The 115,343-nt window shown below is 36.1% G+C and carries 114 protein-coding genes and 5 tRNA genes (1 of these 119 running past the window's edge); 63 read left to right on the forward strand and 56 right to left on the reverse strand.

Annotated features, from left to right (window positions below):
- The 4 genes from ACLMCG_RS00005 (at nucleotide 1) to ACLMCG_RS00020 (ending at nucleotide 405) form a co-directional block, all read left to right on the forward strand.
- Nucleotides 1-72: transfer RNA gene (locus tag ACLMCG_RS00005), tRNA-Met, on the forward strand.
- A 38-nt stretch (nucleotides 73-110) separates the two neighbouring features.
- Nucleotides 111-183, forward strand: a tRNA-Met gene (locus tag ACLMCG_RS00010).
- Nucleotides 184-221: 38 nt separating this feature from the next.
- Nucleotides 222-294: transfer RNA gene (locus tag ACLMCG_RS00015), tRNA-Met, on the forward strand.
- A 38-nt stretch (nucleotides 295-332) separates the two neighbouring features.
- A tRNA-Met gene (locus ACLMCG_RS00020) sits at nucleotides 333-405 on the forward strand.
- Between the two features lie 352 nt (nucleotides 406-757).
- Here ACLMCG_RS00020 and ACLMCG_RS00025 read toward each other — a convergent pair.
- Together ACLMCG_RS00025 and ACLMCG_RS00030 are read right to left on the reverse strand one after the other, a co-directional pair.
- Complete coding sequence (locus ACLMCG_RS00025) at nucleotides 758-1,051, reverse strand: hypothetical protein (RefSeq protein ID WP_413958319.1); 294 nt, start codon at nucleotides 1,049-1,051, stop codon at nucleotides 758-760.
- Between the two features lie 46 nt (nucleotides 1,052-1,097).
- Complete coding sequence (locus ACLMCG_RS00030) at nucleotides 1,098-1,871, reverse strand: GLPGLI family protein (protein ID WP_413958320.1); 774 nt, start codon at nucleotides 1,869-1,871, stop codon at nucleotides 1,098-1,100.
- Nucleotides 1,872-2,149: 278 nt separating this feature from the next.
- On the opposite strand from ACLMCG_RS00030, the gene ACLMCG_RS00035 reads away from it, so the two are divergent.
- Nucleotides 2,150-2,222: transfer RNA gene (locus ACLMCG_RS00035), tRNA-Met, on the forward strand.
- Between the two features lie 131 nt (nucleotides 2,223-2,353).
- Here the strand turns inward: ACLMCG_RS00035 and ACLMCG_RS00040 are convergent.
- Both ACLMCG_RS00040 and ACLMCG_RS00045 read right to left on the reverse strand, forming a co-directional pair.
- Nucleotides 2,354-2,602, reverse strand: a complete 249-nt coding sequence (locus ACLMCG_RS00040) for an Ada metal-binding domain-containing protein (RefSeq protein WP_413958321.1) — start codon at nucleotides 2,600-2,602, stop codon at nucleotides 2,354-2,356.
- A 121-nt stretch (nucleotides 2,603-2,723) separates the two neighbouring features.
- Nucleotides 2,724-3,437 (reverse strand): 2OG-Fe(II) oxygenase, encoded by a 714-nt coding sequence (locus tag ACLMCG_RS00045; protein ID WP_413958322.1) that lies wholly within the window; start codon nucleotides 3,435-3,437, stop codon nucleotides 2,724-2,726.
- Between the two features lie 171 nt (nucleotides 3,438-3,608).
- Between ACLMCG_RS00045 and ACLMCG_RS00050 the strand changes: the two genes are divergently transcribed.
- The gene (locus ACLMCG_RS00050; protein WP_413958323.1) at nucleotides 3,609-4,055 is read left to right on the forward strand and encodes a GNAT family N-acetyltransferase; all 447 of its coding nucleotides are present in this window, start codon (nucleotides 3,609-3,611) and stop codon (nucleotides 4,053-4,055) included.
- Nucleotides 4,056-4,479: 424 nt separating this feature from the next.
- Here the strand turns inward: ACLMCG_RS00050 and ACLMCG_RS00055 are convergent, their stop codons facing one another.
- On the reverse strand, nucleotides 4,480-5,061 hold the full coding sequence (locus ACLMCG_RS00055) for a hypothetical protein (protein ID WP_223600892.1): 582 nt from the start codon (nucleotides 5,059-5,061) through the stop codon (nucleotides 4,480-4,482).
- Nucleotides 5,062-5,396: 335 nt separating this feature from the next.
- Between ACLMCG_RS00055 and ACLMCG_RS00060 the strand changes: the two genes are divergently transcribed.
- The 4 genes from ACLMCG_RS00060 (at nucleotide 5,397) to ACLMCG_RS00075 (ending at nucleotide 9,307) form a co-directional block, all read left to right on the forward strand.
- Nucleotides 5,397-5,762: a BlaI/MecI/CopY family transcriptional regulator gene (locus ACLMCG_RS00060; protein WP_047385363.1), complete on the forward strand. Its 366-nt coding sequence runs from the start codon at nucleotides 5,397-5,399 to the stop codon at nucleotides 5,760-5,762.
- 5 nt (nucleotides 5,763-5,767) lie between these two features.
- Nucleotides 5,768-7,690: a M56 family metallopeptidase gene (locus ACLMCG_RS00065; RefSeq protein ID WP_413958324.1), complete on the forward strand. Its 1,923-nt coding sequence runs from the start codon at nucleotides 5,768-5,770 to the stop codon at nucleotides 7,688-7,690.
- 66 nt (nucleotides 7,691-7,756) lie between these two features.
- Entirely contained in the window at nucleotides 7,757-8,647 is an 891-nt protein-coding gene (locus ACLMCG_RS00070; protein WP_223600890.1) for a GLPGLI family protein, read from the forward strand.
- Nucleotides 8,648-8,740: 93 nt separating this feature from the next.
- Entirely contained in the window at nucleotides 8,741-9,307 is a 567-nt protein-coding gene (locus ACLMCG_RS00075; protein WP_413958325.1) for a sugar O-acetyltransferase, read from the forward strand.
- 126 nt (nucleotides 9,308-9,433) lie between these two features.
- Here the strand turns inward: ACLMCG_RS00075 and fsa are convergent, their stop codons facing one another.
- On the reverse strand, nucleotides 9,434-10,087 hold the full coding sequence (gene fsa, locus ACLMCG_RS00080) for a fructose-6-phosphate aldolase (protein ID WP_047374243.1): 654 nt from the start codon (nucleotides 10,085-10,087) through the stop codon (nucleotides 9,434-9,436).
- 268 nt (nucleotides 10,088-10,355) lie between these two features.
- Between fsa and ACLMCG_RS00085 the strand changes: the two genes are divergently transcribed.
- Complete coding sequence (locus tag ACLMCG_RS00085) at nucleotides 10,356-10,844, forward strand: YdeI/OmpD-associated family protein (protein ID WP_413958326.1); 489 nt, start codon at nucleotides 10,356-10,358, stop codon at nucleotides 10,842-10,844.
- A gap of 189 nt (nucleotides 10,845-11,033) precedes the next feature.
- On the opposite strand, the gene ACLMCG_RS00090 is transcribed toward ACLMCG_RS00085, so the two are convergent.
- Entirely contained in the window at nucleotides 11,034-11,570 is a 537-nt protein-coding gene (locus tag ACLMCG_RS00090) for a tetratricopeptide repeat protein (protein WP_223600887.1), read from the reverse strand.
- A 195-nt stretch (nucleotides 11,571-11,765) separates the two neighbouring features.
- On the opposite strand from ACLMCG_RS00090, the gene pepE reads away from it, so the two are divergent.
- Genes pepE through ACLMCG_RS00110 form a run of 4 tightly spaced genes read left to right on the forward strand, consistent with a single transcriptional unit; the run spans nucleotide 11,766 to nucleotide 15,919 of the window.
- Entirely contained in the window at nucleotides 11,766-12,458 is a 693-nt protein-coding gene (gene pepE, locus ACLMCG_RS00095; RefSeq protein ID WP_413958327.1) for a dipeptidase PepE, read from the forward strand.
- Complete coding sequence (locus ACLMCG_RS00100; protein ID WP_413958328.1) at nucleotides 12,458-13,321, forward strand: hypothetical protein; 864 nt, start codon at nucleotides 12,458-12,460, stop codon at nucleotides 13,319-13,321. The genes pepE and ACLMCG_RS00100 overlap by 1 nt, the downstream gene beginning before the upstream one ends.
- A 41-nt stretch (nucleotides 13,322-13,362) precedes the next feature.
- Nucleotides 13,363-14,736, forward strand: coding sequence for a D-alanyl-D-alanine carboxypeptidase/D-alanyl-D-alanine-endopeptidase (dacB, locus tag ACLMCG_RS00105; protein WP_413958329.1), 1,374 nt, complete (start codon nucleotides 13,363-13,365; stop codon nucleotides 14,734-14,736).
- A 7-nt stretch (nucleotides 14,737-14,743) separates the two neighbouring features.
- Nucleotides 14,744-15,919, forward strand: a complete 1,176-nt coding sequence (locus ACLMCG_RS00110; RefSeq protein WP_223600883.1) for a sensor histidine kinase — start codon at nucleotides 14,744-14,746, stop codon at nucleotides 15,917-15,919.
- Nucleotides 15,920-15,980: 61 nt separating this feature from the next.
- Here ACLMCG_RS00110 and ACLMCG_RS00115 read toward each other — a convergent pair whose 3' ends face one another.
- The 5 genes from ACLMCG_RS00115 to ACLMCG_RS00135 all read right to left on the reverse strand — a co-directional run bounded on the left by ACLMCG_RS00115 (nucleotide 15,981) and on the right by ACLMCG_RS00135 (nucleotide 24,851).
- Nucleotides 15,981-17,837 carry a PDZ domain-containing protein gene (locus ACLMCG_RS00115; protein ID WP_413958330.1) on the reverse strand — a complete coding sequence of 619 codons (1,857 nt, stop codon included), beginning with the start codon at nucleotides 17,835-17,837 and terminating at the stop codon, nucleotides 15,981-15,983.
- A 135-nt stretch (nucleotides 17,838-17,972) separates the two neighbouring features.
- Nucleotides 17,973-19,604, reverse strand: coding sequence for a M1 family metallopeptidase (locus ACLMCG_RS00120; protein ID WP_413958331.1), 1,632 nt, complete (start codon nucleotides 19,602-19,604; stop codon nucleotides 17,973-17,975).
- A gap of 136 nt (nucleotides 19,605-19,740) precedes the next feature.
- Entirely contained in the window at nucleotides 19,741-22,701 is a 2,961-nt protein-coding gene (locus ACLMCG_RS00125; RefSeq protein WP_413958332.1) for a reprolysin-like metallopeptidase, read from the reverse strand.
- A 228-nt stretch (nucleotides 22,702-22,929) separates the two neighbouring features.
- The gene (gene tatC / locus ACLMCG_RS00130; RefSeq protein ID WP_223600879.1) at nucleotides 22,930-23,757 is read right to left on the reverse strand and encodes a twin-arginine translocase subunit TatC; all 828 of its coding nucleotides are present in this window, start codon (nucleotides 23,755-23,757) and stop codon (nucleotides 22,930-22,932) included.
- A 134-nt stretch (nucleotides 23,758-23,891) separates the two neighbouring features.
- On the reverse strand, nucleotides 23,892-24,851 hold the full coding sequence (locus ACLMCG_RS00135) for a KpsF/GutQ family sugar-phosphate isomerase (RefSeq protein WP_413958333.1): 960 nt from the start codon (nucleotides 24,849-24,851) through the stop codon (nucleotides 23,892-23,894).
- Between the two features lie 158 nt (nucleotides 24,852-25,009).
- On the opposite strand from ACLMCG_RS00135, the gene recQ reads away from it, so the two are divergent.
- From recQ to ACLMCG_RS00170, 7 genes are all read left to right on the forward strand, one after another.
- Nucleotides 25,010-27,214: a DNA helicase RecQ gene (recQ, locus tag ACLMCG_RS00140; RefSeq protein WP_223600877.1), complete on the forward strand. Its 2,205-nt coding sequence runs from the start codon at nucleotides 25,010-25,012 to the stop codon at nucleotides 27,212-27,214.
- Between the two features lie 209 nt (nucleotides 27,215-27,423).
- Entirely contained in the window at nucleotides 27,424-28,503 is a 1,080-nt protein-coding gene (locus ACLMCG_RS00145; RefSeq protein WP_413958334.1) for a glycosyltransferase, read from the forward strand.
- Nucleotides 28,504-28,739: 236 nt separating this feature from the next.
- Complete coding sequence (locus ACLMCG_RS00150) at nucleotides 28,740-28,898, forward strand: hypothetical protein (RefSeq protein WP_413958335.1); 159 nt, start codon at nucleotides 28,740-28,742, stop codon at nucleotides 28,896-28,898.
- A 46-nt stretch (nucleotides 28,899-28,944) separates the two neighbouring features.
- Entirely contained in the window at nucleotides 28,945-29,331 is a 387-nt protein-coding gene (locus tag ACLMCG_RS00155; protein WP_413958336.1) for a cupin domain-containing protein, read from the forward strand.
- Between the two features lie 130 nt (nucleotides 29,332-29,461).
- Nucleotides 29,462-30,865 (forward strand): dihydrolipoyl dehydrogenase, encoded by a 1,404-nt coding sequence (lpdA, locus tag ACLMCG_RS00160; protein WP_047374277.1) that lies wholly within the window; start codon nucleotides 29,462-29,464, stop codon nucleotides 30,863-30,865.
- Nucleotides 30,866-30,987: 122 nt separating this feature from the next.
- Nucleotides 30,988-31,491, forward strand: coding sequence for a hypothetical protein (locus tag ACLMCG_RS00165; protein ID WP_413958337.1), 504 nt, complete (start codon nucleotides 30,988-30,990; stop codon nucleotides 31,489-31,491).
- Nucleotides 31,433-31,843: a DUF4476 domain-containing protein gene (locus tag ACLMCG_RS00170; RefSeq protein ID WP_413958338.1), complete on the forward strand. Its 411-nt coding sequence runs from the start codon at nucleotides 31,433-31,435 to the stop codon at nucleotides 31,841-31,843. Before ACLMCG_RS00165 ends, ACLMCG_RS00170 begins: the two co-directional genes overlap by 59 nt.
- Nucleotides 31,844-31,955: 112 nt before the next feature.
- Here ACLMCG_RS00170 and ACLMCG_RS00175 read toward each other — a convergent pair whose 3' ends face one another.
- Complete coding sequence (locus tag ACLMCG_RS00175) at nucleotides 31,956-32,402, reverse strand: hypothetical protein (RefSeq protein ID WP_413958339.1); 447 nt, start codon at nucleotides 32,400-32,402, stop codon at nucleotides 31,956-31,958.
- Nucleotides 32,403-32,539: 137 nt separating this feature from the next.
- On the opposite strand from ACLMCG_RS00175, the gene ACLMCG_RS00180 reads away from it, so the two are divergent.
- The 5 genes from ACLMCG_RS00180 (at nucleotide 32,540) to ACLMCG_RS00200 (ending at nucleotide 39,929) form a co-directional block, all read left to right on the forward strand.
- Complete coding sequence (locus ACLMCG_RS00180) at nucleotides 32,540-33,364, forward strand: S1 RNA-binding domain-containing protein (protein ID WP_223600871.1); 825 nt, start codon at nucleotides 32,540-32,542, stop codon at nucleotides 33,362-33,364.
- 259 nt (nucleotides 33,365-33,623) lie between these two features.
- The gene (locus ACLMCG_RS00185; protein ID WP_223600870.1) at nucleotides 33,624-34,217 is read left to right on the forward strand and encodes a TetR/AcrR family transcriptional regulator; all 594 of its coding nucleotides are present in this window, start codon (nucleotides 33,624-33,626) and stop codon (nucleotides 34,215-34,217) included.
- An 89-nt stretch (nucleotides 34,218-34,306) separates the two neighbouring features.
- On the forward strand, nucleotides 34,307-35,659 hold the full coding sequence (locus ACLMCG_RS00190; protein WP_223600869.1) for a TolC family protein: 1,353 nt from the start codon (nucleotides 34,307-34,309) through the stop codon (nucleotides 35,657-35,659).
- A 9-nt stretch (nucleotides 35,660-35,668) separates the two neighbouring features.
- Nucleotides 35,669-36,730 carry an efflux RND transporter periplasmic adaptor subunit gene (locus tag ACLMCG_RS00195; protein WP_223600868.1) on the forward strand — a complete coding sequence of 354 codons (1,062 nt, stop codon included), beginning with the start codon at nucleotides 35,669-35,671 and terminating at the stop codon, nucleotides 36,728-36,730.
- Between the two features lie 7 nt (nucleotides 36,731-36,737).
- Nucleotides 36,738-39,929 carry an efflux RND transporter permease subunit gene (locus ACLMCG_RS00200; protein WP_223600867.1) on the forward strand — a complete coding sequence of 1,064 codons (3,192 nt, stop codon included), beginning with the start codon at nucleotides 36,738-36,740 and terminating at the stop codon, nucleotides 39,927-39,929.
- Nucleotides 39,930-40,260: 331 nt separating this feature from the next.
- Here ACLMCG_RS00200 and ACLMCG_RS00205 read toward each other — a convergent pair whose 3' ends face one another.
- From ACLMCG_RS00205 to ACLMCG_RS00265, 13 genes are all read right to left on the reverse strand, one after another.
- Entirely contained in the window at nucleotides 40,261-40,707 is a 447-nt protein-coding gene (locus ACLMCG_RS00205) for a KTSC domain-containing protein (protein ID WP_223600866.1), read from the reverse strand.
- A gap of 149 nt (nucleotides 40,708-40,856) precedes the next feature.
- A complete protein-coding gene (locus ACLMCG_RS00210; protein WP_413958340.1) occupies nucleotides 40,857-41,750 on the reverse strand; it encodes a retropepsin-like aspartic protease in 894 nt (297 codons plus the stop codon).
- A gap of 188 nt (nucleotides 41,751-41,938) precedes the next feature.
- Nucleotides 41,939-42,703, reverse strand: a complete 765-nt coding sequence (locus ACLMCG_RS00215) for a hypothetical protein (RefSeq protein ID WP_223600864.1) — start codon at nucleotides 42,701-42,703, stop codon at nucleotides 41,939-41,941.
- A gap of 207 nt (nucleotides 42,704-42,910) precedes the next feature.
- Nucleotides 42,911-43,045, reverse strand: a complete 135-nt coding sequence (locus tag ACLMCG_RS00220) for a hypothetical protein (RefSeq protein WP_413958341.1) — start codon at nucleotides 43,043-43,045, stop codon at nucleotides 42,911-42,913.
- On the reverse strand, nucleotides 43,045-43,293 hold the full coding sequence (locus ACLMCG_RS00225; RefSeq protein WP_413958342.1) for a VOC family protein: 249 nt from the start codon (nucleotides 43,291-43,293) through the stop codon (nucleotides 43,045-43,047). Before ACLMCG_RS00225 ends, ACLMCG_RS00220 begins: the two co-directional genes overlap by 1 nt.
- Nucleotides 43,294-43,562: 269 nt before the next feature.
- Nucleotides 43,563-44,246 carry a DUF2306 domain-containing protein gene (locus ACLMCG_RS00230; RefSeq protein WP_413958343.1) on the reverse strand — a complete coding sequence of 228 codons (684 nt, stop codon included), beginning with the start codon at nucleotides 44,244-44,246 and terminating at the stop codon, nucleotides 43,563-43,565.
- A 116-nt stretch (nucleotides 44,247-44,362) separates the two neighbouring features.
- Nucleotides 44,363-44,944, reverse strand: a complete 582-nt coding sequence (gene nudK / locus ACLMCG_RS00235; RefSeq protein WP_413958344.1) for a GDP-mannose pyrophosphatase NudK — start codon at nucleotides 44,942-44,944, stop codon at nucleotides 44,363-44,365.
- A complete protein-coding gene (locus tag ACLMCG_RS00240) occupies nucleotides 44,931-45,290 on the reverse strand; it encodes a DUF4406 domain-containing protein (RefSeq protein WP_413958345.1) in 360 nt (119 codons plus the stop codon). The genes nudK and ACLMCG_RS00240 overlap by 14 nt, the downstream gene beginning before the upstream one ends.
- 53 nt (nucleotides 45,291-45,343) lie before the next feature.
- Complete coding sequence (locus ACLMCG_RS00245; protein ID WP_413958346.1) at nucleotides 45,344-45,934, reverse strand: Crp/Fnr family transcriptional regulator; 591 nt, start codon at nucleotides 45,932-45,934, stop codon at nucleotides 45,344-45,346.
- Nucleotides 45,935-45,938: 4 nt separating this feature from the next.
- Nucleotides 45,939-46,847, reverse strand: coding sequence for a TIGR01777 family oxidoreductase (locus tag ACLMCG_RS00250; protein ID WP_413958347.1), 909 nt, complete (start codon nucleotides 46,845-46,847; stop codon nucleotides 45,939-45,941).
- A gap of 25 nt (nucleotides 46,848-46,872) precedes the next feature.
- Nucleotides 46,873-47,217 (reverse strand): hypothetical protein, encoded by a 345-nt coding sequence (locus ACLMCG_RS00255; protein WP_413958348.1) that lies wholly within the window; start codon nucleotides 47,215-47,217, stop codon nucleotides 46,873-46,875.
- Nucleotides 47,218-47,221: 4 nt separating this feature from the next.
- Nucleotides 47,222-47,824 carry an HPP family protein gene (locus ACLMCG_RS00260; protein WP_413958349.1) on the reverse strand — a complete coding sequence of 201 codons (603 nt, stop codon included), beginning with the start codon at nucleotides 47,822-47,824 and terminating at the stop codon, nucleotides 47,222-47,224.
- Nucleotides 47,825-48,727, reverse strand: a complete 903-nt coding sequence (locus ACLMCG_RS00265) for an arginase family protein (RefSeq protein WP_413958350.1) — start codon at nucleotides 48,725-48,727, stop codon at nucleotides 47,825-47,827.
- A gap of 593 nt (nucleotides 48,728-49,320) precedes the next feature.
- On the opposite strand from ACLMCG_RS00265, the gene ACLMCG_RS00270 reads away from it, so the two are divergent.
- From ACLMCG_RS00270 to ACLMCG_RS00285, 4 genes are all read left to right on the forward strand, one after another.
- Nucleotides 49,321-49,938: a hypothetical protein gene (locus ACLMCG_RS00270; protein ID WP_413958351.1), complete on the forward strand. Its 618-nt coding sequence runs from the start codon at nucleotides 49,321-49,323 to the stop codon at nucleotides 49,936-49,938.
- Nucleotides 49,939-50,067: 129 nt separating this feature from the next.
- Complete coding sequence (locus ACLMCG_RS00275; protein ID WP_413958352.1) at nucleotides 50,068-51,093, forward strand: methyltransferase; 1,026 nt, start codon at nucleotides 50,068-50,070, stop codon at nucleotides 51,091-51,093.
- A 311-nt stretch (nucleotides 51,094-51,404) separates the two neighbouring features.
- Entirely contained in the window at nucleotides 51,405-51,605 is a 201-nt protein-coding gene (locus ACLMCG_RS00280) for a hypothetical protein (protein WP_413958353.1), read from the forward strand.
- 63 nt (nucleotides 51,606-51,668) lie between these two features.
- On the forward strand, nucleotides 51,669-52,454 hold the full coding sequence (locus ACLMCG_RS00285) for a GLPGLI family protein (RefSeq protein WP_413958354.1): 786 nt from the start codon (nucleotides 51,669-51,671) through the stop codon (nucleotides 52,452-52,454).
- Between the two features lie 73 nt (nucleotides 52,455-52,527).
- Here ACLMCG_RS00285 and ACLMCG_RS00290 read toward each other — a convergent pair whose 3' ends face one another.
- Nucleotides 52,528-52,887 carry a helix-turn-helix domain-containing protein gene (locus ACLMCG_RS00290; protein WP_413958355.1) on the reverse strand — a complete coding sequence of 120 codons (360 nt, stop codon included), beginning with the start codon at nucleotides 52,885-52,887 and terminating at the stop codon, nucleotides 52,528-52,530.
- Between the two features lie 349 nt (nucleotides 52,888-53,236).
- On the opposite strand from ACLMCG_RS00290, the gene ACLMCG_RS00295 reads away from it, so the two are divergent.
- The 8 genes from ACLMCG_RS00295 to ACLMCG_RS00330 all read left to right on the forward strand — a co-directional run bounded on the left by ACLMCG_RS00295 (nucleotide 53,237) and on the right by ACLMCG_RS00330 (nucleotide 59,832).
- Nucleotides 53,237-53,569, forward strand: coding sequence for a single-stranded DNA-binding protein (locus ACLMCG_RS00295; protein ID WP_413958356.1), 333 nt, complete (start codon nucleotides 53,237-53,239; stop codon nucleotides 53,567-53,569).
- 17 nt (nucleotides 53,570-53,586) lie between these two features.
- Nucleotides 53,587-54,039 carry an HRDC domain-containing protein gene (locus ACLMCG_RS00300; protein WP_414136850.1) on the forward strand — a complete coding sequence of 151 codons (453 nt, stop codon included), beginning with the start codon at nucleotides 53,587-53,589 and terminating at the stop codon, nucleotides 54,037-54,039.
- Nucleotides 54,040-54,161: 122 nt separating this feature from the next.
- Nucleotides 54,162-55,784, forward strand: coding sequence for a histidine--tRNA ligase (hisS, locus tag ACLMCG_RS00305; RefSeq protein ID WP_413958358.1), 1,623 nt, complete (start codon nucleotides 54,162-54,164; stop codon nucleotides 55,782-55,784).
- Between the two features lie 210 nt (nucleotides 55,785-55,994).
- The gene (locus tag ACLMCG_RS00310; RefSeq protein WP_413958359.1) at nucleotides 55,995-56,858 is read left to right on the forward strand and encodes a PH domain-containing protein; all 864 of its coding nucleotides are present in this window, start codon (nucleotides 55,995-55,997) and stop codon (nucleotides 56,856-56,858) included.
- Nucleotides 56,859-56,868: 10 nt separating this feature from the next.
- On the forward strand, nucleotides 56,869-57,717 hold the full coding sequence (locus tag ACLMCG_RS00315) for a PH domain-containing protein (protein WP_413958360.1): 849 nt from the start codon (nucleotides 56,869-56,871) through the stop codon (nucleotides 57,715-57,717).
- Nucleotides 57,718-57,735: 18 nt separating this feature from the next.
- A complete protein-coding gene (locus ACLMCG_RS00320; protein WP_413958361.1) occupies nucleotides 57,736-58,383 on the forward strand; it encodes a GNAT family N-acetyltransferase in 648 nt (215 codons plus the stop codon).
- A 64-nt stretch (nucleotides 58,384-58,447) separates the two neighbouring features.
- On the forward strand, nucleotides 58,448-58,984 hold the full coding sequence (locus ACLMCG_RS00325; protein ID WP_413958362.1) for a PH domain-containing protein: 537 nt from the start codon (nucleotides 58,448-58,450) through the stop codon (nucleotides 58,982-58,984).
- A 56-nt stretch (nucleotides 58,985-59,040) separates the two neighbouring features.
- Complete coding sequence (locus ACLMCG_RS00330) at nucleotides 59,041-59,832, forward strand: class I SAM-dependent methyltransferase (protein WP_413958363.1); 792 nt, start codon at nucleotides 59,041-59,043, stop codon at nucleotides 59,830-59,832.
- A gap of 95 nt (nucleotides 59,833-59,927) precedes the next feature.
- Here the strand turns inward: ACLMCG_RS00330 and ACLMCG_RS00335 are convergent, their stop codons facing one another.
- The 3 genes from ACLMCG_RS00335 to ACLMCG_RS00345 all read right to left on the reverse strand — a co-directional run bounded on the left by ACLMCG_RS00335 (nucleotide 59,928) and on the right by ACLMCG_RS00345 (nucleotide 62,180).
- Complete coding sequence (locus ACLMCG_RS00335; RefSeq protein WP_047425322.1) at nucleotides 59,928-60,164, reverse strand: YtxH domain-containing protein; 237 nt, start codon at nucleotides 60,162-60,164, stop codon at nucleotides 59,928-59,930.
- A gap of 99 nt (nucleotides 60,165-60,263) precedes the next feature.
- A complete protein-coding gene (locus ACLMCG_RS00340) occupies nucleotides 60,264-61,106 on the reverse strand; it encodes an isoaspartyl peptidase/L-asparaginase (RefSeq protein WP_223600845.1) in 843 nt (280 codons plus the stop codon).
- A gap of 186 nt (nucleotides 61,107-61,292) precedes the next feature.
- Nucleotides 61,293-62,180: a cyanophycinase gene (locus tag ACLMCG_RS00345; RefSeq protein ID WP_149833807.1), complete on the reverse strand. Its 888-nt coding sequence runs from the start codon at nucleotides 62,178-62,180 to the stop codon at nucleotides 61,293-61,295.
- A 201-nt stretch (nucleotides 62,181-62,381) separates the two neighbouring features.
- Between ACLMCG_RS00345 and cphA the strand changes: the two genes are divergently transcribed.
- Nucleotides 62,382-65,012, forward strand: coding sequence for a cyanophycin synthetase (cphA, locus tag ACLMCG_RS00350; protein ID WP_413958364.1), 2,631 nt, complete (start codon nucleotides 62,382-62,384; stop codon nucleotides 65,010-65,012).
- A 39-nt stretch (nucleotides 65,013-65,051) separates the two neighbouring features.
- On the opposite strand, the gene ACLMCG_RS00355 is transcribed toward cphA, so the two are convergent.
- The 10 genes from ACLMCG_RS00355 to ACLMCG_RS00400 form a co-directional block, all read right to left on the reverse strand.
- A complete protein-coding gene (locus ACLMCG_RS00355) occupies nucleotides 65,052-65,510 on the reverse strand; it encodes a hypothetical protein (protein WP_413958365.1) in 459 nt (152 codons plus the stop codon).
- 23 nt (nucleotides 65,511-65,533) lie between these two features.
- Nucleotides 65,534-66,712: a hypothetical protein gene (locus ACLMCG_RS00360; protein WP_413958366.1), complete on the reverse strand. Its 1,179-nt coding sequence runs from the start codon at nucleotides 66,710-66,712 to the stop codon at nucleotides 65,534-65,536.
- Nucleotides 66,713-66,903: 191 nt separating this feature from the next.
- On the reverse strand, nucleotides 66,904-67,737 hold the full coding sequence (locus ACLMCG_RS00365; RefSeq protein ID WP_413958367.1) for a type 1 glutamine amidotransferase: 834 nt from the start codon (nucleotides 67,735-67,737) through the stop codon (nucleotides 66,904-66,906).
- Between the two features lie 33 nt (nucleotides 67,738-67,770).
- Nucleotides 67,771-68,892 carry a carboxylate-amine ligase gene (locus ACLMCG_RS00370; RefSeq protein WP_223600840.1) on the reverse strand — a complete coding sequence of 374 codons (1,122 nt, stop codon included), beginning with the start codon at nucleotides 68,890-68,892 and terminating at the stop codon, nucleotides 67,771-67,773.
- Nucleotides 68,893-68,922: 30 nt separating this feature from the next.
- On the reverse strand, nucleotides 68,923-69,876 hold the full coding sequence (locus tag ACLMCG_RS00375; RefSeq protein WP_047425335.1) for an ATP-grasp domain-containing protein: 954 nt from the start codon (nucleotides 69,874-69,876) through the stop codon (nucleotides 68,923-68,925).
- A 55-nt stretch (nucleotides 69,877-69,931) separates the two neighbouring features.
- On the reverse strand, nucleotides 69,932-70,645 hold the full coding sequence (locus ACLMCG_RS00380) for an alpha/beta hydrolase-fold protein (RefSeq protein ID WP_413958368.1): 714 nt from the start codon (nucleotides 70,643-70,645) through the stop codon (nucleotides 69,932-69,934).
- A 28-nt stretch (nucleotides 70,646-70,673) separates the two neighbouring features.
- Nucleotides 70,674-70,952: a hypothetical protein gene (locus ACLMCG_RS00385; RefSeq protein ID WP_223600837.1), complete on the reverse strand. Its 279-nt coding sequence runs from the start codon at nucleotides 70,950-70,952 to the stop codon at nucleotides 70,674-70,676.
- Nucleotides 70,953-70,955: 3 nt separating this feature from the next.
- Complete coding sequence (locus ACLMCG_RS00390) at nucleotides 70,956-72,170, reverse strand: ATP-grasp domain-containing protein (protein WP_413958369.1); 1,215 nt, start codon at nucleotides 72,168-72,170, stop codon at nucleotides 70,956-70,958.
- 141 nt (nucleotides 72,171-72,311) lie between these two features.
- Nucleotides 72,312-73,727, reverse strand: coding sequence for a leucyl aminopeptidase family protein (locus ACLMCG_RS00395; protein WP_413958370.1), 1,416 nt, complete (start codon nucleotides 73,725-73,727; stop codon nucleotides 72,312-72,314).
- Nucleotides 73,728-73,817: 90 nt separating this feature from the next.
- The gene (locus ACLMCG_RS00400; protein ID WP_413958371.1) at nucleotides 73,818-74,939 is read right to left on the reverse strand and encodes an alpha/beta hydrolase; all 1,122 of its coding nucleotides are present in this window, start codon (nucleotides 74,937-74,939) and stop codon (nucleotides 73,818-73,820) included.
- Between the two features lie 199 nt (nucleotides 74,940-75,138).
- On the opposite strand from ACLMCG_RS00400, the gene glgB reads away from it, so the two are divergent.
- The 7 genes from glgB (at nucleotide 75,139) to apaG (ending at nucleotide 85,837) form a co-directional block, all read left to right on the forward strand.
- The gene (glgB, locus tag ACLMCG_RS00405; RefSeq protein WP_413958372.1) at nucleotides 75,139-77,085 is read left to right on the forward strand and encodes a 1,4-alpha-glucan branching protein GlgB; all 1,947 of its coding nucleotides are present in this window, start codon (nucleotides 75,139-75,141) and stop codon (nucleotides 77,083-77,085) included.
- A gap of 3 nt (nucleotides 77,086-77,088) precedes the next feature.
- Nucleotides 77,089-78,495, forward strand: a complete 1,407-nt coding sequence (locus ACLMCG_RS00410; protein WP_413958373.1) for a glycogen synthase — start codon at nucleotides 77,089-77,091, stop codon at nucleotides 78,493-78,495.
- 87 nt (nucleotides 78,496-78,582) lie between these two features.
- Nucleotides 78,583-79,851 (forward strand): glucose-1-phosphate adenylyltransferase, encoded by a 1,269-nt coding sequence (locus tag ACLMCG_RS00415; protein ID WP_184554330.1) that lies wholly within the window; start codon nucleotides 78,583-78,585, stop codon nucleotides 79,849-79,851.
- Between the two features lie 240 nt (nucleotides 79,852-80,091).
- Nucleotides 80,092-81,132, forward strand: a complete 1,041-nt coding sequence (locus tag ACLMCG_RS00420; RefSeq protein WP_413958374.1) for an SRPBCC domain-containing protein — start codon at nucleotides 80,092-80,094, stop codon at nucleotides 81,130-81,132.
- Nucleotides 81,133-81,257: 125 nt separating this feature from the next.
- Entirely contained in the window at nucleotides 81,258-84,074 is a 2,817-nt protein-coding gene (locus ACLMCG_RS00425; RefSeq protein WP_413958375.1) for a 2-oxoglutarate dehydrogenase E1 component, read from the forward strand.
- Nucleotides 84,075-84,113: 39 nt separating this feature from the next.
- The gene (odhB, locus tag ACLMCG_RS00430) at nucleotides 84,114-85,367 is read left to right on the forward strand and encodes a 2-oxoglutarate dehydrogenase complex dihydrolipoyllysine-residue succinyltransferase (RefSeq protein ID WP_413958376.1); all 1,254 of its coding nucleotides are present in this window, start codon (nucleotides 84,114-84,116) and stop codon (nucleotides 85,365-85,367) included.
- Between the two features lie 80 nt (nucleotides 85,368-85,447).
- Nucleotides 85,448-85,837, forward strand: a complete 390-nt coding sequence (apaG, locus tag ACLMCG_RS00435; RefSeq protein WP_413958377.1) for a Co2+/Mg2+ efflux protein ApaG — start codon at nucleotides 85,448-85,450, stop codon at nucleotides 85,835-85,837.
- Between the two features lie 80 nt (nucleotides 85,838-85,917).
- Here apaG and ACLMCG_RS00440 read toward each other — a convergent pair whose 3' ends face one another.
- The 3 genes from ACLMCG_RS00440 to ACLMCG_RS00450 all read right to left on the reverse strand — a co-directional run bounded on the left by ACLMCG_RS00440 (nucleotide 85,918) and on the right by ACLMCG_RS00450 (nucleotide 88,500).
- Entirely contained in the window at nucleotides 85,918-86,472 is a 555-nt protein-coding gene (locus ACLMCG_RS00440; protein WP_413958378.1) for a 3'-5' exonuclease, read from the reverse strand.
- A gap of 159 nt (nucleotides 86,473-86,631) precedes the next feature.
- Nucleotides 86,632-87,609 (reverse strand): glycosyltransferase family 2 protein, encoded by a 978-nt coding sequence (locus ACLMCG_RS00445; protein WP_413958379.1) that lies wholly within the window; start codon nucleotides 87,607-87,609, stop codon nucleotides 86,632-86,634.
- A gap of 6 nt (nucleotides 87,610-87,615) precedes the next feature.
- Complete coding sequence (locus tag ACLMCG_RS00450; protein ID WP_223600826.1) at nucleotides 87,616-88,500, reverse strand: lysophospholipid acyltransferase family protein; 885 nt, start codon at nucleotides 88,498-88,500, stop codon at nucleotides 87,616-87,618.
- A gap of 81 nt (nucleotides 88,501-88,581) precedes the next feature.
- Here ACLMCG_RS00450 and ACLMCG_RS00455 point away from each other — a divergent pair, with 81 nt between their 5' ends.
- A complete protein-coding gene (locus ACLMCG_RS00455; protein ID WP_223600825.1) occupies nucleotides 88,582-89,148 on the forward strand; it encodes a thioredoxin family protein in 567 nt (188 codons plus the stop codon).
- Nucleotides 89,149-89,190: 42 nt separating this feature from the next.
- On the opposite strand, the gene ACLMCG_RS00460 is transcribed toward ACLMCG_RS00455, so the two are convergent.
- The 5 genes from ACLMCG_RS00460 to ACLMCG_RS00480 all read right to left on the reverse strand — a co-directional run bounded on the left by ACLMCG_RS00460 (nucleotide 89,191) and on the right by ACLMCG_RS00480 (nucleotide 95,466).
- Nucleotides 89,191-89,385: a bacteriocin-like protein gene (locus ACLMCG_RS00460; protein ID WP_156118912.1), complete on the reverse strand. Its 195-nt coding sequence runs from the start codon at nucleotides 89,383-89,385 to the stop codon at nucleotides 89,191-89,193.
- Nucleotides 89,386-89,452: 67 nt separating this feature from the next.
- Nucleotides 89,453-90,814, reverse strand: a complete 1,362-nt coding sequence (locus ACLMCG_RS00465; RefSeq protein WP_413958380.1) for an aldehyde dehydrogenase — start codon at nucleotides 90,812-90,814, stop codon at nucleotides 89,453-89,455.
- Between the two features lie 379 nt (nucleotides 90,815-91,193).
- Nucleotides 91,194-92,756 (reverse strand): MFS transporter, encoded by a 1,563-nt coding sequence (locus ACLMCG_RS00470; RefSeq protein WP_413958381.1) that lies wholly within the window; start codon nucleotides 92,754-92,756, stop codon nucleotides 91,194-91,196.
- Nucleotides 92,757-93,079: 323 nt separating this feature from the next.
- Complete coding sequence (locus ACLMCG_RS00475) at nucleotides 93,080-94,126, reverse strand: HlyD family secretion protein (protein WP_413958382.1); 1,047 nt, start codon at nucleotides 94,124-94,126, stop codon at nucleotides 93,080-93,082.
- A 5-nt stretch (nucleotides 94,127-94,131) separates the two neighbouring features.
- Nucleotides 94,132-95,466, reverse strand: coding sequence for a TolC family protein (locus ACLMCG_RS00480; protein ID WP_413958383.1), 1,335 nt, complete (start codon nucleotides 95,464-95,466; stop codon nucleotides 94,132-94,134).
- A 136-nt stretch (nucleotides 95,467-95,602) separates the two neighbouring features.
- Between ACLMCG_RS00480 and ACLMCG_RS00485 the strand changes: the two genes are divergently transcribed.
- The gene (locus tag ACLMCG_RS00485) at nucleotides 95,603-96,406 is read left to right on the forward strand and encodes a helix-turn-helix domain-containing protein (protein ID WP_413958384.1); all 804 of its coding nucleotides are present in this window, start codon (nucleotides 95,603-95,605) and stop codon (nucleotides 96,404-96,406) included.
- Nucleotides 96,407-96,682: 276 nt separating this feature from the next.
- On the opposite strand, the gene rplI is transcribed toward ACLMCG_RS00485, so the two are convergent.
- From rplI to ACLMCG_RS00520, 7 genes are all read right to left on the reverse strand, one after another.
- Nucleotides 96,683-97,186, reverse strand: coding sequence for a 50S ribosomal protein L9 (gene rplI, locus ACLMCG_RS00490; RefSeq protein WP_047385291.1), 504 nt, complete (start codon nucleotides 97,184-97,186; stop codon nucleotides 96,683-96,685).
- A gap of 110 nt (nucleotides 97,187-97,296) precedes the next feature.
- On the reverse strand, nucleotides 97,297-97,599 hold the full coding sequence (gene rpsR / locus ACLMCG_RS00495) for a 30S ribosomal protein S18 (protein WP_002979091.1): 303 nt from the start codon (nucleotides 97,597-97,599) through the stop codon (nucleotides 97,297-97,299).
- Between the two features lie 32 nt (nucleotides 97,600-97,631).
- Nucleotides 97,632-97,973 carry a 30S ribosomal protein S6 gene (gene rpsF, locus ACLMCG_RS00500; RefSeq protein WP_047374382.1) on the reverse strand — a complete coding sequence of 114 codons (342 nt, stop codon included), beginning with the start codon at nucleotides 97,971-97,973 and terminating at the stop codon, nucleotides 97,632-97,634.
- Between the two features lie 204 nt (nucleotides 97,974-98,177).
- The gene (locus ACLMCG_RS00505) at nucleotides 98,178-99,530 is read right to left on the reverse strand and encodes a chloride channel protein (protein ID WP_413958385.1); all 1,353 of its coding nucleotides are present in this window, start codon (nucleotides 99,528-99,530) and stop codon (nucleotides 98,178-98,180) included.
- 42 nt (nucleotides 99,531-99,572) lie between these two features.
- Entirely contained in the window at nucleotides 99,573-100,196 is a 624-nt protein-coding gene (locus ACLMCG_RS00510) for a hypothetical protein (RefSeq protein WP_413958386.1), read from the reverse strand.
- A gap of 261 nt (nucleotides 100,197-100,457) precedes the next feature.
- Nucleotides 100,458-101,765: a dihydrolipoamide acetyltransferase family protein gene (locus ACLMCG_RS00515; RefSeq protein ID WP_413958387.1), complete on the reverse strand. Its 1,308-nt coding sequence runs from the start codon at nucleotides 101,763-101,765 to the stop codon at nucleotides 100,458-100,460.
- 63 nt (nucleotides 101,766-101,828) lie between these two features.
- Complete coding sequence (locus ACLMCG_RS00520) at nucleotides 101,829-102,656, reverse strand: S-adenosyl-l-methionine hydroxide adenosyltransferase family protein (RefSeq protein WP_413958388.1); 828 nt, start codon at nucleotides 102,654-102,656, stop codon at nucleotides 101,829-101,831.
- Nucleotides 102,657-102,789: 133 nt separating this feature from the next.
- Here ACLMCG_RS00520 and ACLMCG_RS00525 point away from each other — a divergent pair, with 133 nt between their 5' ends.
- The 6 genes from ACLMCG_RS00525 (at nucleotide 102,790) to ACLMCG_RS00550 (ending at nucleotide 107,766) form a co-directional block, all read left to right on the forward strand.
- Nucleotides 102,790-103,749: a PhoH family protein gene (locus ACLMCG_RS00525; protein WP_223600815.1), complete on the forward strand. Its 960-nt coding sequence runs from the start codon at nucleotides 102,790-102,792 to the stop codon at nucleotides 103,747-103,749.
- Between the two features lie 119 nt (nucleotides 103,750-103,868).
- Nucleotides 103,869-104,531 carry a porin family protein gene (locus ACLMCG_RS00530; protein WP_223600814.1) on the forward strand — a complete coding sequence of 221 codons (663 nt, stop codon included), beginning with the start codon at nucleotides 103,869-103,871 and terminating at the stop codon, nucleotides 104,529-104,531.
- Nucleotides 104,532-104,676: 145 nt separating this feature from the next.
- The gene (locus tag ACLMCG_RS00535; protein ID WP_223600813.1) at nucleotides 104,677-105,174 is read left to right on the forward strand and encodes a hypothetical protein; all 498 of its coding nucleotides are present in this window, start codon (nucleotides 104,677-104,679) and stop codon (nucleotides 105,172-105,174) included.
- 459 nt (nucleotides 105,175-105,633) lie between these two features.
- Nucleotides 105,634-106,290 carry an outer membrane beta-barrel protein gene (locus ACLMCG_RS00540; protein WP_223600812.1) on the forward strand — a complete coding sequence of 219 codons (657 nt, stop codon included), beginning with the start codon at nucleotides 105,634-105,636 and terminating at the stop codon, nucleotides 106,288-106,290.
- Between the two features lie 74 nt (nucleotides 106,291-106,364).
- A complete protein-coding gene (locus ACLMCG_RS00545; protein WP_413958389.1) occupies nucleotides 106,365-107,027 on the forward strand; it encodes an outer membrane beta-barrel protein in 663 nt (220 codons plus the stop codon).
- A gap of 70 nt (nucleotides 107,028-107,097) precedes the next feature.
- Nucleotides 107,098-107,766, forward strand: a complete 669-nt coding sequence (locus tag ACLMCG_RS00550) for a porin family protein (RefSeq protein ID WP_413958390.1) — start codon at nucleotides 107,098-107,100, stop codon at nucleotides 107,764-107,766.
- 71 nt (nucleotides 107,767-107,837) lie between these two features.
- Here the strand turns inward: ACLMCG_RS00550 and ffh are convergent, their stop codons facing one another.
- Complete coding sequence (gene ffh / locus ACLMCG_RS00555; RefSeq protein ID WP_047374403.1) at nucleotides 107,838-109,196, reverse strand: signal recognition particle protein; 1,359 nt, start codon at nucleotides 109,194-109,196, stop codon at nucleotides 107,838-107,840.
- Nucleotides 109,197-109,353: 157 nt separating this feature from the next.
- On the opposite strand from ffh, the gene ACLMCG_RS00560 reads away from it, so the two are divergent.
- The 8 genes from ACLMCG_RS00560 to ACLMCG_RS00595 form a co-directional block, all read left to right on the forward strand.
- Nucleotides 109,354-109,725, forward strand: a complete 372-nt coding sequence (locus tag ACLMCG_RS00560; RefSeq protein ID WP_223600809.1) for a hypothetical protein — start codon at nucleotides 109,354-109,356, stop codon at nucleotides 109,723-109,725.
- 59 nt (nucleotides 109,726-109,784) lie between these two features.
- Entirely contained in the window at nucleotides 109,785-110,882 is a 1,098-nt protein-coding gene (atpB, locus tag ACLMCG_RS00565; RefSeq protein WP_047425399.1) for a F0F1 ATP synthase subunit A, read from the forward strand.
- Nucleotides 110,883-110,929: 47 nt separating this feature from the next.
- Nucleotides 110,930-111,124: an ATP synthase F0 subunit C gene (atpE, locus tag ACLMCG_RS00570; protein ID WP_002979108.1), complete on the forward strand. Its 195-nt coding sequence runs from the start codon at nucleotides 110,930-110,932 to the stop codon at nucleotides 111,122-111,124.
- Nucleotides 111,125-111,207: 83 nt separating this feature from the next.
- Nucleotides 111,208-111,705: a F0F1 ATP synthase subunit B gene (locus ACLMCG_RS00575; RefSeq protein ID WP_047374409.1), complete on the forward strand. Its 498-nt coding sequence runs from the start codon at nucleotides 111,208-111,210 to the stop codon at nucleotides 111,703-111,705.
- Nucleotides 111,706-111,707: 2 nt separating this feature from the next.
- Entirely contained in the window at nucleotides 111,708-112,247 is a 540-nt protein-coding gene (gene atpH / locus ACLMCG_RS00580) for an ATP synthase F1 subunit delta (protein ID WP_223600808.1), read from the forward strand.
- Nucleotides 112,248-112,263: 16 nt separating this feature from the next.
- A complete protein-coding gene (atpA, locus tag ACLMCG_RS00585; RefSeq protein ID WP_223600807.1) occupies nucleotides 112,264-113,841 on the forward strand; it encodes a F0F1 ATP synthase subunit alpha in 1,578 nt (525 codons plus the stop codon).
- 74 nt (nucleotides 113,842-113,915) lie between these two features.
- Nucleotides 113,916-114,779, forward strand: coding sequence for an ATP synthase F1 subunit gamma (gene atpG, locus ACLMCG_RS00590; protein WP_413958391.1), 864 nt, complete (start codon nucleotides 113,916-113,918; stop codon nucleotides 114,777-114,779).
- A gap of 270 nt (nucleotides 114,780-115,049) precedes the next feature.
- Nucleotides 115,050-115,343: the 5' portion of a hemolysin family protein gene (locus ACLMCG_RS00595; protein ID WP_413958392.1), read on the forward strand. Its footprint extends 1,065 nt past the window's final position; 294 of the gene's 1,359 nt are visible here — the first part of the coding sequence; the start codon lies at nucleotides 115,050-115,052; its stop codon lies off the right edge, out of view.

The raw sequence follows: 115,343 nt of genomic DNA on the forward strand, positions 1-115,343 counted from the left end.
GCGGGATGGAGCAGTAGGTAGCTCGTCGGGCTCATAACCCGAAGGTCATCGGTTCGAGTCCGGTTCCCGCTACTAAGTAAGTGCTTTCGGTAGGCACTCTAAAAATACACCGCGGGATGGAGCAGTAGGTAGCTCGTCGGGCTCATAACCCGAAGGTCATCGGTTCGAGTCCGGTTCCCGCTACTAAGCAAGTGTTTTCGGTAAGCACTCTAAAAATACACCGCGGGATGGAGCAGTAGGTAGCTCGTCGGGCTCATAACCCGAAGGTCATCGGTTCGAGTCCGGTTCCCGCTACTAAGCAAGTGTTTTCGGTAAGCACTCTAAAAATACACCGCGGGATGGAGCAGTAGGTAGCTCGTCGGGCTCATAACCCGAAGGTCATCGGTTCGAGTCCGGTTCCCGCTACTAAACCAAAATCGGTATAACGGCAGTTATACCGATTTTTTTATGTTCGTTTTACTTGAAATTTTAAAGATTGAAACAAGTTGCTGATTTTATTTTTACAGATGTTTCTAATTATAGACGTAAAGAAAGTGAGGAGGTTAAAATCTTTCCTGAAAAATGGAATTGTTATTTTATGAAGTGTCCGTGGAGGCAATATAGATTACTCTAATAAATTATACGTAGAAAAATACAATCTGCAGATTCAGATCGATAGGTATCTTCATATCAGTGATTAATAATCTGCAAGACTACATTATACTTTTGAAAAAAAAGCACCTTTAATAAGGTGCTTCTTACGTTGATATGGTTTTAATTAACAAATATCATAAGTTGAATTTACAGCATATGCCAATTCTCTGATAAATGCAGGGCTTCCATCTGCGTTATCTGATTGGAAGAAAACTGTATTAGTTGTTCCACAAGAATTAGTGTAAGCAACAGACCATGTTTGAAACATTACAGCTAATGCTTGTTTTTGTTCAATAGTTAATTCTTTAACTTCAATTGTTTTTTTATGTTTGATTTCTTGCTTTACTTCTTCTTTTTTAGTATTCGCAAATGTAAATGTTGATAGAGCTAATAAGCCCACGAAAATTAATTTTTTCATAGTAGAAATTTTTAAATTTAATGTTTTTTTATTGTCAAAAAAATTGTTAATCAAGAAAAGTATTCATCTTTTTAAGTCGATCAGACATTGTTTTAGTTTTATCATTACCATTGGCATCCACAACCCTTAAGTTTCCATTATACATAGACGGATTTTCTATATAATTCTTTCTTGCTTCTAAAAACTGATCCTTAGATTTTGTTTTTACATCATTTCCATAATTTAAAGGTTCAATTATTTCATCAGATTTTTTTATATCTGTTGCATAGATTTCAATAGTTTTATTTTTGTTGTAAACCTCCAAAATTAAACCAGATAATCCTTTAAACCTGAATGGTCCGTCTTGAATTGTCACGTCATTAGTAAACCAAGCAAAGAATGTATTTCCTGTATCTGTTGTGGTTTTAGCGAGTCTTGATTTAAAGCCTTTAATGTCTTTAGTATCGTTTAAGATTTCCCATTTTAACTTTGGTTCTTCATAGGTGAAAATATATTTCCCAACAGGGAGCGATACAAGAAGATTTTCTTTAGATTTATATACACTTCCAACAGATTTGGGATATTTTGGAATGGCACCTGCAGTTGTACTGATTGTTTCTTTAGATGTACCATTATAAAATGCCTTTGCTTCTCTACTAAAGTAAATTGATTCTACATTATTACATAGTAGTGTTGATGCAAAAATTGTCATTTTATCTTTATTTAAACTATCCGAAACTAATTTAGTTTCATAGTTTATTTCCATTATTGCTTTGTTATTTTGAGCAGATAAAAAAGAAAGATTAACAATAAATAATGATGCTAATAATTTATTTTTCATAGATTTCATGTGTATTGCAAGGATACTAAATTATATTAATCAATTAGTATGGGAATCCGTAATTTTAAAATATTTTTTATTATGTTAAAAAGATTATCATATAAAAAATAATATGTAGCTGAGTATGTTTTACATTTGTGCACTCTTAGCAAACGTTACTATTTAAATAAAAGAGAAATTTTTCTTATTGATTCTCTGAACACTATGTTATATGTAGGATGAATCTGGAAGAAATGTTTTTAATTGATTGAAAAAGCCCTATCTTTGCACTACAATATCGCGGGATGGAGCAGTAGGTAGCTCGTCGGGCTCATAACCCGAAGGTCATCGGTTCGAGTCCGGTTCCCGCTACTAAACTAAAATCGGTATAACGAAAGTTATACCGATTTTTTTATATTATCCTGTCATTGTGAACAAAGTGAAGAAATCTCAGGCTGGATAACATGAAGAAACGCAAGTTTATCTTCGAAAATGCTAAGGATTTAGGTTGGATATTTTCTGTTCCATTGCTTATATGCCTCTCTCATACAATGTCCGCAAGGGCGGTAATTGTTTTGTAATGCCTCTTCTTCATCCTTAAAGAAAATTCTGTTTTCTCTTTTCATTCTTTTTCCTGATCCACAACTGAGCAATCCGTAAATCTTCAGTCTTTTATTTCCTCCGAAACGAATAGTCCGGCTATGGATTTTACTTCTTAAATTTTGGGGTGATAATTGAGAGTGTAGTATCATTTTGAGTTGAGAGTTTATGGTTTACAGGTAAGTGTCAGAAGAAATCGGTCGGAGAAATTCAACTTTATTTTTAAGATCATAGTTTGTAATAAATTCTGCAATCACTATCAATTCTCAGCTATTAGCTTACAGCGTCATGGAAAATAACTCCCAAAGCATATCGGTTACCTTTCTTAACTTCACTTATTCCATGTTTCATGTTGACTCTATAATAGCCTTTTGTGCCTTTTTCGGGCTTAAATTGAGTCGTGAAAATGAGTACGTCTCCTTTTTTAGGTTTTAAAACAATCGCTTTTGACTGAGCTCTCGGGATCTGTTGGGTAAGCACAAATTCTCCACCGGTAAAATCTTTATCAGGTTCGCTGAGCATTAATACGATTTGAATAGGAAAGTAAACATCACCATATAAATCCTGGTGTAAAGTATTAAAACCACCTTCTTTATATTTCAAAATTAAAACAGTAGCTTTCTGCTGTCCATTGGTATGACATTGCTGTAAAAATTCCTGATGATCTAAGGGAAATTGAGTATTAATATGCAAGGCTTTAAACCATGAATTGGCAATAGGAGCCAGATACGGATATATATTTGTTCGTATGGTCTGAATAATTTCGGGAAGCGGATAATCAAAATATTTATACTCACCAAGACCAAAACGATGTCTTGCCATAACCACTGTTTTACGGTAAAGGTTGGGATTGTCATAATCTGACTTTAATATTCCACATTCCTGATCTGATAACAAATTGGGAATTACTGCATATCCATTTTCGTGCATTGTTTCCGTAAGGTGCGACCAGTCTGTATTTTTGATTTTATGAATGATATCTTTCATTGGTTTGATTTTATACTGCAAAAATCCGAAGTTGTCCGGAATAAGAAAATCCGAAACGTGCGATATTATCTTTAGAATGAATCTCCTGGACCATCAGTTTAATATTAATCTGGACGATAATAATGGTCCTGTTTAAGGCTATTTTTGTCCTGTTAATAAAAATAAATAGCGATGAATTACATTATTAAAAAAGCAAGTCTTGAGGATCTTGATGAAACGGCAGAATTATTCAATCTTTACCGTGTTTTTTACAGACAGGAATCAGATATTGAAAAAGGAAAAGCTTTTCTCAAAGAACGGTTTTTAAACAGTGAGTCGGATATCTTTCTTGTGATGACTGAAGAAAAAGCTGTAGGATTTGTACAACTCTATAAACTGTTCCATTATACCAAATTACAGAAACAATGGTTGTTAAGTGATTTGTTTGTTCATCCGGATTACAGAGGAAAGGGCCTTTCTGTAGCATTAATTGACCGTAGTAAACAATGGTGTGAAGAAACAGGAGCATGTGGACTGATGCTTGAAACAGAAAAAACAAATGATATCGGAAATACATTATATCCGCGTTGCGGATTTGAATATGACGGGCTGCACAATTACTACCATTGGTGGAAATAGATATCAGAGCGGAAAATAGTTTTAGGTGAAAAATCGGAAGTGGGAAAGGAAAATCTGCAGCAAGGGAATAAAGCTTTAGATGATATATTAAAATGATGTTATTTTCGGTTGTAAATTTTTTCCCACTTCCATTTTTCCTTTTTAGTAGTATTAGTTCTACAATTCTGAACATTTAATTCTACAAGGCATTCTGTCGCCGGTAGAAGGCATAGTCCTATTTTTGTAAAGCTCTTACAGATCATGGGTAGGACAGTTGATCTGTAGAGTGTATGCAAAAAAATCTCTGCCGAATTTTCTACTTTTTCCCCAAGTTTTATGATTAGTACCACAAAACTGCTTTTTCCGGCGGAGATTTTTTGCTTTTATAAAAAAAGAGAACTGCAACTGCAGTTCTCTTTTTTTATTTTTAAATATGACTTAGATATTATTGAGCCAGTTGAGCGTAGGGAGTAAGCTTGTTGTCATCAGACATGGTCTGTCCCAAAAATTCTCTTTTTTGATCCGCTTTCATTCTTCCTGCAGCATCGCTGGCATTGAAATAAGCTTCACTTAATTTTGTAGAGATATCAGCAGGTTTGAAATCAAATTTTGTATCACCTTCAACTCCAAGATATCCGTTCTTTCTTGTAAGGTTGGTAATATAATTATTATAATTGATCATTGTACCTCTAAACATATTGTTATGATATTCCATACATTTCTTTGCCTTTTTGGAAGAATTGTTCAGGATACAGTTTTTCATATTGTTTCTGTATAAAAACCATTCAGATTCTAAAATAGCATATTCTTTGCCCACAGCAATTTTTCCGTTTGTTATAATATTGTTATCCCCTTCTTTTGTAGCAATAGTCTGAAGATGTTGAATAACCAATGGAACGGTAGCTTCGATTTTAGATTTTGTATCCTTTAATATGCTGAGATCAGCAGCAGGAGAACCCTTCTTTTGTGCTGTAGTAACGTTAAAAATAAGCAGTAATAGTACAATCAATAAATTATATCTTTTCATGAGAAATTTTTAAAGCACTAAAATAAATATAATTTCCCGGTTAAAACAAATTCATTTTAATTTTATTTAATAAAATTTAACAAGTTTTAAGAATTTATGCCTGAAATGATTCTTTTTCTGTGGATTAAGCAGGTGGATATTTCACTCCTTTAAAAAATTAATATATTTTAGCTAAATTTATATTGCTGATTTTCAATTGTTTATAGTATTGCTTATTTCTATCACTAAAAAAATAGTTGTTTGATTCATTTTTATTTCTACATTTGTATAACTAATTTCTTAGTGATATAGAATTGGATGACTTTATATCACGATAATTGATAAATGAACAGGATATGAAAATTCAGACTTTAACAAAAGCAGAAGAGCAGGTAATGCAGTATTTATGGAAAATAGAAAAAGGATTCCTGAAGGATGTTCTTGATCTTTTTCCGGACCCGAAACCGCATACCAATACGGTCTCTACCATTTTAAAAGTATTGAAAGACAAAGAATTTGTAGACTATCGTGTACACGGAAGACAGCATGAGTATTTTCCGTTGGTTTCAAAAGAACAGTATTCCGGAAAGACCATGAAAAGTCTTGTGAAAAACTATTTTAAAGGCTCCTACAAAAGTGCCGTTTCGTTTCTGGTAGAAAAAAATGAAATGACTGTAGAAGATCTTGAGATGCTATTGGATGAACTCAAAAATAAAGACTAGTACCTATGGAAGCAATACTTTTATACTTTGGGAAAACAATTTTATGTTCGGGTGTAACATTCTTGTACTATCAGTTGTCTTTAAAAGACAAGACATTCCATCATTATAACAGATTTTATCTGTTGGCTGCAATCGTGATATCACTGCTGCTGCCACTCATCAGAGTAGACGATTTTACGATAGAGGTAAATAATGATATGTATATGCTTCTTGACAAGATTCAGAATTTTAACACACATAAAAACATAGACAATGGTAACCTTTATTTTAACATTATTTTTTCAGCTCTGGGACTGGTTTCTCTCTATTTTTTAGGGAAGCTGATCTATGGGATTTTCAAAATCCAGCAGTTTAAAAAAGAGTTTCAGAAAGAAAGTTTTGACGGGATCAACTTTTACCGTACAGATCTTAGCGAAGCCCCGTTTTCATACTTTAAGAACCTTTTCTGGAAGAATGCCATTACACTGCATTCTGATATAGGAAAACAGATTTTAAAGCATGAGATGGTACATATTGAGCAGAAACATTCCTTTGATAAGATTTTTATCGAGATTATTACTTCTGTTTTCTGGTTCAATCCGTTTTTTCATATTATCAAAAAAGAAATTAATCTCATCCACGAGTACCTGGCTGATAAAAAAGCCGTACAGCAATCGGACACCAAAGCATTTGCGCAGATGCTTTTAGCAAGCCACTTTTCCGGAACACAGTTGCCTGCTGCCAGTCCGTTTCTAAGTTCAAACCTTAAAAAAAGACTTAAAATGTTACAAAAACCAAAAACCAAGTTCGGATATGCGCGAAGAATTCTTGCATTACCGGTGTTATTTACCGTAGCTTTTGCTTATCTGGTAAATGCAAAGAACAGAGAAATTGAAGAAACCAATCTTTCCATTAAAAAAGCAGTTTCAGAAATCAAAAAAGATACAGTAAGACCTGAAAAATCTGTTCAGGGAAATATTACAGGATTAAAATCTGTATCACCGGAAGATCATACAAAATTGACCGAGCTTGAAAAAAAGATAAAAGAAAAAGAGAAGGAGCTGGATGGATTAGACCCGGAAAGTGATGCTTTCAGTGATAAAATTGAAGAAATAAGTAATCTGGCATCAGAGATAGGAGAGATGGCTTCCAAAGTTGAAGTTGATGAATATTTCAATTCCGCTGAATGGAAAAATCAAATGAAGGAACTTGAAAATATGGATCCTCTTGATAAGAAAGCACTTCGTAAAATAGAAAGAGCGGCTAAAAAAGCGGGAAGAGCGGCTGAAAGAGCCGTAAAAAACATCGCTCCTCCCGCACCACCTAGTGCACCAGCTGAACCTCAGGCTCCAAAAGCTCCGAAAGTAGTTTATTTTAAAAACAATAATACAGTCTACTATAAAGATCTTAGCCCTAAAGAAAAAGAAGAAGTACGTAAAGCAATGGCAGAAGCAAAAAAAGCCATGAAAGAAGCCGCAAAAGCCAGGGTGGAAGGAGAGAAAGCCAGAATAGAGGGTGAAAAAGCCCGCCTAGAAGGAGATAGAGCAAGAGCTGAAAGTGCTGTATTCCTTATTAAAGGAGAAAAAGCCAGAATAGAAGGGGATAGGATAAGAAAGGAAAGCGAAAAAATACGTGTAGAAGCTGAAAAAGCAGCACAAAGTTTCAGAGCTGGTAACTTTACCATGACAACTTCTGCTCCTAATGTGATGGTAATGCATGCTGATTTCATCAAGAAAGACGGTAACGGAAATATTGCTATGAATGGGGTGAAAAAGTTTAGCATTAACGGCAATGATGATCACAACTATAAGTATTACATTGATGGAAGAGAAGCATCTAAAGATGACGTTAACGCTTTGAGTTCTGCCAATATTTCAAAAGTAATGGTCAACACCCAGAAGAATGGAGAAGTGAAGAAAGGAGAAGTAAGAATTGAGACAAAGAAATAAAGTTCCAAAAGCTTTGTCAGTATTCAATTGGCAGAGCTTTTTTACTATCTGAATAATACATAAACTATGAAAAAAAGTTATTTCATTTTACTGGTACTTTTAAGTGTGGTTGTGAACGCACAGGTGAACAGATTCTTTTATGACTACAAATATATCTCTGATTCAACCAATAGAGCAGAAGTGAAAAGCGATGTTATGCTTTTGGATATTGATAAAAATGGTTCCAAATACTACAGCCGCGAAAAGTTTGTTGCTGATTCAACAATGAAAGCTGATATCGCCAAGCAGATGAAAGGAGGGTTCGGAGGAAGCATCAATATCAAGAGAAATATAAAGCCGGGAACAAATTTTTCAACGGTCACAAAAAAATACCCGGATTATAATGTTTCGTTCTCTGAAAACATCGGAAACACAACGTATAAAATGCCGGAAGACCAAAAACCTGAATGGAAAATCCTTCCTGAAAAACAGAAAATCGGAGAATATAATACGCAAAAGGCAACCACAAATTTTGGAGGAAGAAGCTGGACCGCATGGTTTTCTACAGATATCCCATTCCAGGACGGTCCCTATAAGTTCTATGGACTGCCGGGGCTTATCGTTAAAGTTGAAGATAAAACAGGATCTCATATCATGACTTTAATTGGTAACAAGAAAACGGAAGCCGCATCAGAAGAAGATATTCAAATACCAGGTCTTACTACAATTGGAATAGGAGGAAAGGAAATAGAGATCAATAAAAAGCAGTTTAAAAAAGCCTGGAAAGATTATCTTACAGATCCTACAAAAGATATGAAACAAACCATGAGCACTCTTCCTGCAGGAGCTGTGGTACAGATGAAAAATCAGGACGGAAAAAGTATTGATGTCAATGAAATGTACAGAAATATCGAAAAAAGAGCAAAAGAAGACCAATTAAAAAATAATAATAAAATAGAACCGGATCTTTATAAGTAAGCGGTTTATATTGGAATAAAAAACAGTAAGGTTATTATAATCTTACTGTTTTTTTTATCTTTATCTTTATCTCAGGACTTAAAATTTCACATCATGACAGAAAAAGAAAAATGTGCAGCAGGACTTTTATACAATGCTAACTACGATAAAGAACTGATTCAGGAACGTATTGCCTGCAAAGATCTGTGCCAGGAATATAATGGATTGAAAAACTCCGATGCAGAAAGGAGATATGAACTGCTCGGGAGAATAATCGGAAGCATTAAAGAAAATATCTGTATAGAGCCTAATTTCTGGTGTGATTACGGATACAATATAAAAGCAGGAGAGAACTTCTATGCCAATCATAACCTTGTTATCTTAGATTGTGCCAGAGTAGAATTTGGTGATAATGTATTTATAGGACCCAATTGCAGTTTTTATACAGCAGGCCATCCGCTTGATGTTAAAGAAAGAAACGAAGGTCTTGAATATGCGCATCCCATTACAGTAGGGGACAATGTTTGGTTGGGAGGAAATGTTGTTGTGCTTCCCGGAGTTTCTATCGGAAATAACTCAGTGATTGGTGCGGGAAGTGTTGTCACGAAAGATATTCCGGATGATGTAGTTGCAGTGGGAAATCCGTGTAAAGTTGTTAAAAAAATTACAGAACAGAATTAAAAAACTATTGATCTGAAAAAGAAAAATAATATTCTTGAACTGGATCTGCTGAAATAAAATAATCATTATACAATAAAAACCCGGAACATCATTCCGGGTTTTTTATATCTGAATAAGAATCAGTGATTATGCTAATTTCTGAGAATCTGCAATGAACTGAGCCAATCCGCTGTCTGTTAATGGGTGCTTCAATAAGCTCAAGATCGGAGGCAGTGGAGATGTAATTACATCAGCTCCGATTTTAGCACAGTCAATGATGTGCATTGAATGACGGATAGAAGCCGCTAAGATTTCAGTTTCAAACATATAGTTATCGAAAATCAATCTGATTTCCTGGATAAGGTTAAGACCGTCTGTAGAAATATCATCTAATCTTCCTAAGAATGGAGATACATAAGTAGCTCCTGCTTTTGCTGCCAAAAGAGCCTGTCCTGCAGAGAAAATTAATGTACAGTTAGTCTTGATTCCTTTATCAGAAAAATATTTTAAAGCTTTGATACCGTCTTTGATCATTGGAATCTTTACAACGATATTTGGGTGAATAGCAGCCAATTCGTCTCCTTCTTTAATCATTTCTTCATACGTTGTAGAAAGAACTTCCGCAGAAATATCTCCGTCTACAAGTTCGCAGATCGTTTTGTAGTGGTTTTTGATTGCTTCAGCACCTTGAATTCCTTCCTTAGCCATTAACGAAGGGTTGGTGGTTACACCATCTAAAATTCCAAGATCTCTAGCTTCCTTGATTTGCTCTAAATTAGCTGTGTCAATAAAAAATTTCATTTTGTTAAATAGATTTATTGATACAAAGATAGGGAATTAATTGGGTTCTGAGGTATGAATTTTGAGTTACGGGGTTCGGGATTTTGGGTATACGTGTGATAGAGTTTGAGGGTTTGAGGGTGAGAGAGTGGGAGCGGTATAAAGGATGAGAAAAAAATATGTTGATTTAAACCAAATAGTTAATTTTGCATCTAGCATCTAGCATCTAGCATCTAGCATCTAGCATCTAGCATCTAGCATCTAGCATCTAGCATCTAGCATATTATCTATGAAAAACAACAGTTTAACAGCCACATTGGAAATCATAGGGATTAATCCTTTTGTATTTGTTCCGAAAGAGATTCTGGACAGGATTTTTGAGGAATCAGGGAGAAATAAAAGCCCGATTCCTGTAAAAGGGACAGTAAACGGGCAGGAGTTTAAACAAAACCTCATGAAATATCTGGGAGAATGGAGACTGTATGTAAACCTGACGATGTTGAAAAACTCTCCAAAGAGAATCGGAGAAGTCATTGAAGTTGTATTGGAATATGATGATTCTGACAGAAGTATTTCTATCCATCCCCATTTGGAAAAGGCAATTAAAGAAAGTCCTCTGGCAACAGAAAATTTTGAAAATCTGATTCCTTCAAGACGGCTTGAACTGGTTCGTTATATTAATAATTTAAAAACCGAAGCCAGCATCCAGCGGAATATCGAGAAAATCATCCGCCATTTACACGGTGAAACAGATTTTTTCGGAAAGATGATTGAATAAGGAATAGTTAAGGAGGAAGAGTTGAGAGTGGAAAATATAAAGTACACATATTCCATAAAGCTTCTTCAGTGACAATGTCGCATCTCTTTGCTCCCTAAAATAAGCGGTAAGTAAAATAAACCTTTGCGTTACATTAAAGCTAGACACAAACAAAAAATGCCGGAAAAACTTTCCGGCATTTTCATTCTATTAAGAATTTAAAGCTTTGCTAAGCTTCACAGCGTCCTGATTGCTCGGGTCATACTGTAAAGATTTGGCAATGTGCTCTTTTGCCTTATTAGGATCTGTTTGCTGTTCTGCAAAGGCAATATAGAAATAGGCATACGCCAGATTTTTCTTATTTTGCTCTACTTCTTCCGGTTTTACGGTTGCAATATACTTTTCATAAGCCAGTTTTGCATTGGCATCATCTTTTGCAGACTGATAAGCATAAGCCTGGCTGTAATAAGATGGAGCCCAGTCCGGTAATAAAGCAGAGATTTTCTTCCAGGTATCAATGGCATTCGGCCAGTCTGAAGCTTCCTGGTAAGCTGCTGCTAATTTTGCTAAAGATTCTGTATCCTTTGGATTGGCCTCAATCTGTTTTTTAAGACCATCAATCGTTGGATTGGTTGTTTGACTCGTTGCTGCCGAAGTTTCCGGTTGAGTCGTTTGCGCGTTTACAAGACTTACACTTCCTGCCAGTATCAAACCTAAAAATAGGTTTCTACTATTAATTGTACTCATTTTCATAATCTTATATTTTAAATTCAAAAACTAAAATTCAATAATAATTCCACAAAATCTTAAATTTTAGAAGCTTTAAGTTTTTTTAGAAAATATTAACGGGAAACGTGTTTTTTTTAGTTTAATTTTTGATTCGTTAATGTTTGAAGCTATCTTTGTCATTCATTTTTTTATTAATACATATAATTTCGTCATATGAATATCATATTAGCTTCAACATCCACCCTTTTTGGCGGAGAATATCTGGAATACTTAAGAGAAGAATTAATCCAACTCTATAATGGAATTGATGAAATTGTGTTTATTCCTTTCGCAAGGCCAGGCGGAATTTCCCATGACGACTATACCGCAAAAGCACGTTCTTTCTTTGAAACAATCAACATAAAAGTAAAAGGCCTTCATGAATTTGAAGATAAAAAAGAAGCTTTGAATCAGGCAAAAGGATATTTTACCGGAGGCGGAAATACCTTTTTATTGGTTAAAACATTACATGAAGAAGGATTGATGTCTGTCTTAAAAGAAAATGTTTCAGGAGGAAAAGCATATCTTGGATGCAGCGCAGGAAGCAATATCGGAGGCCAGAATATGAAAACCACGAATGATATGCCGATTGTATATCCGCCAAGTTTTGACTGTATGGGACTGGTTCCTTTCAATATCAATCCACATTATCTTGATCCGAACCCAGATTTGAAACATAACGGAGAAACCAGAGAAACCCGTATTCAGGAATTCCTTACCCAAAATGATATTAAAGTAGTTGGCCTTAGAGAAGGAAACTGGATCAGAAGAACAGCAGATTCCATTACAGTAGAAGGAAACGAGCTGACAAGAATTTTTGAGAAAGGTAAAGAACCTTACGAAATAGAAGCAGGAAGCAGACTTTAATGAACAAAGAAGAGATCAGTCTTTTTGTAGAACGTAATCTGACCAATTTTTCAGTGAACAGTACCGGATGGGAAGAGCTTATCCGGAAATTGCTCTTTGAATTTGCCATTGCAGGCTGGAATATGGAACACCGTGTTTTTGGAAAAGAAAAATTCGGTGGGTTGAGATGCTACACGTATTCTGAGGACGAAATACTTAATAACAAGCTTACAATTATCAAAGACAAATATTCAGAATTGTCGGTAAAGACTTGTGAAATCTGTGGCAGTGAAGGTAGAATGAGAACTATAGGTTCCTGGCAGACAACGTTGTGCCTGAATCATTTCCTGGAACAGCAGCCTGTTATTGAAATTGATGAAAAACAGAACATCAGAAGAGATCATAAAACGCTTCTGAATATTAAAAATATCATAAAAGCCGATCTGGAATATGACCTTCAAAAAATGTGGATTCATACAAAATCGTTTGGCAATCCAGAAGAAACGTTTTCTTTTTCATGGCAGGAACCTAATTATTACCTGCTTTTAAAGACAATTCCTCTTTCGCTTTTTCCGGAAGACAGACGAAGTGAAATTTCAACCTTATTCCAGAGTTTACAGGATTGTGAGATATGCGGCCATAAAGCAGTACATCAAAAAAACTGTCTGCGCTGTCATCATGAACAATGGAATGAATCCGGATATTTTGTAGAAGATTACGGAGAAAAATCACATTATATAAAAGAATGCCAGATGGATATTTTTATAGATGAAGATGATTACGAGAAATATTTCATCCATGACCGGTCATTTGAAAAATCGCCTGACCATCAGATTCTTTTCAGCTCCGATGATCTCAGGGAGTATGAAAAGCTTTTATTTTAACTATATTTGATTAGAATTATTCAGATCCAAATAACAATGTAATGAAAAAAACACTTGCTGTTCTCACACTCTCTGTACAGATGGTTGCCGCGCAGAATATTGCTCAGAAACTGGATAAAGTAACCAAGGATCTCATGGATTCTTCAGGAACGGTTTCTTCCAGCTTATCATTTTATGTTTCGGATGAAAATGGCAACTTTATATACGAATATCAGGGAAGCAAAGGACTTTCTACTGCTTCTACACAGAAAATTTTTACCGCTGGTGCGGCACTGGAAACTTTAGGAAAAAATTATACTTTTACAACCACTTCAAGCTATTCCGGGAATATATCCGGAGGAACACTGAATGGAAACCTTTTTATCAGTTCCAATGGTGATCCTACATTAGGAAGCTGGAGATATGATGCCTATAAACCTGAAAATTTTAAAAAGAAGCTGATTGAGGCCATTAAAAACTCAGGAATTACAAAAATATCAGGAGATCTGGTGATTGATGATTCTTATTTTGACCATCAGACGATTCCGGGAGGCTGGCCCTGGGACGATCTTGGAAATTATTACGGAGCCGGTGTGTGGGGAATCAACTGGAAAGAAAACCAGTTTGATATCAATATTAACGGAACAGATTTTAAAAGCTTTTCTTATCCTTTGGAGGGAGTGAAATGGCTGAATGATCTGAAAGCAGGCGGCAATTCTGACCAGAGTCTTATCTTTACCGCACCTCATTCTGATGTCGCGTTAATTAACGGGATGCTTCCGGCAGGAAAAACGGTGACAGTTTCCGGTTCTACTCCTAATCCACCTTTACAGCTTGCAGCAGAAGTAAAACAATGGCTGAAAGAATCCGGAATTGAGATTTCAGGAAAAGCAGTCACAAATTCTCAGCTTGAAATAGAAGGAAAACAGGCATTGGAAGCTCCTAAAAACAATATTCTTTTGACTTATCAATCTCCGACTCTGGATAAAATTGTCTATTGGTTTTTAAGGAAAAGTATTAATCTGTATGGAGAAACACTGATTAAAACTTTAGGAAAAGAGAAAAAAGGAAATTCAAGCTTTAAAAGCGGAGTTTCTTATCTGAAAGAATTCTGGAAATCAAAAGGAATTAATCCTAATATGATCAATTTTGCGGACGGAAGCGGACTTTCACCACAGAATTATGTAGCAGCAAAAGCAGAAGTACAGGCCCTTTTATATGCTAAAAAACAATCATGGTTTGAAGCGTACTACGATGGTTTTCCGGTTCAGGAGAATGGAATGAAGATGAAAAGCGGTACGATGAGAGATACCAAATCTTTTGCCGGATATCACACTGCAAAAGATGGTAAAAAATATGTGTTTTCGATTATTATCAACAACTACCAGGGAAGTGGAAATGCAGAGCTGCAGAAAATCCTGAATGTTTTAAAATAAAATAACTTTGAGAAAATCCATACTTACCAGACTGAATAACTGGATCATTTTTGTTGTCATGACTACTTTGGTGATTGCTATTGTAGTGGCTTCAACATCACTCATTAATTTTCTCAGAAAAGAGGAGATCAAAAGGATCAGTCTTCTTTCTAAAGCGATAAGAATACAGCAGGAAGTAAAGACTCCGGATACGGATGTTCTGGATCTGCTGCCGGATATCCTTAATATCAACAATACTATTCCGTTTATTGTAACCGATAAGTACAAAAATCCTATTCTCGATCTCGGATATTACAGAAATATTCCTGAAGCCACCATAAAGAATCCTGAGAAACTTCAGGACCTGATCCGGAATATGGAGAAGAATTATGATCCTATTGAGATCAAAGTACCGGATGGAAATAACCAGTTTGTATACTACGACAACTCGCGTATGCTTAATAATCTTCGGTATTCGCCTTATATTTTAGGACTGTTTATTCTGTTGTATTTCGGTTTTTCATTCTGGTTTTTCAGGACGATCAAAAAGACGGATGAGGGTTATCTCTGGGCAGGTCTGGCTAAGGAAACTGCTCATCAGATCGGAACCCCTCTATCTTCCATGATTGGGTGGATGGAGATTATGAAGCTTGATAATCCTGAATCGGAAGGAGTACATGAGATAGAAAAAGATATTGAAAGACTGAGAACGATCTCAGAACGATTCTCAAAAATTGGTTCTGTTCCTGAACTGAATGACAGGAATTTCAATGAAACAATCCAGGAGAATTATGATTATCTGAAAACCAGAATCTCGAAAAAAATCAATTTTACATTGAATCTTCCTACCTACACCGTATTGGTTCCTCACAATAAGATTCTGATGAGCTGGGTAATTGAAAATCTCGTAAAAAATGCGGTGGATGCTATGAAAGGGGAAGGAGCTATTACAATGTCAATTTTTGAAAGAAATAAAAATATTCTGGTTGAAGTAAAAGACAATGGAAGCGGAATGACAAAACAGCAGGCAAGAAATGCTTTTAATCCCGGATATTCTACTAAAAAAAGAGGCTGGGGATTAGGATTGTCATTAGCAAGAAGGGTAATTCATGAATACCATAACGGGGATATCAAAATTTCCCAGACCGAAATAGGAAAGGGAAGTACTTTTAGGATAACAATCAGAAAGGAGGAAACTCTTTAACTGTAAATTAAGAATAAAGAACTTGAAGAAAAAAAGCGGGGAAATTTCCCCGCTTTTCTTATTATTTTTTACCAGTGAGCCACTGTGTCTGTAGTTTCAGTTCTTCCGGAGTCGGATTCGCCTTGAATGTAGGAGTTTCCATAGTCATTTTATCCAGAATAGCCTTTCCTTTCAGTGTCATTTTTTCTTTCTTACCGGCATTATCCCTTAAAATCGTTACCGTTACGTCCTGTCCGTCTTTGATGGTTCTGGTATAACCTATAAAGTCCTGCACTTTTTTGATATCTACCGTTTTTCCATCCAATGCAAGTACCTGGTCAGTGATTTTAAATCCTATACTTTTTGCAAAAGGAGAAAGTGCAGAGTTTTCATCAAAAGCAAAAGCATTGGTCTTTTCATCAAAACCAGTCTGGTTCGGGTCTTTGATAAACCAGAAAAGAGGATGGCTTTCCTGCTTTTGGATGTCTACGCCTACCATTTTCAGATATTCTGCATAAGGAGTCGGCTGGTTTCCTGCAATATATTTATTGTAGAAATCTTTTACCTGAGGATATCCGGTTACCGTTACCAGTTCGTCAATCAGTTTATCATCTTTGAAAGGTTTGTTTTCTCCAAATCTTTGAGACAGTTTTCTGATCATGTCACGATATCCCATCTCTCCGTTAGAAAGTTTTCTAAGCTCAATATCAAGACACATTGCCAGAAGAGCTCCTTTTTCATACACATTTCTGTATTGATCTTTGTAAGGCTCAACTAGTACATTTTTACTCATTACCGTAAATGGCATTGTATCATCATAACTCTTGGAGTTGGCAATCTTCTCACCAATTCTTTGAAGGAACTGATCTTTATTAATCAAACCTTCCTGAATCTGAAACAGGTTTGCAAAATACTCTGTTCCCCCTTCATACATCCACAGGTGCTGAGACATTTTCGGGTCTGCATAATCGAAATAGTGAATCTCTTCAGAATGGGTCTTAAGAGGGTTTACAGTATGGAAAAACTCGTGGGAAACCACATCTGTAATGGTATTGTCAATAGCATCTTTCGGCATTGCTTCCGGGAGAACCACACTTGTAGATTCGTGATGTTCCAGTGCTCCGAAACCTTTCACACTAGGTCCGTCACCTCCTGAAAGATAAAGCATGATTGCATACTTTTTATTGGTATTCATATCACCCAGGAATTTCTTTTGGGCAACCACCATTTTTTCCAGATTTTCTTTGAAATCGGCAGCTTTGTACTTTCCTGTTGGAGAATATACTCCCAGTACCAGATCCATTCCTCCTGCATTAAAGGTAATATAATCCGGTTTTGTATACATAAGCGGAGAATCTGTTACCTTAGCATAGTTCGCAAGGGTATAGGTATCTGTAGCATCAGATTTGTCCTGGTCTACCAATGCTGTTGTTCCGTAGAAATCCGTTGGCTTCTGAACGATCAGCTGATAAGGAACATCCTGCATATTATCAATATACCCGATAAATCCGTGAGTATTGATCATATATACCTTACCCGCTTCAATATCTGTTCCTGACGGAGAAAATACCGCTTTATGCTTTGATGTATCTAATTCGTCATCAAAACTGTCATTCACAAGATAAGAGATTTTGGAAAGACCCTGCGCATTTTTCAATGAATAGGTATTATCATTTACTTTAGTGAAAGTAAGTTCTTTTCCTTTATTATCGTAAAATTTGATCCCTTCGATGAATCTTCCATAGTCGTCTACAGAATAAGTACCCGGAACCGTTTTTGGGAAATGAAATTTAACATCCCCGGATTTCATTTTCGGAAATTCCATGGTAACGGCTACTTTATCATCTTTTACATTGACAAGATCAATGGTTGTTTTTATAGACTGAGCATTTGCTAAAAAAGAAGCAAAAATACCGAGACTAAGTACTGTTTTTCTCATTAGGTTTACATTAATAATTAAATAGTTGCTCTTTTTGTCATTTTGTTACGGAAGAAGTATTAAACTTTTCTTAAAGTTTTTCATGTAAAAAGTGAAAAAGGCAAATCTGCTGGTGTACAAATTTGCCTTTTTCCTTTATTTATTATTGTAATAATTGATATAATAGTTGGGGTTGAATTCAACCGGGCTATTCTTTTTAAGCTTTACGGTTTGCCATTCTTCCGTAGGATTTATAGTCTGATCTTCATTGATGATGATAGGTAATTTCAGGTTTTTTACCACATCTGTATAACGGAACTTTAAAGTATCACCATTTTGAGTGTACTCAAGAGTTGGTATTTTTATTGTTCTCAGGTATTGATCAAAAACAGTTGAGAAATCAATGCCGGATTTTGATGAAATATAATTTTCAATCTGCTGGGTGGTAACCGTCTGATGATAAAAATCTTTATTCAAACCTCTTAAAATCTGTCTGAACTTTTCATCATTGTTAATTACCTGTCTTATCGTATGAATCATGTTGGCGCCCTTCGGATACATATCTCCGCTGCCTTCATTTCTTACTCCATATTGGCCGATAATAGGAACGTCATTGTCTATCCCTTTCCTGATCCCCTGAACATAGATTTCAGCAGATTTTTTGTCCATATATTTTTCCGTAAAAAGAGTCTCGGAATAGTTGGTGAAACTTTCATGAATCCACATATCAGCCTGGTCTTTTGCTGTAATATTATTGGCGAACCATTCATGGCCGCTTTCATGAATAATAATGAAATCCCATTTTAATCCAACGCCTGTCCCTGAAAGATCTCTTCCCAGATAGCCGTTCTGATATTTGTTTCCATAGGCTACATTACTCTGATGTTCCATACCAAGGTGAGGAGACTCTACAAGTTTGTATGAATCTTCATAAAACGGATACGGACCAAACCAGTATTCAAACGCGGAGAGCATAGGTTTTACCTGTTGAAACTGTTTTTTTGCCTTATCCAGATTATAGTCAATAACCCAATAATCAAGGTCCAGCTTTCCTTTTTCACCCTCAAATACATCTTTAAAATTTACATATTTTCCTATACTCGGGATAATGGAGTAGGCGTTGATTGGATTTTTAACCTCCCAGGTATAAGTGGTTTTACTGCCGGTTGTTTTTTTATCAGTCAGTCTGCCATTCCCTACGCCCACCAGATCATTAGGAGTTACAATTTTCATAATAACTCCGTTATCAGGTTCATCGCTCCAGATATCTTTGGTAGGAAGCCATATGGAAGCTCCTATTCCCTCATCAGCAGCAGTCATCCATGGATTTCCTTTTTCATCCTTAGTGAAAACCCATCCGCCATCCCATGGGGCGTTTTTAGCAATGGTAGGTTTTCCGGAATACGTAACATTGATGGTATATTTTTCGCCTTTTTTGAATTTTTTATTCGTAGTAATGAAAATGAAGTCTCCGTCCTGCTTATAATTGGCAATAGGAAAGCTTCCTTCCACTTTATCAGCTTTCATCGGCTGTTGAAGGTCGATCTGGAAAACAGGGTTCGTAACATCTTTAATTATCTCAAAGCTGATTATATTATTTCCCTTAATGCTTTTCTGCTCAAAATCAGGTTCTACGGAAAGATCATATTTTTTGACATCCCAAAAATTCCTGAATTCAGTATTGGAGCCCTTTAAAGTATCCTGTTTGGTGAAAACCTTACCCTTTTCAAAGAACTGTCCGAAAACAAGTCCTGAGGCAAATAACAGGGTATATGACAACTTTTTCATTTAAACTTTTATTAATAATATTTTCAAAAGTATAAAATTAAATCAATAGCACATACCGGAAATGCAATAAAATATAGATTTTGGCAAGGCATAAAAAAGCCCGGTCAATGCCGGGCTGTAAAAATTTATTAGATTTTTATTTTTTGATGAATTTAAGGTTTGTTGTGGTTCCTTTATCTTCAATTGAAATAATATAAGCTCCAGTGCTTAATTTTGAAACCTGGATTTTATTATCATTTATCTGACCGTTCATCACTTTCTGACCTGCCATATTGGTAATGATAAACTGAGCTTTAGATGAAATCTGGGTTACATTTAATACATCACTGGCCGGATTAGGGTAGATCTGAATTGAGCTCTTATCTTTTACGGTCTCACTGGTAGAAAGCTGCTGCTGGATCAGTACCGGATAATCCTCTACTTCACCATATTGCTGGTTGCTGCATCCGCTGTTTGGCTGGCTTTCATATCCCAATACAACTCTCATTATCACATTTCCTCCGGTGTATGCATCTGCAGGTACTGAGAATGTTCCTGAAACAGGAGTTGCTATACTAGGTGCGCTGGTATAGATTACTTCAGATGAAGAGAATACTCCGTCTTTGTTGAAGTCTATCCATGCTGTTACCCCATCATTATATTGTGACCCTGTCCATGCTTTAGTGATACTTACATTGTTACCTGAAGATCCTGCCATAAGGGTGATCAGTTTTGTAGGATCCGTAGTATAGTCTGTGTATGGTGTGTTAGCACTGCTATTTGAGACAGGGTTCATTCCCGAAGGAGTTACCGTCACATTGGAAATATACTCGTCAGCTGCATTTGTGCCGGTTATAGAACATTTAGCAAATGAAGCCGTTGTGAAATTCGTTGATGCAGAATAAGAACCTACAGAAGATCCGCACACATTGGCTATCTGTACTTCATATTGAGTAGATTCTGTAAGACCTGAAATGTTATAAGAGTTTGTTGAAACAGGAACAGTAGTCCATGTTGCCGTTCCTACTTTTCTGTACATTACAGAATATGTTGCTCCTACTAAAGCTGTCCAGTTTACAGATGCTGAGGTTCTTGTAATACCTGTTACCGTAATACCTGCCGGGGCAGACGTTGTACAGGCACTTGCAGATGCGGAAACTGTGGCATTTCCAACTGCGTAGAATACATTATCAACGGCGCTTACTCTTATCTTTACACTGGCACCCGTTGCTAAAGAAGAGAACGAAAACGGCTCAGCTCCGTCATTAGGGGTGGAAGCATTAATTACAGTCCATGTAGTTCCATTATCTGTAGTATAGTCTAATTTAACGTTCTGTACATTATACGGCGCATTATTAGTGTTTACCACATCCCAGGTAACAGCTCCCGGAGTATTATTGTAAACCGTAGTTGAAGTTACTTTGAAAGGTCCTTCATTTCCAATATCCACTTTCATCAGACTGCTTTGGGTCTGTTGTTGTGCAGCGTCCGGGTTATTATCTCTCACCGTTACCTTGAAATTCATAGTTCTTGGTATGTTGGATACTGTTTCCCAATCTACAGCACTGGTAAGAGTGCCATTAAGAACATTTGCCAATTTAGGGAAATAACGGGTAGGGGAGTTTGTAGGCATTAGAGACCTAAAGTTTGCACCATTATTTCTGGTTGCACTTACTGGTCCAAAAGTAGAAGTAGCCAGATCATACTGTTCCCATGTGTAAGTCATTGGATCATTTTGCGCATCTGCAGCAGAAGCTGTCAGTACAAAAGCCGTTCCTTTAGGAATCATTTTATTAACCAATGGCTGTATAGAAGGAGGTGTGTTGGCTACTGCTGTAATAGTACCACAATCCTGAGCATTCACATAAGCTCCTACTTCTTCAATGTTTTTGGTATGAAAATAAGCATCAGAATGCATCTGAACATTATAATTGGTAATACCGGCGTATCCCATAATAGTGGATCCAGATCCTGGTTCCATATGGGCACCGTGCAAGGCAATAGACATTGTGTGTGCAGCACCGAACTGGTGACCGATTTCATGAGCTACAAAATCTATATCATAATTATCTCCGAAAGGCTGATCCGGAGTAGAAGGTGAAGTAATTCCTGCACCTTTAGAAGTCGCATCATTATTGCTTGCAGGATTTCTGCAGACATTTCCTACATCTCCGGCACTTCCGCCGCCACCTCTGTGGCCAAAGAAATGTCCTATGTCATAGGCATTGTTACCTACACCAGCAGTATTGGAAAGTGTTTGCTGAAGCTGCAGATTCCATGCACCGGGAGCACTATAGGTTCCGTTTGAATTAGTAATTACAGTAGAGTAAGGGTCTGTTGCAGGATTTGTAAATATAAGCTGTGGAAGATCCTGTACAATCATATGGATTCCAAAATCTTTTTCAAAAACACCATTTACACGGTTCATTGTAGCATTAATACGGGCTGCGGCTCCAGGAACACCTCCGGCAAGTTGAGTGTATTCACCGTTTACAGAGATTGCAATTCTATAGGTTCTGTATTTTTGTTCATTACTTTTATTAACATTACCGAGTCCGTTTAAGACATTTTTTGACTTCAGAAGTTTATTCATGTCTTTCTTTGCCTTCTCAGGCTCAGAAGTTCTGCATTCAAAAGGATCTTCATGAGATTTGTTGGATTTAAAAAAGACACCAAATACATCCTTTTCTTTATTGATAGGCTCTATAAATTCGTATTTCCCGGTATCAGAGTCGAATGTCATAGATTGAAAATCATTGGGTGCAGTACTGAACCGGATTTGTTTATGAGGATTATCCAGTCCGATACCGGAATAGGCTCCCAATTCATATCTTTCTGCCATAGATTTTTCTACTACAGGCGAGCTGTACACTGAAAATCTTTCAATTCTTCCATCTGCTGTTGGAATAGAAACAGTAACAGGATTTCCTCCCTTTCCTGCTTCAGGAGCATTTTTCAGCTGTTCTCTCAATGCAGAAAGATCAAACTTGTAGGCATATTCTACTTTAACTTCTTTTCTTACCGGTGTGATTTTCTCCGAGACCGGCTCCCAGCGTTGTGCCTGTAAACCGCCTAAACTTAAAGCCAGTGCACACACAAAAATAATTTTCTTTTTCATATTTTTTATTGATTGTAGTTGAATTTTTTAAAGATAGTGTATTTTATTAAAAAAAATATTACTAATACGGAGTTAATTGTTCCCAACTTTATATTATTAGTTTAATTCTATCATTGTTTTAAATTAAATTAAGAATAAATATAATTAAGGTTAATATTTTTATATAAAATAAGCGCTACCATTCGGGTGAACAGTAGCGCTTAAGCTTTTACTAGTAAAAAATACCGGTTATTTCTGTACTGCTGGAAGATTTCCGTTGCTTTTTTGTACTTTTTTATAAGTGAATGTACACATCATGATACTGAATTCATATAGAATAAGCAGTGGGAATGCGGCCATCAGCATACTTAAAACATCTGCCGGGGTAATGATTGCAGCAACTACCATAATCAAAACAATAGCGTGGCGACGGTAAGTTTTCATAAACATTGGCGTAAGAATTCCGATGCTGGTAAGGAAATAGATCAGAATCGGAAAAAGGAAAATAACGCCCATTCCTAAAACTACCTGTAAAAATAAAGTGGTATAATCACTTAAGTCATAAAGCGGAACAATAATATCTGAAATCTTGAAGATCACCCCAAAATTAACCGCAAACGGAAGAATTAAAAAATAACCACACATCACTCCGGTCATGAAAAGAATCCATACCGCATTAATAATATAAATAGAATTCTTTCTTTCTCTCGGGTGTAGAGCAGGGCCAATAAAACGCCACAATTCCCATACAATATAAGGAAATGCTGCTACCATTCCTCCAAAAATAGAAACTGCCATCATTACATTGAACTGCTGATACAATCGCTGTACACGAACAGGGAAGTCTTTGGGAAGGTGAATACTGTCTTCTCCAAGAATCATTCTTGAAAAATGATTTACAATTCTGAAGGTTGGGAAATCATTTCTGGTAGGCCCAAAAAAAACATGGTCCATAATCCAGTTGATATTGAAACCAACCACAAAAGCCGCAATTATGATAGCAATAATCGAACGGATCAGATGCCCTCTTAATTCTCCTATATGCCCAAGAAAGGACATGTCTTTACCATCACTCACAGAATACAATTTTTAAAGCGCAAATTTATAAAAAAAATGACAGAAGTAAGCGCCTGCAGATTATTAGTTAAATTTTACTCTTGATCTGCAAATCATCTTTCACTTATTAATCTTTAAATTTCGGATTTTATTTTCTAATTAATCCCTTCATCCAGCAGTTTATGCAGATCTATAATCCCGAAATACTTTCCGTTTTCCGTTACAATAAGCTGTCCGATATTGTTTTCTTTCAGCGTTTTCATGGCTTCTTTGGCCAACGCATCTTTCTCAATAGTTCTTGGATGGGCAGACATAATATCTTTAGCCAATACCTTACTGATATCTTCTTCTTTCATCAGCATCCTTCTCAAATCTCCGTCTGTGATGACACCAATGATCTGATCCGAGTTAGTTACAACTGTGATTCCGTGGCTTGATGCACTGATTGAGATAATGACATCTCTTATTGATGAATCTTCTGTAACCTGGGGTTTTTGAGAAGAAAGAAACTGCTCTACCTTAGAAGTCAGGTTTTTTCCTAAGCTTCCTCCGGGATGGAATTTGGCAAAATCATTAGCCTTGAAATCATTCAACTCCATTAAAGCAACAGCCAAAGCATCTCCCAAAGCCATCTGGATTGTGGTAGAGCTGGTAGGAGCCAGTTTATTCGGACAGGCTTCAACGTCAACATGAGTATCTAAAATAACTTCAGAAAACTCAGCCAGTTTACTCTTTTTATTTCCCGTCATTCCGATCAAAGCGGAAGAATAATCTTTTAAATAAGGAACCAGGTTCGCAATTTCAGGTGAATTTCCGGAATTTGAGATACATAAAACAACATCCTGTTTCTGAATCACTCCCAGATCTCCATGGATAGCCTCTGAAGCATGCAGGAACTGTGAAGGGGTTCCCGTTGAGTTTAAGGTAGCTACAATTTTATTTCCTACATGGGCTGATTTCCCAATTCCTACTACAATAAGCTTTCCTTTTGCCGAGTTGATGATCTCTACTGCCTGTGCAAATTGGTCATCAATTCTGTTTTTTAATTTTTCGAGTTCAGAAATCTCTATTTCTAAAGTGGTTTTTGCAATTGATATAATGTTGGTTCTATCCATTTTATGATGATAAGGTATACAAAAAAGTTCTTTAAAAACGTTATATTTTAAAAAGAATATTTAATATAAATTTTATTTTTTATAAATTCGTTCGCTTTTATTTTAAGCAGAATTTTTATAACTTTGGGTGTGATGCAAATTTAGCAATAGAAAATTAGATGAGCGCAAAAAAAGCCAATTTATCAGGCGAATTGAAAAAGTATTTTGGGTTTTCTACATTTAAGGGCCAGCAGGAACAAATTATAGACAACCTATTGAATGGGAAGGATATATTTGTTTTAATGCCTACAGGTGGTGGAAAATCATTATGTTATCAGCTTCCGGCACTTATTTCGGAAGGTACGGCAATCGTCGTTTCGCCCTTGATAGCGTTGATGAAGAATCAGGTAGATGCAGTGAACGGCCTTTCATCTGATGATGGGGTAGCACATGTATTGAATTCCTCATTAAACAAAACGCAGACCAAGCAGGTTTTTGACGATATCAAAAGCGGAAAAACCAAACTTCTGTATGTAGCTCCTGAATCATTAATAAAAGATGATTACCTGGATTTTTTGAAAGATGTGAAAATTTCTTTCTTTGCTATCGACGAGGCCCACTGTATTTCAGAGTGGGGACATGATTTCAGACCGGAATACAGGAACCTGAAACAGATTATAGACAGAATCGCCAATGTACCGGTGATTGCTTTAACGGCTACTGCAACTCCTAAGGTTCAGGATGATATCCAGAAAACTTTAGGAATGACTAATGCTTTGGTGTTCAAAGAAAGTTTCAACCGTCCTAATCTATATTATGAGGTATGTCCTAAAATCAATATAGATAAGGAAATCGTTAAGTTTATCAATCAGCATAAAGGAAAATCAGGAATTGTATACTGCCTGAGCCGGAGAAAAGTTGAAGAATTTGCCCAGCTCCTGCAGGTAAACGGAATCAATGCACTTCCTTACCATGCGGGGCTTGACCAGAAAGTGAGAGTTGCAAATCAGGATAAATTCCTGATGGAAGAAGTGGATGTGATTGTTGCAACTATTGCCTTTGGGATGGGAATTGATAAACCGGATGTACGTTTTGTGATCCACTACGACTTCCCAAAATCATTGGAAAGTTACTATCAGGAAACCGGAAGAGCAGGAAGAGACGGAGGCGAAGGACATTGTCTGGCATTCTACGACCCAAAAGATATTGAAAAACTGGAAAAATTCCTGGCTCAAAAACCAGTTTCAGAAAGAGAAATCGGATTGCAGCTTTTAAATGAAGTGGTAGGCTACGCTGAAACTTCAATGAGCAGAAGACAATATATCTTATATTATTTTGGAGAAAGTTTTGATCCTGTAAAAGGAGACGGGGCCAATATGTGTGATAACTCATCCAATCCGCCAAAAGTAAAAGATGCCACTGCAGACTTAAAAAAGTCATTGAAACTAATCAGTGATACAGGAGAAAAATTCAAATCCAAAGATCTGATTTCCGTTATTGTAGGGAAAGAAAATGCAGTGACAAAATCCTACAAGCTTGAGCAAAGTTCTCATTTTGGCTTTGGAAAAGAAGAAAAAGATAATTACTGGAAAACAATCCTGAGACAGGCAACCGTTCAGAATTTTTTACAAAAAGATATTGAAACTTACGGGGTTTTAAAGATTACAGAAAAAGGAAAAACATTCCTGAATGGTACTTCTAAAGACGTATTTTTAATTGCCGAAGACAGAGAATTTGATCTTACCCAGGCAAAAGCTGAGAGCGATCAGGTACAACAGCAGGCCGGCGGAGGTATGGATCAGAATCTTTTTAATCTGTTGAAGGAACTTAGAAAAAAAGTTGCCAAAAAACATGGAATTCCGCCATATACCGTGTTTATGGATCCAAGTCTGGAGGATATGACCGTTCAGTATCCGATTACAGTAGATGAAATTACCAAAATCTATGGAGTAGGCGAAGGAAAAGCTAAAAAGTATGGTAAAGAATTCGCTGATTACATTAAAACATATGTAGAAGACAATAATATAGAACGTACTCAGGATATGGTATTGAAGCAGGTGGCCAATAAATCAAGCCACAAGGTTTTCATTATCCAGAGTACTGATAAAAAGATTGACCTTGAAGATATTGCAAGAGCTAAAAACCTTTCTATGGATGAACTTCTGAAAGAAATGGAAAGAATTGTTTATCAGGGTACAAAGCTGAATATTGACTACTATATTGAAGATAATTTTGATGAAGACATTGTAGACGGATTTATGGAGTTCATGAACGAGTCTGAAAGTGACAGCATGAAGGTGTTGCTGGATGAATTCGGGGATGAATTGTCCGATGAAGAAGTGAGAATGCTGAGAATTAAATTCATCAGTGACGTAGCGAATTAAAAAAAATATTTTTTGATTATAAATTAAATAAAGCAGGCTTTTCAGTAGAAGAGCTTGCTTTATTTTTATATCGAACAAAGTCAGTAGTAAACTGTAATATACAATCAGCTTTTAAAGCTTAGTTAATTTCTGTTAATAAGCATCAAAACAGCAATTTTCATCCTCTCAATTCTTGAAATATAACCAAACTTTTTAGTAACTTTGATCTGATGAAAAAGATATCTGTCATATTTATTCTGCCGGACTTGGAAACCGGGGGAGCAGAAAGGATTGTTACTACTATAGCGAACCATCTTTCCAGAGATCGGTTTGAACCCAAGATTTTGCTGTTACGTAAACAAGGCGGATATTTGAATTTTCTGAAAAAAGATGTCGAAATTATCGATATCAATACTGAAAGAATAAGACATTCTTTAAAACCTATTTTAGGAGAAATCTACAGAAGAAAACCTGATATTGTGTTCTCTGGTTTTGGTGAAGTAAATGCCTATTTATCATTATTCATAAAGCTTTTTCCAAGAACAAAATTCATTGCCCGGGAAACCAATGTGGTAACTCAGCATGTAACCCGTAAAGAGATTAAATTTTTCTATAATTTTTACAATAACTATCAGAAAATCATTGCGCAGAGTGATGATATGATGAAAGATCTTGTTGATAATTTTAATATTAAAAAGAAAAAAATTGTCAAGATCAATAATCCTGTAGACTTTGATTTTATTGAAGATAAAATGGCCCTGTCTTTAAAACCGGAATGTTTCAAATACAATTATAAAAATGTAGTGGCTATTGGCAATTTATCATCCAGAAAAGGGTTTGATAACCTGCTGAAGGTTTTTTCCAGACTGAAGAATGAAAACATTATGCTTCATATTCTGGGTGATGGAAAAGATAAAGATATCTTACATCAGACCAAAGAACTTTTAGGATTAAAAAAAGTGATTTTTCATGGCAGACAGGATAATCCCTACCAATACTTGAAATATGCAGATTTATTTGTACTATCTTCAAGATACGAAGGATTCCCGAATGTTCTCCTGGAAGCGGGTGCCTGTGGAACTTATTCGCTTGCCAACAACTGTCCCGGAGGAATCAATGAGATTATTCAGCATAATGTAAACGGTGAAGTTGCCAATATTGAAAATTATGATGGTTTTGCCCAGCAGATTGTAAAAGTACTGCAGAATAATTACAATAGAGATGCTATAAGAAACTCTATTAAATCAAGGTTTTCAAAGAATATTATCTTGGATAAATACGAAAAGCTATTACTGGATCTAATGAAGTAGCAGGACTGCACTTATTTGTCTTATGGGGTTTTATTTTCTTAGATTTGGGGTGATAAAATAGATTGTAATGAATAAAATCCCGAAAATAGGATGCGCTTGTGAAAAACCTGACTTTAATTATACTGAATTCAGAAGTTCAGAATTAGGTATAGATCATACTAACGGAAGATATGGAGAAGTTTCTATTCAGCAATGCAAATTGTGTCAGAGAATATGGATTCATTATTTTGTAGAATATGAAAGTTTTTCCAAAAGGAATTGTTTCAAAAAAAGATCGTTCACAGATAACTCCTGAAAATGCAGTAGAATATCTGGAAAGCCTTGAGTGGTATGTATATGGAGGTTCATTTTTTGAAAGTACGGGTACATTTGGACAAGGAAAATTGACTCTATAATGTTTCATGCTTAATAAAAATAAGCCTTAAAATTAAAGCCAAATCAATGAAACCATTTATAATTATTATTTTGATGCTGAATTCTGTTGCAATAATTGCTCAGCAGAAGACTATCTCCAGAAAAGAGTTGTTGAAAACAGCTATTGATCAGAGTGTTAAATCGGCGGAAATTCAGGAAATAACAATGGTCGCAGGACTGGCAGCTCCCAAACATGTGCATCCATGTCCTGTAGTAGGAATCATAAAGTCTGGTGAGGCTGTTTTTCAGATTGAAGGACAGGAAAGTGTTCTTCTTCGTGAAGGAGATGCTTTCTATGAGCCTAAAAATACTACAATTCTTCATTTTGATAATGCATCAGCAGAAAAACCGCTGATCTTTACAGCAATTTATCTCAAAGAAGGAAATGAAGAAAATATAAAATTCATAAAATAACATTTTTCATAAAACTAAAGCATATAATTATCATTTTTAAAATTGATAAAACTCACTTTGGTGCTTGGTAATTTATATGTAAATTTGTGAGAATTAAGATAGATAATAATAAACAAATTCATAGAATAACATGAGTCAATTCGATGTTACCGTAATAGGTTCTGGTCCTGGTGGTTATGTTGCTGCTATCCGTGCAGCACAATTAGGTTTCAAAACAGCAATTATTGAAAAATATTCAACTTTAGGCGGAACTTGTCTTAACGTTGGATGTATTCCGTCAAAAGCGCTTCTTGACAGCTCTGAACATTTCGAAAATGCAAAACACAATTTTGCAGGTCACGGAATTATCATCAATGAGCCGCAAGCGGATATTGCAAGAATGATCGAACGTAAAAACGAAGTGATCAAGCAGAATACAGATGGAATCAGCTACCTGATGAACAAAAACAAAATTACTGTTTTTGAAGGTGTAGGAAGCTTCGAATCTGCTACTCAGATTAAAGTGACAAAAAACGATGGTTCTTCTGAAACTATCGAATCTAAATATACAATCATTGCAACAGGTTCTAAACCATCTGCATTGCCTTTCATCTCTTTAGACAAAGAAAGAGTGATTACTTCTACAGAAGCTTTAAACCTTAAAGAAATTCCTAAACATTTAGTTGTAATCGGAGGAGGTGTTATCGGTCTGGAACTGGGTTCTGTATACCTAAGATTAGGAGCTCAGGTAACAGTTGTTGAATTTATGGACAAAATCATCCCTGGAATGGATGGGGCTTTAAGCAAAGAATTGACTAAAGTTCTTAAAAAACAAGGTATGAAGTTTATGCTTTCTACTGCGGTTTCTGCGGTTGAAAGAAACGGAGATACTGTAAAGATCACTGCTAAAGATAAAAAAGGAGAAGAAGTAGTAGTAGAAGGAGACTACTGTTTAGTTTCTGTAGGTAGAAAACCATATACAGACGGTCTTGGCCTTGAAAAAGCTGGGGTAGAACTTGACGAAAGAGGAAGAGTAAAAGTAAACGATCACCTGCAAACTAACGTAGCTAATATTTACGCAATCGGTGACGTTATCAAAGGGGCAATGCTTGCTCACAAAGCTGAAGAAGAAGGAGTCTTTGTTGCTGAAACATTGGCAGGACAAAAACCTCATATCAATTATAACCTGATTCCTGGTGTTGTTTATACCTGGCCGGAAGTTGCAGGAGTTGGTAAAACTGAAGAGCAGCTGAAAGAAGAAGGGGTAGCTTATAAAGTAGGATCTTTCCCAATGAGAGCATTAGGTAGAAGCCGTGCAAGTGGTGATGTAGATGGTCTTGTGAAGATTATTGCAGACGAAAAAACAGATGAGGTTTTAGGAATGCACATCATCGGAGCGAGAGCTGCTGACCTTATAGCTGAAGGGGTAATTGCTATGGAATTCCGTGCAAGTGCGGAAGATATTGCAAGAAGTTCTCACGCTCACCCAACATATGCAGAAGCAATTAAAGAAGCTGCATTGGATGCTACAGGGAAAAGACCAATCCATATGTAATAATTGATTAAGAGATTTAATCATTTAAATATTTAAAATTAAAGGCTGTTTCTTTTTTGAGACAGCCTTTTTTATGTGTTTTTTGGCATGAAAATGGAGATTGATTTTTGAAAATGTAATGCATGAAAAAGATTTTTATCAGCGGGATGCTTTTAGTAGGGATGAGCGCTTTTGCTCAGGAAGCAGGAAAAGCAGGTGAGTTATTAAAAAATGAAGCTTCCACCACAGAAATGAAAGCTCCGAAAAGTTTCAATGAAAGAAATAAAGCTTTTGATCAGTCAAGATCCGGAAACAATAATATTCCTCAGGGAAACAGAAATACCCGTCCAAATTATCAATGGAAGAGAAACTACGGCTATGCGGAAGTTTTTCTGAGAATTCCTGAACAAGGCTTTTTTACTATTGAAGTTGGAGACCAGATGATGGCAAATGGTTCCGGAAAATACAGATTTTTTGATCTGTCATCAGGGAGAATGCCAATTTCAATCTACGAAAATGGTTTTCTGATTTACAGAACCACTCTTATGCTTCGTAATAACAGCAGAATAGTATTGGATTTTTTCACTAATGAAGGTTTATATCTTTTGGATTCTTACTCCCGTTCAGGGGCAATATGGCTTCAATGACTGGAATGATGTATGGAACAATCCTTATGGAAATCAGCCGGGAGACGGATATAATCAGGGGAATGTAATGGATGATAATTCTTTCCACCAGTTTTATGATATGATGATGAGGAATGAGAGTTTTGATGACGGTAAAATAACCATGATCAATCAGCAGATGCGAACTACAATGTTTACTTCCGTACAAATAAGAGATCTGGTAAAAGCAATCAGTTTTGATAATAAAAAGCTGGCACTGGCCAAGTCTATGTACCGTAACTGCGTTGATAAAAACAGATATTTTATGGTATATGATGCTTTTGATTTTGAAAGCAGTAAACGTGAACTGATGGATTATATTTCTAATTTATAAAATATACTTCTCGGTTATTTTAAACTCTGAGAAATCTGATATTTAATAGAAACGGGCTTTAGCCCGTTTATTTTTTGCAATCAATCCACTGCCTTTAGCCAAAACATATTTTTTACATTATTTTCAGTTTATCATAAAACTTAGAATGTTTCGGAGCAATATTAAACTGTATCCCAAAAGTTACTCCTTTAAAATATTTTTCTCTGTGAATTGGGAAAGAATAACCTGTATTGAGAAATACTGCATTGAATAATGAGATGCCTATTCTCGGTTCCAATGAATAAGGATTGCCGGATATTCCAATTAAAAATCCAGCACGGAGAAGGTTGACGTTCATCTCTGGAATAAATTTATCTGTATCGTTAACATGGGTGTAAAGTAAAGAAGGGCCTAGGATAATAGAACCATCATAGCTATTTCCGAATCTATATTCTAATCCTGCCTGCAGAACATTTCTTCCGGTATATCGGTAAGAAACATTCAATGCTGTTTTCTCCAGTAGCTGAGCTTTTGAAAAGATAACGGAAAGAAGCAGAGATAGGATGAAATATTTTTTCATGTTTCGTTTTTTATTCAAATGTACAGGTTTTACAAGCTTTATAAAAGGTCAAAAATAGGTCATTAAAAGATTATAATGGGATTGACTAGGTTGGCATCTTCAAATTTCCGTACCTTTGTCAGCTAATTTTATCATCAATGCAACTCGGAAAAACTCAAACTTTAACAATTTCAGAACAAATTAATTCAGGATGGATCCTTGTAGACGAATCCGGAGAAAAAGCTTTTCTGCCTAAAATCTTTATTCAGGATGAAAAAGAAACCGGCGATGAAGTTGAAGTTTTTGTATACCAGGATGACGATAAATTAAAGGCAACTACTGAGATTCCATTGGCTGAAGTAGGTGAATTTGCGGTGATGAGCTGCGTACAAAGTCTTCCTAGTGGAGCTTTTATGGATTGGGGAATCATTAAGGATTTATTTATCCCCTACAAACAGCAGAAAACCAAAATTATCGAAGGTAAAAGATATCTGGTTTATATCTATGTAGATGAAGATATGGAGCTGATTACAGGGACAACAAAGTTCAAGAGAAACCCGCAGTATGATGATCTTCCGTTTCAGAAAGGAGATAAAGTAGATCTGCTTATGATGAACGAAAGTGAACTGGGCTGGAACGTGGTTATTAATAAACAATACATAGGTTTGATATATGCTTCCGATGTTTTCAAAAAACTGTATCCGCTGTCTGAAGAAAAAGGATATATTAAAATGATTCGTGAAGACGGGAAAATAGACGTTTCCTTACAGCCGGATGGTTTTGAAAATATCGATGAGTTCAAACAGAAGATTCTTAACAGCCTGGAAGAAAACTACGGACTTTTGTATGTATCCGATAAATCTTCTCCTGAAGAGATCAAGGATGTGCTTCAGATGAGTAAGAAAAATTTCAAGAAAGCAATTGGAGGACTTTATAAAGATAAGATTATCGATATTTTAGATGATAAGATCAAATTATTATAAAATGAAAACGAGCAGAAATTTCTGCTCGTTTTTTTGTTATTCCTATTCTTGATTGAAGTAGCCCACGTAAATTTTATGTCAGAAGAATTCTCTAATAACCTTTTTAGAGAATATGATTTCCTGTTTTAAACATTTTCTTATTTCAAATTTCAATTCATGAACATGATGAATGTCATAACAATTATGTTTAATTTTTTTGTTTAACAATTTTGTCAAAAATAAATTTTAATATAAATTTGCACAAATTTGTTTAACAAAAATGTCAAATCAAGCAAAAAAAGACCAAACACAGGAATTGATCAAGGAGACAGCGAAGAATTTGTTCTTTGTGAAAGGAAAATTTGATGCTACTACGCAGGAGATTGCCGATGAAGCAGGAGTGAACAGAACTCTTATTAATTACTATTTCCGTTCAAGGGATAAGCTTATCCAGATCATCTTTGATGAGGCTCAAAGAGTAGAACAGGAAAAATCGAAAATTATTCAGAATTCTGCCCTACCTTTTAAAGAGAAGATCAGTCAATTCATAGAAAGCAGCCTTTCTACAAGCCTTCAGTATCCGTATCTGGAAACGTATATCGTATCGCAGATCAATAAAGGAACCTGCCACCACAGAGAAATTGAGGAAGATATCCTGAATGAAATGTATAGTGACATCGAAAAAGAAATGGAATTGGGAAATATAGAAAAAATGGCTCCGGTTCAGTTTATTCTGAATATGGTTGCGCTGTTGGTATTCCCAAGTGCCATAAGACCGTTATTTATGGAAAATTTATTAATTAATGATGAAGAATATGATAAGATCATTTCCGAACGAAAAGAGATTATTATCAATATGTTGTTCAAAAACTAAAAAAAACTAAAGTATTTCTGAAAATGATTCGTCATTTAGAAATAAATAATGACTGAAGATTAAATAAAAAATAAACGAAGTATAAAATTATGAATAGAAAACGTATAACTGCTACAAAGCTAAAAATTGGGATAGCTTCAGCATTTATGATTTTCGGCTCTACATTGATGTCTGCCCAGCAGCAGGTTTCCCTGCAGGAAGCAATAAAACAGGCACTTCAAAATAAGGCAGAAGCTAAAAAAGCTGCTTTACAGGTCAAAAAAGCCGAATATAAGATTGATGAAGCCAGAGCCGGTGCTTTACCACAGGTCACTGCAACGGCGGGTTTAACCTATAACCCAATTATCCAGGAATCTTTACTGGAATTTGGAGGAGAGAAAATCAGAGCTCAGTTTGGGCAGCCTTGGGGTTCAACAGCTTCTGTACAACTTCAGCAGGCAATTTTTGATCAAAGAGTATTTACAGGGCTTAAAGCTGCAAAATCAACAAGAGAGTTTTATGTACTGAATGCTCAGTTAACCAATGAACAGATTATTGAGAATGTAGCTACAGCTTATTATCAGGTGTTCGTACAGGAGGAAAATCTTAAAACGGTAACTGCCAGCTATGCCAACACTGAAAAAGTAAGAAATGTTATTAAAAGTTTGGTTGATAATGGTTTGGCAAAAGCAATCGATTTAGACAGAACAAACGTACAGCTTACGAATATTGGTTCCAATAAACAGACTTTAATCAACTCTGTTGAGCTTTCGAAAAATGCGCTGAAGTTTTATATGGGAATCCCTATTGCTACAGACATAGAGCTTGAAGAAAAAGAGATCCTGCCAAAACCTGAGCTGATTGCAAGCAACGTAAATCTTAATGATCGTACAGAGATCAAAGTTTTAAATAAAAACAGGGAACTTTTGGTTTTCAATAAAAAAGCAACCGAAGCATACCTTTATCCATCAGTAAATCTTACTGCGAACTACGGATGGGGAGCAAACGGAGCAAAATTCCCCTTGACAAATGGTCTTAGTAAAGGAGTTCTTTGGAGCGATTATTCAGCAATTGGTTTGAATGTAAATATTCCTATTTTCACAGGAGGAGCTACAAAAGCGAAGATCAATCAGGCAGAAATAGATATTCAGGATCTTGATGTAGATATTGAAAACACTCAGTTGAGCTTAAGTTTAGATTATAAAAATGCAGTTACCAATATGGAAAATGCATTGATTAATATCGAAAGCATGAAAGATAATGTAGGATTGGCAGAAAGAGTACAGAAAAATACTCAATCTAACTACCAGAACGGTTTGGCAACCCTTACGGAAGTGCTGGATTCTGAAAATGCTTTAACTTCAGCAAAACAGAACTATTCTAATGCATTGCTGGATTACAAACAGGCAGAGATCAAGCTGATAAAAGCTAAGGGTGAACTAAACACACTACAAAACTTATAATAAACTAAAATGAAAAAAACTTTAATATATATCATCGTAGCAGCTGTACTTATAGGTTTAGCCGCATATAAGATTGCCGGGAACAAAGAAAAGCAGAATAAGGAAGTAAAAGAAGTTGCCAAGCAGGTAGATAAAATCAACGTTAATATTGTAACCGTTACAAGAGAAAATATTGATACAGACTACTCAGCCAACGGAACTTTCATTCCTAAACAGGAAATGAACCAGTCTTCTGAAATCTCAGGACGTATCGTAAATGTTTTGGTTAAAGAAGGTTCAAGAGTTAGTGCAGGTCAGGTGTTAGCAACGATCAAAAGAGATGCTATCGAAGTGGATGTTACTCAGGCACAGAATAACCTTCAGAATGCTATTATAGATAACCAACGTTATGAAAATGCATACAAGACAGGTGGTGTTACAAAGCAACAGCTTGATAATTCAAGATTACAGCTGAAAAATATGCAGGCAGCAGTTAAAGCACAAAGCGTAAAAGTAAACGATACAAGCATCCGTGCAGGAATTAGCGGTACGATCAATAAAAAAATGGTAGAACCGGGGACTGTAGTTTCTATAGGGACTTCCATGTTTGAAATTGTTAATATCAACAGTCTTAAACTTTCTGTATTGGTAGACGAAAGCCAGGTTGGAAGAATTGCATTGGGTCAGGAAGTTCCAATTAATGTTAACGTTTTACCAGAAGACTCTTTCAGCGGTAGAATTACATTCATTGCTCCTAAGAGTGATGCTACTTTAAATTTCCCGGTTGAAATTGAGGTTCAGAACAGAGGTAATCTAAAAGCAGGGATGTATGCAACTGCTACATTCAAAACCAATCACGGTGCTGAAACCCAAAATATGTTGACTGTTCCTGCAGAAGCTTTTGTAAATGGAGTAAGCTCAGGTCAGTTATTCATTGTAAACAATGGTACAGCTAAATTAATTAAAGTTCAGACCGGAAAAGTATATGGCGATAAAGTTCAGATCTTAAGCGGATTGAATGGAGGTGAGCAGGTGGTTACCAGCGGACAGATTAACCTTGATAATGGTTCGAAAATCAATATCGTAAAGTAAGCAGAAGATGAAGTTAGCAGAAATATCCATTAAAAGGCCATCGCTGGTTATCGTATTATTTACGATACTTACGCTGGGTGGTTTATTAAGTTACTCCATGATGGGGTATGAGTTGATTCCAAAGTTTGAAACCAATATGGTAACCATTTCTACGGTATATCCGGGAGCTTCACCTTCTGAGGTGGAAACTTCGGTAACCCGAAAAATTGAAGATGCCGTTGGTTCTTTGGAAAACGTGAAAAAAGTAGAATCTTCATCTTACGAAAGTTTATCGGTTATTATGGTTCAGCTGAATACCGGTGCCGATGTAAACTATGCTTTGAATGATGCACAGAGAAAAGTAAATGCTATTTTGGCAGATCTTCCCGACGATGCAGATCCTCCTTCTTTGCAAAAATTTTCATTGGATGATCTCCCGATCATGACTTTGAGTATTTCCAGTAATAAACTGAATAATAAAGATCTTTATGATCTTTTAGATAAAAAAATCGAACCTATTTTTTCCCGTGTAAACGGTGTAGCTCAGGTAGACCTTGTAGGTGGACAGGAAAGAGAAATTCAGGTAAGCTTAGATGAGAAGAAAATGCAAGGATACGGTCTTGCGATCGCGGATGTACAGCAGGCAATTCTTTCTTCCAATCTGGATTTCCCAACAGGAGCTTTGAAAACAAGGACTTCAAGATCTACGATCAGACTTTCTGGAAAGTATAAAAATGTTGCTGAAATGAATAATCTTGTTGTTTCCAATAAAAATGGAGCTCAGGTGCGTTTATCTGATATTGCAACCGTTTTCGATACACAGAAAGATGTGGAGAAAGTGGCAAGATATAACCAGAGTTCAACGATTTTACTTCAGGTTAAAAAACAATCTGACGCCAATGCGGTTTCAGTTTCAGAATTAATTAAGAAAACAATCGCTGATGTTCAGACCAATTATAAAACTCAGGCAATTAAGATCAATATTGTAGATGATACAACAGACTTTACACTTGAAGCTGCAGACCATGTAATTTTCGATTTATTCTTAGCGATTATTCTGGTAGCAGTAGTAATGTTGTTGTTCCTTCATAACATCAGAAATGCATTTATCGTAATGGTTTCTATTCCGATGTCATTGATTGCAACGGTAATTGGAATGTATCTGATGGGATATACCTTAAACTTAATGAGTTTACTTGGACTTTCATTAGTTGTTGGTATTCTTGTGGATGATGCGATTGTAGTTTTAGAGAACGTTTATCGTCACATGGAGATGGGAAAAAGCAGAATTCGTGCGGCATACGATGGTGCTTCAGAAATTGGATTTACCGTAACGGCAATTACATTGGTAATCGTGGTGGTATTCTTACCGATTGCGATGAGTTCAGGATTGGTTGCTGATATCCTGGCGCAGTTCTGCGTTACCGTAGTTATTGCGACAATGTTCTCATTATTGGCGTCATTTACGATTATTCCTTGGCTATCTTCAAGATATGGTAAATTGGTGCACCTTTCAGGTAAAAATCCTTTTGAGAAGTTTATTCTCTGGTTCGAAAAACAATTGGAAAAATTCACACACTGGATCACAGGAATTCTGGAATGGTGTCTGAAAACAACATTAAGAAGAGTAATGACGGTTATTATAACATTTATTATTTTGATCTCTTCATTTATGTTGGTTGCATTTGGTTTCATCGGAGGTGAATTCTTCCCTAAAATGGATAGAGGGCAATTCCTTGTTCAGATGGAATTACCAAAAGATGCTTCTGTAGAAAAAACCAATCAGGTTACTCTTGCCGTTGAAAAATATCTGAGAGAAGACAAAGATGTTGTAGATATGATCACCACAGTTGGTCAGCAGTCATCAGGTTTTGGTGGAGCACAGGCTACTTTGTACCAGTCAGAGATTCAGGTGATTTTGGTAGATAAATCTGAGCGTAATGAAAGCACAGATATCAAGTCTGCAAGAATTAAGAGAGCCTTAGAAGAAAAATTCACAGGAGTTGAATTTAAAACGGCACCAATCGGATTAATGGGAGCAGATAATGCACCAATTGAAATGGTAGTGACTGCTCAGGATAATGAAACCGCAAATAAAGAAGCTAACAGAATTCTTGAGTTACTTAAAAAAGTTCCCGGTTCTGTAGATGCAGAATTATCAACTGATGCCGGAAGTCCTGAAGTACAGGTGAATATCGACAGAGATAAAATGGCTTCTTTAGGCTTAAACCTTTCGAGTGTAGGACAAACAATGCAGACTGCATTTAACGGAAATACGGACGGAAAATTCAGAGCCGGAGAATATGAATATGATATTAATATCCGTTTTGGTGATGCAAACAGAAAGTCTATTGAAGATGTAAGAAATCTTATGTTTACCAATCCTAAAGGAGAACAGATAAGATTGAGTCAGTTTGCGGAAGTGAAAATGGGATCAGGACCAAGTTTGTTGGAGCGTAGAGATAAAGCCCCTTCTGTGAAGGTAAAATCTAAAGTAGTAGGTCGTCCTGTAGGAGATGTTGCCAATGAGTGGGCTGCTAAATTTATGGATAACGAAAAGACCAAACCGGCAGGAGTAAGCTACATCTGGAGTGGTGATATGGAAAATCAGACCGAAGGTTTCGGTACTTTAGGGATTGCATTGATGGCTGCTATAGTATTGGTTTATTTGGTAATGGTTTCATTATATGACTCATTTGTATATCCGTTTGTGGTATTATTCTCTATTCCTCTGGCATTGATCGGAGTAATGGTAATTCTTGCCATCACCGGAAATTCATTAAATATATTTACGATGCTGGGGATGATTATGTTGATTGGTTTGGTTGCGAAGAATGCAATTATGATTGTCGACTTTGCGAATATGAGAAAAGAAGCTGGTGCAAGTACGCATGATGCTTTGATTCAGGCCAATCATGCACGTCTTCGTCCAATCCTTATGACCACTATTGCGATGATCTTCGGTATGATCCCGATTGCAATTGCGAAAGGAGCCGGAGCAGAAATGAACAATGGATTAGCTTGGGTAATTATCGGTGGTTTGACATCGTCATTATTCCTGACTCTAATTATTGTACCAGTAGTATATTCATTATTTGACTCTATCTTAAGAAGAATGGGCAAACATGAAAAAGTGGATTACGAAACTGAAATGAAAGCCGATTATGTACATAGAGAGCTAAGCGAAGACGGATTCACTTCGAAACATGTAGATAAATAAATATTAAGCCTTTAATTAACCGAAAGCGCCTCAGATTTCCTGAGGCGCTTTTTTGATGCTGATTAAAGATTGTTTTGGCTAAAGCCGTCGGATGATGTTTGTTCATCTAAATGGGCTAAAGCCCATTTCTATTGATGATTAATTATATAATAAAAATATTTTGCCTCCGTTAATCACGCAGTAAGAAGATGTTCAATAGGAGCGGGCTAAAGCCCGCTTAACTGTATAGGACCTAATATTGGCTTTAGCCCAAACATAATATCCGGTTTTTGACAACAAAAAAGCTTCCAGTATGCACTGAAAGCTCTTCTATATTGTAATGTAGAAAAAATTAATCTGCCATAGCCTCTCCGGACTTTCTATAGATAAAGTTTCCATAGATGTGTCTTCTTGCAAAACGGCTTGGTGAATCAGCGTTGACCATTTTGATATACGTATTTCTTGGAACTCCCATATACTCATACATATTTCCGTTCAGATGCTGAACCATTAAAATTGACTTCTCAAGATAGAAATCCTGGATGTTGGATTTTGTAATGGTTTCAGTATATTCTTCTTTGTATTTTTCCTGTGTTTCAGAATTAATACTTACCAAAAAGTGATACGCCTCAATCACAGACTTGCTTTTTTCTTCTGCTTCTATTTTTCCGGCTTCATCATTAATGAATTTATCAGGATGTGTATCTTTCATCACATTTCTGTAAATAGTCTTTAATTCTTTTAAAGTAACATTTTTATCTACTCCAAGAAGTGTTCTGTGTTCACCAATTTTTTTCATATCTCTAAACCTTATTTTCGGGGTGCAAAATTAAGAAATTAAATCCATAAAATCATAACTTATTCATTATTAATTTATTTGGGTTATTTTAAGATGGGTGAAATGGACTCGATATAAGCTTATAGAATATGTATAATCAACTTTTACAGCTAATTAAACTCCGAGTACAGGTTTTTATTTAACTTAAAATAAATAAACCCGTTCTTAAAATCAATCACAGTATTGAATCTTTTTAAAAACTGATTTCCAAAAAAACCGGCCATTTTTTCTGTAGAATCTATTCCCTCTGTAGAGCCGGAAAGGGTAATCGGGAGGTTATAAAGATATTTCTGGGCGAATTTTACAGCTGGGGAGAGAACAACAGGCATTTCATATACAGAGCCATCAGAACCTCTTGCTGTAGCCTTGCCGATGGTTTTCATAGCTTTTACCAACGTATTCTTTTTTGCGAAAGGAGAAGCTATTGTAAGTACATCATCCGCTCCGCTGTCGAGGCCAAAGAATCCTGAATATTCCTTACCATCCACTATCATACTGCTTTCTACTGTCGGATAGTTGTCAATCATGTGCAGTTTTACTTTCTCATATCCTATTAAATCAATAGATCGGTCATTTTCTTCATAAAAACGGATTTCATTTTTATGATAATCAATTTCAATGATTTTTCCTTTCATCAGGTCTGTTCCGAAAACTCCGTCAAAATCTGCAGAACCATAAGGAATAAGAGCAAACTGTATATCGTTTTTCTGAATGCTTCCAAACTGCACTGTATTATGGCTGCTGTAATCAACCATATTTACTCCGTTTGAGCCCTTGTTTTCAGACTTTCCATCAATGTTAAGCGGTACTTTTTTCTTTGCATTGATATTGATGACAGAACCATTGGCACCTGTATCAAACAGGAACTTTATACTGTCGGTTGTATTGACTTTGCAGTAGAGATAAACAGAATTGTTTTCCAGAGAAAAGGGTAGGATAACAGGTTTATTTTGAGCTGATGTTACAGAAAATAACAAGGTCAGAATAATAGTAATGAGTTTCATGGAATTAGTTTTATATAAACGAAAATAATTGTAATTGTTGCTTCCACAAAGAAATAACCATCTATTAACCCTGCTTTAACCGTTTCTTAACCGTTCTTTATAAAATAACTGCAAATAAAAAACAGTACCCAATCTGAGTACTGTTTTTATATTTTTAATCATTAAATTTTTTGATTTTTGAATCAATATTATGGTTCATCACAAGTTCTCTTCAGCTTCGTAAAGATCTTGTCAAAATCCTTGTAAGAAGTTACCTCATCCTCACGTTTCTGTCTGAAACTGCTGTTGGCACAATTGTGAAAGCCAAGGCCGATAAGATCTATCAGCGCATAATCTTCTTTCTGTGGATCATTCATTTTGACATCAAATCTCGCCATTACACTTTTCGGATCAGCATTATTTTTACTTTTAAGCTCAGTGTAGTTTTTCCATGCGATAAACATCTTTTCTCGGTCCGGAGAGGATATTGCATCAATCTGTTCTCTGCAGGTGTTGTAATATTTACTGTTTTTAAGTGTGGAAGGATCAGAATAAGCCAGGATTTCTTCTTTATTCAGTTGGTATTCATTTTCAAAAGAATCAATGGTTTCCTCCATTAATTTTTTCCATCTTGGAAGATCAATGACTTTAAGGCTGTACAATTCCTTTTTCTTTTCTTCATATTGCTTCTCCAGTTCCTGTAAATAAACTTCTCTGTTTTGGCGGATTTCTTCAAGCTGGGAAAGTTTAAAAACAGGTCGGGTATCAAATACAACCCCATTGAACTGATACAAAAGCTTATTGACTCCGTCTATTTCTTCTTTTTTATATTTAGCCGAATCAAAATACCCCTTATTATCACAATTAAAAGTCTGATAGCTGTAAGGTGTGAGATTGTTTGCTTTTGCAGGAGTTTTTTGCCCCCAAATAGTAATGGATAAGGCCAAAGCAAGCCCGATCATCATTTTTTTCATGTACATAACCTGTTGAAAGAATCCGAATTTTCTGAATTTCAGTGCAAAATTAACGCTTTAAATTCAAAATATAAAGAATTAAATAGATTTTCTCAATAGAATTCTCATATTTATAAAGATTTTGTACCTGCATTTTGTTTTTTCCAAAACGACGAGAATAAAACGCTTAAAAATAGTCAGAAAAAAACCAAACAGATTGTCTTTTGCTTAGTAATAGTTACTTACTTCAATAAGATTCTGATCAGGATCGCGAAAGTAAACCGATTTGATTTTTCCTACAGCTCCGGTTCTGTCTACAATTCCTTCAATGATTTCTACATTTTTCTTTCTGAGCTCTTCCATTACATGATGAATGTCTCTGTTTGTGCAATAAAACAAAGATCTGCGGAACCGCTGGTAGGACGTTCTGCTTTAGGCTCAAATTCATGTCCCTTCTGATGCAGATTGATCTTTTGATTTCCGAAGGTCAAGGCTTTTCTGTTATCTCCGAAAATGACGACTTCAAATCCCATAATATTCGTATAGAATTCAATAGTTTTATCAATATCTGCAACCGTTAAGACAAGGTGGTCAAGATTCTTTATTTCCATAATTTGCTTTTAAGTGTCAACTCTGATCAAAATTAAAGTTATTTGTAAACCTGTTGTTACTATTATTCATTGTTTTTTTAGATTTAAAATAATAGATTTACACCAATTAACACAAAACCATGATCTATTATTTTTTTCTTCTTTTTATTATTGCCGTTTTTGGAGGAATCGCTTATCTCATAATGCGTTTTTTCAATAAATGGACCCGAAATAATAAGTATGAAGTACTTTTCAACACCTTAATATTTATCGGATCTTTTTTTCTGGTATCATTTGTTGGTATCTATATTTTCCTTTCTAGTCTGGATTTTTCCCGTTAACAAACAATTTTTTTTGAGAATTACATAAGCAATAGTCAGGTTGATCAAAAGGGCAGCCCAGACATTCAGTCCATAAAAAAGTTCATAATCATGCTGCGTTTCATTATACAACAAATGCTTAACGATTCTGAAAGTAATGGCTGTTGTAGTCACCGCATAGCTTAGAATCATATAAGTTCTATGTCTGTTGATATTTCCTTTTTTAATAAAAAGTACAGCAGCAATGGTGAAATATGCCCAAAGAGCATCCTGAATCAGAAATCCTGTAATTCCGATAAGGCCGCCATTTGAAAAAAGTCCCAGTACAAAACATGCCGGAACATTGATGATCAGAATATTGTAAACATATATTTTCCCAATGATCTTATGAAGGTCTCTGTTTTCTACTAAAAACCGATTTGAAAACTGTGTAAGACCTGCCAGAAGGCAAAGCGTAATAGAAAAAATATGAATATAGAAAAAAGCCATCCAATACGGATTGCCGACTACCTGCTGCTTAAAAGCCAAAAACCCGATGTTTTTATCAAAAGAAGTATACTGGGAAATTGTTTTCAGCATTAGAATACTGAAAATTAATACTGCAAAGACAGCGGTTACTTTAATGATTTTTATTCCCAATACTTTCATATTCATGATTATTGTATCAATTCTAGTAGATTGGAACTTAATCTTCCAAAACGTCTGTGATCTGTTAAATATATATCTTACTCATCATTGATGATCGATCAATTATCAATGATATCCTGATTCTACATGATTCCTTTGATTCGTAAATGCTGCAAAAGCATAATGGTCTTCGCATCTTTGATTTCTCCTGTATCAATCATTTTCAGAGTTTCTTCAAAAGAAAGTTCCAGAACTTCTATATTTTCGCCTTCCTCTTCCAATCCACCGCCGTCTGTAATTTTCATTTCATTTGAATATTCAGCGATAAAGAAATGAAGGATTTCCGTAACAGATCCGGGAGACATATAAGCTTCAAATATCTTTTCAACTTTGGAAATTTTATACCCGGTTTCTTCTTCAGTTTCCCTTTTTATACAGTCTTCCGGATTATCATTATCCAAAAGTCCTGCACAGGCTTCAATAAGCATTCCTGTCACATTTCCGTTGATATAAGTTGGCAGCCGGAATTGCCTGGTTAGAATAACCGTGTTTAAAAGTTGGTTGTAAAGGAGAATAACAGCTCCGTTTCCACGGTCGTAAGCTTCTCTGCTCTGAGTTTCTGTGGTTCCATCCTTTTTCAAAACAGAATAGGTGACTTTGTTCAGTGTATACCAGTTGTCTGAAAGGATTTCTGTCTGAAGGATGTTGATATCAGGATTTTGCATAAGGAATATCTTCTAGGTTATAATAAATGGTAAGACCTCTTTCTTTGGCTATTCTTACATCTTCATCAGCTCCCTTTGATGCACCTTCTATACGCAGCACTGCATCACATTTTTCAAGTAGGGCATGAGCTACGGGATATTGTATTTCCTGCCATGCTTCATCACCTATTTGGGTAGAGCCGGCAAGGTTGATCAATGGCAATGCAACCCATTCTCCGATAATAGGGATGTGCCCTTTTCTGAAAATAGGAAGAGCAACAGATTCAAGATTGTGAAGATTCTGCTGAATAAGCTGCGGATCATCGTTCGTTCCGCTGCGGTAAGGGCCTGCAATAAGTATAAACATAATTTTTTTTGAGTAAAATAACAGAACTTTCAGTATAAAAAAAATAATATAGCTTAAGAGAAGCTGTTTTTTTGTTTGGATTTTATAAGGCTTAAAAATTCAGGAGTGATCCCTAAATAAGAAGCAATTTGTTTTTGCCTGATCCGTTTTACCGCTTCAGGATATTTTTGTAAAAAGTTATAATAGCGTTCTTCTGCCGGCAAAGAAAGATTTTCAATCGTTCGGAGCTGTTCTCTGATGTAAGCGTTTTGCATCATGATACGGAAAAACCGTTCAAATTTCGGGATCTTGTGATAAAGGTCATCCAGATGATCTTTTTGAAGTTGCAAAACAGAGCTGTCTTCCAATGCTTCAATATTCAGCATGGCAGGCTTCTGATTGATGAAACAATACATATCAGTGATCCACCAGTCAGAAACCGCGAACATAATCGTAGATTCTTTTCCTGTAATATCCATATGAAAAGCCCTCAAAATTCCTGTCTGAACAAAATTGATCTCTTTACAGGCTTGTTGCTGTTGTAAAATCAATTCTTTCTTAGCAACTTTTTTTTCTTTTAATAGGGAGAGAAAATAAGATTTCTCCTGATTGGTAAGTGAAATATGCCTGGAAATATTTTTTAGGATTAAAAGTTCTTCCCCCATTCTGTTATTGCTTCTTTAATAGATCTTCTAAAGCCTCATTCAGATCCGGAAACTTAAAGTGAAAGCCTGCATCCTGAAGTTTCTGTGAAGAAGCTCTGGAGCCTTCCAGTATAGCCGTAGCCAGCTCTCCAAAGATTAACTTCAAGACAAATCCCGGAACATTAGGCATGAATAAAGGTTTTCCAAGTACTTTGGCAATCTTTTTTGTGAGATCTTTGTTAGTAATATGTTGCGGAGAAACAGCATTATAAGCTCCGTCCATTGCTGGATTTTTTAAAGCAAGCTCATAAACAGAACAGATGTCTTCAACATGAATCCATGGCATATATTGCCTGCCGCTTCCTAAAGGTGATCCAATATAATATTGAATAGGAGGAATCATTTTCTTTAAAGCTCCGTCTTTTTCGGACAGTACAACAGCAGTTCGTATTTTCACCACTCTTTCTGCCAGATTCTGTTCTTTGAAATCGTCTGCAGCTCTTTCCCATAAAACTACAACTTCACTTAAAAAATCATTCCCGGGAGGATCACTTTCAGTATAAATCTTTTCTGAAGTTTCAGTACCATAAAAATTAATTCCTGAAGCTGAAATAAAAGATTTAAGTTTTATTTTATTTTCTCTTAAAGCATTTCGAAGTAATTCGGCTGAATCAACACGGCTTGAGATCAATTCTCTTTTTCTTTCTGGTGTCCAGCGCTTTTCTGAAATATTGGCACCGGCAAGATGAATAATATGAGAAACATTCTCCAGAGCAGCTTTATCTATATTTCCTTTTCTGATATCCCATTCATATTCATGATCATGTTCTTTTTTTCGGGTCAGAAACCTGATTTCGTATTCCTTACCTATCTTTTTGGCCAGTTCTTTGGCGATCATGCCACTGGCTCCGGTGATCAGAACAACTTCTTTCATAATACTTTTATTTAAGGTGTGCGGGTTATGCCTGATTCTTTACAATCAGTACAAAATCATCTTCCAGAAGTTTATAGCCGTAATCATAAATAAACTTGTATTCAGAACCGTTTTTATAAACTTTCAGGTTGGTGAAGTAATCAAAATCAAAACCTAAGCCATCCAGCCTGGATCTGGCTACTTTTGTTTTACCATCAATATTAATTTCCATCAGTATGCGGTAGTTTTTGCGGAGTTTGTTGTTCACATTCCGCATCAGGTTACTAGAATCCTTATTTTGCTTATTGTTATAGGCGTTCCGGCAGGCATCGTTGCAAAACTTTTTATCAGACCTTCCGATGATTTTCTCGCCACATTCCAGACAATTCATCTTCTTATTTTTTTATTTTGTGGGGGTGTGCATGTCTTTTTCGTAACAGTCTTATGAATCTGCTGTGGGTAGGATAACTTCTGTTAGGAGTAATATTATTAAAAAACAAAGCTACCAGCAGCAGAATGATACACCCCGAAAGAACAGGGGAGATGACATACCAATATCCCAATTCCGGAATTTTCCCGGTAGAACTTACAGCAATCAGAGCTGTAGCACCTCCTGGTGGATGTAGGGTTTTGGTATACTGCATTAATACAATAGAAAAAGCTACTGCCAAAGGAGCCGAAAGCCAGATAATATCCGGAACAAACTGATAGACTGTAACACCTACCAATGCAGACAGCACATGTCCGCCTACAAGATTTCTGGGTTGTGCCAGCGGGCTCTGTATTGCTCCATAAATAAGAACACTTGAAGCCCCAAAAGAACCAATCAGGAATATATTCTCAGTTTCCGCTAACGAATGAGACTGGATAAATGCGATGATCCCAATTCCGAAAAAAGCACCCAAGAATGACCAGATATGCTCTTTGTAATCAACAAGCGTTTCTTTATAGATCACATATTTGGAAACTCTGAATGTTCTTTTTATACTGTTCTTCATTTACTCTTCTTTATTTATAATTTGAATTAAATTTTCTATAAATGACCGTGTATACGTTCCGTTGTCATCATAATCAGGATCTAAAATAGTAATCTCTATTCCAAAACACAACGGACTTTCAAATAATGGTTCCAGCATTTCTCTGAGATCATTATAGCTGATTCCGTCTTCCATTCTGCTGTCTACAGCCGGCATTATCTCATCTTTCAGAATATCCACATCAAAATGAATGAAAAAGCCGTCAAGATCTTTATCATCCACCATTTTCAGAAAGTTTTCAGCGGTTTTTTTGAAGCCATTCTCCCTGAGACGGTAAAGATCATAATAATGAATATTGGAATTGACGATTTGATTAACATATTCATCATCATCTGTTTCTGCATTTCCGCAACAGAAAACATTTTCCTCAGATAAATAGGGCTTTAAACCATCAATATTCGTCAGTTTCTCATGTCCGGTTCCGGTAATAATAGCGAGATCCATTCCTGCTGCACCTCCTGTTTCTGAAAGTTCCGGCGGAATAAAATCTGTGTGGCCGTCAAGGTAAAAGAGTCCGAAATTTCCCAGTTTTTTCAAAGCAACAGCATTTCCAATCAGAATGCTGCAGTCACCACCCAGAATAATATTGAATTTATTTTCTTCGTAATTCTTAAGAATATATTCAGCCTGCTTTTTGGCGTATTCAATAATGAGATCTGCATTTCTGACATTAGATTCCTCATCAAAATCCATGGAATATTCCGGAGCATCAAGTCTGAAAACTTTTTTAGGAGCAATTCTACGATGAAAATCAAATTTCCTGAGCCAATCCGGAAGTTTTCGAACCCCGGGTTCTGTCTCATGTTCCTTTTTTGTAAGTCCCAAATTGAGAGGAAACTCAAAAATATTGATATTCCTTTTCATAGATGAATTTTCACAAAGATACGGAATTATCCGTTTGTAAATGGATAACCGTGAGACAGACAGTTATTTTACTAAAACAAACTTTTTCTTAGAATCAAATGGTTAATTAACTATGAAATACAATAAATATTGCTCCGGATAGCTGAAAAAGCTGAACTATTAAGTAAATCTCTGTTCGTTATAACAATATGCTTAATAAAATCAGTTAATTTATTCTTGAAATTGAATTCTAAGATCATATTTTATAATTCTCTTTCCTTTGAAAAAAGCAGTATTTATCAATGTTTTAAATTAAATTTTCAATCATAAAGTTTTATTGTTATGTATAACTATCTTGTTTTCAGTAAATAAATTGAATTTTTATTTCACTTAATTGTGTTTTTTTGTAAATTTGATATCAATATTCAAAAAAGCAAACCATGAAAAAATCCAATTTATTGATGAGTATTTTATGCTCTTCTTTCTCAATTGCATAGGTAGGGATCAATACAACTTCCCCGCAAGGTGTTCTAGACGTTACCTCAGCAAATTCAGCTGTTGTATTAACCAGAAATGCCAACCCTCCGGCCAATGTAACCACACCCACAGCAGGAATGATTATCTATGATTCCACGAATAAGACCTTAAGGTATTATAATGGAACCCAATGGAGTACAGTAATTTCTTCGCAAACCTTAACAACCGCTAATGAAGGAGTTGTTAAGCTCAATAGCGGGGCAGGAGTGAAACCCTCATTTGCATTCAAATCTTCAGGAGGGGTTCCTTTAATGACTTATCAAAATATTGTTTACCAAACTCCGATGAATATTGTGACAGACTTTGCTGCACCTCCTACCACCACATGGCCGGAAAATATTATCAGTCCGGTGCCCGGGGATATATATGATCCGGCGACAGGAAGGTTTCTGGAAAATCCTATTGCCGGACAGGTACACATGTGGCGGGTTATTGTAAGTTATTCCAATAAGAACAATGGTTCTGTAGCCTTTGTGACGGTAAATCTTTCAAACCCTGTTCCTCCGTCTACATTCTCTATAGATCAAACCGCTGTGGCTCCTAATGGGGTAACATCAGGAGATCTTGTTTTTTACCTTGTGAGTGTTGCCGATCCTTTATCTATAGGCAGCGGATATCTTATTAAAATAAAATCTGATACTTCATTGGATGCTACTATTAATAGTATAACAAGGATTTCCCAAGCAAAAGATTAATCTCATTATTAAAGCTTATTTTCAAACTTGACAGAGGTCACACAAGAACAAACTTATCAGGTTTGTTCTTGTTTTGATGATAATGAATAAACGACTTGTTTAAGACAATACCAATTAAAAAATGTTACTATGAAAAAACAACCTGTTAAGCCGGAATTTACTTTGAAAATGTTTGAAGTACTTAGCCGGATGTGGCTTGTAGGCTGTGTAAAAACGGCAGCGGAACTTAATATTGCAGACCAGCTGGCATATGGCCCCAAAACAATCTCTGCATTGGCAGCAGAAACTCACTCCAACGAAAAAAAACTGTACCGGATTATGAGAGCCCTGAGCAGTGAAGGTATTTTTGAGGAACTGGAAAGTAAAACTTTTGCATTGAATGATTTCGGAGCAGCTTTGCAAACAAGTGTTCCCGGGACCGTAAAAGACTTTATTATAGCCAATGTAGGAGAACATTTTCCCGGTTTTGCAGACCTTATTTATGCCGTCCAGAAAGGTAAAGTTCCTTTTGAACACGTTCATGGGATGAATATCTGGCAATATTACAAGGAACATCCGGAACTGGGAGCAAATTTCGGAAGAGGAATGACTGGTTTGTCCGGAATGGTTCTGAATGGTATTGTAGAAAACTATGATTTTACACCCTATAAAACCATAATAGATATAGGTGGAGGTAATGGTGCAATGATGTATGCAATGTTGAATGCATCACCAGAAAGTTCCGGGATTATCTTTGATGAAGCCCATGTTACTGAAAAAACATTGCAGCTTATTCCTGAAAATTTAAAAACCCGTTGTACCGTTGCTACAGGAAGTTTTTTTGAAAAAGTTCCTTCAGGTGCAGACCTGTATACAATGAAATGGATTATCCATGACTGGAATGATGATGAATGCATACAGATTCTAAAAGTCTGTTACAATGCAATGCCAAAAGGAGCCAAATTATTGATTGTAGACGCCGTTATTCCTGATAACAGCAGAAATGAACCCCATATCTCAAAGTTGTTTGATATCGTAATGATGGCATGTCTTACCGGAAGAGAAAGAACATTGAAGGAATTTAAAGATCTTTTGGAAAGATCAGGATTGAGGTTCAGCAGACTTGTTCAAATCGGGACGGAAGTTAAAAGTATTGTAGAATGTGAAAAACCATAAATTTCATTTCTAAGTTTAGATGATTAAGTGAAGGTACTCAATAGTTTTGTTGAGTACCTTTTTTTATTTTTTCAGTTTTTAAAGAAAGCCAAAATGGAAATTTTTCCATTCTTATAATCTATATTTTTTTTCTTATAAAGTTGTGATGAAGAAATTATATTTTACTCACATTACATAAGACTATATTTTTTTAATGTATATGTGTTTAAATGTTTGTTTTATAGATATTTAACATAAAAAAATAATTCACGATCAATTTGATTTATTATATATTTTTGATACTTAATAACTAATCATTAAAAAAAACAATTATGAAAAAAACATTATTAGTAGGCGCACTATTTATTACTAGTATAGTTAGCGCGTTCCCTTTTAGGACATCTTGTGGTACTGTTGTAAACGTAACTCAAACAGAAGGATATACAATGGAGCAAATAACAAACTTTTTACAATTTGTTAATTATAATGAATGTGGTACTAAGCCCAAGGGAATAACTATTTATATTCATTAATTAATTCTAATTCAAAACTTAAAGCAAAGCATTATTTATGCTTTGCTTGTATTATTTTAAACTATGAAAATTTACTACAGTCTATTTTTCTTTTTCTTTATAATCATTATTAAATCTCAAGGAGGGTTTGGTGTTGTATATGAAGCTGATTACAAATTAGTTTATAAAAATCAAACCAAAAATGCTATTATTCAGGATGCTGCGTTTGCTCTTTTGATAAACGAGAAAGAATCTTACTATAAAAACATAAATCAATATGTTGGAGACTCACTGCGTCTAGAAAAAAAGCTTCATGAAAACAGTCCGATTGATGAACAAATGAAATATACTTCTGACTTTCCGGAAAATATAGGTACAACAACAGGAAAAATTTATGTAACTTTTAAAACATCTAATGATTATTTTAAATATGAAGAAACAAATAATATCAATTGGCAACTTATAAATGAATTTAAAACAATTGGAAAGTATAAATGCCAAAAAGCTATAACAAAAAAATATGGTAGAACCTGGATTGCATATTTTACAAAAGAAATCCCCTTTCCTTTTGGGCCATACAAGTTTAGTAAATTACCAGGACTGATTTTAGAAGTGTTTGATGACAAAGATGATTATCATTTTACGATGTATAATTTCAGAAAAAGGAAATATTATTGTAGTTCTGCTAATTTACATTCCAATGCTAAAGCAGTGAAGAAAGAAAAAATATTTGACTATCAACGAAAAGAATTAACTGATCCCACTCTTTATAACAAATTCATTGAAGATCCTGAAGAGCGTCGTTCTCTTCTTAAAAAAGCAGGAAATAGAGCAAAAAATTACAATCCAATAGAATTAAGAATATACTAAAAAAACATCTCTAAAAGATGTTTTTTTTATTAAAAGAATTTATTTTGATCTTTCAAATTTTGTTTGATGCTTTCTACTTTTTTAGTCTTTCGATTTCCTCTTTAAGCAACCCAATATATTCCTGCATCGTTTTAATAATTTCTATGCTTAATTCATTGCTTATGTTAGTAGTGTTATTATTACCAATATTTGCTAGAGAGCTATCATTAAATATTGGATTCTCAACAACGAATTTCACTTCCTCTTCTTCATAAATTTCTTCAACAGGAACTTCTAAAAATTTGGCAAGTTTGGACCATTCTGTCTGTGTTATAGATACAGCACCACTTTCTTTTCTGCTATAGTTGGAAACCTCAGTTGGGATCACGTCAGCCATTTGTTGCTGGGTGAAGCCTTTCATCTTTCTTACTGTACGGAGTTTTTCTTTTTGCATATCAGACATTTTTACAAATTTGCAAAAAAAAATTAAATTAACTAGAAAAAAAATCCTTGGCAATACATCTATTTTCTATGTTTTTTTGAAGGAGAAAAATATTTTAGGATATAGTTTTCTATCGTTTAATTTTTACTTTAAAAGTGATGATTATTGTTTTTTAAGCTTGGTAAATATTGCTTTTACAGAATTCTATTTATTGTAATATCCGTTTTCAAACGACTACAAACGGATTTAAATAGTTTATAACCGACTGTGATATCGGAACATCGCAATCTTTGCAACAGAGATTTGAGAAAAACAGTGAACGTCTCTTATCTGAATTATTAATCTTTAAAATCTAAAAGTTATGTCACTAAGAAACAAAGTAACATTAATTGGTTACACAGGAAAAGAAGTTGAAATGGTAAACTTTGATAATGGAAATCTAAAAGCAAGCGTATCCTTAGCAACAAGTGACCATTATACGAATGCCAAAGGAGAAAAAGTAGAAGAAACACAATGGCACAATCTTATTGCCTTTGGGAAAACAGCAGAAATTTTTGAGAAGTATGTTTCCAAGGGAAAAGAAATTGCTATAGAAGGAAAGCTTACCTACAGATCATATGATGATAAAGATGGGGTGAAGCGGTACGTCACAGAAATTCGTGTAGATGAGATCCTGTTATTAGGAGGAAAATAATTATAAAAACACAAATGATGAAAGTAAAAGTTTTTAAAATAAGACTTCCGGAAGAATTTCTTTATAAAGATCAGAAAATGCTGGATGATTTTCTGGAAGCCTATGAGATTATGAAAGTAGAAACAGCTTTTGTAAGTGAAGAACGGTATTGGTCTGTAATATTGTATTTTGAAGATCTGAAACTGACAAAAAATACAGTTAAAGAACCAAAAGCAATTAAATATTCTGCAGAGAATGATTTCTTGAATACAGATGAAGAAAAAATATTGGATGCTCTGAAACTCTGGAGATCAGAAAAAGCAAGAGAACAGAATCTTCCCACTTATTTCATCGCCAGCAATAAAGAGCTGATATCTGTAGCCAAGTATAAGCCTGCCAGAAAAGAAGAATTGCTGGAGATCAAAGGGTTTGGAAAGCATAAGATTGAAAATTATGGTGAAGAGATCCTAGAGATTCTTGAAAGCGTGTGATTTTTCAGAATAATTGATTACACAACAGCAAAAAGCTGGGGAAGATTGTTTCTTCAGCTTTAATGCTGTGTAAAGTCCATGCAATTCCGTACTTTTGCATTTATCAAAATGACATACAAAAAATGAAGCCAAGTTTAGCAAAAGGGACGAGAGATTTTACGGCACAGGAAGTTTCCAGAAGAAAATATATCATCAATATTTTACAGAATAATTTTGAATTATTCGGATTTCAGCCATTGGAAACTCCAAGTTTTGAAAATCTTTCTACACTGACAGGGAAATACGGAGAAGAAGGAGACCGTTTGATTTTTAAGATTTTAGAATCTGGAGAATATATGAATTCTTTGAAAGAAAGCTGGTTAAAAAAAAGTACATTAGAAGGACAGATTGATAGATTAATAGATTCTATTGAACATTTTTCTAATAACAATGATCGTTTTGATTTTCTTAAATACAGAGATTTGCTTGGAATTACATTTAACAATGAGTTTTCTAGTATTATAGAAAAATTTGATCTAAATAATGAAATAAAAGAATATAGTGAATATTTAATTCAAAATAATAATAATAAAAATGTATTCCTAGAAGGTTCATTAAGACATAAAATTGAAAATTTATATTTCCAAAATCTCATAAAAGAAATTAATTCAAAACAATTAACAAAAGAAATTTCAGACAAAGCTCTTCGTTATGACCTTACCGTACCTTTTGCAAGATTTGTAGCTATGAATCATGGGAAAATGACATTTCCATATAAACGTTATCAGATTCAGCCGGTTTGGAGAGCAGATAAGCCTCAGAAAGGAAGATACAGAGAGTTTTATCAATGTGATGCGGATGTGGTAGGAAGCGAAAGCTTATTGCAGGAAGTAGAGCTGGTTCAGCTGTATTTAAAATCTTTTGCAGACCTGAAAGTTCCTGTTACCATTCATATGAACAACAGAAAGATCCTTTCCGGATTGGCAGAATATGCAGGAATTACAGATAAATTGATTGACTTCACTGTAGCATTAGATAAACTGGATAAGATCGGTAAAGAAGGCGTTGTAAAAGAATTATTGGAAAGAGAAATTTCTCAGGAATCTATTGATAAACTGGATTTCCTCTTCAGCCAGTCTGACGATGCATTGGAAAACCTTCTTCAACTAAAGGAAAAATTTGCAGGAAATGAAATCGGCTTGAAAGGTGTAGAAGAACTTGAATATGTCCTTACACAGTCTCTGAGCCTTGGTGTTGATATGCAAAATCTTGTATTCAATATTACCCTGGCAAGAGGACTGGATTATTATACAGGTGCTATCTTTGAAGTGAAAGCAGATGAGGTTGCTATGGGATCCATCGGCGGAGGCGGTAGATATGATAACCTTACAGAGGTTTTTGGCGTTAAAAATATTCCGGGAATAGGAATTTCATTCGGATTAGACAGAATCTATCTGGTAATGGAAGAATTGAATCTTTTCCCTGAAGAAGCATCATCCAAAATTGAATATTTGTTTGCTAATTCTGGAGGAGAAGAAACAATAGAAGCTTTAAAACTGATTATGCAGCTAAGAGCAAAAGGAATTTCAGCAGAATTATATCCTGAAAATGCAAAGATCAATAAGCAGTTTACTTACGCAGAAAAGAAAGGCATAAAGAACGTTGTTTTCCTGGGTGAAGAAGAAATTAAAAATAATACAGTTACCTATAAAGATCTTGAAGCTGGTGAAAAGAAAACCGTTTCTCTTGAAGAATTCTTAGGATAATAGTATTGAAAAAATTGCCCAATATAATATCATTTTACTTGGGATATATAAATAGAAAAATAACCACAAAAGCTTTTTTGTGGTTATTTTTTTGATTGGTGTTAAGATTTAAATATTTTTGATCTTTAAAATCGGTTCAGAATTTGTAATTTGGAACACAGGGTGAAATTATGCTCTGAATTCATAAAAACTTTTAAACATAAAAACCAGATGAACACTATTTGCGCATTGTGCGGAACACCGCTAACGGCAACAGATATGTCTGTAGGTAAAAATAAACTTGCTGACGGCGGTTATTTGTGTGCAGTATGCTTTACTAAAGCTGTTACTATCAACAGAGATCTTATCCATAATCTCGATCAGTTTTATTTTGCAGAAATTACAGGAATGATTCTGAAAAGCAAAATTGATGCAAGCCAGAGTACCGGAGAATCACAATATGCACAAAACAACCATTACGAATATGATGCACCGACAAGGCTGGATGAAATAAAAGATCAGATTGTTGCTCTTAATGCAAGACTGAGTGTTCTTGCTAACGAAGAAGTGAATGAATTGGCGAATGTTCTGGACAGAGATGAAAGACTACTGGCTATTGCAGAAGGGATTGATCTTCAAACTAACAGGGAAGGAATTATATTTTCAACACAGAAAAGGGTAGCTTTCATTGATAAAAAATTTCTGGGCGGCGTTGTAAAAAATGAATTTTCCCTTCAGGATATTTCTTCCATTGATCATCTTGAAAATCTTTTGTATTCGATCTTGAAAATCAATACTTATAGAGGTGATGCACAGTTTAAACTGCACAATAAGAACGACGGAAGGGCATTTTCCAATGTCAAAAACAGAAGTACAAACTATCCTGATAACGAATTGAGAAGGGATTCAAGTCCATTGCAGGCATTTTCCCAAACGATTCCGGATCTGGTTCAGGAAAATGTTTATTCTACAGATAAAGAAGACTCCGGAGCTATTTTTGAGCAGTTGGAAAAACTGGGTAAACTCAGAGAGATTGGAGTGCTGACAGAGGCTGAATTTGCTGAACAAAAGAAAAAATTGCTTGATAAATTATAAAAAAGGAAAAATGAGTAATAATTGTGCATTGTGTAAAACAGAATTGACCTCTATGGATACACTTTTGGGAGCTAACAAGCTTTCAGATGGCAATGTTTTATGCAATAAATGTTTGAATGAAACGAGCAATATCAATGAAGAATTGCTTTACAATCTCAATAAATTCAGTATTGATGATATTAATGAAATGCTGAGAACAGAGGAAAAAGAATCCGTTCTGCCGGCAGCAGTGGTACAGCAAAATCTTCCTGTAACAATAGATTCTGATTCAACCCAAATTTCAAAAGAAGTTTACAAACGGAGACAACGCAAAATAAAATTTGAACTGGAAAAGCTGAATGCCAATCTTTCGATGTTTACGAAAGGAGAAATCAAAGAACTTCCTTATCTGATTTCCGAAGAGGAACAGATTATTGCCATTACAGATGCTCAGTTTGTCAATACATTGGATGCCGGAGTATTGGTGGCAACTCCAAAAAGGATGATTTCTGTATCAAAAGGAATGTTTGGTGCGGCAAAGATTAATGATTACCGTAATGAGACCATAAATTCGGTAAGCTTTGTAACACATCCGAGATCTCCGATCATCAAACTGCATTTGTACGAAAGAGTAGTTGAGTTTGAATGCTATATGGATAAGGAAGATGCAGAAAAGTTCTATGATATCATAAGTCCTCATTATAATAAGCCGAAAGAACAATCTCCGAAACAAATTGATCCAGCAGGCAAAAGTGTTTCAGTGTCATCAGAAGAAATTTTTAATCAGCTTGAGAAATTAGGAAAACTGAGAGAAAACGGGATTTTGACCGATTCCGAATTTGCAGAACAGAAAAAAAAGCTACTGGAGCAATTGAAATAAAACTTTTAATACCAAATCATGAAGGACAAAGTATCGGCAGAAATAGTAGAAAACTGGCTTAAAGGATGGTGTTTATCAAGAGAAGTATCATTTCCTGTTCAGTATAAATCCGGTTTCCACGTGATGGTAGGAGATGAAAAACAAAAAGAACGTTTTGTATTTCCTGAACTTAATGATGATTTTTTCCAGCTTGCAGATTCAATTGATGAACCCTGGATTTATCTCAAAGTATCTACTTCTCCTGAAGCATTTATAGATAAAATCCCTGAAAGATGGAAACTGCAGCCACAAGGATATATGATGACCTGTTTTCACCCGATGAATTTCCCGGAAATCAGCCTTGCAGAAGGATATCACTTAGAATTTTCTGAGTATAACACCACTTTTGTTGTCAGGATTGTAGCAGAGAATGGTGAACAGGCTTCTATAGGCCGTGTTTCCCTTATCAATGGTACTGCTATATATGACAGGATTATTACCGAAAAAAATCATCAAAGAAAAGGGCTCGCTTCTTTTTTATTGAAAGAACTTGAGAAGATCGCTTTATCAAAAGGATTTTCAAATAATCTTTTAGTAGCAACAGAAGAAGGAAAGCGGTTGTATGAAACGTTAGGCTGGAAAATGTATTGCCTGCACAGTTCTATCGTAATTCCGTCCGAAACGTAATATTTTAGCCAAATTAAATATTTAATCACTAATAAATAGTAATTTAGGCTTATAAACTGTTACCATGAGTGAAAAATCAAGACTTGACGAAATAAGAGAGGAACTTAAAAAGCTGGATATCAGTCCTACCATATTTGCCCGAAAAGAAATTCATGAGCTGCCGGATATTCTTTCAGCAGACGAAAAAATTGTCTATCTCGTTGAAGGCAGAAATAAAATAAACAATCATCATATCATTTTAGTAGCTACAGACAGAAGATTGATCTTTGTGGATAAAGAATTCATGTATGGATTGAAAGTAGAGGACTTTTCCTACAGCAAAATAAGCTCAATACAATATCAAACAGCAGTGTTGCTGGCTTCTATAGATATTCAGGTAACTGATGATATCGTAGAGATAGATGGAGTAGGAAGGTATCATGCAGAGCTTTTCTGTGAAAAGGTAAGAGATTTTATGTCCCACCCTGAAGGCCCCACTCAAAATACACCTGAACCCAGTGTTTTAGACCAGCTCGAACAATTGGGAAGATTAAAAGAATCCGGGGTTTTAAGTGAGGAAGAATTTTTGGATCAAAAGAAAAAGCTCATGAATAAATTATAATCAGTACGTAAGTAAGCTTTAATAAAAAGCAGAACTAATTATTTTAAACTAAAACAATGGAAAATTACTTAGAAATAAATAAAAAATCATGGAATGCAAAGGTTGAACCGCACCTGAAGTCGGATTTTTACTTTGTAGATGAATTTTTGAAAGGCAGAACTTCACTCAACTCAATAGAACTGGAGCTTCTGGGAGATATAAAAGGAAAAAGTATTCTGCATTTGCAGTGCCATTTTGGGCAGGATTCTATTTCCCTGTCAAGAATGGGTGCTAAAGTGACCGGAATAGATCTTTCTGATCAGGCTATTGATGCAGCGAAAGATCTTGCTCAGAAATGTGGTACAGATACAGAATTTATCTGTTCAGACGTATACAATCTGCCCAATGTGCTGGATCAGAAATTTGATATCGTGTATACAAGTTATGGCACAATAGGTTGGCTTCCCGATCTTGAAAAATGGGCAGGTGTTATCAGTCATTTTTTAAAACCGGGCGGAAAGTTTATTATGGCAGAGTTTCATCCGGTTGTCTGGATGTTTGATGATGACTTTACAAAAGTGGCTTACAACTATTTTAATGAAAAGCCGATAGTAGAGACCTATGAAGGAACTTATGCAGACCAGTCTGCACCCATCGTACAGGAATATGTCATGTGGAATCACTCTTTATCAGAAGTTCTCGATAATCTGGTTAAAAAAGATTTAAAACTGGATACTTTTCAGGAATTTGACTGGTCACCATATCCATGTTTCAGACATGTGGATGAATTTGAAAAAGGAAAATGGAGAATTCCACAGTTTGGAAATAAAATACCATTGGTTTTTGCTTTAGCAGCACAGAAAAAATAAAAACTGAATTGAAACTTTTCTAAAATAAAAAGTCATCGTAATATTGATTACGATGACTTTTTCCTATATATGAATGTTAAAAAAACTGCTTTTGTCTAGCTAAGAGAATCTTCAGCCTTTGTCTTTACTTCGTCCACTTTATTTTGAACCTGGGAAGCAACGTCATTGGCTTTTGTTTTAAGGTCATTTCCCCATTTGTTAAGATTATCTTTTGCAGTATTGATTTTGTCTTTTACCGCCTGTTGATCTTCAGGGCTTGAATTCTTATATTTCCAATAAGCTAATGCACCTAAACCTAATAAAGCTAATATACCTTTTGTTTTGTTTCCCATGATTTCTATTTTTTTATGTATTAATATTAAAATTTGTTATTACTAATAATGTAAAATACGTGCCAAAAAAATAAATTGACTTATAAAAAAATGTTAAAATTAAGAAAAGACTTCAAAATTTTTGCCATCAAAACTGGCGAAAACCATAGTAGGATAAGAATCCTGATGATAAAGATTTCCGTCTTTATCAATAGCGATAGCTCCTGCGAATCCATCGATGGTTTTAAGTTCATCAAATGTCTTGCTGAAAGCCTGTTGAAGGCTCATTCCATCTGTAACCCTCGTTACAATTTTTGTGGCAGTAGCATTGCTCACAATGTCTTCCCCCACACCGGTACAGCTTACAGCACAGAAAGCATTGGCATAATTTCCAGCCACTGTGGCAGAATCTGAAATCCTTCCCGGGATCTCAAAACCTTTTCCTCCCGTAGACGTAGCAACAGCCAGTTTTCCTTCTTGATCAATCGCTACACAGCCTACCGTTCCTTTACCTCCGTTAGCCAGTTTGGCTTCATATTCACTCCTTCTCTGAGGAATTTCTGTAGAAAAATTCTCAAAACCATGCTCCGTGGCATAGATTTTTGCACCGTGGCCTCCTAAAACTCTGTCATCTTCACCAATAAGATCTTTAGCCACAAAAATAGGGTTCTTTACATCCTGAATATTGATGACACCGCTTAGCTTCTGAGTTTCTCCATTCATAATAGCAGCACTCATACGGATAATACCATCGCTCTGAATCTGAGAACCAATTCCCGCATTATATAACGGATCATCCTCCAGCAATGAAACGGCATAAGCAACGGTATCAAAAGCTGAATGGGTTGTAAGATATTCAAATGCTTTTTGGGCAATTTCTTTTAAAGAATCCTGTTTTGCTGTTTTTACTTCATGGCTTTGGTCGCTTTCTGAGAAAAAACCTCCGTGGATGATGATTTTCATAATAGATAAGGGTTTCGTGTTCCGTGGCTTCGGGTTTATTGCTGTCAATTATTACAAAGCCCGATCATTAAATAGGAAGAAAAGATAAGAAATTTATTCATATCCTGTATTAATACGAGTTTCGTGTTCCGGGATTTCGAGCTTATTGTCTTTTGAAAATCGAATCTCAAAACCCCGCAACCCGTACTATTTATCCTGTGGTATTGGGTTAAACTGAGAATTCTCAATAGTTAAGGTCTTTGTGGTAAGATCATAATGATCATTCATAGACATGACATGTACCGTTAAATTATCAATAGAAATAGGTTCTCCAAGATTGATATTGGTAAGGTTGGTATCTTTAATAAATCTTCCGTCTACCAGAATGACAAGACCGGAACCTACAGCGGTCATTACATCGTTATGAATGAAAAGTCCGGTATCTTCTCCTAGTCCTATTCCCAGTGTTCTCGGATTGTTGACTACAGCCTGAAAAAGACGTCCGATTCTGCCACGCTGTACAAAGTGTGTATCAATAATGACATTATCAATCAAACCTAATCCTTGTGTGGTTTTGATTTCTCCTTTCAACAATGCTTCAGAACTGCTTCCCTGATAGATCATATTTTCAGATGCAGCAGCAGCTCCAGCAGAAGTTCCGGAATAAATAAAATCCTGCTCCTGGTATTTTAATAGAATTGTATCATGGAATCTTGTTCCTCCGAGAATAGAAGTCAGTCTTAGCTGATCTCCTCCGGTGAACATCATGACATCAGCAGCATTGGCTCTTGCCACCATCGCGTCAGAATTGGCTTCTTCACGGTTGTGGATGTCCAGAACATTTACATTTTTAGCACCCAGAAATTCAAATGCCTTTTTGTATTCAGAACCTACAATCTGAGGGATTTGAGAGGCGGTTGTTACAATTTCAATAACAGAATCTTCTTTGAGTTTTGATTCGTTGATGATCTTCCTTAAGATCCCACGCTCAAAAAAATTAAGATTCTTTTCTATATTCTGGTCATAATCGGTTTCAGCAAAACTGCCTTTGTTTACAGCGCCTCCGATAACTATTAATTTTCCAACAGGTTTCATCATTGTACAAAATTAAAAAATAATTCACATTCATTGGCTAATTTCATGCCATCTTTCGTTGATTTTTAATGTTTTAGGAATGTTAATTAAAATTAATTGTTTTTTAACAAATCTTTAAATTTGCTATGGTTTTGTTTGGGGTTTTACATTATCTTTGGCTATGAAAGGAGTTATTGTTAACTGTTAAAATGCCAATAGACTATGAAAATCGAAAAGATTCAGGCACTACGCGGTCCAAACATCTGGAGCATCAGAAGAAAGAAGCTGATACAGATGAGGTTAGACTTAGAAGAAATGGAGAATTATCCTACCAATAAAATCGAAGGATTCAGGGAAAGGATTGAAAAATTAATACCCTCATTGATTACCCATCGATGCTCGGAAGGAGTGGAAGGTGGTTTTTTCCATAGAGTGGAAACCGGAACCTGGATGGGGCATGTCATTGAGCATATCGCTTTGGAGATACAGACCCTGGCGGGAATGGATGTAGGGTTTGGAAGAACCCGGGAGACAAAAACTCCGGGAGTATATAATGTAGTTTTCAACTATATTGAAGAAAATGCAGGGATCTATGCTGCTGAAGAAGCAACAAAGATTGCAGAAGCCCTTATAGAAGGGAAGGATTATGATTTAAATGCCTGCATTCATAGATTAAAAGAAATCAGAGAACGTGTCCGCCTTGGGCCTTCTACAGGAAGTATTGTAGAAGAAGCTGCTTCAAGAAAAATTCCCTGGATCAGACTGGGAACAAACTCTCTGGTTCAATTGGGCTATGGAGTAAATCAGCAAAGGTTTCAGGCTACCATTACCGGAAAAACAAGTTCTATTGCCGTTGATATCGCATGTAATAAAGAATTAACCAAAAGAATGCTTCATGATGCAGCGATTCCTGTACCGATTGGTGATTTGGTCGCAGATGAAGAAGGATTAAATACTGTGATCAGAAAAATTGGCTATCCGATTGTGTTGAAACCTTTGGATGGAAATCACGGAAAAGGATCTTCCATTAATGTCACCGAATGGGAATCTGCTAAAATTGGTCTGGAACATGCTCAGAAATATTCCAGAAAAGTAATTGTTGAAAAATATATCACAGGTTATGATTTCCGTATACTGGTGATCAATAATAAGATGGTGGCGGCAGCAAGAAGAGTGCCTGCCCATGTTGTAGGAGATGGTGAACTGAACCTTCAACAGCTTATTGATAAAGAAAACAAAGACCCGAGAAGAGGATATGGCCATGAAAATGTTCTTACTGAGATTGAGGTAGATAAAGATACATTGGAACTTCTTGAAAAGCTTCAATATACGCTGGAAACCATTCCTCAAAGGGGAGAAGTGGTTTACCTGAAATCAACGGCAAATCTTTCAACAGGTGGAACATCCATTGATGTAACGGATATGGTGCATCCGGAAAATATCACGATGGCAGAAAGAATTTCCAAAATTATCGGATTGGATGTCTGCGGTATTGATGTGATGGCAGAGAACCTGACTCAACCTTTAAAAGAAAGTGGTGGAGCTATTATTGAGGTCAATGCTGCTCCGGGTTTCAGAATGCACCTGGCTCCAAGCGAAGGGCTTCCAAGAAACGTTGCTGCACCGGTGGTAGATATGCTTTATCCGCAAGGGAAACCTTTTACCATTCCAATTATTGCTGTGACGGGCACGAATGGGAAAACCACGACTACAAGACTTATTTCACATATTGTAAAAAGTAATGGTTACAGAGTGGGATTCACGACTTCGGACGGAATTTACATTCAAAATACAATGCTGTCAAAAGGAGACACTACAGGACCACTTTCAGCAGAATTTATCTTGAAAGATCCAACGGTAGAATTTGCAGTACTGGAAACTGCCAGAGGTGGGATTTTACGTTCCGGGCTTGGTTTTTCACAATGTGACATCGGAGTTTTGACCAATATTGAGGAAGATCATTTGGGAATGAATGATATTCACAGTTTGAAGGATCTTACCAAAGTAAAACGTGTTGTACTCGATAGCGTTAAAAAGAGTGGCTGGAGCGTGCTGAACGCAGATAATCAATATTCCATGAGGATCGTGAATGATCTTGATTCCAACGTAGCGATTTTCAGTATGGATGAAAACAACCCTCATATTGTAAAATTTGCGAAAGAAGGAAAAATCACATGCGTGTATGAAGAAGGATTTGTAACCATTAAAAAAGGAGACTGGAAAATCAGAATAGGAAAAGCCAAAGATTTCCCGATCACCATGGAAGGGAAAGCAAGATTCATGATTGAAAACGTGTTGGCAGCCAGTTTGGCAAGTTACCTTTATGGATTCGGAATTGAAGATATTTCCAATTCTTTGAGAACATTTATTCCAAGTGCTCAGCTTACACCGGGAAGGTTGAATGTCTTTAAGTTTAAAAATTTTAAGGTACTGATCGATTTTGCTCATAATCCATCAGGATACGAAGCCATTGAAGACTATCTGAAAAATGTTGAGTCTACGAAGAAAATCGGAATTATTTCCGGTGTTGGAGACAGAAGAGATAACGATATCAGAGAGTGCGGAAAGATTGCCGGAAGAATGTTCGATTATATTATCATCCGAAATGAGAAACACCTTCGAGGAAGAACCGAAGAAGAAATCAATGGGTTGATTATTGACGGTATTAATGCTGCAGGAAGAGATGTCAGCTACGAGATCATTCCTAAAGAAATTGAAGCTTTGAAACATGCGATAGGAATGGCAGAAGAAGGAACATTTATCACTGCTTTAAGCGATGTTATTTCCAATGCTATTGACCTGGTTCAGGAATATCAGGCCAAGGAGCTGTTGGAAGACGATAAGAATATTTAAAAAAAATAAACCTTCGGAAATTTCGGAGGTTTTGTTTTTTTATAAGCTTTCCCAGGTTTTCTTTATGTTCTGCATTTTTTTAAGATAAAAATACAAAGGAATAAGTTCTAATCTGATTGTAAAGCTGATTGTTGGAATGGTAAATGGAATAATGACCATCATAATGAGGCAAATCCCAATTCCTATGATTGCGTCAACTATTGCAGCCTGTACTGCCCAATTTTGTTCAAACCAAAGTCCATAAGCAACAATACCTTTAAACAAAAACAAAAAGCAGATCAAAAGTCCTGTCATTGAATAGGGATGGTTAGCACTTATCCCGTATATAGATAAAGAGACATGAGTCATCAGTGAGCCTGCTATCAAAAAAACAGCAGATAATGCACCTCCGATTAAAAATATCCATAAGAAAACTTTAATCCAGGTGGGTAATAGATTTCTTCTTCGTGTTAAAATGTTATTGTCAAATTCTGCAAAAGCTGTTGACTTTTCTTCCATGTATTATTAGTTTTATAAGTTGTCTATCCAAAAAAAGCATTCGAACTACCGATCCAGATGGCATCTTTTTTATTGAAATCTACATTGACCATGGCGGCTTTTGTCATTCTTCCAAGATTTTCCAGTAGGATAGGGCGTTCGTCATTTTCCCTCCAAATATACAACAAACGGATCTCTGCTTTTGAAAATTCTCCGTTGATATCTTCAAAAATTGGTTCATAGTAGACTTTTCTCTGCAAAATATAGTTTTCTTTATCCTGAATAGAGTCTGTAACTTCTTTTGTCGGATTTAAATTGACTCCGCTTCCTGCGAATGAAAATAAAGGCTTCAATACAAAGTCTTCAAGGTTTTCATTTTCCGGAAATTCATGCAGAAAATAACTCTTCGGGACAAACTGATGTTGTAATAAAGGTAAAAGAAATTTTGAAATTTTAAAGAACCAATTGGGGTGGGTGATCCATTGAACATCTACTTCTTCACGGAAATCAAACTCTGTGGTAAGATTGGGAATATTGTCCAGTTCATCAAATATAACACGGTTGTAAATTCTCTTGATTTCGGTAAGCTTTCCGTTATTTTCATAATACAGTTTCTTGCCTTCTTTTTTTACTTTCGTCAGACATACGGTTTTTATTTCCAATAATTTTTCTGTTAAAGCAAAATCAATCGCTGTTTTCTGTTTTTCCGGGAATATTTCAAGCAGAATTACATTTTCAGGATTTTCATCACCTACAATCAGTTCCTTTAAATAGTTTTTAAAGGTTTCATGAGGCATCGGATTTCTGATTTCCGAAAGAAAAGGGTAGACTTCACAATAGGTTTCCTCATATACTTTCTGAAAAGCATATAAAGAAGGAAACGCTTGAAGCTCTATTAGTTGAGGCTCTATTTCTCCGTTCTCACTTTTGCAGACTCCAAAATCTATGGTGAAAAAATGGGGTTGGTCCGTATCATTGGGAACCCTGCAGTTTTCAGGTACAGCTTTCTGAAGTACTTCTGCAGGTATAGCCTTGATCTGGCTGATGATACTTTCGCTGGCATCAATAAGTTTACTTTCAAACTCTTTAGTCAAAAAAATAGGGCTTTCGGAAACCCTGAAAGTAGGTGCTGTACCTCCTTTTTCTGCTAGTATATTTTTTAATTGATTGTATTTTTCATCCGAAAACTCCTGATTGTACTGTTTTCTGTATTTTGGGATCATATTTTTTTTCTTTTGTGATGTTAAAAAATCGAGCATTGCTGCCCGATTGTTATATGTAGTAAGGAACTGGAAACTAGGAGAGAGAAGTTCTTAAACATGAAAATATTATCCTGTCAGTTCATGAATAAAAGGATCTTCAGTAGTCTTAACTGAAAATACCTTTCGGCATCCTTCTTCCAGCTTCCAGCCTTTTAAACCAAAGTTTCAGCTTCTTTCAAAATGTTTTTTTTTGCAAACTGAAGGAATCTCGGGAGAATCTGATTTCTGGTGAGGATGATTTTGTCTTCATCGTCTATTCTGTCCATGGTTTCAAGATATTTTTCCATTCCGAAATTTTCGATCATGGCTTCTCTGTTTTTTTCATCTTTCAGATTTTCAATCAGAGATTCAGGATTGGCTTCAGGGTGAAACTGTGTTCCGAATATTTCTTCCGAAAAACGAACCGCCATTACCGCTCTTTCCAGATTGATATGAGGACGGAATTTTTCAATTGCCATAACAGTCATTCCAAGTTCTTCAAAACGGTCATGATCCGGCTCAATAAACTGATAAGCTCTGGAATCTACTGCATAAAAAGGATCCTGAAGATTTTTGAACAGGAATTCTTCCTTGCCTTCATCTGTTTTATGAACAGGCATTACTCCAAAGGAATAAGACTTTCTTTTGCAGATATTACCCAGATTCCAGTGAATACTTGCCAACTGGAATGAATGGCAAATCAGAAAAAGGTATTTTTTATCTTCACTGAATTTATTATGCTCTAAAACGGAATCCAGAAAATGGGCAAATCTGTCTTCCCACGCCAAACCTTCCCGATGTGGGTTTCCCGGTCCGCCAGAAGAAATGAAAATATCAAAGTCTCCGATCTCCGGCATTTCATCTTTAAACCTCACATCAAATGTCTTGATGACAACATTTTCTTCAGAGTTCTGCTGAAATGTTTCAGAAATTTCTTTTATGTTTCTAAAACCTTGATTCACATGATTGTTGTTCATGTCAAGCAGAGCAATTCGAATATCTTTCATTACATCATATTTTTTGTAAAGTTACCAAAAATATTATGAAGCAGGTTCACCATGTGTTATGCCATACTCCGTTTCAGAGATCATATAATCAACGACTTTCGTGAGATCACCCGTCTCCTTGAAGATCTGAAGCTGTCTGTCTGCACCAGTTCCGTTTTCCAGAATTTTCCAGGCATATTCTACTTCTTGGCGACATCCCAGATCATCTACCACATCATCAATAAACTCCAGAAGTTCTTTTAACAAATGAGGATATGGAACGGATTCTTCTTTCCCGAAATCAATGAGATGGGCTTCAATACCACTTTTGGAAGCGCGCCATTTATTTTCGTTCAACAGCAGTCTTCTGTAGCTTCTGAAACTCAGATTTTGCTGATGAAGCTTATAGATTTTAGCAACAAGGCACTGCATAATGGCTGCAAGGCACACCGTTTCATCAATTCTCAGGGGCATATCGCAGATTCTGAATTCAATGGTAGGGTAGAACGGATGTACGCGCAGATCCCACCATATTTTCTTGGCATTGTCGATGGTTCCTGTTTTCACCAGAAGATCTACATAGCTGTCAAATTCTGCCAAAGAGTTAAAATAACTTGGAATACCGGTTCTGGGGAATTTTACGAAGATTTCCTGTCTGTAAGATTTAAAACCTGTATATCTTCCGATCCAGAATGGTGAATTGGTAGAAAGAGCATACACGTGAGGAAGAAAGTAACGCATTACATTCTGAATTCTCACGCCTTCTTCACGATTAGGAATTCCAATATGAACATGCAAACCGAAAATAAGGTTTTCACGGGCCACATCTCCCATATCATCTACAATTTTGATATATCTTTCGCCTTGGGTGATGTTGTTATCCGACCAGTGTGAAAAGGGATGTGTGCCTCCTCCGGAAACGCGAAGCCCCTGTTCATGCGCAATATTGATAAGATGACGTCTTAAATTCGTCAATTCTGCTCTCGCTTCCTGAATATTCTGGCAGATTCCTGTTTCCATTTCAATCATGGATTCGTGCATTTCGTGCTTTAAATTTTCACTTAAAACCGCTTTGCCGCCCTCAATGATTTTTGAAACATGAGAAACAAGATCTCTGCTTTCGACATCAATGATCTGATATTCTTCTTCAATTCCAATAGTAAACTGATGATGCATTTGTTTTGTGTTTTTTAATTCTTTTCAATGTTATTTTATGGAATCTTTCACAAAGGTTCCCCAAGTAATGTTAGGTTTTCCCGGAACATATTCTTTAGCTTTTTCTACCGCCAGTTTTGCAGCATGTTCTATGATCCATGCAAAATTTTCTTCCCCTACAGAATTTCTGTCCGCATCCGGAGCCGGGTTGCAGAAGTCAATCGCATACGGAATACCATCTCTTACGGCAAATTCTACCGTGTTGAAGTCATACCCCAACGCCTCATTCATGGTAATGGTATAATCATGGATGGTTTTCAGCAGTTTTTCAAGTTCTTTACCTTCTGTCTGATGCGTAGTAGCATATCTCAGATGAGGTGCATTTCTCGGTTCGTAAGGCATGATGTGAACATATTTTCTGCCCAGACAGTAAACTCTGTAATAATCATCAAAGATTATTTCTTCCTGTACCATCATCACCAGCTGTTCGGTTTCGCCTAATTTGTTCCAAAGGTCATCCGGATTTTCCACTCTGTATACATTTTTCCAGCCACCTCCGTCGTGAGGCTTCATGTATGCCGGAAATCCTACATAATTAAAGATATATTCCCAGTCATGTGGAAATTTCAGGTTTCTGAATGAAGTTTCAGAAGTATTGTCCGGCCTTTCGTGTGAAGGCAGCAAAACAGTCTTAGGAAGCGGAATACCAAGTTTAGACATCAGGGCATTGTTGAAAAATTTTTCATCAGCACTCCACCAGAATGGATTGTTGATTACATAAGTGCCATTAAGAGCTGCATTTTTAAGGTAAGCTCTGTAAAAGGGAACGTCCTGCGAAATTCTGTCGATGATTACCGCATAACCATAGTCTGCACCCTGTTCTAGTTTGTCGATGGTAACGGGTTCAGCTATGATTTCTCCACCTCCCAGTTCATTCACTTTGTCTATAAATGCCCAGGGAAACGTGTCTTCCATACCGAAAAGAATTCCTACTTTTTTTGTCATAATTTTTGTTTTTAAGATGGGTGTATATTTTTTTCTATTTGTCTTTCTATTGTTTTTAAGAGAAAAAGTTTCCTATGAAGGTTGGGAAGACCATTCTCCACAGCGGCCAGTCGTGGCCTATCCATTTTCTTTCGTCATACCAGAAGTCTATTCCTTTCAGTCTTAAAATTTCTGCCATTTCAACATTTTTATCTTTACAGATATCCTGATCAGAAGTGCTGAGCACAATATGCATATGTTTATATTTCCAGGCTTCATCATTTCTTACAAATTCCCTCGGACAGTTGAAGTAAACAGTTTCGTCAGAATAGCCGTCCATAAAATTTCTTATACTGAACGCTCCGGAAAGGCAGAACAGATGAGAAACCACGTCAGGAAATCTGAATGCAAAATTGGCAGCGTGATATCCTCCAAAACTGGCTCCGGCCACTGCTACACGATGGGTTTTATGAAGTTTTTGAATATAGGGAACGAATTCCTGGATCAGAAACTGTATATACCGTTCATAGTTTCTTATTCTTTGCTGGGGAGATATTTTGTCATCATAAAAGCTCCAGCTGTCGATGGTCTGAACATTGTAAAGCTTTACCTTTCCCTGTTCTATAAACCAATTGATGCTTCCGTTAAGGTGGAAATCATGATTCTGGGTATATTGTCCCTGAGAAGTAGGAAACATGATGATAGGATGACCGTAATGTCCGGTCACTTCTACCTTGAGGCTGATTCCCAATATATTTGAGTAATACTCTGTATGTTCTATATGAGGCATTTTTCTTTGTTTAATTTTAATACTGTGCTTATATTAATTTGATAAATTCAATTCCTCCAAGCTGATCTTTTTCTAAAATATCCAGTACAATTGTTCCTGATTTCGGATGTTCGAGGATTATATTTTCTTTAAAGATCCATGTTGAGCCAGGTTTGTTGGCATGAGTTGAGTCAACGAACTGATAATATGCTTTGCTTTGCCATTTTCCCGGGCTTATGTTTTCTAAATTACATTTTAGTATGGAATCTTCTGGCAGATTGTATATTATGAATTCAATAACATTTTGAATATCAATGTCACGCTTCATTTTTTAGGAACTCAACTTATTGCTTTTTGGAGGTAGAATATTCAGCATATCTGCATGAATCATTTCTGCTGCAGAGTCCAGTCTCTCCTGTACCACGGAGGCATCACCGGATTTGTAAACAATCCCGACGTGATAATCTATCGGAAGAAACTTTACAACTTCTTCACATTCAAAACTGCTGTAATCAGGTTCTTTATCTTTAATCAAAGCAACAATCAGCCCTGAATAATATCCTGTGGGCGGTGAAACACTGTAATCACTGCCTTTCAGAAGAGCATCTTCAATTTTCGCCCATTCTCTCCAGATATTGATGCCGCTTGATGCTTCTACCAGGTCCGGAATATGAGCACCGCCAACCCTTGAAGAGGTTTCAAGGAAATACCATTTGCCATCTTCTTTTCCGCGGATAAATTCTGTATGGGTAGCCCCATTAATCAATCCGAAACTGGAAAGTACTTTGGCATTAATTTCTTCCAGAGTTTTGAACTCTTCAGAATACCGGCCTAAAGTCTTGGACCGGAATACTCCGCCTTCATGGGAAACCTGCATAGGAGGAGCAAGGTATTTTGAGGCGGAAGTGAATACAATTTTTTTATTAAAAGTAAGGCTGTCCACATGGTAAACGTCTCCGGGTTTAAAACTTTCCAGTAAAAAAAGATGACGTTCTTCTCCCAGTGTTTCTAATGCCTCATAAAGCTGTTCTTTGGACGTTATTTTCTTGATTCCTGATGCTGAAGCTTCAGAGCGGGGTTTCAGTACCCATGGAGCAGGAACACGGTCTGTAAACTCGTTGACTTCATTATCATTGAATACAGCTGTAAATTCAGGAACGCTGATCTCTGAATCTTTTGCTTTCTGCCGCATAGCCAGTTTATCCCTGAAATATCGGTGGGTAGTCTGTCCCATTCCCGGAATACGGAATGTCTCTCTGATTAATGCCGCTTTTTCAACGTCATAATCATCCAATGCCACTACAGCATCTACTTTTCTGGTTTTCATCAGGTGAGAAAATCCCTGAATCAGATGCTCCAGATTCCATACGGACGGCTTGAGTTCCGGCATATAAAATACCTCATCAATCGCATGCCAGGGCCAGTTTTTTTCTTTAAGGTTTTCAGAGGTTACTAAGATGATTTTATTGCCGAGATTCTTCATTTCGTCCATAAAATCGTAGCCTTTGTAATAGCACGAAATACATACAATAGTTTTCTTCTCCATATAATGTTTTTTAAGATTTAGTGAATTTTCAAAAATAAAAGCATTTATTTGTTATTTTATCAATATCATAAAATGTAATATCGTGCGGTTTTGAAAATCCACTAATCAATTATACAGAGTTTTTTTGTAAAAAACTAATTTTTAATGATAATTTTCAATTAAATTCACGAGGAGTTGAACGCCAAATCCTGTTGCTGCTTTTTCCCTGGCATATCCTACGTTTCCAAATGCTACTCCGGCAATATCCAAATGAGCCCAAGCAGAATGGTTTTCAGTGAATTGCTCTAAAAATTTTGCGGCAATAATGCAGTCTCCTACAGGCTTCAGAGAGATGTTTTTCATATCGGCTACATCAGACTGAATATCGTCTTTCCAGACATCCCATAAAGGAAGATTCCATACTCTCTGATTGGTTTGATCTCCTGTTTTTATCAGATTATTTTTCAATTCTTCATTATTGGAAAACATCGCAGCACAGGTGTCACCAAACATTCTTACAGAACTTCCTGTGAGAGTAGCCAGATCAATCAGAAAATCTGTTTTGTAGTTTTTGGAAAGATAAGATAATCCGTCTGCAAGGATCAAACGGCCTTCGGCATCGGTATCAAGTACTTCAATGGTTTTTCCGTTGTATGCTGTGATCACATCACTTGGAAGCAGGGCTTTTTCGGAAACAGCATTGTCTGTAATAGGAAGGACAGCGATAATGTTCACAGGAAGCTGCATTTCTACAGCATAAATTAAAGTACCCAAAACAGCTGTAGCTCCTCCCATATCAGACTTCATATAATGCAGATTGGCAGAGCTTTTTATGGATATTCCTCCTGTGTCAAACAAAATACATTTTCCTACCAATCCGAAAGTCCTGGCGTTTTTAACGGTAGTTTTATATTCTAAAATAGTAAACGCTGCATCGTAAGCACTTCCCTGGTTAACTGAAAGGTAAGCACCCAATCCAAGTTCTTCACATTTTTTTCTGTTGAAAACGGTGTACTTTAACTCATGTTTTTTTGCCAGATTTTTAAGGTAAGTACTTAAGATATCCGGTTTTTTAAGATTGGCCGGTTTGTTGAGCCAGTCCTGACAGGCAGTTTGTCCGTTTACCAATGCTTCCGCTTTCTGGCTGATATGATCTAGTTTTTTCTGACTTAAATTCTCAAAATGTAATTCAAATTTTACATTCCAGAAAGCATGTTTTTTCTCAAAAGGGTAGTTGTAAGTACCAATCAATAATCCTTTTGTAAATTCTTCAAATTGTTTTTCACTCATAAAATCTGCCAGAGCCAGCGTAGGCACTGCCTGCAGTTTTTCTTTCTGTGTCTGTGAGAATTTGGCTGCAACCTGCTGGATTTCGAAATTTTGTAACGTAGATTTTCCTAATCCGATGAAATAAGTAATTCCTTCTTCATGCGCATTGATGAACACTTCATATTTCTTTCCTGTGAAAAAAGTTGAAATATTTTTGTTGAAATTTTTACTGGATTTTGTCCATTCTTCCTCTGTAAATATGTGGAAGATCTGAGTGTAATTTTTGTTTTTTTTATTAATTAGTTTCATAAATAGGTATTATTTTTTTCTAAAATCATATGTTACCGCTCTTCATTTGTCCTGGTCTGCTTTAAAATTTTCTTCAGCGATTTTATAGATTTAGTTTTTAATGCTTTGTTGCTGTGGTTTTACTTCTACAGGATTTTCTGTGTTATCATAGAACAGCCATTCAATAGCCCTTGGAAACTCCTGTGACCAGTAAAATTCATTATGAGTGCCTTCGGGATTGATATTGGTCTTAAACTCAAAATCAAACAGTTTTTTTTCTTCCCATCTTTTCAGATATTCTTCAAAAATATGAATTCTTTTAACCATTTTAGACCCTTCCTGACCGCCTCCATAAAGATAAATTTTTGTTTTAAAAGGAACCCGGAAATTCATCATTGGAAAGTTGTTATTAGGCTCAACCCAAAGAGAGGGAGAGAATATCAGTAATTTGGAATAAACCTCAGGATAAAGAAACCCACTGTATATGCTGATGAGTGCCCCTAATGAACTGCCCCCGATTCCGGTATTGTCACGGTCTTTTTTTGTTCTGTAATTTTCATCCACAAAAGGCTTTAAAGTATCTGCAATAAAACGGATATATTTTTTTCCCTCAGAACCGTTGGCTACATGATCATTATCGAAAATATATTCTTTAATCCTTTCCTCGCTCCCATGTTCTATGGCAATAATGATAAGGTCACCACGTCCATATTCTGCAAGGATAGACAGTTTCTTGTCAATTTCCCAGTTTCCGAATCCGCTTCCTTCATTGAATAGGTTCTGTGCATCCTGAAGATACAAAACAGGATATCGCTTATCCGTTGTATGATAATCATAAGGAAGCAGTGCCCAGACTTTACGGTGGCGGTCAAGCTGCGGGATATAAAAATTTTCTGAGATCACCTCAGCAATGGGATAATATTCTTCTTTGAACGGACCCCAGTTTAACCTCCATTTTTCTATGGTATCGGAAGTTTTGCCGATGGATTTTTTTACTTTTCGGTTGGGTGTGATATTTCCATATTGATCCAGCTCCACATTTTCCCAGCCTCCCTTTGTGAATTTATAGTCAATTTCTTCTGGAAGAGCCTGATCATCAATTTCTATAAAATAACGGGAAGGATCAGTTTGTTTAAGCTGAAAATTGTAGTCTTTAGGATTCCAGCTGTTAAAATTTCCGGTGATAAATACCGGTCTGTCATCTTTTTCTTCGGTATAAAGTTCAAACCTCATCGTGTGTGTTTAATAAATATTAATGTTAAATGTATAAAAAAAGATTGTTTTGAAATCATAAAAATGTGAGTTAAAAAATGATATATTTGATAGATAGACGAAAACCGAAATGAAGTTGATAATTATTTGATGAATAATTCATCGCTATTGTCAGTATTTTTCGTAGTTTCAAAGAAAATATAAATACAAACCGGTCTTGATGAATTCTGTTAAAACCTATACACTTTTCACCGATCATGATGTGTACCTTTTCAAAGAGGGTAGGCATTATAAGCTGTATGGTAAATTTGGAGCACATTCTGCAGAAAAAGAGGGTGTAAAAGGTGTGTACTTTTCAGTATGGGCGCCGAATGCAAAGAAAGTTTCTGTTATCGGGAATTTTAATAACTGGAATCATAAAGATCATATTTTGTTTCCGAGATGGGACGGGTCTGGAATTTGGGAAGGATTTATTGATGGCTTAACCTGGGGAACATTATACAAATATGCTATTGAAACACAAGGAGGCGAAATTCTGGAAAAAAGTGATCCATATGCATTGAGCTGGGAACAGAATATTCAGGCTGCTTCTCTGGTTTCTACTACATGGTATGAATGGAATGATCAGGAATGGATGGATAGCCGCTGGAAAAAAAACAGACTGGAAGCTCCTTTATCTGTATATGAACTGCACCTGGGTTCGTGGGTAAGAGACGGTGATTATCCAGACCGCTTTCTGAATTACCGGGATATTGCCAAAAAGCTTGTGCCTTATATCAAGGAAATGGGTTTTACTCACGTAGAATTCATGCCTGTGATGGAATATCCTTATGAGCCCAGCTGGGGATATCAGATTACCGGGTTTTATGCGGCGACTTCACGCTTCGGTTCACCACAGGATCTGATGTTTCTTATTGATGAACTTCATCAAAATAAGATAGGCGTTATCCTGGATTGGGTTCCGTCTCATTTTCCGGGAGATGCTAATGGTCTTCACCGTTTCGATGGATCATATCTCTATGAACATGAAGACCCGAGAAAAGGTTTTCATCCTGATTGGAAATCCCATATTTTCAATTACGGAAGAAATGAAGTAAAGTCTTTTCTGATCTCCAATGCCATGTTCTGGTTGGACCGCTATCATGCTGATGGATTGCGTGTAGATGCTGTAACCTCAATGCTGCATCTGGATTATTCAAGAAATGAAGGCGAATGGGAACCGAATATTTATGGTGATAATGTCAATCTGGAGGCTAAAGCTTTTCTACAGGAGTTCAATACAGCTGTATACAAGGAATTCGGGAATAATATCATGACTATTGCAGAAGAAAGCTCAGATTTTCCTATGCTTACAAAACCTGTTCATGACGGAGGTGTTGGCTTTGGAATGAAATGGATGATGGGCTGGATGCATGATACGCTGGATTACTTCAAAGAAGATTTTGTTAATCGAAAGTTCCATCACCATAAACTGACGTTTGCTTCGATGTACATGTACAATGAAAATTATATGATGCCTTTGTCACACGATGAAGTTGTACACGGAAAATCAAGTCTGATCTATAAAATGAAAGGGGATGAATGGCAGAAGTTTGCAAACCTTCGAACCTTATATGTATACATGTATACTCATCCGGGAGCCAAACTGCTTTTCATGGGGGATGAATTTGGGCAGACGAGTGAATGGAACTTTACCAGAAGTCTCGACTGGCATTTGCTGAAATATCCTGTTCATAAAGGAATGCAGGAAATCGTTAAAGAGCTGAATCACCTGTACACATCAGACACTGCTTTTTATGAAAATCAGTTTGATAAACATGGTTTTGAATGGGTAGAAGCAGATGATCTGGAAAACTCAGTGTATGTATATCTGAGAAAAGGAAAAAGAAAAGATGATGTTGCTATGGTAGCTTTAAACCTGGCTCCAAAAGTATTGGATTATAAAATCGGAATTCCTGCAGGAACTCATTGGGAGGTTATTTTAAACTCCGATGATGAAAAATACAGCGGAAGCGGGGTAGAACCTGAAATACTGGAAGAGAAGTATGAAGAATGGAGGGGATATCCGAAATCAATGACTGTGAAATTACCGCCATTGGCAGGAATTATTTTAAGACAGAAGAAAGATAAAAAGTATAAATTACACAGAATTAAACACAAGAGATAAAGAATGGTTATTTATCATTTAAGTACAGAATGTTATCCTGTAGCAAAAGTAGGTGGTCTTGCGGATGTAGTAGGAGCGCTGCCAAAATATCAGAACAAAATAAAAGGAATAGATGCCAAAGTAGTAATGCCATGGTACAACAAACCTTTTATCTATGATCATGAATTTGACCTGGTTTTTGATGGATTTATTCATCAGGGGACCAGTATGCTGCAGGTTCAGGTGTTGAAAGAAAAAACAGACGTTCTGGGATTTGAACTGTATATGGTGAGAATTCCCGGATTATTAGATCGTGACAATCCTTACGGGTATCAGGATGAAAGTTTCCAGTTTATGGCCTTCCAGCATGGGTTGCTACACTGGCTGTGTGCTATGGAAATCCGTCCTGATGTTTTACACTGTCATGATTATCACACCGGATTGGTCCCTTTTATGGTAGAACACTGTTCGGAATTTCAATTCTTAAAAGGAGTAAAAACAATAGGAACCATTCACAACGGAGAATATCAGGGAATGATGGGCTGGGGAATGGCGAACTATATGCCGTCTTTTGATTCTTATAAATGGGGATTGATGGATTGGAACGGATTCATAAACCCTCTGGCGAGTATGATTAAATGTGCTGATGCCTTCACCACTGTTTCAGAAGGTTACCTGGAAGAACTTTTTATAAGTTTCCGCGGATTGGAAAGCCTCGTTCGCCAGGAATTCGGAAAGGCATACGGAATCATCAACGGTATTGATACTGAAGTCTGGAACCCGGAAACCGACCCGATGCTGGACTTTAATTTTAACATTAAAAATGCAGTTGCCCAGAAGAAAAAAAATAAAGAACAACTCTGCAAAGAATATGGATTGAAACCGGAACTTCCTTTGTTTGCTTTTATCGGAAGATTTGCCACAGAAAAAGGAGCTGATCTTTTACCGGATGTAGTATGGAAAAGTATTAAACAAAGTTATGGAGCTTTAAATATTATGATTCTCGGTTCCGGAAATACCTATATTGAGAATAAACTGAAGGAATATGATTATACCTATACCAATTTTGCATTGGATCTTGGTTATAAAGAACATCTTTCCCATAAGATCTACGCGTCCGCAGATTTCCTTCTGATGCCTTCAAGAGTAGAACCTTGCGGTTTGAATCAGATGTATTCCATGAGATATGGCACGGTCCCTGTAGTAAGATATACGGGAGGACTAAGAGATACTGTAGAAGATATCTCAACCGGAGGTGCAGGACTAAACTTTACTTATCCGGGTGTAGATGATGTTGTACATGCGATGAACAGGGCGCTGGGCATTTATAACCAGAAAGGGGTGATGGAAGATCTTATCTATGCCAACATGAATTTTGATTTTGCATGGGAGAAATCTGCAGAAAAATACATAGCTTTATATAATAGCTGAATATGAGAAAAACAAAGAATGCTTTAAAGTAGTAGTAAACACTAAGAACAGAACAGTAAACTTAATAAAATAAAACGCAAGATATTTATGAATCGAAATGTAATCTCTATTGTTTTAGGAGGAGGCAGAGGAACAAGATTATTCCCGTTAACGTATTCCAGATCAAAACCGGCTGTGCCTATTGCAGGAAAATACAGGTTGGTAGATATTCCTATTTCAAACTGCCTGAATTCAGGATTAAATAAGATTCTGGTTTTAACGCAGTTTAATTCCGCTTCCCTCAATTCACATATTAAGAATTCTTATCACTTTGATATTTTCAGCAAAGGTTTTGTCGATATTCTGGCAGCCGAACAGAATGTAGAAAATGAAAGCTGGTATCAGGGAACGGCAGATGCTGTACGACAGTCGATGAAACATCTTGAAAAATATGATTATGACTATATTCTTATTCTTTCAGGAGATCAGCTGTATCAGATGGATTTCAGAGAAATGCTGGATTTTCATATTGAAAACGGAGGAGACCTTACTATTGCTACAATTCCGGTCAATGCAAAAGATGCCACCGGTTTCGGGATCTTAAAATCTGACGATGAAGGAAATATAACGTCTTTCTATGAAAAACCTGATTATGAGATGCTGGAGGGCATGAAATCTGAAGTTTCAGCAGAAAACAAACATACTGGAAAAGAATTTCTGGCTTCTATGGGAATCTATATTTTCACCAAAACCATTCTTAAAAAGATGTTTGACGAAGGGGCTGGTGATGATTTCGGAAAAGATATCATTCCGAGTTCTATCGGTAAATACAAAACATTAAGCTATCAGTACGAAGGATACTGGACGGATATCGGGACCATAGAATCTTTCTACGAAGCCAATCTGGACCTTTGTCTGGATCTGCCGCAGTTTAACCTTTTCTCTTCTTCGCCTATTTATACAAGAGCAAGGATGCTTCCACCGTCAAAAATCAACGGTTCTTATGTAAGCAAGGCTGTTTTTGGAGATGGATGTATCATTATGGCCGATAAAATCGAAAATTCCGTGATCGGAAACAGAACAAGAATTGATAAAGGAAGCACCATCGTAAATTCCTATGTGATGGGAGCCGATTTTTACCAGAATACCACAGAAATTGTATTGAATGACAGGGCCGGCCGCCCTAATATGGGAATCGGGAAATACTGTTATATAGAAAAAGCAATCCTTGATAAAAACTGTTACATTGGTGACAATGTGAAAATTATTGGAGGAAAACATATTCCGGATGGCGATTATGGAACCTATTCCGTACAGGATGGGATTGTGGTAGTGAAGAAAGGAGCTGTGATTGCTCCTGGAACACACGTCGGATAGTAGAAAGGAAGATGGAGGCTGGAAGCTGGAAGTTATGAAAGCCGGAGAATAGTCAGATCTTATCATATAGAATTTAAGCTTATTGATAAGCAGGAGTGTTTTCAATCAGAAGTCTATATAATGATTTCTGCCCGATAGTAACTTCCATCTTCCAGCCATAACCAGGTTAATTATTGTTAAACATACAATCAGGGTGATCAGCATATTGTTCACTCTTTTTATTTGTATTATTTTTGTGCGATGCGTATTTTTAAGATATTAACTTTTATCATTGTTTTGTTGGGGGGAGCTTATGCTGCTTCCATGTACTATTTTGTGGACGATAGTAAAAATTTCACCATTGAAAAAGAGATTGATTATCCGGTAGATAAGGTTTTTTCCCAGTTTAATAATCTTCAGAATTTTACAAGATGGAACAACTTTTTTACCAGTTCACAATCTATCGATATTGATTATTATACGCCTTACGAAGGACAGGGAAGTGCCATCAGTTATGTGGATGCTAAAAATAATACCGATGGAGAAATGTTCATCAGGTATGAGAACCTTAATAAGACACTGAAATATCAACTTTTTGAAGATGAAAATGAAAATCCAACGCTGGTTGATGTTAAATTTAAGCCTGTTTCTGCAGAAAAAACAAAAATCATCTGGTATGTACATACCCCCAAACTACCTGTCTGGAAAAGAGTAGAAAACTTCTGGACAGAAGACCGTTTTGCAGAAAATATCAGCAAAAGCATGGCAAATCTTAAAAATTCTTTAGGAAATAAAGTCGAAAAAGACAACCAGATGGCGGCGATCAAATATGACAGCCTGATGGTGGAAAATGAAGAAGACAAATTGCTGCTTGGGATCAATGTAAGTACATCAAATAAGAAAGATGCGCTCTACAAAAATATCGTGATGAACTATAACAAAGCTTATAACTTTGTAACGATGGATATGGGAAAAAGAGATGATGAATTTGGATATCCCATCCTGATCACTGATGCGGACAATTATAAAGATAAAGAAGTTTCTTATTTCCTGGGAATTCCGCTTTCTAAGAAAATTGGAGTATCAGACAATAATTTCAATTTTAGATCCGTAAATCCGTCTCAAAATTATGTAATTTACTATAAAGGGAACTATGAGGGGCGAATTCGGGCAATTCAGCAGCTCATTCAGAAAGCCAAAAAAGACGAGATGCGCTTCGGAGATATCCGTCAGACCTTTATTGAACGTCCGATGGAAGGACAGGATGTAAACATGAAGCTCTCATTATCAGTGTATAAGTGATTTTTTTTTATTTATTTTTTTCTTAAGGTTTTTTAACGGTTTGAGACTGTTCTAACTCGGTTTTTTTTATTAAATTTGAAGATTAATTCTACAAATAAATTTTAATAAATAGATAAACTGTAATAATGGACAGATTTTCATTCCTAAACGCAGCTCATTCTCAGTTAATTGAGGATTTATACCAACAGTACTTAAAATTCCCAGACTCCCTAGAACCATCATGGAAAGCTTTCTTTCAAGGCTTCGATTTTGCTTTAGAGAACTATGGAGATGACGATAACATCCAGTTTATTCAGGCTTCGGCCAGCGCTGCCCCGGCAGTTCAACAACAGATTTCTCAGGCAGTATCAAACGGAGAAGTTCCTGAGCATATCAAGAAAGAATTTAAAGTAGTAAACCTTATTGAGGCTTACAGAACAAGAGGGCACCTTTTTACAAAGACGAACCCGGTAAGAGAAAGAAGACACTATACACCTACTTTAGACATCGAAAACTTCGGGCTTTCTAAAGAAGATTTAAATACAAAATTCAACTGCGCTGTTGAAACAGGAATGAAAGAACCTGCTACTTTAGCAGATTTGATCAAGCACCTTGAAAATATCTACTGTGATTCTATCGGAGTAGAATATACATACATCAACAACGTTGAAGAAAAAGATTTTATCAAAAAATGGCTTCAGGTAAATGAAAACCACCCAAGCCTTTCTGCAAACGAAAAAACAGAGATTTTATTAAAATTAAATCAGGCGGTTGCTTTTGAAAACTACCTTCATACAAAATTTGTAGGGCAAAAAAGATTCTCATTAGAAGGAGGTGAAACTTTAATTCCTGCTTTAGATCAGTTGATCTCAAGATCTTCTCAGTTAGGAGTAGATGAAGTAGTATTAGGGATGGCTCACAGAGGTAGACTGAATGTTCTTACAAACATTTTCGGAAAATCTTATAAGCAGATCTTCTCAGAATTTGAAGGAAAAGAATTTGAAGAAGATGTATTCTCCGGTGACGTTAAATATCACTTAGGATCATCTAAAAAGATCAAAACTGCTTCAGGAGAAGAAGTTTGTATCAACCTTACTCCGAACCCGTCCCACCTGGAGACAGTGGCTGCTTTGGTAGAAGGTATCTGCCGTGCAAAAGTAGACGACAAATATAAAGATTACTCTAAAGTATTGCCAATCATCATCCACGGTGACGGAGCTATCGCTGGTCAGGGAATTGCTTACGAGGTTGCTCAGATGATGACTTTGGAAGGATACAGAACAGGAGGTACCGTTCATATCGTTGTAAATAACCAGGTTTCATTTACAACCAACTATATGGATGCAAGATCTTCAACATACTGTACAGACATCGCAAAAGTTACAGAATCTCCTGTAATGCACGTGAATGCTGACGATGCTGAAGCTGTTGTTCATGCTATCCATTTTGCTGCTGATTTCAGAGCGAAATTTGGAAAAGATGTTTATATCGACCTTTTAGGATATAGAAAATACGGGCACAACGAAGGTGATGAACCAAGATTCACTCAGCCTAACTTATATAAAACAATTTCAAAACACCCGAACCCAAGAGAAATTTATAAAGATAAATTACTTAAAGACAGCATTACTTCCAATGATGTGATTGCTAAAATGGAAACGGAATTCAAAGCGCTGTTAGATAAAGATTTTGATGCTTCTAAAGAAATTGAAAAGAACGTAATGGATCTGTTCATGGCTGAAGACTGGACTAACTACCCAATCGGAAAGAGAGGAGCAGTTCAGTTGCCGGTTGACACAAAATATGATGCAGCAAAGCTAAAAGAATTAGCGCTGAAAATGTCAACACTTCCTGTTGATAAAAAATTCATCAATAAAATTACAAGACTTTTCGAAAACCGTATCAAAGCTATTGAAGGAAATTCATTAGACTGGGCGTTAGGAGAGTGGTTAGCTTATGCTACACTTCTTGTAGAAGGTCACAATGTAAGAATCTCCGGAGAAGATGTGGAAAGAGGTACATTCTCTCACAGACATGCGGTAGTAAAAACAGAAGATACAGAAGAAGAATATATCCCATTAAGACACGTTTCAGAAAGCAGATTTGATGTATTCAACTCTCACCTTTCAGAATATGGAGTTCTAGGTTTCGACTATGGATATGCAATGGCTTCTCCAAATACATTAACGATCTGGGAAGCTCAGTTCGGAGATTTCGTAAATGGTGCTCAGATCATCGTTGACCAATATCTTGCTGCTGCAGAAGAAAAATGGAAAATCCAGAATGGATTGATTATGCTATTGCCTCATGGTTCAGAAGGACAGGGAGCAGAGCACTCTTCAGCGAGATTGGAGAGATTCCTTACTCTTTGTGCTAATGAAAACATGGTAGTGGCTAACATTACTTCACCTGCCAACTACTTCCACTTATTGAGAAGACAGTTGAAATGGGGCTTCAGAAAACCATTGATCGTAATGAGTCCTAAATCTCTATTGAGACACCCTAAAGTTGTTTCTCCAATTGAAGATTTTGCAAACGGTGCATTCCAGCCTATCTTAGACGATCCTACTGCAGATCCTAAGAAAGTTGAAAAAGTAGTTCTTTGTTCAGGTAAACTGTACTTCGAATTATTAGCGAAGAAAGAAGAACTTAACTGTGAAAATATTGCATTAGTAAGATTCGAGCAGTTATATCCGTTACAGGCAGATGCTATTGAAGCGATCTTCAATAAATATGAAAACAGAAAACAATTGGTTTGGGCTCAGGAAGAACCTGAAAACATGGGGGCTTGGTCTTATATCCTGAGAAACTTCAGAGATACAGGAATCCAGGTAGTTGCTCCGGTACCAAGCGGTGCTCCAGCTCCAGGTAGCCACAAAATGTTTGAGAAAAACCAGAATGCAGTGATCAACAGAGTTTTCGACAGAGATGATGCTCCTGCAAAAAGACCAGTTACAGCTTAATTTAAATAATAATCAATTAAAAAATAAAAAATACTCGATATGTCAGTTTTAGAAATGAAAGTTCCTTCACCGGGCGAATCAATTACAGAAGTTGAAATTGCAACTTGGCTTGTAAAAGATGGTGATTATGTAGAAAAAGATCAACCTATCGCCGAAGTGGATTCAGATAAAGCAACTCTTGAATTGCCGGCAGAACAAAGTGGTATTATCACTTTAAAGGCAGAAGAAGGTGATGTAGTACAGGTAGGTCAGGTAGTTTGTTTAATTGATATGGATGCTAAAAAACCAGAAGGTGCTGCACCTGCTGCTGAAGCTCCAAAACAGGAAGAAGCTCCGAAAGCTGCTGAACCTGCTAAACAAGAAGCTCCAAAACCTGCTGCTCCGGCAGCTGCACCACAAACTTATGCAACAGGAGCTCCATCTCCGGCTGCTAAGAAAATCCTTGACGAAAAAGGAATGGATGCTGCTCAGGTTTCAGGAACAGGAAGAGACGGAAGAATTACTAAGACTGATGCTGAATTGGCGGCTGTTCCTGCATTGGGAGGAAGTCCTCTTACTGCAACAGGGGCTAGAACAACAACAACAACTAAACTTTCAGTTCTAAGAAGAAAAATCGCTCAGAGATTAGTTTCTGTGAAGAATGAAACAGCTATGTTAACGACTTTCAATGAAGTTGACATGTCTGAAATCTTCAGATTAAGAAAGCAATATAAAGAAGAATTTGCTCAAAAACACGGAGTTGGACTTGGTTTCATGTCTTTCTTCACAAAAGCAGTTACAAGAGCATTACAAATGTATCCGGATGTAAATGCATCTATTGACGGAGACTTCAAAGTAAACTACGATTTCTGCGATATTTCAATTGCAGTTTCAGGTCCTAAAGGATTAATGGTTCCTGTATTGAGAAATGCAGAAAACATGACTTTCAGTGCTGTTGAAGCAAACATTAAAGATCTTGCAATCAAAGTAAGAGACGGTAAAATTACTGTTGATGAAATGACTGGTGGTACTTTCACGATTACAAACGGTGGTACTTTCGGATCTATGATGTCTACACCAATCATCAACCCTCCACAATCTGCAATCTTAGGTATGCACAACATTATCCAGAGACCGGTTGCTGTTGACGGACAGGTAGTAATCAGACCAATGATGTACGTTGCAATGTCTTATGACCACAGAATTATCGACGGAAAAGAGTCTGTAGGATTCCTTGTAGCGGTAAAAGAAGGTATCGACAATCCTGTTGAAATATTATTGGGAGGTGACGAAAGAAAAGGCCTTGGATTATAGTTTTAATGAAATTATAACATAAATATATTATCTCGCCTTAAAAAAGGCGAGATTTTTGTATTTATTAAGAAAATGCTACAATGATGTTTTCAAAAATGACTTCCAATATCAAAGTTTCAGTATTACCTGAATATGATAGTAAGAACAGTTATCCATCCGAAAACCGTTACGTTTTTAAATACAATATCACGATAGAAAATGACGGAAGCTTTCCTATCAAAGTATTGAAAAGAAAATGGTTGATTTTTGATGTCGGATTTGGATACACAGAGATTATAGGAGATGGCGTAATCGGCCTGACTCCTGAAATAGGAACAAGCGAAAATTTCGCTTATTTTTCCAATGTAATGCTTCGGTCCGGAGTAGGTAATATGAGTGGAAAATACCTGGTGAAAAACATGGAAACACAAGAGACTTTCGAAATTGATATTCCGAAATTCAATCTGTTATCAGAAGTGTTGAGTAATTAAAGCTTTTTTGTACCACAAAAAGTACAATAGTATTGATGATAGACTGCAGAATAAGAACCCGGGTTCAATACTCTGTTCTATTAAAGCTTTTTGATTTTCGCTTTCAGATATTCATTTACTTCATCATTACTGGTGAGAAACAGTTTCTCAAAAGCCAGTAGAGAGATCTTTGCACATACTTCAGCATCTGCCCCTGCTCTGTGGTGGGTGAATTCAATTTTATGATATTCTGCCAATGGTTTCAAACCGTATTTTGGAAGGTAGTTCCATGACTTCTTTGCAAGTTGTATGCTGCACAGATAATTGAGTTGAGGAGTAAACATCCCGTAATGCTCCAGACAACCTCTTAAAACTGAAGCATCAAATCCTGCATTATGAGCAATCATAAGACTTCCGTACATCATATCCTGAGCTTCATACCATATCTCATCAAAAGTAGGTGCATCCTTCACATCTTCCGGTTGAATCCCATGCACCGCAATATTGAATTTATTGAAATAAGGAAAACTTGGAGGTTTAATCAGCCAGGTCTTTGTTTCAACAATTTTAGAATCCTGTACCACACATATTCCCATCTCACAAGCTGAACTTTTCTCGTGAGTGGCCGTTTCAAAATCTATTGCGCAGAAATCCATTGTTTTGTAGTTAAATTAGTTGCTGGTTCTTCAGTTACTAGTTGCTGGTTTTTTAGTTTGATGTTTCAGGTTTAAAGTTTCGGGCTTACTTAAGAAAAGAAAGATTGCTTGTCCCAAATTTCTAAGTTTTAATCCCTGCAACCTATCATCTGCCACCTGCTATCTCCCTCCCAAAAAATGTCTAAAAATCAACCATTTCGATTGATAGAACTTCTTCTTTTGATTTTTCTGACGAAGTTTCCATGTTCCGGGAAGCTGTCCATAAAATCCGAAATGAGCTCTTACGACAGCCCAAAGGTGCGGAAAACCATGCTTTAATCCGAAATAAATCCCGGCAACACCATCCAGGCATAATCTGAAAAATATCAGCCAGATCAATTGAGGAAAGGGAAGATTTTTAAGCATCATAGAAAGGTTATTCCTGATGTTTAAAAAAGTTTTTTGGGCACTCTGTTTGTTAAGTGTTCCACCGCCTACATGATATACACTGGTTTTTCCGGTATAATAAATTCTTTTCCCGGAATTAATAAGTCTCCAGCAAAGATCAATTTCTTCCTGATGCGCAAAAAATCTTGCATCAAAACCATTCTGCTCCCAAAAGTCTTTTGAACGGATGAAAAAACAGCACCCTGATGCCCAGAAAATTTCTGTTTCATCATTATACTGGCCTTTATCTTCTTCCAGAACATCAAAAATTCTTCCTCTGCAATAAGGATATCCAAGATTGTCTATCAATCCGCCTGCAGCTCCTGCAAATTCAAAATAGGTTCTATTATGATATGATAAGATCTTAGGCTGTACTGCAGAAATGGAAGGATTTTCTTCCAATAATTCCAAAGCAGGTTCTATCCAGTTTTCGGTAACTTCTACATCAGAATTAAGAAGACAGTAATATTCATTCGGGATAGCTTTCAATCCTTCATTATAACCCCCTGCAAATCCATAGTTTTTATCGTTTTTAATAACGGTTACTGTGGGGAAATTCTTTTGAAGAAATTCAATGGAATCATCAGTAGAAAGATTGTCAATAACAAAAATATCTGCATTCTGAGAAAATTGAATCACACCCGGAAGAAATTTTTCAAGCCAATTTCTGCCATTCCAGTTTAAGATGGCAACTGCCAGTTTTTTCTGCATTTCAATTTATTTTTTTTCAGAATCAAAATTTTTGATAGCGTCCTGATATTTCCATTTTCTGTGTGACCAAAGGTAGTTGTCCGGATTTTTGTGTAATGTATTTTCCAATAACTTATGGAACTTTCTTACGACTTCATTTTCAGTAAACTTTTCACCATCAGGATAGATTCTGTGATAATTTACCTGATAATAACCGCGCTTTACCTTCTTCATTTCACAATAGATAAAAACAAGATCCATCCTTGTGGCAAGCTTATCATATCCTATAAAAGCAGGAGTCCGCTGATTCAAAAATTCTAATCCATAGGTGACGTGTGCGTGGTGGGGAGTTTGGTCAGCTACAAACATATAAGCAGAATCACCGTTGTTTCTTGATCTGAAAATATTCAGGATTACTTCATTGGCTTCCAATGCTTCATTTCCGAATTTGTTTCGGACCTTCCTCATCTGATTCTCCCAAAAGTCATTATTTACCCTTCTGTATACAGGATGGCAATGTGCCTGTGGAATAATTCTTGCCAGTGCATTAATCCATTCCCAGTTGAAAACGTGACCTGCCAAAAGAATAATATTTTTGCCTTCAGCCTTAGCTTCATGAAATAAATGCTGATTGATATGCTGCATTCGCACTCTGGATTCTGTTTCCGAAATGCTGAAAGATTTGATGGTTTCTACCAGATAATCTGAAAAATTAAGGTAGAATTTTTTTCGGATCTCTTTAATTTCTTCTTCCGATTTATCCGGGAAAGATTTTTTCAGATTTTGAGTGATTACCTCTTTTCTGTATCCTACCAGATAATAATTCAGGAAAAAGATGACGTCCGAAAAAATATATAATATTTTAAGCGGCAGCTTCGAGATCAGATTTAATATTTTGATTAGAAAATTCATAAAACACGCAAATTTAGTGATAATAAAATTATGGTTCTATTTTTGCAGAGGGATATGTATTATTTTTTTTACTTTTATATTATGAAAAAATTGATAATTTTCGCTTCTCTTGGATTAAGTGCATTTGCTTTTTCACAAGAAGTGAAGAACTCCCCGGATAAAGGAAAGCAAAAAACAGCGCTTATAGTGCCTACTGAGCAGAAAGACTTAGATGCGAAGAAAAAAGCAGCTGAAGAAAAAGCCAAGCTTCCTAAACCCTATGATCCAAAAGCGGACGCAGAGGCAGATATTAAAAAATTGGTAGCTCAGGCTAAGAAAGAAGGTAAGAATGTTATGATCCAGGCCGGTGGAAACTGGTGCATCTGGTGTCTTCGTTTTAATAATTTTGTGCAGAATACTCCCGAGCTGAAGGAAATTGTAGATAAAAAGTATGTTTACTATCATCTGAACTATTCCCCGGAGAATAAGAATGAAAAAGTTTTTTCTCAATATATCAATATTAAAGAACAGCAGTTTTATCCATTTTTTATCATTTTAGATAAAGATGGTAAAAAGGTTCATGTTCAACAGAGTGAGGTATTAGAGGAAGGAAAAGGATATAGTAAAGAGAAAGTAAAAGAATTTCTGGAAAAAGGAAAAGTTATTTAAAAAGAAAACCCGTTCATTAAAACGGGTTTCTTTTTTATTATCTTAAGCAGCACAAAACTCCATACGTATTGCACCCTTTCCATTAGCATCATAGCAGGCTGCTGCACCTGAATACTGAATACACGAAGTACAAGAACTGATATATACCATGCTGCCATCCGAGCAAGATGAAGCACATGATAATCCTCCTGTTAGTTTACTTAATTTTTCTCTTGATAATTTTTTCAAATTTTTCATGGTTATAGAATTTAGTTTTAAGCAGTAAATATATTGTTTTTTTATTTAAAATCTCCAATTGGGGAAATTACATTAATTTCTTAATCCAGTTTAATTTTTTCTCAGAATAAGGTGGATATTTGATGTTCGGTTCACCCCAGGTGGCTTTTTCAAGAACTGCTTTTTGATGTGAGAAAGTTTCAAAACCATATTTTCCATGGTAATTTCCTATCCCTGAACTTCCGACTCCTCCAAACGGAAGATGATCATTACTTAAATGCATCACCGTATCATTGATACATCCTCCTCCAAAAGACAGTTTTCGGGTAAAGTTTTCTTTTTCTTCTGAATTATTGGTAAAAAGATAAGCTGCTAGTGGCTTTTCAAGCTCTACAATAGAGTTGAGTGCTGCATTATAACTCTGAAAACGGATTACAGGAAGCAGAGGTCCAAAAATTTCTTCCTGCATGATTTCATCATTCCAATCTATATGGTTCAGAATAGTAGGCTCAATGTAAAGTTTTTCCTCATCAAAATGTCCTCCGGAATAGATTTTTTCTTTATCAATAAGGCGCACAAGACGCTGGAAATTTCGTTGATTAATGATTCTTGTGTACTGTTCAGAATTGTGATCATATTTGAACTCTTTGATATATTTTCTGAGCATTTCCAAAAACTGCTCCTGAATCGTTTCTTCCACCAACAGATAATCGGGGGCTACACAGGTTTGTCCTGCATTGAGGAATTTTCCCCATACAATTCTTTTAGCAGCCATTTCGAGATTGGCATTTTTAGTGACAATTGCAGGAGATTTTCCACCCAGTTCCAGCGTTACAGGAGTTAAATGTTCTGCAGCCGCTTTATAAACAATCTTTCCAACTTTTGTACTTCCTGTAAAAAATATTTTGTCAAATCTTAATTGTAAAAGAGAAGTTGTTTCTTCAATACCTCCCTCATAGACATACAAATAGTCAGACGGAAAATTTTCATTGATGATGAATGCCATCGCTTTCATTGTATTTTCAGCGATTTCGCTAGGCTTAAGAATACAGCAGTTTCCAGCAGCCATAGCCGCAATAATGGGAGAAAGGGATAGCTGATAAGGATAATTCCAGGCTCCGATTACCAGGACACAACCAAGAGGATCAGCATAAACTTTACTGTTTCCGAGCTGGTTAACAAGATTGGTCTTTACTTTTTGAGGTTTTGAAAGAGATTTTAAGTTTTTGATATAATAATTAATGTCATTCAGAATGAAGGATAGCTCTGTTGTGAAAGTATCAAACTTTGATTTTCCAAAATCTTTGCTAATTGCTTCATACAGCATGTTTTCATTAGAAATAATAAGGTTTTTAAGCTTTTCAAGATACATTTTCCGAAAAGCGGGACTTTTGGTTTGCTGTGTTTTAAAAAAATCTCTTTGGCTCAGTAAAATTCTTTCAATTTCCATTGGTAAGCTTTTGTATTAAACGTAGTGCTTTATGCAATATTGCTGCTTGAAAAAGACGAACAATAAACCGGCCAAAGTGGGAGAAGAAGGGAGATTGAAGATGAGAGTTAGAAACAGTAAGTTTATCACTTAATTTAAATTTAACGCAAAGTTCGCAAAAGATTTGACTGTAAAATGGGAAATTACGTTCGCAAAGGCGCTGACACTTAGCAGAGTTCATTCATTGTGTACATAGGTGAATGAAATGCCTTTGCGAACGGAAAATATATACCCCTTAGTGTATTCCTGGCGTTTAAGAAACTATCTTATCCGAATCTATCTGTTATTTATGTCTTCAGTAGCTTCTATCTTCAAGCTTCCAGCTTCCTTCTTTTTAGCATTACATTATATTTCGTACTGCTATTTTTGCAGGATGATAAAGCAGTAAGCAAAGCGCAGTAATGAATGCAAGCCAGAAAAGTCCGGTAAAAATTTCCATATTAGAAAGAAGAATAGATTGTGCTGTAATTTTAGCCTTAAAAGCTCCTGCTGTCATGGATAAAGAATCATTCACTGAAAGTTTTGAAATATTGGCCCCGAAAACCTGAGTCCATTGACTGTAAAAAACAGGATTGGTGTCTGTAAAGTTTGCGCTGAGTGTATCAGAATGTTTTAAGGTTAAAAACAACATCAGGTTTTGCATCAGTGCATACCCGATAGCCGTTGTCCAGAAACGGGTTGTTGTCCCTAAAGCTGTAGCATTGGCAACATATTCTTCCGGTGTTGCTGAAATCAAAAAGAAAACAAGCGGAGTAAATAATAATCCCTGAGCAACCCCTTGCAGAAATAAGGGCGGACAAATCGTTGAAAGGGTAGTGTCCGGATAAAAAGTATAGGTAAACCATGCGCAGTCGATGGCGAGTAAAAGAAATCCTGTAAAGAAAACAATTCTCGATGAAACCCCACGAACCAGACAAATTCCAGATAATAATATTCCCAAAAGAGTTCCTGCCACATTCCAGTACTGGATGTTTACAATATAATCCCACGGCCATTTCCATACGGTAGCCATGACGGTGTATACATTATTAAGTCCGGAGCGGATCAGGTAGAAAATAAAAAACAGGATCATTCCAGCAATCACATTTTTTGAGCTGAAAACTTCAAAGTGAAACAACGGTCTTCTGGAATTTCTTTGTTTAAGCATGAATAGCCCTCCTGAAAGAAGAAATATAAACAGGCACATGATAATAGTGTCTGATTCCAACCACATTAATCTTTTTCCATAAATAATTGCATAACCGCCAGCCTGCAGACATACCCAGAGCAAAAACCAGCTGGTAATATCCAGTTGGTACAAAGGTTTTTTGGGAAAGAATCTGTTTCTGTTGAATAAAGCAATACCGATTATCAGTACAAATACATGAAAGTAGGCCATCATGAGGATCATATGCTGGAAGTCATAGTTTTCAATACTTGATTTCAATAGGGAAGTGGTTATTGTTCCTCCTGTCAGCATGATGGTATACATAAAAAGATAAGCCACCACTTTGGCATGTCTTGTTTTTAGTTCGGCAATAATCAGAGGAAGGAAAATAGCACCCTCCAGCAATCCAAAAATTCCCTCTAAAAACCGGATCACCAGAATAACATGATAATCATGTGTTACCGATAAAACATAAAGGATAATCACGGAAATGGAAGCCATCAGCAGAACGTAATATTTCACGCTGAAATAAGCCATAAACCTTTGTATAACTAAAAGGGTAACCACAAATGTCCCGTACATCAAAATCATTAAATACTGAATGTCATCTGAATCGACATCCATAAAAGAAGATGTGAAGGCGCTGTTTGAATGTAAAAGCGACAACAACATCAGGTGGGGAAACAATGCCAGTATAAGAAGCGGCAGTTTCAGCCATTGTGGTACCCATTGATGATAAACTGTATTGTGTTGCATAATTTTTTTGAAAGCATTAATTGAAGAATGCTGAAAAGGCAGATAAGCAAATTCGTGGCTGTACCTGAATTTAAAAATGCGAAAAGACAAAAGTGCAAGGTGTAAAAGTAAAAGGTAAAATGGCGAACGTGCCCAAGAAAAAAATTGCAGATTCGCTATTTTGCAGCTCTGTCTTTTCGCTAAAAAAATAAAGTCTGAAATGTATTGATTGGAAGGTAATTTTGCACTCTAAAACTCTAAAACTCTAAAACTCTAAAACTCTAAAACTCTAAAACTCTAAAACTCTAAAACTCTAAAACTCTAAAATCCTCCCACACTCAAACTCATATCTTCTTCGCGCTCACCAGAACATTCATTCCGGAAAGCAGTTTTTCGTTGTCTTTATTGTTGTCAAGAATGATTTTCACAGGAAATCTCTGTTCAATTTTTACAAAGTTTCCGGTGGCATTATCCGGTTTTACCAAAGAAAACTGGGATCCTGATGCAGGAGAAACGGAAAGTATTTTTCCTTTAAATTCCACATCGGGATACGCATCTGCAGTAATGATGACTTCCTGGCTCTGATCAATCTGTCCAAGCTGTGTTTCTTTGTAATTGGCAATGATCCATTTTTCTTTGCTGACGATCTGTACTAAAGCCTGGCCATCCTTAATCAATTGACCTTCCTGAATGGTCTTTTTTCCGACCCATCCATCATAAGGAGCGGTAATCACCGTATAAGAAAGATAAAGTTTAGCATTGCTCAGACTCGCATTACTCTGCTGTATCTGGCTTTTAACAGGAGCAACCTTTGTCTGCTGTTCGCTGGCTCCGGCTCTTACTGCATTTTTCTGTTGTTCTAATGCCATAAGATTGGCTTTTGACTGTTCATAGGACGCTTTTACATTCTCAAATTCCTGTTCGGTAGCAGCATCTTCGGTCAGTAAGTTTTTATATCTTTTATAATCCTGCTCCGTTCTCCAGATATCAATTCTTGCAGAAGCAATTTTGGCATCAATGATCTTTGTGTCGCTTTCTTTGGTATTGACGCCGCTTTCAATAGTGCTGATGGTAGCTGTATTGGCGTGGAGATTGGCTTCTGCCATTTGTACCTGATTCACAAACTCTCTGTTGTCTATGATGATTAAAGTATCCCCTTTATGTACAAACTGATTTTCATTAAACTTTATCGTTTTGATAAACCCGGAAACCTTGCTGGATACAGGCGTGATATATTGTTCGATCTGTGCATCGTTGGTAGTGACATTCTTTCTTGAAAAAAGATAAAAACTGACCATTCCTGTAATTCCGCTGATGATCAGGATCCAGGCCAGTAGAGTAATGGACTTGTTGATTCTTTTTTCCTTTTGTGTCAGTTGTTTCTGTGCCATAGTTTTTATAAGTTTCCAATCGTATATTGGAGTTGGTAATATTTAAGTTGTCTGTTTATTTTTACGGAAATAAGGTTGGATTCTGCCTCCAGATAAGTATTGTCGGCATCTATCAGTTCAGTGATAAGACTTAGTTTATTCGCATATTTTGTTCTTACAATGCGATAGTTTTCTTTTGCCTGATCAATCGCTTCTTCAGCAATTTTCACTTTCTGGTCTGTTTCTTCAAACTTCTTGTAAGCTTCATACACGTTGTGTCTTATTTTTTCTTCATTTTCCGCTATCTGAAGTTTAGCAAGATCTATATTTTCCCGTGCTTCCTGCATTTTATACTTATTCTTGTACAAGCTTTCAATAGGATAGGTAAGATTTACCCCAACCATTCCCAAGCGATAGGCATAGGGTTCAGGAGGGAAAAACATCATATTCGGGTACTTTAAAAAATATTCTCCGCCTGCTGTAATTTTGGGTAAATAATTCGCTTTGGTGATTTTTTGATCCAGTTCTTTCAGTGAAAGGTTTTTGTGGGTGATTTCAACGGATTCATTTTTATTTAAAGCCGTTTCAGTCAATTCATCAACATAAGGAATTGTTGCGTTATCCGAAATAAGATCTTCCGTATTCACATGCATTTCCTGATCTTCCGGAAGAGAAAGAATAGTTTTCAGCTTATGCTCTGCAATCTGAATATCGTTATCCAGCTCTGTCCAGCTCATTTTATGATTGGAAAGCTGCAGGGAAGTTCTCAATACTTCATTCACTGTTACGACACCGTTAGCTTTAAGAGCTTTTACTTGTTTGATGTTGACAGAATCCTCTTTCATTTTATCATTAATGAGACTCTGCTGTTCCTTTAAATGATGGATCTGCAGAAAAGCTGTGATGATTTCCATGGTAAGTTGTCTCTCGTCCAGATGCGTTCTTAAAGCTGAAATTTCAGTGTCAATAGCCGCTTTCTTTTCCGTATTCTTTATTTTGCCACCCATGTATACCGGAATTGAAGCAGATAATGTAAAGTCATACATCCCATTGATGACATCATACTTTGTTGCTTTGTTAAATACACCATTTTGGTGCTGATACAAATTGGTTACCTGGGTATAGCTGGTATGAAATTCAATGTCCGGAAGCTTTTCCATTTTGAGATCTTTCTCTTTGGTAGCGGACATTTCCTGTTTTAGATGACTTATCTGTATGTTTTTGTTGTTTTTCAAACCAATCTCTACCGCTTGCTGTAAGCTGAGGTGTTGGTAATCTATCATCTGTGAATGTAAAAAGCTGCTCAATAATAAGCACAACGCGATGCACAGATACCGGCATGCGTTAAATATGATATTCATAAATTAATTAAAGGATTTTTGCTAAAATGATTTTGATGCAGCAAAGTTACGGCGACAAGCATAGTTCCCGATTTGTGAAAACAGAAAAAGATTTGCTCATTTACGCCAATTTAAAAAATCTTCTTATCTTTATTTTATGAATGACAGCCATTTTGAAGCAGTAGAAGAGGATGATGCCGAATTTTATATCTATCATGTCCTCACAGGCAATGTAACAACAGATATTCATTATCACAGTTCTGCACAATTAGTCTATGCAGAAGGAGGTATTGTGCATGTTTTCACCGATCAGAGGCACTGGTATCTTCCTGCAAGGTGCTTTATGTGGATTCCGGCCGGGATACCTCACTATATTTTTTCTACCAGTCCGAAAGTTGATTTATATAACTTTTATTTTAAAAAAGAAGAAAATGAAAATGGCTTTTTTGATGAAATTAATATTTATTCCGTCAATAATTTGCTTCGGGAGATGATTTTTCACACTAAAGACTGGGATGGGAAAATTACAAAAAATGATGGCTCTAAATATTATTTTCTCAAAGCTCTTAAAGGGGTTTTACAGGAAAAAAAGAATAAACATCTGGCATTCCCGATACAGCATCCTTTCCCAAAAGATGAAACCTTACTGAAGATTGCAAGATATATTCATGCAAACCTTGAGAAGCCTCTTACCATAGAATCTACGGCAAAAGAATTTGGGATGAGTACCAGAACCCTTTCGAGGAAATTTAAAGAGATTCTGGGCATGAATTACGTCCGTTTTCTACGGGCATTACGGATTACCCGTTCCCTTGAACTGATGCTGGAAGGAAAATATAATATGTATGAAATAGCGATGATGGTAGGGTACAATAGCCTGTCATCTTTCAGTAATATTTTCAAAAAAGTAATTGGGATTGCTCCTACGGAATATCAGCAGAAACTGAGAGGGGATAAGTAATGAGTGAGAGTGTTTGAGGGCTTCGCGATACGAGATTCGGGATTTGTGGTACGAATTGCTGCTATTTAAGTTTAAATACAGGCATATTAGGAATAATATAGGTCAGGATTCCCTGAATTCCCCTTCTCTGAAGGGGTGGATTTTTGCAAAGCAAAAAGACGGGGTAGTTTATCATTTGCCTAATCAACAACCTACATGTTCTATGTTTACAAACAAAAAAACCACCTCAAATAAATGAAGTGGTTTGTATGGTGAGAAAATCTCAGTTGCTTAATATTAAGCTTCTTCAGATTTAACTTCTTCCTTCTTAGCAGCAGGAGCAGCTACAACTGGAGCGTCAGATACGATATCGAATTCGAAATTGTACTCAACGTTTCTGTGTAATCTGATGTTTGCTGTTACTTTACCAGTTCTCTTAATAGTGTTTCCTGGGATTTTGATGTATTTCTTCTCTACAGAAACTCCAGCTTTAGCTAGAGCAGCAGAAAGATCAGCATTGTTGATAGATCCGAATAATTTATCACCAGAACCTACTTTTGCAGGGATAGTGATAGAAGTTTTCTTCAATTGATCTACTACAGCGTTAGCAGCAGCGATTAATTTAGCTTCTTCTTCTTTTCTAGCTTCTAAAGTAGCTTCTAGAGCTGCTTTGTTTTTAGGGGTAGCTAAAAGAGCAATTCCTTGAGGAATTAAAAAGTTTCTAGCATAACCTGGCTTTACGCTTACTGTATCAAACTCAAGTCCTAAGTTTTCTACGTCTTGTTTTAGGATGATATCCATTGTTGTTGTCCTTTTTTTAGATTTTAGAGTGATCTAAAATCAAGTTAGAATTAATTATTTATTCAGCAACAAAAGAAGAGGTTGCCCTCTTCTTTTATTTATTTTTTGTCTTATTTCAATAAGTCAGCTACGTATGGTAGTAATGCAAGGTGTCTTGCTCTTTTGATAGCAGCAGAAACTTTTCTTTGGTATTTTAAAGAAGTTCCAGTGTATCTTCTTGGTAAGATTTTACCTTGCTCGTTTACAAATTGTAATAAGAAATCAGCATCTTTGTAATCAACGTGCTTAATTCCGTATTTTTTGAATCTACAATATTTCTTTTCAGATTTTGTATTGATATCAAGCGGAGTAAGGAATTTTACTTCTGATTCTCCTCCAGCTGAGGCTTGTTTAGCCATTTCATCTATTGCCATGTCTTGTCTTTTTTAAAAAATAGGGTTAATAATTAAGCTTTAGCTGCTTTTACTTTAGTTCTTCTAGTTACAGCATACTCAACAGCATGTTTGTCAAGTTTCGTAGTAAGGTAACGGATTACTCTCTCGTCACGCTTAAATGCTAATTCTAGATCAGCTACTACACTACCTTCTCCTTTGAATTCGATTAGAGTATAGAACCCGTTCTTTTTCAATTGGATAGGATAAGCTAATTTTTTTAATCCCCAGTTTTCTTTAGCAACGATTTCGCAGTTCTTTTCTTTGATAAGATCTACATACTTGTTCACTGCTTCCTCTACCTGTGACTCAGATAGAACGGGAGTTAAAATGAAAACAGTTTCGTAATTGTTCATAATGTTAAATGAATTTGTTAATTATTTCGAGGTGCAAAAGTAGAGAATATATTTCTTATATGCAAGAGGATTCGTGAAATAGTTGAGTATTGATGGTTGAGAGTTTAAAGTTTAGTGTTTTGGGAAATTGCTTCATATTATAATTAAAAACTGTTTTCAATAGTTACTTTTAAAAGAAATCAACTTTCAACTCAGGATTTCTGACTAATCTTTTTGTCTTAATTCTGCAAGAAAATTCACTTTCAACACATCGTATAACGAATGCCTGCTTACTAAAATAGAAGCAATGGAAGAAACCATTCCTGCCAGCATCAGATGGAAAATCAGGGAATGTCTGTCAGTCATCTCCAAAACAATAATAGCTGAAGTAAACGGAGCGCGGGTAATTCCTGTAAGAAAAGCGACCATTCCGGCCAAAACAACAACATTGGTTTCGTTGGGTGTTAAATGAATAGCACCAGAAATAACAGAGCCTATACTGGCTCCGGCTGAGAGGGCAGGGGCGAAAATTCCACCCGCACCACCGGAAGTAAAAGAAAGTGCAGGGCCAAGCATCCTTAAAACCGGAACATACCAGTCTTCGTGTTTATCCTTCGTAAAAAGGACGCGCTCCATAATTTCTTTCCCAGAGCCCAGAATTTCTCTGTTGATGAAATAAGCGATTGAAGCAATAATTAAAGCACAAATAATCAGGAATATCACATTGGCCTTATCCGTTTTCAGTTTGTTCTTTTTCCAGCTGTTGATTTTGAGCATAGCAACAGAAAGCTGACTGGCGAGAATACCCGCAACCGCAGCAACAAGAACAATAGGGAACATTACCATTAAAGAAACATCGTTGGTCTTCGGATATCCCAGATATAAATAAGATCCGGCTAAAGTCTGAGCCGTTAAACCTGCAATAATGACAGCCGTAAATAGAGCGGTTTTAAAATAATTGATATGGGTTTTGGAAAGTTCCTCAACTGCAAAAACAATTCCTCCCAGCGGAGTGTTGAATGCTGCGGCAAGCCCGGCTGCGGCTCCTGTCATAATCATATTCTTTTTGGAGATTTTCGGCCACCATTCGGGAAGATACTCGTTGACCTTTCTGAAAACAGAACCTGCAATCTGAATGGTAGGTCCTTCACGTCCTACCGCACCGCCTCCGATTACCAGAATGACTGAGGAAAGGATTTTGAAAAAAATGATTTTAATACTTAGAAGATTTCTGATTTTTCGGTGTTCTTTCGGATTGGCTAGCTCTACTGCGGCCATTACCTGCGGAATACCGCTTCCTTTGGCGTTGGGGGCAAATTCTTTCACCAGCCACCAGGAAAGTACAAATCCTATGGGAGCAATAATGAAAATCATCCATGCATGCCAGTTAAAGATAAAATTCATGAGATGTTCACCCCAGGCAAATACCTGTGCATACATTACGGCAAAAAAACCTGTAATAACGGATCCTATCCAAAAAGGAATAGCCTGAAGAAGGTTGTGCTTCAGCTGTTCGTTCCGGATATTGTCAAAAGAGTTTTTGACGGATTTTTTTATAAGAGTGAAAATTTTCAGCATTTGTCTGTTTTGAGGGATGAGATTATGGTAAAATTCTGGAAATTATAGGTCGTTTAAAAACTTTGAGATGATTTCACTATTTCCAATGGTAAGTATTTCCGGTAAACCAAAGCTCAGAATATTATTTCTCACTTCGAGTTTAAAATTTTCATTTGGAAAGGCTTTTATTGTTTCTTTTCTCTTTTGGTTTAAAAAATTCATGGCTTTATATTGATCACTTCCTAAAACATAGAAATCTTTAAAATCATGATCTTTAAAGTTGATATTAAAACTGCTGAATATTCCTGCAATCTTATCCATTAATCTTTTCTTGTTAATGGAAATATATCCAAAATCTTCTTCAAGTTTTTTTAATCCCCAAAGTTGAATGGTGTCAAATTTACGACCTAAACGACCTCCTCTTGATGTAATCCCAACTTTGCTGACAACAAAAAGGTAGAAAGAACCGTTATTATTTCTGTCTTTTACCAAGTAACAGATTTGAGGAATGAATAATGGATACATGTCATGCGAACTGAATTGCTCATAAGGAGAGTCTTCAATATCAATCACTGAAATATCATAATCTAAAGAAAGCTGATCGTAAACTTCAGTAATGATTTTTTCATCCTGCTCAGTGAAGGCAGAAAATTTTGTCATGTCATACTTTCTGTAATCCAGATCCATTATTGAGTATTTATTTGTTTAAAAATAATGCTAATAAATCTAATTTCAAAATAAGTTGTGATAATGTGTAATTGTATTTGTTTTATTGATGATTTGATAAATAAATGGATTTTTATTTGGATATTTTCAATTGATCTTTTGTGTTGTTTAATCTTTTGATATTCTATTATGTTTGACTGCCAAAAACAAAAAACCTCCGATTAAATCGAAGGTTTAATATTTAAAATCAGCAAAAATTACCTATTGCTAATTACTTATTACTTATATTTCTGTGTTCAGATCCCAGTTTTCAAGGTAGTCGTGAACGTGCTTCAGCATCATTCCACCTAGAGAACCGTCTACTACTCTGTGGTCATAAGAGTGAGACATGAACATTAAGTTTCTGATTGCAATTACATCACCATCAGCTGTTTCAAGAACCGCAGGTTTTTTAACGATAGCTCCGATTGCTAAAATAGCTACCTGAGGCTGAGGAATGATAGGTGTTCCCATAAGGTTTCCGAAGCTTCCTACGTTTGAAATAGTATAAGTTGCACCCTGAGTATCTTCAGGTCTTAATTTCTTGTTTCTAGCTCTGTAAGCCAGGTCATTGATTGCTTTTGCAAGACCTGAAAGTGATAGCTGATCTGCATTCTTGATAACAGGAACAATAAGGTTTCCGTCCGGAAGGGCAGTAGCCATACCGATGTTGATGTTTTTCTTTTTGATGATGTTTTCACCATTGATAGAAACATTGATCATTGGGAAATCCTGAATTGCTTTCACTACAGCTTTTACGAAAATCGGCATGAAAGTCAGTTTCTCACCTTCGCGTTTTTCAAATATTGCTTTGTTTTTATTTCTCCATTTTACAACGTTGGTAACATCTGTTTCGATGAAAGAAGTAACGTGCGGAGCAATTTGTTTTGCTTTTACCATGTTTTCAGCGATGATCTTTCTCATTCTGTCCATTGGAATGATCTCATCACCTGCACTTACCGGAATCGTAGCTGCCGGAGCAGATATTGCTGGTTTCGGAGTGGATGCCGCTTGTACGGGAGCCGCCTGCTGAACTGGCTGGTTTCCTCTGTTGGCAACATATGCTAGTATATCTTCTTTTGTAATTCTTCCTTCCAAACCGCTACCTTTGATAGATTTCAGTTCAGTTTCAGAAATATTTTCCTGTTGTGCGATAGATTTTACGAGTGGAGATAGATAAAGGTCTCCTGAGAATTCTACATTTGAAGCAATTGTTGCTTGTAAAGGCTCTTCAATCGCTTTTAAAGTGTCAGCATCCGGAGTAGCCGCCGGAGTTTCAGTTTTTACTTCTTCTGAAGCTGCGCCTTCTCCTTCAATTTCTAAAATAGCAATGGCTTCACCTACTTTTGCAACTTCATCTTTTTGCTTTAAAATTTTTACGATTTTCCCCGAAACTGGTGTCGGAACGTCTGAATCTACTTTATCTGTTGCAATTTCTACTACGGAGTCATCCTCCTTTACGTTATCACCTTCATTGAATAACCAAGTGATAATTGTCGCTTCCATAACACCTTCTCCCATGGAAGGAAGCAATAATTTGTATTCTGCCATTTTTGATTTTTAGATTTTGACAAATATATAAAAAAAATCGGTTTTTTTATGAAATATATAATCTTAGCTGAATTCAATATAAATATTTTCGCCTACATTCAGTCCAAACAGGCTTTTGGCGCCGTTTTTCTTGCTTCCTTTGTAGATGGTAAGCTCCAATAATTGACTATCATTGAAAATAGCAGCAGACTGCCCATGGAATTCTGTTTCCCTTTCCCAATCTGAAACAACCTCCGTGTGGCTGGAAAATATCTTTGAAAGACTTAAATTTCTGAATTTTATGGTAAAATTATCATAGCCTTTGCTGATATTTTCGAAAAAATCTTTGTTGATATTTGAGATTATATTTCCGAAATTATCAATATAAGTTACTTCTCCGATAATCATGCCTTCTGATTCATTATAAACCGCCCTTGGGAACATCAGTTGTTTAGCTGAATGTATTTTTCGTCCTATTACCTCAGGAAGTCCACCATTGGCTAGATGTACCGCTGCAGGTACAAATATGTCTGTAGAAGTAAAGTTGATGATGTCATCAAAACGATTGTTCAGGGTAAGTTCATAGATAGCTTCCGGTTTAATATCAAAAAAGATAAGGCTTAAAAGGCCATTATCTGCCGCTAAAAAGTAGGATCCGTCGGCTTTATAAATTATATTTTTTCTAGACCTGTTGTAAAAACTGTCTACGGAAATAATGTGAATGCTTCCTTTTGGAAAATATTTATAAGCATTTCTTACAATATACGAAGTCTGTATAAGGTTGAATGCCTGGATATCGTGGGTTATATCAATAATATTAACCTCAGGGTTTAGAGACAGAATTTTGCCTTTCACAGCGGCAACTCTGTAATCTAAATTTCCGAAATCCGAAGTAAGGGTAATAATTGACATGAGCAATTTATAGAATAGTGTAGTATTGCAAAGTTATTTAAAATAAAAAGAAAGCCCGAAAGATTGTTGAAAAGAATTTGATATAAATTTGAAAAAAAGCTTTAATTTTAAAATCTAAAAATAAAAATACTGCATGTTTGAATTAACATATGATTTGGAAGATATCGATGCGAAAATCTTCTATGGAGTTAATAACCAATATTTCAACTTAATAAAATCAAGCTTTCCAACCATTAAAATTACAGGAAGAGATCATTATATCTTTGCGATGGGAAATCAGGAAGCATTAGATATACTAAAGCAAAAACTGGATGATATTGTCCGTTTTATTTCTAAAAACAATTCAATTGGGCTGAAAGACGTTGAAAATATCCTGAATATTAAAGACGAAAACGAGAAACAACTGGTTTTCGATCAGGACATTATTGTAAAAGGAGTAAACGGAAAAGTCATTAAGGCTAAAACAACCAATCTTAAGAAGCTGGTAAAGGAAACCGAGAAAAAAGATATGGTTTTTGCAATAGGTCCTGCCGGAACGGGGAAAACGTATACTAGTGTAGCATTGGCAGCTAGAGCTTTAAGGGATAAAGAGGTGAAAAGAATCATTCTGACAAGACCGGCTGTAGAAGCGGGAGAAAGTCTTGGGTTCTTGCCGGGTGATCTTAAAGAAAAACTGGATCCCTATTTACAGCCTTTATATGATGCACTTCGGGATATGATTCCTCATGAAAAACTGGAAGGCTTTATTGAGAAAAAAGTAATTGAAGTGGCACCATTGGCATTCATGAGAGGAAGAACGCTGGATGATGCTTTTGTAATTTTAGATGAAGCTCAGAACACGACCCATTCTCAGATGAAAATGTTTTTAACCAGAATGGGGATGAATGCTAAATTTATTATCACAGGAGATCCTACCCAGGTCGATTTGCCACCAAAACAACAATCCGGGCTGAAAGAAGCTATGAGGATTTTAAGCGGAGTAAAGGAAATCGGGTTTGTACATCTTACAGAAGAGGATGTAGTGAGGCACCCTGTTGTAAGAAAGATTATTCTTGCCTATAATGATGAAGAGAAAAGAATGAGAAATGACTAGTAAAAATGAGTGAAAATTTCTGTTAACCTTTTATTAACCTTAAATTGGTTAGTTAAAATTTGTTAATTTGAAAAAAATAGTTAGTTTTGCAGACCTTAAAATGTAAAAACTAACTAAACATGAAAAAACTTTTACTTGTTGCAGCGGTCGCTGTTATGGGAATTTCTGCAAACGCACAAGAATTTCGATTTGGTCCAAAAGCTGGTTTCGCAATGTCTACGATTAAATTAGACGATAAGCAGGATGATCTTGACGGAAGAAAAATGTCTCCTAAATATACCTTCTATATCGGTGGGATGGCTGAGTACAAATTCAATGATAATTTTGCTGTTCAGGGTGAGGTTTTGTATTCACCACTGGGAGCTAAAGAAAAAATTGATGGAGTAAATGCTGGAGGGATGTATTTTGGTGAGTCAACTAAAGTGACTTTTGGGACTCTTTTAGTGCCTGTTTCTGCAAAATACTTTATTACAGAAGGTTTCTCTGTAGCCGCAGGTGTTAACGTTGGAATTATCCTTACAGCTAAACAAAAGACTGTAATTGGTTCAGATTTCCTTGATGTAGAAATGGAAGGTGAAGGCGGTGAAGTAGATATTAAAAAAGATATCAAATCTTTAAACCTTGCCCCTTTCTTAGGCGTTGAATATATGCTGGAAAACGGACTTTTCTTTGATGCAAGATACAGCTTAGGAGTATCCAACCTTTCTAATGACAACAGCGGTGGTACTGTAAAGAACAGCTTTGCTCAGGTGGGTGTAGGTTTCAAATTCGGAGGAAACTAATTCTGAAAATCTTATTTAGAAATAATAGAAAGCAGGACGATTTTTGTCCTGCTTTCTATCGTTATACAGATATCAGAGACCGGTTCTATTTTTATGATGAAAATAATTAGTACTTTTGCAGGGTAATTTAAAGCTACTAAAAAAAATGAAAAAACTATTATTACTAGGTGCTTTTGCACTTTTAGGAGGTGCTGCTCAAGCGCAGGAAGGTTTTAAAATTGGCGGACATATTGGTGTTCCTGTGTCTGATGCAAGTGATGTATCTTCATTTACATTGGGAGTAGATGCTGCTTATATGTGGAATATTGCTAAAGGTTTTGACCTTGGGGTAACAACAGGGTATTCTCACTTCTTCGGAAAAGATCACTTTGATGATTTCGGATTTATTCCTGTAGCTGTTTCCGGGAAATATAAATTTAAAGGAGCTCCTATCTTTGTAGGATTAGACCTTGGATATGGTATTTCTACAAAGGATGGGGTAGATGGTGGTTTCTATGCACAGCCTAAATTTGGATACCAGATGTCCAAAGGAGAGTTGTACATCGGATATCAGTCTATCAGTAACAGACGTGATTATGGCTGGTACAGAGACAACTGGAGTGTAGGAGCTGTAAACTTAGGATTTAATTTCTTTATCAAATAAAGACAGTTGAAAAATAACTGAACTCCGGCCGAAGGCCGGAGTTTTTTTGATATAATATAAACAGCCTGTACGGGTCTTTTATCAGAAACTTTTGAAATAAAATGCTTACAGCGATTAGAAAAAGATAAAAATAATCTCATATTATAAACGTTTGTTTAGATTTAAGAGTTAATAACTTTAAAATTAGTAGTTTAGGTTAATTGATTTTAGCATTTTCCCAGAATTCATGGGGTCTTAGGAAAAATGTGAAAATTTAAAAAAGTAAACATATTCTCCTCTTGTTAATAAAATGTAGTTTTTTTATTCATAATATTGTGAAAAACTCAACATATTCTCTTAAGTAGGATTTATTATTATAAAACCCTAAATTTTAACAATGATATTAATCACATTAACAAATTTTAATATTAGTGGGGACCACTGTAAATTTGCCCTCAGAAAGTATTAAAATTTTTTAAAATGAAAAAAATATTATTAGCGGGTGCTGTTGCACTTTTTGGTTTATCAAACGCTCAGATTGCTAAAGGAACTACATATTTATCAGGATCTGTTGGTTATTCTCAAAAAGAAACTGACAATGGTAACTATAAAAAAGAAAACTTCAACGTATTACCTACAGTTGGATATTTCGTAAACACTAACTTAGCTGTTGGATTAGGTATCGGTTACGAAACTGAAAAGACAACTGAGACTTCAACTCTAACTACTCCTCTTGGGACTACTGTAAGCAAGGATATTACTAAGAAGCCTGCTTTCGTTGTTGCTCCATTCGTAAGAAAATACTGGACTTTGTCTGAGAAGTTATACATCTTCGGACAGTTAGCAGTGCCAATGCAGTTTGGAAAAACTGAAACTGAAAACAGTTCTGTAACTACTTCTGGAAATACTACTGCTTCTACTTCTACATCTACTGAAGCTAAATATACTCAGATTGGTGTTACTGTTAAGCCAGGTTTAGATTATTTCTTGAACAAGAACTGGTCTATCGAAGCTACTATCGGTGAGTTTGGTTACAACAACTACAAGCCAAAAGATGGTGATGCTACAAACAACTATAACTTCGGATTGAATTTATCTTCTGTAACTTTCGGAGTTAAATATGTATTTGCAAAGTAATAAACAAAGCATATAACAAGAAAGCCCTGAGAAACTCTTAGGGCTTTTTTCTATACAAAACTAATATAATAATCATGAAAAAAATCGTATTGATGGGCGCTGTTGCGCTTTTCGGTTTATCAAACGCACAGATTGCAAAAGGAACTTCTTATCTTTCAGGACAGGTAGGATATTATCACAGTGAAAAGGACGAATTCAGCACTATAAGAAAGGATGATGTGATCAGAATCCTTCCTACAGCTGGGTATTTCGTTACTACTAACTTAGCCGTGGGACTTGGTGTAGGCTATAAAAGTGCTGTTACAAAATACAAAGTGGGGAATGCAGCGATTAGCAATGTAATGGAAATTAAAGATACAGATAATGCTTTTGTAGTAGCTCCATTCGTAAGAAAATACTGGACTTTATCTGATAAGTTATACATCTTCGGACAATTACAGGTTCCATTGGAATTTGGCCAGGAAAAACTGGATTTTAACAATGAAGGTAATGGCGGAGATCCTATACTTTCCGCTCCGTTTACACAAAAAAATAATTACACCAATATTGGAGTTAATATCAAGCCGGGTCTGGATTATTTTATAACGAAGAACTGGTCAATTGAAGCAACAATAGGTGAATTCGGATACAATACTTACAAAAGAGACATAGATGGTGCCAGAAGAGCTGATGATTACAAATTTGGCATCAGTTTAACTTCCGTGACTTTTGGAGTTAAATATGTATTTACGAAATAATAAATAAAATATAGGTGTTAGTCCTGAGATTGTTATCTTAGGACTTCTTTAATAAAACTATTTAATAATCATGAAAAAAATCTTATTAGTGTCTGCAATCGCTTTATTTGCAGGTTTAAATGCACAGACTACATTCGGGGTAAAAGCAGGTTATGCTTTATCAAAATTAAATTCCAGTGAAGGGGATTTTGAATTTGGTGGATTTGAAGCAAGTTTAAAATCCAAGTCAGGGTTCTATGTTGGCGGTTTGGTTGAACATAAATTCAATAATAAGTTTGCCGTTCAGGGAGAGGTAGAATATGCCAATCTTGGCGGTAAAGCAGAAGTTGGAATATCAGGTACTGGTTTTACCTTAACTGAAAAGATGAACCTTAACAGAATCGTTATTCCCGTATCGGCAAGATATTATGCAACGCCGGAACTGGGAATTTATGCAGGTCCTTACGTAAGTTTTAAAACGAATAATAAAGTAAAATTTGAAGTAAGTGGTCCCAATGCCGGGATGGTAGATCCTTCAGGGCTTAAAGAAGGAGAGCGTTATTTAGAAAGACAACTGAATGATGGTCTAAAATCTACCGATTTTGGTTTATTCCTAGGGGCTGATTACAGCATTCATAAAGGATTGTTTGTAGATGCCCGTTACAGCTTTGGTCTTACCAATATGATCAAAAACCCTGTGGATGGTGAAACATTAAAAATGAATTTCTTCCAGTTGGGACTAGGGTATAAGTTTAAATAAACTCCTATTCAGAATAAAAACAAAAAACTCTCAGAATTTCTGAGAGTTTTTTTATGAATGATTTTGTCTTTTTATTTTCCCATTCCACCCATTCCAGGCATATTTGGCATCTTGCTCATCATCTGCATCATTTGCTTTCCTTGAGGACCCTGCATCATCTTCATCATTTTACCCATTTGATCGAATTGTTTCATTAGTTGATTCACATCTTCGATTTTTCTTCCGGCACCTTTAGCAATTCTTCCTTTTCTCTGAGTATTGATGATAGAAGGTCTTCTTCTTTCTTCAGGGGTCATAGAGTAGATAATCGCTTCAATGTGTTTAAATGCATCATCACTGATCTCTACATCTTTGATCGCTTTTCCAACCCCAGGAATCATTCCCATCAAGTCTTTCATATTACCCATCTTCTTGATCTGGTTGATCTGCTTTAGGAAATCATCAAAACCGAATTCGTTTTTAGCGATTTTTTTGTGAAGTTTTTTAGCTTCTTCTTCATCAAACTGCTCCTGAGCTCTTTCTACTAAGGAAACAACATCTCCCATTCCCAGGATTCTGTCCGCCATCCTTTCCGGGTAGAAAAGGTCTAAAGCTTCCATTTTTTCTCCTGTAGAGATGAACTTGATTGGTTTTTCAACAACAGAACGAATCGTTAAAGCGGCTCCACCACGGGTATCACCATCTAATTTTGTTAAAACAACCCCGTCAAAATTCAAAGCATCGTTGAATGCTTTTGCTGTATTCACAGCATCCTGACCTGTCATTGAATCAACAACGAATAGCGTTTCATTTGGTTTAATGAAGTAATGAACAGATTTAATCTCGTTCATCATCTGCTCATCAATTGCCAAACGACCTGCTGTATCCACGATCACAACATCATGACCGTTTGATTTTGCAAAATTAATTGCGTTTTCAGCAATCGTAGAAGGATTTGTAGAACCTTCTTCTGTGAAAACAGGAACCCCGATTTGTCCACCTAAAACTTTTAGCTGGTCAATTGCAGCAGGACGGTAAACGTCACATGCTACCAATAAAGGTTTTTTATTTCTTTTTGTTTGTAAATAATTAGCAAGCTTTCCTGAGAATGTAGTCTTACCAGAACCCTGAAGACCTGCAATAAGGATTACAGATGGCTTTCCTGAAAGATTGATTCCCTCCTGGGAACCTCCCATAAGGTCTACCAATTCATCATGAACAATTTTCGTCATCAGCTGTCCCGGCGTAAGGGAAGTAAGAACGTTTTCTCCTAATGCTTTATCCTGAACTCTTTTAGTAAGATCTTTTGCAACTTTATAGTTAACGTCGGCATCTACCAATGCTCTACGGATCTCCTTTACGGTTTCCGCTACATTGATTTCGGTAATTTTTCCTCTTCCGGAAATATTATGTAATGCCTTGTCTAATTTATCCTGTAAACTATTAAACATATTGATTGTAAATTATAGGTTTGCAAAAATAAGGAATTTTTAGCATATCTAAAGTGTCCGGGACGTAATATTATATAGATAAGAAAAAATGATATATATCAAATCTTATCATAATACGATAGAAAAAGTCTATTTTTGCGGTCAATTAAAATTTAGAATGAAAATCAATCCCAATATTCTTGTTGTCATTTTATTCTTTCTGACGTTCCTGGTGCATTTTTCCCTTTGGAAATTTGTTTTTCACCTGGATGAAGTGGTGATCATTAAATTTTATCTTTTTCTAAGCGTCATGTTTATGATGATGATCACGCTTATTATCCTAATCAATAGAGTAGCACCGGAATTTTTAGGATTGTCCGTCATTGGTTTGATTCTTTTAAAATTCGGTTTGATGTACTTAATCAGAAAAAAACTGAACTTTGAAGTGATTCCAGGCTATAAATTCCATTTTATTATACCTTATTTTGTCCTGACAGCCCTGCTTACATACTATGCGATCAAGCTGATTAATCATGATAAAAAACAGTAAAATAATTTATTGAAACTAGAAAAAATATCATATTTTTGCACAACGAAAAAAACCTATCAATGTTTAAGAAATTCGCAGTTTTATTCTACAGTATTTTTGTATTAAACTTAGTGTCTGCACAGCACGGTGAGGCTACTGCTGGGGCAGCTCCTGCTCAAGAGCTTTCAGAGAAAGATAAAGTGAGCAAAGAAAACAAAGAGTTCATCGATCATCACTTGTTGGATGCACATGATTTCACATTGATGGTTGATAAAGAAGGTCACCACATCGGTTTCCCTCTTCCTGTTATTGTATATGACAACGGTTTTCACTCTTTCATGAGTAACAAAGAAGGGTTCATGCACGGAGAGCCTACTGAAGTAGACGGTTCTTTTTATGTATTGCACCATGAAAAAATCTATAAGACAGATGCAGCTGGAACTTTAACACTTGGTGAAGACGGTCACCCAACTAATGAAAAACCACTAGATCTTTCTATTACAAAAAGTGTACTGATTATTTTATTAGTATCAATCTTTATGTTAGTGTTATTCGGTGGTATGGCTAAGTCTTATAAAAAATCAGTTGTTCCTACAGGTGCTGCGAGATTTTTAGAGCCATTAATTATTTTCGTAAGAGACGAGGTTGCTATTCCAAATATCGGGCATAAGTATAAGAGATTTATGGGTTATTTATTAACAGTGTTCTTCTTTATTCTTTTCCTTAACGTTTTAGGATTAATGCCTTTCGGAATCAATGTTACAGGTAATATTACAATGACATTCTTCCTTGCGATCCTTACTTATCTGATTACAACATTCTCAGCTAACAAAGATTACTGGAAACACATCTTCTGGATGCCGGGAGTACCAGTTCCAATGAAGTTGATTATGCTTCCTATCGAATTACTAGGAACAATCACAAAACCATTCGCTTTGATGATCCGACTTTTTGCAAACATGACTGCAGGTCACATCGTAGTAATGAGTTTGATCGGATTGATCTATGTATTCAAGAATTTTATCGCAGGTGTTGCATTCCCGTTCCTTACATTGGTAATTTATTTACTGGAAGTATTGGTAGCGTTCCTACAGGCTTATATCTTTACAATGTTATCAGCTCTGTTTATCGGAATGGCTGTAGAAGAGCACGAGCACGAACATCATGCAGCTCACTAATTGAAATTATAAATTAAAGTAAAACAAATTTTTTAAAATTATATATTATGGAAATCCCTAAAATTGTAGGTGCTGGTATCGTAGTACTAGGTGTAGGTATCGGTCTTGGTAAAATCGGAGCTGCTGCTCTTGAAGCTATCGCTAGACAACCTGAGCAATCTGGAAAAATCCAAACAGCTATGCTTATTGCAGCTGCACTTGTAGAAGGTGTTGCGTTTGCTGCTCTATTCGCAGTAAACTAATTAAAATCAGACCATTATCTGTGACGGTTGGTTACAGGTAATGGTTCTTTAAAAAAAGTAATAATTATTTATACATTTATATAATGGAATTAATTCATCAGTTTTCGTCAGGATTATTTATTATCCAGTCTGTTATTTTTCTAGCATTATTATTTTTGTTAGGTAAATTCGCTTGGAAACCTATTTTAAAGTCTATCAATGACAGAGAAACATCTATTGTTGACGCTCTTAATCAAGCTAAATTAGCTAGAAAAGAAATGGAAACTTTAAAAGAGGATAACGAAAGAATCATTCGTGAAGCTAAAATAGAAAGAGATGCTATCCTTAAAGAAGCTAGAGAAATTAAAGACAGAATCGTAGGGGAAGCTAAAGATGTTGCTAAAACGGAAGGAGACAGAATGATCGAAGCTGCTAAACAGACTATCAACGCTGAGAAAAATGCTGCTATGGCAGACATCAAAACTCAAATTGGTACTTTATCTGTGAACATTGCTGAGTCTATCTTGAAACAAAAATTAGACAACAGCGAAGCTCAAAACGAATTAGTTCAAAATTATTTAAACAAATCAAACCTTAACTAAGAATGCTTACATCTAAAGTAGCTAAAAGATACGCACAAGGTTTACTTGATTTCACAAATGAGTCAGGTCAAACGGCTACTGTATTTTCTGAAATGAAAGATGTAGTAAAGATCATGAAAGAGTCTGCGGACTTAAATAAATTTTTCATGACTCCTTACATCGATTCTAAAAAGAAAATAGAAGTAGCAAACGAAATTTTCAAAGGTTTATCTGTCTCTTCTCAGAATTTGATCAGATTGGTGATTAAGCATGGACGTGAAAACCAACTGAAAAATATCGCTCAGGAATTCATCAATAAAGTAGAAGACCTTAGTGGTATACAGAGAGTAACACTTACTACAGCAACTCCTCTTTCAAAAGAGAACCTTGATCAGATTTTAAGATCTACAAATCTTGTAAATGCTGATTCAAACTTTGATCTGAAAGTGAATGTGAAGCCAGAAATTCTTGGAGGATATGTTCTAAGAGTAGGTGACCAGCAGGTAGACGCGTCTGTGAAGACAAAATTGAACCAAGTTAAAAAAGATTTCCAATTAAATTAAGAAAAACAACCATACAATGGCAGAAATAAATCCGGCAGAAGTATCTGCGATCTTAAAACAGCAATTGGCCAACTTCGATACTCAATCAAACGTTGAGGAAGTAGGTACAGTTTTAACCATCGGTGATGGTATTGCTCGTGTATACGGGTTAGAAAACGTACAATACGGAGAGTTGGTGAAATTTTCTAGTGATGTAGAAGGTATTGTACTTAACCTTGAAGAAGACAACGTAGGTGTTGCTTTACTTGGTGAAAGTAAATTAGTAAAAGAAGGTGATACAGTAAGAAGAACAAACAGAATCTCTTCTATCAAAGTAGGAGAAGGTATGTTAGGAAGAGTAGTAGATACTCTTGGTAACCCTATCGATGGTAAAGGTCCTATTACTGGGGATTTATACGAAATGCCATTGGAAAGAAAAGCTCCTGGAGTTATCTTCAGACAGCCGGTAACTGAACCTTTACAGTCAGGTATCGTTGCAATTGATGCGATGATTCCTGTAGGAAGAGGACAAAGAGAGCTTATCATTGGTGACAGACAGACAGGTAAAACTACTGTTGCAATTGATACGATCATTAACCAAAGAGAATTTTTTGATGCAGGTAAGCCTGTATATTGTATATATGTTGCAATTGGTCAAAAAGCTTCTACAGTAGCACAAATCGTTAAAACGCTTTCTGATAAAGGAGCTTTAGCATATACTGTAATCGTTGCGGCTAATGCATCAGATCCAGTTCCAATGCAGGTATATTCTGCAATGGCAGGAGCTTCTATCGGTGAGTTCTTCAGAGACACTGGTAGACCAGCTTTGATCGTTTATGATGATTTATCTAAACAAGCTGTTGCTTACCGTGAGCTTTCTCTACTATTGAGAAGACCACCGGGCCGTGAAGCTTATCCTGGAGACGTTTTCTATCTTCACTCAAGATTATTGGAAAGAGCTGCAAAAGTTATCGCTGATGACAATATTGCTAGCCAGATGAATGATTTACCTGAGTCTTTAAGACCAATCGTAAAAGGTGGTGGTTCATTAACGGCACTTCCAATTATTGAAACTCAGGCTGGTGACGTTTCTGCATACATCCCTACCAACGTAATCTCTATTACAGACGGACAGATCTTCTTGGAGTCTGATCTATTCAACTCAGGGGTTCGTCCTGCGATCAACGTAGGTATCTCTGTATCGAGAGTAGGAGGTAATGCTCAGATTAAATCAATGAAAAAAGTATCTGGTACTTTGAAGCTAGACCAGGCTCAATATAAAGAACTAGAAGCGTTTGCTAAGTTCGGTTCTGACCTTGATGCTTCTACTTTAGCAGTTATTTCTAAAGGAGAAAGAAACGTAGAGATCCTTAAGCAGCCGGTAAATGCTCCACTTCCTGTAGACAGTCAGGTAGCAATCGTATATGCCGGAACAGAAAACTTAATGAGAAACGTTCCTATCAGAAAGATCAAAGAATTCCAACATGAGTACATCGAATTCCTAAGATCTAAGCACCCTGATACGATGGCTGCTATTAAAGCAGGTAAAATCGATAACGATATTACAGCAGTTCTTAAGCAGGCAGCTAACGATTTAGCTTCTAAATACAACTAAAAAATTCAATGTTTAAGGTTTAAAATAATGTTTTAAGCCTTAAACTTTAGACCTTAAACTTTGAACCCAAATTAATGGCAAACTTAAAAGAAATACGAGGCAGAATTACGTCAATTTCATCTACGATGCAGATTACACGTGCTATGAAAATGGTTTCGGCAGCGAAACTTAAAAAAGCACAGGATGCAATCGTAATGTTAAGACCTTATTCTGAAAAATTACAGGAGCTTATCCAGAATGTAAATTCTAGCTCAGATCCTGATCAGATTTCTGTATATGCTCAGAAAAGAGAGGTTAAAAGAATACTATTTATCGCTGTTACTTCAAACAGAGGTCTAGCAGGAGCTTTTAACTCTTCTATCGTAAAAGAGCTTAACCTTCAGTTCCAGAACAACTCTCAATACGAGATTGAAGTTCTGCCGGTAGGTAAAAAAGTATATGATGCTGTAAGAAGAAACCGTACGGTATATGCTAATGGAAGTTCTGTTTATGATAACCTGAACTTTGATATGGTAGCGAACATTACTGAAGGAGTAATGACCAGCTTCAGAGAAGGGAAATTTGACGAAGTATATGTTATTTATAACAAATTCGTGAATGCAGCAACTCAGGAAGTAACTACAGAAAAACTTCTTCCGATTTCAATGCCTGAAAACACTGAATCGCAGGTTGAAACAGATTATATCTTTGAACCTAACAGGGCTGAGATCCTGGATAATTTGATTCCAAAATCGATCAAAACTCAGGTTTTCAAATCAATCCTGGATTCAGTAGCATCTGAGCATGGAGCGAGAATGACTGCAATGCACAAAGCTACAGACAATGCAGAAGCATTGAGAAATGATCTGAAGATCTTCTACAACAAAGCAAGACAGGCTGCAATTACCAACGAAATCTTGGAAATTGTTTCCGGAGCAGAAGCTTTGAAAAATTCATAAAGAATTATTTTAAGATACAATGAAAAGCACCGAAATTATCGGTGCTTTTTTGTTTATATGAATGCTGAAACTGCTATTCGGTATCTAAAAATCATCTTTTTATAGATAAATGGAAGAATCCCCTCAATTACTTTTTTTATTGAAAAATAAGAGTGTTTTATCGCTTCATTTTTTCTAAAAAAAAATCCTTAACCAAAATTATCTATCCCGGATTCAGGTTATTTTTATTTTACATATCTTTGTACTTAATAAAATATATACAACCTCTAAATGGACTCGGACATAGTCAGGCTTTTGCTGGCCTTATTTCTTGTTTTACTAAATGGCTTCTTCGTAGCCGCAGAATTTTCAATTGTTAAAGTTCGTTATTCACAAATTCAGTTAAAAGCCGCAGAAGGCAATTCTATGGCTAAACAGGCAGAACATATCATCAAGCATCTTGATGAATATCTTTCCGCTACACAATTAGGAATTACATTGGCATCCCTTGCCCTTGGTTGGGTAGGAGAAAGTGCCCTGCATCATATTGTTGAAAACATTTTCACCTCTTTGAGTATTGATCTT

The sequence above is a fragment of the Chryseobacterium sp. S90 genome (assembly GCF_047444895.1).
In the GTDB taxonomy this organism is placed as follows: Bacteria; Bacteroidota; Bacteroidia; order Flavobacteriales; family Weeksellaceae; genus Chryseobacterium.

Coding starts and splice junctions, on each gene's coding strand:
- ACLMCG_RS00025 (WP_413958319.1), bottom strand. CDS start 1,051: ATGAAAAAATTAATTTTCGTGGGCTTATTAGCTCTATCAACATTTACA.
- ACLMCG_RS00030 (WP_413958320.1), bottom strand. CDS start 1,871: ATGAAAAATAAATTATTAGCATCATTATTTATTGTTAATCTTTCTTTT.
- ACLMCG_RS00040 (WP_413958321.1), bottom strand. CDS start 2,602: ATGATACTACACTCTCAATTATCACCCCAAAATTTAAGAAGTAAAATC.
- ACLMCG_RS00045 (WP_413958322.1), bottom strand. CDS start 3,437: ATGAAAGATATCATTCATAAAATCAAAAATACAGACTGGTCGCACCTT.
- ACLMCG_RS00050 (WP_413958323.1), top strand. CDS start 3,609: ATGAATTACATTATTAAAAAAGCAAGTCTTGAGGATCTTGATGAAACG.
- ACLMCG_RS00055 (WP_223600892.1), bottom strand. CDS start 5,061: ATGAAAAGATATAATTTATTGATTGTACTATTACTGCTTATTTTTAAC.
- ACLMCG_RS00060 (WP_047385363.1), top strand. CDS start 5,397: ATGAAAATTCAGACTTTAACAAAAGCAGAAGAGCAGGTAATGCAGTAT.
- ACLMCG_RS00065 (WP_413958324.1), top strand. CDS start 5,768: ATGGAAGCAATACTTTTATACTTTGGGAAAACAATTTTATGTTCGGGT.
- ACLMCG_RS00070 (WP_223600890.1), top strand. CDS start 7,757: ATGAAAAAAAGTTATTTCATTTTACTGGTACTTTTAAGTGTGGTTGTG.
- ACLMCG_RS00075 (WP_413958325.1), top strand. CDS start 8,741: ATGACAGAAAAAGAAAAATGTGCAGCAGGACTTTTATACAATGCTAAC.
- fsa (WP_047374243.1), bottom strand. CDS start 10,087: ATGAAATTTTTTATTGACACAGCTAATTTAGAGCAAATCAAGGAAGCT.
- ACLMCG_RS00085 (WP_413958326.1), top strand. CDS start 10,356: ATGAAAAACAACAGTTTAACAGCCACATTGGAAATCATAGGGATTAAT.
- ACLMCG_RS00090 (WP_223600887.1), bottom strand. CDS start 11,570: ATGAGTACAATTAATAGTAGAAACCTATTTTTAGGTTTGATACTGGCA.
- pepE (WP_413958327.1), top strand. CDS start 11,766: ATGAATATCATATTAGCTTCAACATCCACCCTTTTTGGCGGAGAATAT.
- ACLMCG_RS00100 (WP_413958328.1), top strand. CDS start 12,458: ATGAACAAAGAAGAGATCAGTCTTTTTGTAGAACGTAATCTGACCAAT.
- dacB (WP_413958329.1), top strand. CDS start 13,363: ATGAAAAAAACACTTGCTGTTCTCACACTCTCTGTACAGATGGTTGCC.
- ACLMCG_RS00115 (WP_413958330.1), bottom strand. CDS start 17,837: ATGAGAAAAACAGTACTTAGTCTCGGTATTTTTGCTTCTTTTTTAGCA.
- ACLMCG_RS00120 (WP_413958331.1), bottom strand. CDS start 19,604: ATGAAAAAGTTGTCATATACCCTGTTATTTGCCTCAGGACTTGTTTTC.
- ACLMCG_RS00125 (WP_413958332.1), bottom strand. CDS start 22,701: ATGAAAAAGAAAATTATTTTTGTGTGTGCACTGGCTTTAAGTTTAGGC.
- ACLMCG_RS00135 (WP_413958333.1), bottom strand. CDS start 24,851: ATGGATAGAACCAACATTATATCAATTGCAAAAACCACTTTAGAAATA.
- recQ (WP_223600877.1), top strand. CDS start 25,010: ATGAGCGCAAAAAAAGCCAATTTATCAGGCGAATTGAAAAAGTATTTT.
- ACLMCG_RS00145 (WP_413958334.1), top strand. CDS start 27,424: ATGAAAAAGATATCTGTCATATTTATTCTGCCGGACTTGGAAACCGGG.
- ACLMCG_RS00150 (WP_413958335.1), top strand. CDS start 28,740: ATGAAAGTTTTTCCAAAAGGAATTGTTTCAAAAAAAGATCGTTCACAG.
- ACLMCG_RS00155 (WP_413958336.1), top strand. CDS start 28,945: ATGAAACCATTTATAATTATTATTTTGATGCTGAATTCTGTTGCAATA.
- lpdA (WP_047374277.1), top strand. CDS start 29,462: ATGAGTCAATTCGATGTTACCGTAATAGGTTCTGGTCCTGGTGGTTAT.
- ACLMCG_RS00165 (WP_413958337.1), top strand. CDS start 30,988: ATGAAAAAGATTTTTATCAGCGGGATGCTTTTAGTAGGGATGAGCGCT.
- ACLMCG_RS00170 (WP_413958338.1), top strand. CDS start 31,433: ATGAAGGTTTATATCTTTTGGATTCTTACTCCCGTTCAGGGGCAATAT.
- ACLMCG_RS00175 (WP_413958339.1), bottom strand. CDS start 32,402: ATGAAAAAATATTTCATCCTATCTCTGCTTCTTTCCGTTATCTTTTCA.
- ACLMCG_RS00180 (WP_223600871.1), top strand. CDS start 32,540: ATGCAACTCGGAAAAACTCAAACTTTAACAATTTCAGAACAAATTAAT.
- ACLMCG_RS00185 (WP_223600870.1), top strand. CDS start 33,624: ATGTCAAATCAAGCAAAAAAAGACCAAACACAGGAATTGATCAAGGAG.
- ACLMCG_RS00190 (WP_223600869.1), top strand. CDS start 34,307: ATGAATAGAAAACGTATAACTGCTACAAAGCTAAAAATTGGGATAGCT.
- ACLMCG_RS00195 (WP_223600868.1), top strand. CDS start 35,669: ATGAAAAAAACTTTAATATATATCATCGTAGCAGCTGTACTTATAGGT.
- ACLMCG_RS00200 (WP_223600867.1), top strand. CDS start 36,738: ATGAAGTTAGCAGAAATATCCATTAAAAGGCCATCGCTGGTTATCGTA.
- ACLMCG_RS00205 (WP_223600866.1), bottom strand. CDS start 40,707: ATGAAAAAAATTGGTGAACACAGAACACTTCTTGGAGTAGATAAAAAT.
- ACLMCG_RS00210 (WP_413958340.1), bottom strand. CDS start 41,750: ATGAAACTCATTACTATTATTCTGACCTTGTTATTTTCTGTAACATCA.
- ACLMCG_RS00215 (WP_223600864.1), bottom strand. CDS start 42,703: ATGAAAAAAATGATGATCGGGCTTGCTTTGGCCTTATCCATTACTATT.
- ACLMCG_RS00220 (WP_413958341.1), bottom strand. CDS start 43,045: ATGGAAGAGCTCAGAAAGAAAAATGTAGAAATCATTGAAGGAATTGTA.
- ACLMCG_RS00225 (WP_413958342.1), bottom strand. CDS start 43,293: ATGGAAATAAAGAATCTTGACCACCTTGTCTTAACGGTTGCAGATATT.
- ACLMCG_RS00230 (WP_413958343.1), bottom strand. CDS start 44,246: ATGAATATGAAAGTATTGGGAATAAAAATCATTAAAGTAACCGCTGTC.
- nudK (WP_413958344.1), bottom strand. CDS start 44,944: ATGCAAAATCCTGATATCAACATCCTTCAGACAGAAATCCTTTCAGAC.
- ACLMCG_RS00240 (WP_413958345.1), bottom strand. CDS start 45,290: ATGTTTATACTTATTGCAGGCCCTTACCGCAGCGGAACGAACGATGAT.
- ACLMCG_RS00245 (WP_413958346.1), bottom strand. CDS start 45,934: ATGGGGGAAGAACTTTTAATCCTAAAAAATATTTCCAGGCATATTTCA.
- ACLMCG_RS00250 (WP_413958347.1), bottom strand. CDS start 46,847: ATGAAAGAAGTTGTTCTGATCACCGGAGCCAGTGGCATGATCGCCAAA.
- ACLMCG_RS00255 (WP_413958348.1), bottom strand. CDS start 47,217: ATGAATTGTCTGGAATGTGGCGAGAAAATCATCGGAAGGTCTGATAAA.
- ACLMCG_RS00260 (WP_413958349.1), bottom strand. CDS start 47,824: ATGAAGAACAGTATAAAAAGAACATTCAGAGTTTCCAAATATGTGATC.
- ACLMCG_RS00265 (WP_413958350.1), bottom strand. CDS start 48,727: ATGAAAAGGAATATCAATATTTTTGAGTTTCCTCTCAATTTGGGACTT.
- ACLMCG_RS00270 (WP_413958351.1), top strand. CDS start 49,321: ATGATTATCTATGATTCCACGAATAAGACCTTAAGGTATTATAATGGA.
- ACLMCG_RS00275 (WP_413958352.1), top strand. CDS start 50,068: ATGAAAAAACAACCTGTTAAGCCGGAATTTACTTTGAAAATGTTTGAA.
- ACLMCG_RS00280 (WP_413958353.1), top strand. CDS start 51,405: ATGAAAAAAACATTATTAGTAGGCGCACTATTTATTACTAGTATAGTT.
- ACLMCG_RS00285 (WP_413958354.1), top strand. CDS start 51,669: ATGAAAATTTACTACAGTCTATTTTTCTTTTTCTTTATAATCATTATT.
- ACLMCG_RS00290 (WP_413958355.1), bottom strand. CDS start 52,887: ATGCAAAAAGAAAAACTCCGTACAGTAAGAAAGATGAAAGGCTTCACC.
- ACLMCG_RS00295 (WP_413958356.1), top strand. CDS start 53,237: ATGTCACTAAGAAACAAAGTAACATTAATTGGTTACACAGGAAAAGAA.
- ACLMCG_RS00300 (WP_414136850.1), top strand. CDS start 53,587: ATGAAAGTAAAAGTTTTTAAAATAAGACTTCCGGAAGAATTTCTTTAT.
- hisS (WP_413958358.1), top strand. CDS start 54,162: ATGAAGCCAAGTTTAGCAAAAGGGACGAGAGATTTTACGGCACAGGAA.
- ACLMCG_RS00310 (WP_413958359.1), top strand. CDS start 55,995: ATGAACACTATTTGCGCATTGTGCGGAACACCGCTAACGGCAACAGAT.
- ACLMCG_RS00315 (WP_413958360.1), top strand. CDS start 56,869: ATGAGTAATAATTGTGCATTGTGTAAAACAGAATTGACCTCTATGGAT.
- ACLMCG_RS00320 (WP_413958361.1), top strand. CDS start 57,736: ATGAAGGACAAAGTATCGGCAGAAATAGTAGAAAACTGGCTTAAAGGA.
- ACLMCG_RS00325 (WP_413958362.1), top strand. CDS start 58,448: ATGAGTGAAAAATCAAGACTTGACGAAATAAGAGAGGAACTTAAAAAG.
- ACLMCG_RS00330 (WP_413958363.1), top strand. CDS start 59,041: ATGGAAAATTACTTAGAAATAAATAAAAAATCATGGAATGCAAAGGTT.
- ACLMCG_RS00335 (WP_047425322.1), bottom strand. CDS start 60,164: ATGGGAAACAAAACAAAAGGTATATTAGCTTTATTAGGTTTAGGTGCA.
- ACLMCG_RS00340 (WP_223600845.1), bottom strand. CDS start 61,106: ATGAAAATCATCATCCACGGAGGTTTTTTCTCAGAAAGCGACCAAAGC.
- ACLMCG_RS00345 (WP_149833807.1), bottom strand. CDS start 62,180: ATGAAACCTGTTGGAAAATTAATAGTTATCGGAGGCGCTGTAAACAAA.
- cphA (WP_413958364.1), top strand. CDS start 62,382: ATGAAAATCGAAAAGATTCAGGCACTACGCGGTCCAAACATCTGGAGC.
- ACLMCG_RS00355 (WP_413958365.1), bottom strand. CDS start 65,510: ATGGAAGAAAAGTCAACAGCTTTTGCAGAATTTGACAATAACATTTTA.
- ACLMCG_RS00360 (WP_413958366.1), bottom strand. CDS start 66,712: ATGATCCCAAAATACAGAAAACAGTACAATCAGGAGTTTTCGGATGAA.
- ACLMCG_RS00365 (WP_413958367.1), bottom strand. CDS start 67,737: ATGAAAGATATTCGAATTGCTCTGCTTGACATGAACAACAATCATGTG.
- ACLMCG_RS00370 (WP_223600840.1), bottom strand. CDS start 68,892: ATGCATCATCAGTTTACTATTGGAATTGAAGAAGAATATCAGATCATT.
- ACLMCG_RS00375 (WP_047425335.1), bottom strand. CDS start 69,876: ATGACAAAAAAAGTAGGAATTCTTTTCGGTATGGAAGACACGTTTCCC.
- ACLMCG_RS00380 (WP_413958368.1), bottom strand. CDS start 70,645: ATGCCTCATATAGAACATACAGAGTATTACTCAAATATATTGGGAATC.
- ACLMCG_RS00385 (WP_223600837.1), bottom strand. CDS start 70,952: ATGAAGCGTGACATTGATATTCAAAATGTTATTGAATTCATAATATAC.
- ACLMCG_RS00390 (WP_413958369.1), bottom strand. CDS start 72,170: ATGGAGAAGAAAACTATTGTATGTATTTCGTGCTATTACAAAGGCTAC.
- ACLMCG_RS00395 (WP_413958370.1), bottom strand. CDS start 73,727: ATGAAACTAATTAATAAAAAAAACAAAAATTACACTCAGATCTTCCAC.
- ACLMCG_RS00400 (WP_413958371.1), bottom strand. CDS start 74,939: ATGAGGTTTGAACTTTATACCGAAGAAAAAGATGACAGACCGGTATTT.
- glgB (WP_413958372.1), top strand. CDS start 75,139: ATGAATTCTGTTAAAACCTATACACTTTTCACCGATCATGATGTGTAC.
- ACLMCG_RS00410 (WP_413958373.1), top strand. CDS start 77,089: ATGGTTATTTATCATTTAAGTACAGAATGTTATCCTGTAGCAAAAGTA.
- ACLMCG_RS00415 (WP_184554330.1), top strand. CDS start 78,583: ATGAATCGAAATGTAATCTCTATTGTTTTAGGAGGAGGCAGAGGAACA.
- ACLMCG_RS00420 (WP_413958374.1), top strand. CDS start 80,092: ATGCGTATTTTTAAGATATTAACTTTTATCATTGTTTTGTTGGGGGGA.
- ACLMCG_RS00425 (WP_413958375.1), top strand. CDS start 81,258: ATGGACAGATTTTCATTCCTAAACGCAGCTCATTCTCAGTTAATTGAG.
- odhB (WP_413958376.1), top strand. CDS start 84,114: ATGTCAGTTTTAGAAATGAAAGTTCCTTCACCGGGCGAATCAATTACA.
- apaG (WP_413958377.1), top strand. CDS start 85,448: ATGATGTTTTCAAAAATGACTTCCAATATCAAAGTTTCAGTATTACCT.
- ACLMCG_RS00440 (WP_413958378.1), bottom strand. CDS start 86,472: ATGGATTTCTGCGCAATAGATTTTGAAACGGCCACTCACGAGAAAAGT.
- ACLMCG_RS00445 (WP_413958379.1), bottom strand. CDS start 87,609: ATGCAGAAAAAACTGGCAGTTGCCATCTTAAACTGGAATGGCAGAAAT.
- ACLMCG_RS00450 (WP_223600826.1), bottom strand. CDS start 88,500: ATGAATTTTCTAATCAAAATATTAAATCTGATCTCGAAGCTGCCGCTT.
- ACLMCG_RS00455 (WP_223600825.1), top strand. CDS start 88,582: ATGAAAAAATTGATAATTTTCGCTTCTCTTGGATTAAGTGCATTTGCT.
- ACLMCG_RS00460 (WP_156118912.1), bottom strand. CDS start 89,385: ATGAAAAATTTGAAAAAATTATCAAGAGAAAAATTAAGTAAACTAACA.
- ACLMCG_RS00465 (WP_413958380.1), bottom strand. CDS start 90,814: ATGGAAATTGAAAGAATTTTACTGAGCCAAAGAGATTTTTTTAAAACA.
- ACLMCG_RS00470 (WP_413958381.1), bottom strand. CDS start 92,756: ATGCAACACAATACAGTTTATCATCAATGGGTACCACAATGGCTGAAA.
- ACLMCG_RS00475 (WP_413958382.1), bottom strand. CDS start 94,126: ATGGCACAGAAACAACTGACACAAAAGGAAAAAAGAATCAACAAGTCC.
- ACLMCG_RS00480 (WP_413958383.1), bottom strand. CDS start 95,466: ATGAATATCATATTTAACGCATGCCGGTATCTGTGCATCGCGTTGTGC.
- ACLMCG_RS00485 (WP_413958384.1), top strand. CDS start 95,603: ATGAATGACAGCCATTTTGAAGCAGTAGAAGAGGATGATGCCGAATTT.
- rplI (WP_047385291.1), bottom strand. CDS start 97,186: ATGGATATCATCCTAAAACAAGACGTAGAAAACTTAGGACTTGAGTTT.
- rpsR (WP_002979091.1), bottom strand. CDS start 97,599: ATGGCAATAGATGAAATGGCTAAACAAGCCTCAGCTGGAGGAGAATCA.
- rpsF (WP_047374382.1), bottom strand. CDS start 97,973: ATGAACAATTACGAAACTGTTTTCATTTTAACTCCCGTTCTATCTGAG.
- ACLMCG_RS00505 (WP_413958385.1), bottom strand. CDS start 99,530: ATGCTGAAAATTTTCACTCTTATAAAAAAATCCGTCAAAAACTCTTTT.
- ACLMCG_RS00510 (WP_413958386.1), bottom strand. CDS start 100,196: ATGGATCTGGATTACAGAAAGTATGACATGACAAAATTTTCTGCCTTC.
- ACLMCG_RS00515 (WP_413958387.1), bottom strand. CDS start 101,765: ATGGCAGAATACAAATTATTGCTTCCTTCCATGGGAGAAGGTGTTATG.
- ACLMCG_RS00520 (WP_413958388.1), bottom strand. CDS start 102,656: ATGTCAATTATTACCCTTACTTCGGATTTCGGAAATTTAGATTACAGA.
- ACLMCG_RS00525 (WP_223600815.1), top strand. CDS start 102,790: ATGTTTGAATTAACATATGATTTGGAAGATATCGATGCGAAAATCTTC.
- ACLMCG_RS00530 (WP_223600814.1), top strand. CDS start 103,869: ATGAAAAAACTTTTACTTGTTGCAGCGGTCGCTGTTATGGGAATTTCT.
- ACLMCG_RS00535 (WP_223600813.1), top strand. CDS start 104,677: ATGAAAAAACTATTATTACTAGGTGCTTTTGCACTTTTAGGAGGTGCT.
- ACLMCG_RS00540 (WP_223600812.1), top strand. CDS start 105,634: ATGAAAAAAATATTATTAGCGGGTGCTGTTGCACTTTTTGGTTTATCA.
- ACLMCG_RS00545 (WP_413958389.1), top strand. CDS start 106,365: ATGAAAAAAATCGTATTGATGGGCGCTGTTGCGCTTTTCGGTTTATCA.
- ACLMCG_RS00550 (WP_413958390.1), top strand. CDS start 107,098: ATGAAAAAAATCTTATTAGTGTCTGCAATCGCTTTATTTGCAGGTTTA.
- ffh (WP_047374403.1), bottom strand. CDS start 109,196: ATGTTTAATAGTTTACAGGATAAATTAGACAAGGCATTACATAATATT.
- ACLMCG_RS00560 (WP_223600809.1), top strand. CDS start 109,354: ATGAAAATCAATCCCAATATTCTTGTTGTCATTTTATTCTTTCTGACG.
- atpB (WP_047425399.1), top strand. CDS start 109,785: ATGTTTAAGAAATTCGCAGTTTTATTCTACAGTATTTTTGTATTAAAC.
- atpE (WP_002979108.1), top strand. CDS start 110,930: ATGGAAATCCCTAAAATTGTAGGTGCTGGTATCGTAGTACTAGGTGTA.
- ACLMCG_RS00575 (WP_047374409.1), top strand. CDS start 111,208: ATGGAATTAATTCATCAGTTTTCGTCAGGATTATTTATTATCCAGTCT.
- atpH (WP_223600808.1), top strand. CDS start 111,708: ATGCTTACATCTAAAGTAGCTAAAAGATACGCACAAGGTTTACTTGAT.
- atpA (WP_223600807.1), top strand. CDS start 112,264: ATGGCAGAAATAAATCCGGCAGAAGTATCTGCGATCTTAAAACAGCAA.
- atpG (WP_413958391.1), top strand. CDS start 113,916: ATGGCAAACTTAAAAGAAATACGAGGCAGAATTACGTCAATTTCATCT.